The 96,315-nt window shown below is 59.7% G+C and carries 82 protein-coding genes, 1 tRNA gene and 1 pseudogene; 23 read left to right on the top strand and 61 right to left on the bottom strand.

All coding sequences use genetic code 11. The features are described from left to right. The coding region (locus PHAMO_RS17185) for an IS5 family transposase (protein ID WP_040567760.1) at window positions 1-869 on the top strand (869 nt) is incomplete at its 5' end. 268 nt (window positions 870-1,137) lie between these two features. Here the strand turns inward: PHAMO_RS17185 and PHAMO_RS19185 are convergent. The 5 genes and pseudogenes from PHAMO_RS19185 to PHAMO_RS17165 form a co-directional block, all read right to left on the bottom strand. Continuing rightward, a pseudogene (locus tag PHAMO_RS19185) lies at window positions 1,138-1,272 on the bottom strand (transposase); the annotation flags it as partial. Between the two features lie 55 nt (window positions 1,273-1,327). After that, on the bottom strand, window positions 1,328-1,813 hold the full coding sequence (gene trbJ / locus PHAMO_RS17180) for a P-type conjugative transfer protein TrbJ (RefSeq protein ID WP_235720883.1): 486 nt from the start codon (window positions 1,811-1,813) through the stop codon (window positions 1,328-1,330). 122 nt (window positions 1,814-1,935) lie between these two features. After that, window positions 1,936-2,355 carry a hypothetical protein gene (locus PHAMO_RS17175; protein ID WP_002731206.1) on the bottom strand — a complete coding sequence of 140 codons (420 nt, stop codon included), beginning with the start codon at window positions 2,353-2,355 and terminating at the stop codon, window positions 1,936-1,938. A gap of 28 nt (window positions 2,356-2,383) precedes the next feature. Continuing rightward, window positions 2,384-2,998: a hypothetical protein gene (locus tag PHAMO_RS18750; protein WP_002731205.1), complete on the bottom strand. Its 615-nt coding sequence runs from the start codon at window positions 2,996-2,998 to the stop codon at window positions 2,384-2,386. 152 nt (window positions 2,999-3,150) lie between these two features. Continuing rightward, window positions 3,151-3,453: a hypothetical protein gene (locus PHAMO_RS17165; RefSeq protein WP_002731204.1), complete on the bottom strand. Its 303-nt coding sequence runs from the start codon at window positions 3,451-3,453 to the stop codon at window positions 3,151-3,153. A 52-nt stretch (window positions 3,454-3,505) separates the two neighbouring features. Between PHAMO_RS17165 and PHAMO_RS17160 the strand changes: the two genes are divergently transcribed. Both PHAMO_RS17160 and PHAMO_RS17155 read left to right on the top strand, forming a co-directional pair. Next, window positions 3,506-3,811, top strand: a complete 306-nt coding sequence (locus tag PHAMO_RS17160; RefSeq protein ID WP_002731202.1) for a lysozyme family protein — start codon at window positions 3,506-3,508, stop codon at window positions 3,809-3,811. A gap of 3 nt (window positions 3,812-3,814) precedes the next feature. After that, window positions 3,815-4,132, top strand: a complete 318-nt coding sequence (locus PHAMO_RS17155) for a hypothetical protein (protein ID WP_002731201.1) — start codon at window positions 3,815-3,817, stop codon at window positions 4,130-4,132. Between the two features lie 137 nt (window positions 4,133-4,269). Here PHAMO_RS17155 and PHAMO_RS17150 read toward each other — a convergent pair. From PHAMO_RS17150 to gyrA, 5 genes are all read right to left on the bottom strand, one after another. Beyond that, window positions 4,270-4,345, bottom strand: a tRNA-Lys gene (locus PHAMO_RS17150). 68 nt (window positions 4,346-4,413) lie between these two features. Continuing rightward, complete coding sequence (locus tag PHAMO_RS17145; protein ID WP_002731200.1) at window positions 4,414-4,962, bottom strand: peptidylprolyl isomerase; 549 nt, start codon at window positions 4,960-4,962, stop codon at window positions 4,414-4,416. 13 nt (window positions 4,963-4,975) lie between these two features. Then, the gene (locus PHAMO_RS17140) at window positions 4,976-5,476 is read right to left on the bottom strand and encodes a peptidylprolyl isomerase (RefSeq protein WP_002731199.1); all 501 of its coding nucleotides are present in this window, start codon (window positions 5,474-5,476) and stop codon (window positions 4,976-4,978) included. A gap of 14 nt (window positions 5,477-5,490) precedes the next feature. Then, entirely contained in the window at window positions 5,491-6,003 is a 513-nt protein-coding gene (gene coaD, locus PHAMO_RS17135; RefSeq protein ID WP_002731197.1) for a pantetheine-phosphate adenylyltransferase, read from the bottom strand. Beyond that, on the bottom strand, window positions 6,000-8,693 hold the full coding sequence (gyrA, locus tag PHAMO_RS17130) for a DNA gyrase subunit A (protein ID WP_002731195.1): 2,694 nt from the start codon (window positions 8,691-8,693) through the stop codon (window positions 6,000-6,002). The genes coaD and gyrA overlap by 4 nt, the downstream gene beginning before the upstream one ends. A gap of 230 nt (window positions 8,694-8,923) precedes the next feature. Between gyrA and ssb the strand changes: the two genes are divergently transcribed. Next, window positions 8,924-9,430, top strand: coding sequence for a single-stranded DNA-binding protein (gene ssb / locus PHAMO_RS17125; protein ID WP_002731194.1), 507 nt, complete (start codon window positions 8,924-8,926; stop codon window positions 9,428-9,430). Window positions 9,431-9,574: 144 nt separating this feature from the next. On the opposite strand, the gene PHAMO_RS17120 is transcribed toward ssb, so the two are convergent. Next, window positions 9,575-9,796 (bottom strand): hypothetical protein, encoded by a 222-nt coding sequence (locus PHAMO_RS17120; protein ID WP_002731193.1) that lies wholly within the window; start codon window positions 9,794-9,796, stop codon window positions 9,575-9,577. Window positions 9,797-9,865: 69 nt separating this feature from the next. Then, a complete protein-coding gene (locus tag PHAMO_RS17115) occupies window positions 9,866-10,504 on the bottom strand; it encodes a LysE family translocator (RefSeq protein ID WP_002731192.1) in 639 nt (212 codons plus the stop codon). A gap of 169 nt (window positions 10,505-10,673) precedes the next feature. Between PHAMO_RS17115 and PHAMO_RS17110 the strand changes: the two genes are divergently transcribed. Beyond that, on the top strand, window positions 10,674-11,399 hold the full coding sequence (locus PHAMO_RS17110) for a class I SAM-dependent methyltransferase (RefSeq protein WP_002731191.1): 726 nt from the start codon (window positions 10,674-10,676) through the stop codon (window positions 11,397-11,399). Further along, window positions 11,396-12,757 (top strand): class I adenylate-forming enzyme family protein, encoded by a 1,362-nt coding sequence (locus PHAMO_RS17105; protein WP_002731189.1) that lies wholly within the window; start codon window positions 11,396-11,398, stop codon window positions 12,755-12,757. The genes PHAMO_RS17110 and PHAMO_RS17105 overlap by 4 nt, the downstream gene beginning before the upstream one ends. A 2-nt stretch (window positions 12,758-12,759) precedes the next feature. Here PHAMO_RS17105 and PHAMO_RS17100 read toward each other — a convergent pair whose 3' ends face one another. The 4 genes from PHAMO_RS17100 to PHAMO_RS17085 are packed head-to-tail and all read right to left on the bottom strand — an operon-like array spanning window position 12,760 to window position 17,534. Then, window positions 12,760-13,761, bottom strand: a complete 1,002-nt coding sequence (locus PHAMO_RS17100; protein WP_002731188.1) for a mandelate racemase/muconate lactonizing enzyme family protein — start codon at window positions 13,759-13,761, stop codon at window positions 12,760-12,762. Continuing rightward, window positions 13,758-14,582, bottom strand: coding sequence for a 1,4-dihydroxy-2-naphthoyl-CoA synthase (gene menB, locus PHAMO_RS17095; protein ID WP_002731186.1), 825 nt, complete (start codon window positions 14,580-14,582; stop codon window positions 13,758-13,760). Before menB ends, PHAMO_RS17100 begins: the two co-directional genes overlap by 4 nt. Continuing rightward, complete coding sequence (gene menD, locus PHAMO_RS17090) at window positions 14,579-16,252, bottom strand: 2-succinyl-5-enolpyruvyl-6-hydroxy-3-cyclohexene-1-carboxylic-acid synthase (protein WP_002731184.1); 1,674 nt, start codon at window positions 16,250-16,252, stop codon at window positions 14,579-14,581. The genes menB and menD overlap by 4 nt, the downstream gene beginning before the upstream one ends. 4 nt (window positions 16,253-16,256) lie before the next feature. Beyond that, window positions 16,257-17,534: an isochorismate synthase gene (locus PHAMO_RS17085; protein ID WP_162136973.1), complete on the bottom strand. Its 1,278-nt coding sequence runs from the start codon at window positions 17,532-17,534 to the stop codon at window positions 16,257-16,259. Between the two features lie 379 nt (window positions 17,535-17,913). Here PHAMO_RS17085 and efp point away from each other — a divergent pair, with 379 nt between their 5' ends. The 5 genes from efp to PHAMO_RS17060 all read left to right on the top strand — a co-directional run bounded on the left by efp (window position 17,914) and on the right by PHAMO_RS17060 (window position 23,014). After that, a complete protein-coding gene (gene efp, locus PHAMO_RS17080; RefSeq protein WP_002731182.1) occupies window positions 17,914-18,480 on the top strand; it encodes an elongation factor P in 567 nt (188 codons plus the stop codon). Between the two features lie 175 nt (window positions 18,481-18,655). Further along, window positions 18,656-19,453: an inositol monophosphatase family protein gene (locus PHAMO_RS17075; RefSeq protein WP_040567758.1), complete on the top strand. Its 798-nt coding sequence runs from the start codon at window positions 18,656-18,658 to the stop codon at window positions 19,451-19,453. Between the two features lie 105 nt (window positions 19,454-19,558). Beyond that, window positions 19,559-20,731 carry an OmpA family protein gene (locus tag PHAMO_RS20265; RefSeq protein ID WP_002731180.1) on the top strand — a complete coding sequence of 391 codons (1,173 nt, stop codon included), beginning with the start codon at window positions 19,559-19,561 and terminating at the stop codon, window positions 20,729-20,731. Window positions 20,732-20,818: 87 nt separating this feature from the next. Then, a complete protein-coding gene (locus PHAMO_RS17065; RefSeq protein WP_040567757.1) occupies window positions 20,819-21,964 on the top strand; it encodes a hypothetical protein in 1,146 nt (381 codons plus the stop codon). A gap of 6 nt (window positions 21,965-21,970) precedes the next feature. Next, complete coding sequence (locus PHAMO_RS17060; protein WP_002731178.1) at window positions 21,971-23,014, top strand: peptidoglycan -binding protein; 1,044 nt, start codon at window positions 21,971-21,973, stop codon at window positions 23,012-23,014. Between the two features lie 11 nt (window positions 23,015-23,025). Here the strand turns inward: PHAMO_RS17060 and PHAMO_RS17055 are convergent, their stop codons facing one another. From PHAMO_RS17055 to PHAMO_RS17000, 12 genes are all read right to left on the bottom strand, one after another. Continuing rightward, window positions 23,026-24,753: a monovalent cation:proton antiporter-2 (CPA2) family protein gene (locus PHAMO_RS17055; protein WP_002731177.1), complete on the bottom strand. Its 1,728-nt coding sequence runs from the start codon at window positions 24,751-24,753 to the stop codon at window positions 23,026-23,028. After that, window positions 24,744-25,520: an MBL fold metallo-hydrolase gene (locus PHAMO_RS17050; RefSeq protein WP_002731176.1), complete on the bottom strand. Its 777-nt coding sequence runs from the start codon at window positions 25,518-25,520 to the stop codon at window positions 24,744-24,746. Before PHAMO_RS17050 ends, PHAMO_RS17055 begins: the two co-directional genes overlap by 10 nt. Beyond that, entirely contained in the window at window positions 25,517-26,293 is a 777-nt protein-coding gene (locus tag PHAMO_RS17045) for a TatD family hydrolase (RefSeq protein ID WP_002731175.1), read from the bottom strand. The genes PHAMO_RS17050 and PHAMO_RS17045 overlap by 4 nt, the downstream gene beginning before the upstream one ends. 1 nt (window position 26,294) lies before the next feature. After that, entirely contained in the window at window positions 26,295-27,848 is a 1,554-nt protein-coding gene (gene metG, locus PHAMO_RS17040) for a methionine--tRNA ligase (protein WP_002731174.1), read from the bottom strand. Window positions 27,849-27,891: 43 nt separating this feature from the next. After that, on the bottom strand, window positions 27,892-28,983 hold the full coding sequence (locus tag PHAMO_RS17035) for a DNA polymerase III subunit delta' (RefSeq protein ID WP_002731173.1): 1,092 nt from the start codon (window positions 28,981-28,983) through the stop codon (window positions 27,892-27,894). Continuing rightward, window positions 28,980-29,627 carry a dTMP kinase gene (tmk, locus tag PHAMO_RS17030; protein ID WP_002731167.1) on the bottom strand — a complete coding sequence of 216 codons (648 nt, stop codon included), beginning with the start codon at window positions 29,625-29,627 and terminating at the stop codon, window positions 28,980-28,982. The genes PHAMO_RS17035 and tmk overlap by 4 nt, the downstream gene beginning before the upstream one ends. 10 nt (window positions 29,628-29,637) lie before the next feature. Then, on the bottom strand, window positions 29,638-30,795 hold the full coding sequence (locus PHAMO_RS17025; RefSeq protein WP_002731166.1) for a D-alanyl-D-alanine carboxypeptidase family protein: 1,158 nt from the start codon (window positions 30,793-30,795) through the stop codon (window positions 29,638-29,640). A 108-nt stretch (window positions 30,796-30,903) separates the two neighbouring features. Continuing rightward, complete coding sequence (locus tag PHAMO_RS17020) at window positions 30,904-31,875, bottom strand: septal ring lytic transglycosylase RlpA family protein (RefSeq protein ID WP_235720882.1); 972 nt, start codon at window positions 31,873-31,875, stop codon at window positions 30,904-30,906. Between the two features lie 41 nt (window positions 31,876-31,916). Then, window positions 31,917-33,017, bottom strand: coding sequence for a lytic murein transglycosylase (locus PHAMO_RS17015; protein ID WP_235720881.1), 1,101 nt, complete (start codon window positions 33,015-33,017; stop codon window positions 31,917-31,919). 72 nt (window positions 33,018-33,089) lie between these two features. Continuing rightward, the gene (locus PHAMO_RS17010; RefSeq protein ID WP_002731163.1) at window positions 33,090-34,295 is read right to left on the bottom strand and encodes a pyridoxal-phosphate-dependent aminotransferase family protein; all 1,206 of its coding nucleotides are present in this window, start codon (window positions 34,293-34,295) and stop codon (window positions 33,090-33,092) included. Between the two features lie 45 nt (window positions 34,296-34,340). After that, window positions 34,341-37,826 (bottom strand): transcription-repair coupling factor, encoded by a 3,486-nt coding sequence (gene mfd, locus PHAMO_RS17005; RefSeq protein WP_002731162.1) that lies wholly within the window; start codon window positions 37,824-37,826, stop codon window positions 34,341-34,343. Continuing rightward, window positions 37,823-38,044 carry an FAD assembly factor SdhE gene (locus PHAMO_RS17000; protein WP_235720880.1) on the bottom strand — a complete coding sequence of 74 codons (222 nt, stop codon included), beginning with the start codon at window positions 38,042-38,044 and terminating at the stop codon, window positions 37,823-37,825. Before PHAMO_RS17000 ends, mfd begins: the two co-directional genes overlap by 4 nt. A 125-nt stretch (window positions 38,045-38,169) precedes the next feature. On the opposite strand from PHAMO_RS17000, the gene recG reads away from it, so the two are divergent. Beyond that, window positions 38,170-40,254: an ATP-dependent DNA helicase RecG gene (gene recG, locus PHAMO_RS16995; RefSeq protein WP_002731160.1), complete on the top strand. Its 2,085-nt coding sequence runs from the start codon at window positions 38,170-38,172 to the stop codon at window positions 40,252-40,254. A 15-nt stretch (window positions 40,255-40,269) separates the two neighbouring features. On the opposite strand, the gene dnaE is transcribed toward recG, so the two are convergent. From dnaE to PHAMO_RS16915, 16 genes are all read right to left on the bottom strand, one after another. After that, window positions 40,270-43,734 (bottom strand): DNA polymerase III subunit alpha, encoded by a 3,465-nt coding sequence (gene dnaE / locus PHAMO_RS16990; protein WP_002731158.1) that lies wholly within the window; start codon window positions 43,732-43,734, stop codon window positions 40,270-40,272. Between the two features lie 51 nt (window positions 43,735-43,785). Further along, a complete protein-coding gene (locus tag PHAMO_RS16985) occupies window positions 43,786-44,475 on the bottom strand; it encodes an ABC transporter ATP-binding protein (protein WP_002731156.1) in 690 nt (229 codons plus the stop codon). Beyond that, window positions 44,468-45,715, bottom strand: a complete 1,248-nt coding sequence (locus PHAMO_RS16980) for a lipoprotein-releasing ABC transporter permease subunit (RefSeq protein ID WP_002731155.1) — start codon at window positions 45,713-45,715, stop codon at window positions 44,468-44,470. Before PHAMO_RS16980 ends, PHAMO_RS16985 begins: the two co-directional genes overlap by 8 nt. Before the next feature lie 22 nt (window positions 45,716-45,737). Further along, a complete protein-coding gene (proS, locus tag PHAMO_RS16975; RefSeq protein WP_002731153.1) occupies window positions 45,738-47,027 on the bottom strand; it encodes a proline--tRNA ligase in 1,290 nt (429 codons plus the stop codon). 116 nt (window positions 47,028-47,143) lie between these two features. Beyond that, the gene (locus tag PHAMO_RS18745; protein WP_002731152.1) at window positions 47,144-47,635 is read right to left on the bottom strand and encodes a hypothetical protein; all 492 of its coding nucleotides are present in this window, start codon (window positions 47,633-47,635) and stop codon (window positions 47,144-47,146) included. A gap of 309 nt (window positions 47,636-47,944) precedes the next feature. Further along, window positions 47,945-48,718, bottom strand: coding sequence for an inositol monophosphatase family protein (locus PHAMO_RS16965; RefSeq protein WP_002731150.1), 774 nt, complete (start codon window positions 48,716-48,718; stop codon window positions 47,945-47,947). Next, window positions 48,715-50,070, bottom strand: a complete 1,356-nt coding sequence (hflX, locus tag PHAMO_RS16960) for a GTPase HflX (protein WP_002731149.1) — start codon at window positions 50,068-50,070, stop codon at window positions 48,715-48,717. Before hflX ends, PHAMO_RS16965 begins: the two co-directional genes overlap by 4 nt. Next, window positions 50,071-50,325: an RNA chaperone Hfq gene (gene hfq / locus PHAMO_RS16955; RefSeq protein ID WP_002731148.1), complete on the bottom strand. Its 255-nt coding sequence runs from the start codon at window positions 50,323-50,325 to the stop codon at window positions 50,071-50,073. Window positions 50,326-50,400: 75 nt separating this feature from the next. Further along, entirely contained in the window at window positions 50,401-51,084 is a 684-nt protein-coding gene (locus PHAMO_RS16950; protein WP_002731147.1) for an HAD family hydrolase, read from the bottom strand. Next, entirely contained in the window at window positions 51,084-52,460 is a 1,377-nt protein-coding gene (gene trkA, locus PHAMO_RS16945) for a Trk system potassium transporter TrkA (protein ID WP_002731146.1), read from the bottom strand. Before trkA ends, PHAMO_RS16950 begins: the two co-directional genes overlap by 1 nt. 2 nt (window positions 52,461-52,462) lie before the next feature. Beyond that, window positions 52,463-53,857, bottom strand: coding sequence for a nitrogen assimilation response regulator NtrX (gene ntrX, locus PHAMO_RS16940; RefSeq protein WP_002731145.1), 1,395 nt, complete (start codon window positions 53,855-53,857; stop codon window positions 52,463-52,465). Further along, on the bottom strand, window positions 53,847-56,108 hold the full coding sequence (locus PHAMO_RS16935) for a sensor histidine kinase NtrY-like (RefSeq protein WP_002731144.1): 2,262 nt from the start codon (window positions 56,106-56,108) through the stop codon (window positions 53,847-53,849). Before PHAMO_RS16935 ends, ntrX begins: the two co-directional genes overlap by 11 nt. Next, the gene (ntrC, locus tag PHAMO_RS16930) at window positions 56,105-57,559 is read right to left on the bottom strand and encodes a nitrogen regulation protein NR(I) (protein ID WP_002731143.1); all 1,455 of its coding nucleotides are present in this window, start codon (window positions 57,557-57,559) and stop codon (window positions 56,105-56,107) included. The genes PHAMO_RS16935 and ntrC overlap by 4 nt, the downstream gene beginning before the upstream one ends. After that, the gene (locus PHAMO_RS16925) at window positions 57,556-58,689 is read right to left on the bottom strand and encodes a two-component system sensor histidine kinase NtrB (RefSeq protein ID WP_002731141.1); all 1,134 of its coding nucleotides are present in this window, start codon (window positions 58,687-58,689) and stop codon (window positions 57,556-57,558) included. The genes ntrC and PHAMO_RS16925 overlap by 4 nt, the downstream gene beginning before the upstream one ends. Then, window positions 58,689-59,699, bottom strand: coding sequence for a tRNA dihydrouridine synthase DusB (dusB, locus tag PHAMO_RS16920; protein ID WP_002731137.1), 1,011 nt, complete (start codon window positions 59,697-59,699; stop codon window positions 58,689-58,691). The genes PHAMO_RS16925 and dusB overlap by 1 nt, the downstream gene beginning before the upstream one ends. A 66-nt stretch (window positions 59,700-59,765) precedes the next feature. After that, window positions 59,766-60,581, bottom strand: coding sequence for a cytochrome C assembly family protein (locus tag PHAMO_RS16915; RefSeq protein ID WP_002731136.1), 816 nt, complete (start codon window positions 60,579-60,581; stop codon window positions 59,766-59,768). Between the two features lie 281 nt (window positions 60,582-60,862). Here PHAMO_RS16915 and PHAMO_RS16910 point away from each other — a divergent pair, with 281 nt between their 5' ends. Beyond that, entirely contained in the window at window positions 60,863-62,014 is a 1,152-nt protein-coding gene (locus PHAMO_RS16910; protein ID WP_002731135.1) for a bifunctional 2-C-methyl-D-erythritol 4-phosphate cytidylyltransferase/2-C-methyl-D-erythritol 2,4-cyclodiphosphate synthase, read from the top strand. 14 nt (window positions 62,015-62,028) lie between these two features. Here PHAMO_RS16910 and cutA read toward each other — a convergent pair whose 3' ends face one another. Next, window positions 62,029-62,358, bottom strand: coding sequence for a divalent-cation tolerance protein CutA (gene cutA / locus PHAMO_RS16905; protein ID WP_002731134.1), 330 nt, complete (start codon window positions 62,356-62,358; stop codon window positions 62,029-62,031). Window positions 62,359-62,653: 295 nt separating this feature from the next. Here cutA and PHAMO_RS16900 point away from each other — a divergent pair, with 295 nt between their 5' ends. From PHAMO_RS16900 to hemB, 3 genes are all read left to right on the top strand, one after another. Continuing rightward, complete coding sequence (locus tag PHAMO_RS16900) at window positions 62,654-63,646, top strand: dihydroorotate dehydrogenase-like protein (protein ID WP_002731133.1); 993 nt, start codon at window positions 62,654-62,656, stop codon at window positions 63,644-63,646. A gap of 101 nt (window positions 63,647-63,747) precedes the next feature. Continuing rightward, on the top strand, window positions 63,748-65,043 hold the full coding sequence (locus PHAMO_RS16895) for an O-acetylhomoserine aminocarboxypropyltransferase/cysteine synthase family protein (protein ID WP_002731132.1): 1,296 nt from the start codon (window positions 63,748-63,750) through the stop codon (window positions 65,041-65,043). Between the two features lie 4 nt (window positions 65,044-65,047). Beyond that, on the top strand, window positions 65,048-66,064 hold the full coding sequence (gene hemB / locus PHAMO_RS16890; RefSeq protein ID WP_040567756.1) for a porphobilinogen synthase: 1,017 nt from the start codon (window positions 65,048-65,050) through the stop codon (window positions 66,062-66,064). Between the two features lie 107 nt (window positions 66,065-66,171). On the opposite strand, the gene PHAMO_RS16885 is transcribed toward hemB, so the two are convergent. From PHAMO_RS16885 to PHAMO_RS16845, 9 genes are all read right to left on the bottom strand, one after another. Further along, window positions 66,172-66,393, bottom strand: coding sequence for a hypothetical protein (locus PHAMO_RS16885; RefSeq protein ID WP_002731130.1), 222 nt, complete (start codon window positions 66,391-66,393; stop codon window positions 66,172-66,174). Window positions 66,394-66,517: 124 nt separating this feature from the next. After that, complete coding sequence (parC, locus tag PHAMO_RS16880; RefSeq protein WP_002731129.1) at window positions 66,518-68,746, bottom strand: DNA topoisomerase IV subunit A; 2,229 nt, start codon at window positions 68,744-68,746, stop codon at window positions 66,518-66,520. A gap of 62 nt (window positions 68,747-68,808) precedes the next feature. Further along, window positions 68,809-69,507 carry a DNA repair protein RecO gene (recO, locus tag PHAMO_RS16875; protein ID WP_040567755.1) on the bottom strand — a complete coding sequence of 233 codons (699 nt, stop codon included), beginning with the start codon at window positions 69,505-69,507 and terminating at the stop codon, window positions 68,809-68,811. 52 nt (window positions 69,508-69,559) lie between these two features. Then, window positions 69,560-70,465 carry a GTPase Era gene (gene era / locus PHAMO_RS16870; RefSeq protein WP_002731126.1) on the bottom strand — a complete coding sequence of 302 codons (906 nt, stop codon included), beginning with the start codon at window positions 70,463-70,465 and terminating at the stop codon, window positions 69,560-69,562. After that, window positions 70,462-71,148: a ribonuclease III gene (gene rnc / locus PHAMO_RS16865; RefSeq protein WP_002731125.1), complete on the bottom strand. Its 687-nt coding sequence runs from the start codon at window positions 71,146-71,148 to the stop codon at window positions 70,462-70,464. The genes era and rnc overlap by 4 nt, the downstream gene beginning before the upstream one ends. Before the next feature lie 3 nt (window positions 71,149-71,151). Beyond that, a complete protein-coding gene (gene lepB, locus PHAMO_RS16860; RefSeq protein WP_002731123.1) occupies window positions 71,152-71,895 on the bottom strand; it encodes a signal peptidase I in 744 nt (247 codons plus the stop codon). Window positions 71,896-71,990: 95 nt separating this feature from the next. Further along, window positions 71,991-72,395 carry a holo-ACP synthase gene (acpS, locus tag PHAMO_RS16855; RefSeq protein ID WP_002731121.1) on the bottom strand — a complete coding sequence of 135 codons (405 nt, stop codon included), beginning with the start codon at window positions 72,393-72,395 and terminating at the stop codon, window positions 71,991-71,993. Next, window positions 72,392-73,147, bottom strand: a complete 756-nt coding sequence (locus tag PHAMO_RS16850; RefSeq protein ID WP_002731120.1) for a pyridoxine 5'-phosphate synthase — start codon at window positions 73,145-73,147, stop codon at window positions 72,392-72,394. Before PHAMO_RS16850 ends, acpS begins: the two co-directional genes overlap by 4 nt. Window positions 73,148-73,183: 36 nt before the next feature. Beyond that, window positions 73,184-75,328 (bottom strand): RelA/SpoT family protein, encoded by a 2,145-nt coding sequence (locus tag PHAMO_RS16845; RefSeq protein WP_002731118.1) that lies wholly within the window; start codon window positions 75,326-75,328, stop codon window positions 73,184-73,186. Between the two features lie 215 nt (window positions 75,329-75,543). Here PHAMO_RS16845 and motA point away from each other — a divergent pair, with 215 nt between their 5' ends. The 4 genes from motA (at window position 75,544) to PHAMO_RS16825 (ending at window position 78,821) form a co-directional block, all read left to right on the top strand. Beyond that, on the top strand, window positions 75,544-76,404 hold the full coding sequence (gene motA, locus PHAMO_RS16840; RefSeq protein ID WP_002731116.1) for a flagellar motor stator protein MotA: 861 nt from the start codon (window positions 75,544-75,546) through the stop codon (window positions 76,402-76,404). Window positions 76,405-76,414: 10 nt separating this feature from the next. Continuing rightward, window positions 76,415-77,383, top strand: coding sequence for a flagellar motor protein MotB (locus PHAMO_RS16835; RefSeq protein WP_002731115.1), 969 nt, complete (start codon window positions 76,415-76,417; stop codon window positions 77,381-77,383). Between the two features lie 22 nt (window positions 77,384-77,405). Then, complete coding sequence (locus tag PHAMO_RS16830) at window positions 77,406-77,933, top strand: RDD family protein (RefSeq protein ID WP_002731114.1); 528 nt, start codon at window positions 77,406-77,408, stop codon at window positions 77,931-77,933. 111 nt (window positions 77,934-78,044) lie between these two features. Next, window positions 78,045-78,821, top strand: coding sequence for an arginyltransferase (locus PHAMO_RS16825; protein ID WP_002731113.1), 777 nt, complete (start codon window positions 78,045-78,047; stop codon window positions 78,819-78,821). Here PHAMO_RS16825 and PHAMO_RS16820 read toward each other — a convergent pair. From PHAMO_RS16820 to PHAMO_RS16795, 6 genes are all read right to left on the bottom strand, one after another. Further along, window positions 78,773-80,194 carry an efflux transporter outer membrane subunit gene (locus PHAMO_RS16820; RefSeq protein ID WP_002731112.1) on the bottom strand — a complete coding sequence of 474 codons (1,422 nt, stop codon included), beginning with the start codon at window positions 80,192-80,194 and terminating at the stop codon, window positions 78,773-78,775. The genes PHAMO_RS16825 and PHAMO_RS16820 overlap by 49 nt on opposite strands. Continuing rightward, the gene (locus tag PHAMO_RS16815) at window positions 80,191-83,289 is read right to left on the bottom strand and encodes an efflux RND transporter permease subunit (protein WP_002731111.1); all 3,099 of its coding nucleotides are present in this window, start codon (window positions 83,287-83,289) and stop codon (window positions 80,191-80,193) included. Before PHAMO_RS16815 ends, PHAMO_RS16820 begins: the two co-directional genes overlap by 4 nt. Beyond that, the gene (locus tag PHAMO_RS16810; RefSeq protein WP_002731109.1) at window positions 83,286-86,339 is read right to left on the bottom strand and encodes an efflux RND transporter permease subunit; all 3,054 of its coding nucleotides are present in this window, start codon (window positions 86,337-86,339) and stop codon (window positions 83,286-83,288) included. Before PHAMO_RS16810 ends, PHAMO_RS16815 begins: the two co-directional genes overlap by 4 nt. Before the next feature lie 118 nt (window positions 86,340-86,457). Then, entirely contained in the window at window positions 86,458-87,738 is a 1,281-nt protein-coding gene (locus PHAMO_RS16805) for an efflux RND transporter periplasmic adaptor subunit (protein WP_002731108.1), read from the bottom strand. 86 nt (window positions 87,739-87,824) lie between these two features. Continuing rightward, entirely contained in the window at window positions 87,825-88,595 is a 771-nt protein-coding gene (locus PHAMO_RS16800) for an alpha/beta fold hydrolase (RefSeq protein ID WP_002731107.1), read from the bottom strand. Window positions 88,596-88,602: 7 nt separating this feature from the next. Continuing rightward, on the bottom strand, window positions 88,603-88,947 hold the full coding sequence (locus tag PHAMO_RS16795; RefSeq protein ID WP_040567764.1) for a hypothetical protein: 345 nt from the start codon (window positions 88,945-88,947) through the stop codon (window positions 88,603-88,605). 260 nt (window positions 88,948-89,207) lie between these two features. On the opposite strand from PHAMO_RS16795, the gene PHAMO_RS16790 reads away from it, so the two are divergent. The 3 genes from PHAMO_RS16790 (at window position 89,208) to PHAMO_RS16780 (ending at window position 95,702) form a co-directional block, all read left to right on the top strand. Beyond that, complete coding sequence (locus PHAMO_RS16790; protein WP_002731104.1) at window positions 89,208-91,862, top strand: glycosyltransferase; 2,655 nt, start codon at window positions 89,208-89,210, stop codon at window positions 91,860-91,862. A gap of 82 nt (window positions 91,863-91,944) precedes the next feature. Beyond that, window positions 91,945-94,356, top strand: coding sequence for a Tex family protein (locus PHAMO_RS16785; protein ID WP_002731102.1), 2,412 nt, complete (start codon window positions 91,945-91,947; stop codon window positions 94,354-94,356). A gap of 5 nt (window positions 94,357-94,361) precedes the next feature. Beyond that, the gene (locus PHAMO_RS16780) at window positions 94,362-95,702 is read left to right on the top strand and encodes an ABC transporter substrate-binding protein (RefSeq protein WP_002731100.1); all 1,341 of its coding nucleotides are present in this window, start codon (window positions 94,362-94,364) and stop codon (window positions 95,700-95,702) included. A gap of 23 nt (window positions 95,703-95,725) precedes the next feature. Here the strand turns inward: PHAMO_RS16780 and PHAMO_RS16775 are convergent, their stop codons facing one another. Beyond that, window positions 95,726-96,178 carry a YaiI/YqxD family protein gene (locus PHAMO_RS16775; RefSeq protein ID WP_002731099.1) on the bottom strand — a complete coding sequence of 151 codons (453 nt, stop codon included), beginning with the start codon at window positions 96,176-96,178 and terminating at the stop codon, window positions 95,726-95,728. Between the last annotated feature and the right edge of the window lie 137 nt (window positions 96,179-96,315).

Genomic DNA, 96,315 nt, shown 5'->3' with positions numbered 1-96,315 from the left:
CCTTCCCGACCGACGCCAAGCTGATGCAGCGGGCCCGGGAAAAGTTGGTGGCGCTGGCCCAAGAGTGGGGCATCGGCCTTCGCCAGAGCTACGCCCGCGTCGGCAAGCGGGCGGCGATGAAGCAGGGCCGCTACGCCCACGCCAAGCAGTTCAACCGGGCGCGCCGCGAATTGCGGCGGCTGAAGACCTATCTGGGGCGGGTGATCCGCGACATCCGCCGCAAGATCGCCGGCAACGAGGCCCTGACCGACGCCTTCAAGCGCCCCCTGTGGCTGGCCGAACGGGTGATGACCCAACAACGCCGCGATCCCTTGCCGAAGGTCTATTCCCTCCACGCCCCCGAGGTCGAATGCATCGGCAAGGGCAAGGCCGCCAAGCCCTACGAATTCGGCTGCAAGGTCACCGCCGTCACCACCACCAACCGCCCGGCCGCCGGAGGTCACTTCGTCCTGCATATCGACGCTCGCCACGGCAACCCCTATGACGGCCATACCCTCAAGGCTGCCGTCGAGGCCACCGAAGCCTGGACCGGCGTCACCGCCCGCCGCATCTATGTCGACAAGGGCTATCGCGGCCACGGCCTCGATCGCTTCAAGGTCTGGATCTCCGGCAACAAGGCCCCGACCAACGCCATTCGCCGCGAACTGCGCCGCCGCAGCGCCATCGAACCCGTCATCGGCCACATGAAAAACGACGGCCTTCTCGGGCGGAACTTCCTCAAGGGAAAGAGCGGCGACCGCATCAACGCCATCCTCTGCGGCGCCGGACACAACTTCCGCCTCCTGCTCCGCTGGCTGAGGCTTTTGTTGTCCATGATCCGGGCCGTCCTCAGGGCCGAAAGGCACAACCTGAACGCTCAGCCCGTCTGATCCCGGAGGGCTGAACCGAATTTTTCGCGGACGACCCGATACGGTCACATCAATTTACACGAGTAGAGAGTGGGCATTCACGCCGGGCGCCAGCCACCATCGATTGGATTTGCCTGGGAAGAGTGGAGAGCGATTCTCCGATTATGCGGCCTCGGCTTCGAAGCGGCATAGGCTTTTATATCCCAGGGCGGAATGCCGCCTGACGGGATTATAGAAGCCATCGATATACCGGCCAATGGCGATGTGGGCCTGGCTGCGTGATTGCCACGCGGTGCCGCGTCAGCCATTTGCCCAAAGTCGAATGCCCGACCCCCAGATCGGCGGCAACCTGACCAACTGTCCGCCCGCTAGTCTGAACCAGACGGACGGCTTCCCGTTTGAATTCGTCGGTGAATGTCCTCATTCCTGAACCCGTCATCAGAATGTCCCTCGTGCAAAGTTAGCATGCACGCTCTCCACTATTCCCGGGCAAGTCCAGTGTCGGCCTGGACGTTCTGATTGACCTGGGACTGGATCAGCATGGTCTGGCGATAGGCGCTCATCGCGCTCTGCCAGCGGGTTTTCGCCGCCGCCAGCGACTGGTCGCTGATCATCGCCGCGCCGTATTGCGACGGAAACTGCCGCTGGAACGCGCTGTCGGTGGCGTCGAGGGTAAAGGCGATGCCGTCGGCCTGACTCATCAGGCCATTGATCCGCGACAGCGCCGTCGTCATCTGCCCGAGCGACGAACTGTCGAGCGATCGCAGATTGCGGTTCATCGTCTCGAGCATCGCCGCCTCGTTCTGCAGCGAGCGGATCTGGTTGTTGATCTGCTCCATCGCCCGCGCCGCCTGCAGCACGTTCTCGGCAAAGTTGGAGGCGTCGAACACCGCCCATTGCGCTTGCGCCGGTGGACCGAGCAACGAGAGGACCAGCACGACAGCAAAGACATGGGCTCCGCCCATGACCCGCTGGGGCCTGGAGGCCCCAGACCCACAAAATGGGTTGGATCCGGGAAGCCCGGCTTCCCGGTCGGGGCGTGGGGCGGAAGCCCCACCCTGCGGAACCACTCCATATATAATGTGTGTCATGGGACGTACTCCCGGATCAGATCGACCGCCCAGGGCAGACCCTTGGCGGCGAGCCAGGACTCGAGGAACGAGTCCGGCGCGGAGGACAGACGGTCGATCAGTTTCTGGTCGTCGGGGGATGATGCGCCGCACAGCGCCAGGACGACCGGGCCGAGGGCAAGGTCGAACAGCCTGTTGCCGCGCCGCGATTGCAGGGAATAGTGCCGCTTGGGGGGCGCCTCGGCGATCAACTCGATCTGGCGGTCATTGAGGCCGAAGCGGGCATAGGCGGCGCGGCAACAGGAAGCACGGCACTTGCGCAGTCTGGGGATGCGCAGTTCCACCGTCTCGGCGCGGGTTCCCGATGGGGATCCAGTGGATCTTGGCAGGCTGCCCATTACGCGGGTTATCACCACCGCGTGGTGCGTATTGATCAAGACTCTGACTCGATCACCCCTGTGGCCGCTACTTATGATGGGCTTTTGCCGCACCATCGATCAGATGGACGCCCGATGCAATCTCGGCTGCCCGTTTTATTTCATACGAGAGAAGATCTCGTAGCGTTCCTTTGTGCATGAACTCCCAGTCGCCGCCCCAGCGAACGTCGTCCACGGCCCAGTTGCCGCCGGTCCGTGTCAGAACGAAAACATCCGTCCAAGTCGTCGCCGGCGCTTCGTCGTTGGTCAGGCTGACCTCGCAGAGCGCCTGTTTCCCTGTAATCTTGCACGATCCGATGTGGCTTCTGTCCGCCCCCTCGAACAACGAGGTCCACAGGTCGCCCTCGACTCCCCAAGGCTCGTCCGGTCGCAACCTCCCTACATCTCCCTCAGCCTTTGATGCCTTCGTCAACAGGTCGTGAAGCGCACGGGAAAGAACCGTGGCCAGCCGATCGGGCTCTTTGCCCCAGGACACCCCCGAACCACGAACGGACGGATAAACGTCGAAGAACCGTATGAGAGCGGCCTGGGGCGTGTCCTCCGCAGCATGTCCGGAAGAGAAATACCCTGCAATCCAAAATCCTCCGCACCACAGGAGGAAACATGACAGAATTACAGCACCACTTCGTTTCTGGCATTTCATGCTAAAATATCCACAAATACAACCCTGCCTCGATGTTCTAAGCCAGCAGATCAATAGAATCTACGGTCGGGTTGCTTCAATTCACATTAAGGAGGGGAGATTCCAAGTCCTCCCCCTCTTCATAAAACGCAACCCGGATAACTTCAAAACGATCATCTTGTAATGATTGCGTAATCTCGCGCTTTTTCAAGAGAAATTGTGTTGATTGCCGCGCCCCGGCCAGAACGAGAGTTCGCGCCGTTGCGCGGGCCGAACTGATCCAGAATTTTCATGCCCACTACGTTTCCGTTGTTGTCGTGGACCCAACCAGCAAATAACGCCGCATGATTACCGGTCAGGGAGCTGGAATATCGTAATTGCTCACGGGCGGCCTGACGTTCGATCAACGCCGCCTGCTCCAACAGCAAGGCGTCCTTATCGGCGTCACTCAGGCGGTAGCGGATCGGAGACTTCATCCCTAGGTTGACTCATATTCCGCGCCTCGGCGCAAGCCCTTTTGCCAACCCCGTGAGCAATTACCGGGGCATCTCCGAAGCCGAAGCCCTGGCGCTGCTCGACAACGATATCGCAGCCATCGCCAGTTGGCTTGACCGGGATATCCCGTGGTGGCAACGCCTATCCGATGCCCGCCAGCGCGCCCTGATCAACATGGCGATGATGGGGGTGCCGCGCCTGCTCGGGTTCAAGCGGATGCTGGCGGCAATGCAGGCCAGGGATTTCGAGCGGGCGGCAGCCGAAGCCCTCGACAGTAAGTGGGCGGACGATGTGGGCGAGCGGTCGCGCCGCGTCGCCACCCTGATCCGAGCGGGGTGAGGTATGGGTATCCCGATCATCGATAACTTGCTGGGCATCGGCAAGGTCGTGGCCGACCGTCTGATCCCCGACCGCAATAAGGCCGCCGATCAGGAGCACGAGCGGGCAATCAAGCAAATCGACGTAACCGCCGAGGGAGAGCGGGCACGGAACTATTTCACCCCTCGGGCCATCGTCATGTATGCGATGGCGTTCGCGGTAATCTATGGCGTCGTGCTGCGGCCGTTCGTCGTTGCTTTCGGCGTACCGCTCCCCGAGGTCGATATCTCAGCGCCGATGCGGCTACTGCTCGGGCTACTCGGGCTGGAGTTCACGGGGTGAAGAGCCAGAGGGATGACACCATATAATCCCGGTTAATCCCGGCCATTTTGCTAGCCAAAGCGCTAGCCACGGCCATTTTTGATCCAGTCAGAGAAAAAAGAACCCCCCCGGAAACGGCTGTTTCCGGGGGGTTTCTTTGGTGGGCCCGCCGGGACTCGAACCCGGGACCTCTCGATTAAAAGTCGCTTGCTCTACCAGCTGAGCTACGGGCCCCTACCAAAGGGCGCTCACCATATTCAGATGAGCGCCTGTCGTCAATCTCCAGTTTTCATATTGGCCGATTATTTCTTAACGTCGGAGAGGATGCGGGCGCGAATGAGCTTATCGGGCTTGCTGACCAACCCGTTATCCGAAGAATCGCCCTTCTTAATCCTGTCCACCTGATCCATTCCGTCTAGCACGGTGCCGACCACGGTATAACGGCCATCAAGGCTAGGGGAAGAACCGAGCATGATGAAGAATTGAGAGTCAGCGCTATCTGGGCTGTTAGAGCGCGCCATGCCGACGATACCGCGCACGAATGGTTCACCCGAGAACTCAGCCCGCAATTTGGTTCCCGAGCCACCGGTACCGGTGCCCGTGGGATCTCCACCCTGCGCCATGAAGCCTGCGATCACCCGATGAAACGGTGTGCCATCATAGAAGCCCTTGCGCACCAGCTCCTTAATACGGGCAACATGGTTCGGCGCAAGGTCGGGACGCAACTCAACCGTTACCGTTCCGGTCGCCAGATCGAGCAGAAGGGTATCTTCGGGCGTGGCGGCAGAAGCCGGAGCTAGGGTGGCAAGAAAAAGAAACACCGCGGCGGCGGCACCTTTTAATACAGACATTCTCTTTGTCACCTCAAGGATTAGTATCTTCCGCCTTGATCTCGACATCCGCAGCAACTCGCAGACTAATGATCGAATCGGGATTGTCGACATTGCCATTACGCAAGACGCTACCCTTTTTAATGGCATCAACATAATCCATCCCTTCGACCACCTGCCCCCAGACGGTATATTTTCCGTCGAGATGGGGAGCTGGTTCGAACACGATGAAGAATTGTGAATCGGCGCTGTCCTCGGAATGCGCGCGTGCCATCGAGCAGGTGCCCCGCACATGTTTTTCCGCGGAGAATTCGGCCTTCAACTTGACCCCAGAGCCGCCAGTGCCATTCCCCTTGGGGCAACCTGTCTGGGCCATAAACCCTTCGATCACCCGATGGAACTTGAGGCCATCATAGTATTTCTGCCGCACCAGATCTTTAAGACGAGCGACATGATTCGGCGCCAGATCCGGACGCAGTTCGATGACGACTCGCCCCCCCTTAAGCTCCAGGTGCAGAATATTCTCGCTGTCCACGCCTTCCTCCCCTCTTATGGCCGGTCCCCCGAGCCGAACTTGGTATCCAGCCTGGACTTCACCGCCGGGCTGACGAATTGTGAAATGTCGCCACCCAGACGACCGATCTCCTTGACGAACCGCGACGAGATAAACTGGCAGCGTTCCGAGGCCATCAAGAAGATGGTTTCGATATCGGGTGCGAGGCGGGCATTCATGCCCGCCATCTGGAACTCATATTCAAAATCCGAGACAGCGCGCAGGCCCCGAACGATCAGATTGGCGCCACATTCTCGGCAAAAATTCATCAGGAGAGAGTCGAACGGGCGAACCTCAATACCGGTGCCGAGTTGGGCGGAGAGGTCTGCCATTTCGGCGGTAACGATCTCCACCCGCTCGTCCAGAGAAAACAGCGGCCCCTTACCGGCGTTAGCCGCTACCGCGACAATCAGATGATCAACCAAGCCAGCGGCGCGGGCAACGATGTCAAGGTGACCGTTGGTCACTGGGTCAAACGTGCCGGGATAGAGACCGACCCGTCTGCTCATGCCGCATCTCCACCTGATAGCGGCGGAGCCTCGGACTCGCCCTCGCCGCCTTCGCTGTCCACTTCGCCCTCGCCGGTGCCACCGCCCAGATCACAAAGACGGGCGGCCGACACCACCCTTTCGCCCTCGGCGGTGCGCAAGAGCGTAACGCCCTGGGTCTTGCGGCCAGCAATACGGATATCGAACACCGGCATGCGGATCAATTTGCCCCCGTCACTAACCAACATGATTTCATCATCGTCACCAATCGGGAACGACGCAACCACCGTGCCCGTCTTGGCGGTCATGTCAATATTGGCGATACCCTGCCCGCCCCGACCGGTGATGCGGTATTCGAAGGCAGAGGTCCGTTTGCCGAATCCGTTCTCGGTGACGGTGAGAATAAATTGTTCCTCGGCTCGCATTTTTTCGGTCTGCTCTGGCGACAACTCACCACGCGAGAATGCCTCGCGCGTTTCGCTATCGTAATCGACGTGAGCCAGAATCGACATCGAGATTACCTCGTCGCCCTCTTCCAGTCGCACGCCGCGCACGCCTGTCGAATCGCGTCCCTTGAACTCGCGGACTTCCCGCACGGCGAAGCGAATCGCCTTGCCCATCCGCGTCGCGAGCAGAACATCGTCGGTTTCGGCGGAACAGGTCTGGACCGAGATCAACCGCTCCCCTTCCCCCAACTTCATCGCGATTTTGCCGTTGGCGCGTACTTCAGCAAAATCCGAAAGCAGGTTACGGCGGACATCCCCGCGCGAGGTCGCGAACATCACATGCAGATCGCCCCACACCGCTTCGTCCTCGGGCAATGGCATGATGGTTGAGATAGTCTCGCCCTCGTCGAGGGGAAGCAAATTGACCATCGCCTTACCCCGTGCCTGGGGAGTGCCAAGCGGCAGGCGATATACTTTCAATTTGTAGGCAATGCCCGCCGATGAGAAAAACAGCATCGGAGCATGGGTGTTGGCGACGAAGACCTGGTTGAGGAAATCTTCTTCCTTGATATTCATCCCCGAACGCCCCTTGCCCCCGCGCTTCTGTGCACGATAGGCGGACAAGGGAACCCGCTTGATGTAGCCGGTGTTGGTCACCGTCACCACCATGTCCTCACGGGCGATCAGATCTTCGATGTCGGCTTCGAACTCGTTTTCCTCGATCATGGTCCGACGAGGAGTCGCGAATTGTTCACGAATTTCGGCCAGTTCTTCCTTCATCACGTCAAGCCGTCGCGTCCGCGACGACAGGATTTCGAGGAATTCAACGATCTGAGCCCCAATCTCGCGCAATTCGTCGCCGATCTTGTCACGTTCCAGCCCAGTCAGGCGGTGCAGACGCAGATCAAGGATTGCCTTGGCCTGGATTTCGGACAAACGATAGGTGCCATCCTCAATTCCTCGTCCGGGTTCGTCGATCAGACGAATCAACGACTCGACGTCACCGACCGCCCAGGCCCGCGTCATCAATTGTTCACGGGCGGTAGAGGGATCGGGAGCTGCGCGAATCAGCCGGATAACTTCGTCGATATTGGCAACCGCGATCGCCAAACCGGCCAAGACGTGGGCGCGATCACGAGCCTTGCCCAGTTCAAAAATGGTACGACGGGTGATCACTTCCTCGCGGAAGGAGACGAAGGCGGCGATGATGTCCTTCAGGGTCATCATCTCGGGGCGGCCACCATTCAGCGCCAGGGTATTGACGCCGAAACTGGTTTGGAGCGGGGTGAAGCGGTAGAGCTGGTTTAACACTATCTCAGCGATGGCGTCGCGTCGCAACTCGATCACCACCCGCACTCCGTCGCGGTCAGATTCGTCACGGAGGTCGGAAATGCCTTCGATCTTCTTGTCACGAACCAACTCGGCGATCTGCTCAAGCATTCGCGCTTTGTTGACCTGATAAGGCATCTCGGTGACGATGATCGCTTCGCGATCCTTGCGGATTTCCTCGAAATGGATGCGGGCCCGTAGGATCACCGATCCGCGCCCGGTCAGTTGGGCCGCACGGATACCCGCGCGTCCAAGAATCGTGCCGCCAGTGGGAAAATCAGGACCGGGCACAATTTCAGTCAGGCGATCCGGGGTAACCTCGGGATCGTCGATATAGGCGCAACAAGCATCAATCACCTCGCCCAAATTGTGCGGAGGGATGTTGGTCGCCATGCCGACGGCAATACCACCTGCGCCATTGACCAGTAGATTTGGGAATCGTGCCGGCAGCACCATTGGCTCGAACGAGGATTCATCGTAGTTGGCCTGGAAATCGACGGTTTCTTTGTCGATATCCTCGATCAGCGAATGCGCCACGCGGGCCAAGCGGGCCTCAGTATAACGCATAGCGGCAGGCGGATCGCCATCCATCGAGCCGAAATTGCCCTGTCCGTTAATCAGCGGCAATCGCATCGAGAACGTCTGAGCCATGCGCACCATGGCATCGTAAATCGCGCTGTCGCCATGGGGGTGGTACTTACCCATGACATCGCCGACGATGCGAGCAGATTTGCGGAACGGCTTATTGAAGTCGTAACCGGCCTCTTTCATCGCGAAAAGAATACGTCGATGGACCGGTTTCAATCCATCGCGGACATCAGGAAGGGCCCGACTCACAATCACGCTCATCGCGTAATCGAGATAAGACCGCTTCATCTCATCTTCGATGGTGACCGGGGTGATATCGAATTGTGGCGACGCAGGAGGGGTGGTCAACGATGTCTTCCCATCGGTTGCACTGGACTTTAGGCACGACCACACCGGCGCAAGCAATCAGAAGTTGCGGCGACCGGACGGCTATGGAGGCGCACGCTACCAGATATCGTGCAGTGCGACAACCGCGCGGCCATCATTCCTTATTGTTGACAGGGAAAAGACGCCTCTTCCTCCGCTCTCTAGCTTGCGATAAAGTTCGCCGCCTCGATCATTCGCGGGGACAAAGCGCCATGGCAGGCAGCGTTAACAAAGTCATTCTTGTCGGCAATTTGGGGCGCGACCCCGAGGTGCGGACGTCTCAAGACGGGGCGAAGATCGTCTCTCTCAACATCGCGACATCGGAATCCTGGAAGGACCGCGCCAGCGGCGAACGCAAGGAAAAGACCGAGTGGCATCGAGTGGTAATCTTCAATCCCAATCTCGCCGATGTCGCCGAGCGCTACTTGCGTAAAGGCAGCTCGGTTTATATTGAAGGGGCGCTCCAGACCCGCAAATGGACAGATCAGTCCGGCCAGGAGCGTTATACCACTGAAGTGGTCATCGGACGGTTCAAAGGCGAATTGACCTTGCTTGGCGGCCGTGACGGTGGCGGCTCTTCCGGTGGCGGGTTTGGTGGTGGATATGACGATTCTTCGTCGCGTCAGAGCGGTGGAGGCAGCAGCAGCAGCGGTGGGCGCCAGGGCGGCGGCCAAAGTTGGGAGCCTCCAGCCGACCTCGACGACGAGATTCCGTTCTAAAAGACAACACGTCTTTGCACGTGTTCAGCGGGAGGCCTCGGTCGAGGTCTCCCGTTTTCATTTGATACCGGCCACCACTCGGGCCGGTATCAGGCCGCTATTGTGGCGACGGATCGTGCTCAGGCCCGAGAATTGATTCCTGTGTCAACGCTCTCGCGCGACTCGGATCCAATCCCGGATCACCAAGGCAACGAACACGGCGGGCATAGCCATTGCCAACAGGGCAAAGACCGTACTGGCGGTCTCCAACCCACCATTGGCGAGAGTTCCGGCAATAAGGAAGAAAACCGGCGCAGACACCAAGGCTACCCATTTCTGCGCGCCATCGGAGGCGGTGCGCTTTTGAATTCTAGGGGCGTCCGTCATGATTGGAATAATCCTAATATTGGTTTAATATAGGGTTATATAAGGAAATTAGTTCGTACCTGCCCCGCATCAGCGCACCAAAATCAGCCGAAGTCCCAATCCTAAAAAGATAGTTCCTGCGATTTTGTGAAGCCAATTGGCAACGCCAGGCATTCCTCTTAGCCATTGCCCAAAGGTGCCTGAAAACCAGCCAATCACCCCAAAGAGAACAACCGCCTGCACCGTAAACAGCCCCCCAAGAGCGGCCATCTGAATGACCTCTCCCCCCTGCCCTGCGGTGACAAATTGTGGCAGAAAGGCAAGAAAAAATACCATCACTTTGGGATTAATCGCGTTGGCGATCAAGCCACGTCCGAATAATCGCCAAAGCTGTCCCTCTCGTTCGGCTAAAGGCATGGAATCCTTCGCACTCTCGGCAGAAGAAGCTCGCCAGAGTCCGATCCCCAACCAGATCAGATAGAACCCGCCAACGATCTGGATCGCAAAAAAAGCCTCGGGGGAAGCGACGATCAGAGCCCCCAGGCCTAAAACCGCCAGAGCGGTATGAAAGAGGCAACCAAGAGCACAGCCAAGGCCAAAGACGAACCCGGCACGACGACCGCGCGACAGACCCAGGCTGAGAATCATCAGATTGTCAGGTCCAGGAGCCAAGGTGACCGCAATTGAGGCGACCAGAAAGCCCCCTGCCTGCCACAGATCGAGTATCACAGCCTCCTCTCTTCAGATGATTTCTGGCTACCATAGCTTTTTAGCCAAGAGAAAGGCATCCCAGGTGGACGATTGCCGATCTTTCGGTCGAATGTTAAATCACATGATGAACACTCTAACCGGACTCTAATCCGGCGGGTGCGTGTCCTTGCCGGGGGAAAAGCGCAAAATGACAGAGATCGACAGCAGCTTTGGCTTTCGCCAGGTTTCGCCGACTGAGCGCCGTGACCGTATCCGCAGAGTGTTCCGCGCCGTAGCGCCGCGCTATGACCTGATGAACGATTTGATGTCGATGGGCATCCATCGGCAATGGAAAGCGTTGCTGGTCCGCGCTGTTGGTGCCCGCACAGGTCAGGTGATCGTCGATCTTGCCGGAGGAACCGGCGACGTTGCCCGAGCGATGGCCGGGCCGGGCCGGACGGTGATTGTTTGCGACCCCAGCACCGAGATGATGAGTGCTGGGCGGCACCGTACCGGCAATGAGGGACTCGTTTGGGTGGCCGGTGAGGCCGAGGCAATCCCGTTGGCTGACAATAGCGTCGATACGCTGACGATTTCCTTCGGGATTCGCAATGTCACTCGACTTGACCTCGCTTTGGCTGAAATCCACCGGGTTCTGAAACCGGGTGGGGTTGCTTTTTGCCTGGAATTCTCGCGTCCACACCGTTTGATCCGCCCCTTCTACGATTTATTTTCGTTCCAGGTCATTCCTCGTCTGGGGGCTATGGTTGCCCAAGCCCCCGAAGCCTATGCCTATCTGGTTGAATCGATCCGTCGCTTTCCTGATCAGGAAGAATTTACCGCGATGTTCCGTACCGCCGGCTTCGCTGACGTGCGCTATCGCAACCTAAGCTTTGGCATCGCCTGTCTGCACATCGCCACCAAGACGCCGTGAGAGCGCCGTCAGACTGGGCGCGGCATCAGACATGCAGTGCCCCAGACACTCTAGCTCTGGATGTCGTTGACGGCCGGGACTGGAGTTTTGCCGCCCTCGATGCCCAGGTCGATGCGCTGGCTACCGCTCTGTCGAAACGGGCCGAGCCGCCGGGGCAACCGCTAGCGGCGCGGCTGGCGAATGCGGAATCCCTGGCCCTGCTGGCTTTGGCGGCTCCTCGCGCAGGTCAGCCTCTGCTGCCGATCAATCCGGCTCTGCCACCTGAGCGGCAAAACAGCTTGCTAATTGCCGCCGGAGTGGAACATCCGCTCGACACCCTGCCCGCCGCAGATCCCAGCGCGACGGCTCGGCCGGGATTGCGCCCTGACGATATACAGTTGATCGTCGCCACCAGCGGCAGCACCGGCACACCGAAAGGCGCGATGCTAACCGGTGCCAATCTGGCAGCGGCAGTACAGGGATCGCGGCGGATGATCCCGCTCGAACGTGGCGATGTGTGGCTGGGCTGTTTGCCGATGGTTCACATCGGCGGGCTTTCAACGCTGCTGCGCTGCTTGGAAGCCGGAGCCACGCTACGACTACATTCACGTTTTGATGTAGAAAGGGTCTCTACCGACATCGAATCCGGTCGAGTCAGCCATGTCTCGTTGGTTCCAGCAATGCTTGGGCTTTTGCTCGATCACGGCTGCCGTCCCGCTTCCCGTCTCCGATGCGCCCTGATCGGTGGTGCCGGGCTTCCTGCCGCCTTGGCAGACCGTGCCCTTGCGGCAGGTTGGCCGCTGATGCCAAGCTACGGAATGAGCGAAGCGGGATCGCAGGTCGCCACTTGCGTCAATGCCACCGAGTGGAGTCCTGGCTTGGCCGGAACGCCATTGCCGGGGGTTGAAATCGGCTTTTCCGCTGCCGGACGGGTCAAGGTACGGGGGCCGATGTTAATGGCAGGCTATCTGAACCCGGAATTGCACTTGGGCGTCGGATTAACTGCGGAAGGCTGGTTCGAGACCAACGATCTCGGCACCTTCGACGACCGAGGCCGTCTCGTCATCAAAGGCCGGGCCGATGATATGCTGATCAGCGGCGGGGAGAATGTTCACCCCGCTGAAATCGAGGCGCTGGCTGGGCGTTGCCCTGGACTCCGCGCCATAGCGATTACCGGACGCCCCGACCCGATTTGGGGGGATCTGATCGTCGCAATCCTGGTGGGAGAGACCGGACCCGAGACGTTTCTCGATTGGTGCCGGACGCATGTACCGTCTCACCTTCGCCCCCGCCATGCGGTGAACGTAAGCGTTCTTCCGCTCAACTCGATCGGCAAGCCGGATCGGAAAGCGCTTCGTGAAATCGCGCTCAGAGCCTGATTTCAAAGCATTCCGAGTCCAGCGTCTTCGTTGAACGATAACTTCCCCGCAACAATCCTAAGTGGTTTGGCAACGTCGTCAGCGAAAGCATCGGACGTTGCCAGTCCATGAGCCATCCGTGACTCGGCATCCACCGCCGCCGCCAGATGAGCTGCTGCCGCCACGCCAACCGCTGAATCAAGAAAAGATGTGACAACGATGTCGTATCCAGCATCGCGAGCCTTGGCGGCCAGGGATTGAGTCCAGCGCAGCCCACCGAGCAGGGCTGGCTTCAAAACCAAACGGCGCACCGGCCGACGAGCCAATAGAGATGAAATCCCCAATGATTCCAGACTTTCATCGATTGCTAGAGAAATCTCCGTCCTGGCCTGAAGCATCGCGAGCTGGTCGATGTCCGGTGCCCTGAGCGGTTCTTCAAGTGAGTCGATCGGTAGACCGGATACCGCGGAAAGGAATCCTTCGGCCTCGCGAAAGCTCCAGGCCCGGTTGGAATCAAGACGGAGCATCAGCCCTGGCGGCAGGGAAAGGCGGCACAAGGCGGCGGCTTCATCTCGCCAAGGAGCCAGACCGACCTTGATTTTGACGATCCTAAAGCCTTGTTCCGCTATCGCAACAACGCTTTCAATCGGCCCTATCCCGTTGACGTTTACAAAATCTGCTGCCTCGGGTGCGAGGAGATGACGCAGAGACTGGCCGCGACGACGGGCAATAAGGTCAAGCAGAGCCGTCTCGATCCCGATTCCATAACCTAGGCTCTCGGTTAGTGCCACGTCTGGACTCTGCCCAAGAGTTGCGGCGGCAAGAGACTCAAGGCGAGCCCCCTGCCCTTCCGTTACCTGATCCGGCAGAGATGCCGGTTCATCGCCCAGACCAAAACAACCGTCTTCATCCTCGACCCGCACCAGCCAACCATGGCGGAGGCGAACCGTACCGGCCGCCGTCCGCCATGGCCGCGTCAGCGCCAGAGCATAGGGATCAATTCTGAAACCGGCGATCCGGCTCACGGACGACGAGGGAACCGGTCGAAATCAGGCGTCCGCTTTTCCAGGAAAGCATTGCGCCCCTCCTGCCCTTCCTCGGTCATATAGAACAGAGCCGTGGCATTGCCCGCCAGTTCCTGGATACCCGACATACCATCACTGTCCGCGTTAAAAGCGGTTTTCAGAATACGCAATGCGGTCGGAGACAATTCCAGCATCCGCCGACACCACGCGACCGTCTCATCTTCCAATTGAGACAACGGTACAACGGCGTTGATCCATCCCATTTCCAGAGCTTGCTGCGCGTCGTACTGACGGCACATGAACCAGACTTCCTTGGCCTTCTTGACCCCGATGGTACGGGCCAGAATGCCAGCACCGAAACCTGCGTCAAAGCTCCCGACCTTTGGGCCGGTCTGACCAAAGCGGGCATTGTCGGCGGCAATCGTCAAGTCGCATAATAATTGAAGCACGTTACCGCCGCCAATCGACCATCCCGCCACCATCGCCACGACCGGCTTTGGGCAGGAGCGAATTTCACGCTGAAGGTCGAGGGCGTTGAGGTGATGCACCCCTTCCTGATCCTTATAGCCGCCATTATCGCCGCGCACGCTCTGATCGCCGCCGGAACAGAATGCTTTGTCACCGACGCCGGTCAGAATAATCACTCCGATCGAGGCGTCGAAACGGGCATGTCGCAATGCCTTCATCACCTCTTCCAGAGTTTCGGGGCGGAACGCATTGTGCACATGCGGCCGGTTAAAGCTGATCCGCGCGATCCCGTCGGTACGGTCATACAGGATGTCGGTGAAGGTAAAACCCTCGACGGGCGTCCATTCGGTCATGCGGAAGTCTCCTCGAATGAAGATGAAGCGGCCCAGACCGCACGATGGCGGGCGGCGGAACCGGTTCGGTCGATGGCAAGATGAAGCACCGTCACTCCCGACGTAGCCAGGGCGTCGGTCAAGGCCGGAACGACATCGTTTGGTCGGGTCGGGCAATAGCGATGCCCCCAGATTGCGGTTGCGGCGGCAAAATCCGCCCGTTGTGGCGTCAACCAGCCCGGCACGAATTCAGGCAAAGCGGTCTGAGGTAGATAATCGAAGATGCCGCCGCCGCCATTGTCGAACAGACAGATTGTCGCGGACATCCCCTGTCCCGCCGCCAGCCCACTGAGATCGTGCAGGAAGGTCAGGTCGCCGACCAGCGCAAGGGCCGCCGGGAAACGGCCAGAAGCGACAGCGCCGAAGAACGTCGATAGGTTTCCATCGATACCGCTGAGACCGCGATTACATAATACAGTCAATCTTTTATCGGAACTTCCCGAGAAGTCGTCAAGGTCTCGGACCGCCATCGAATTGGCCACGAACAGCAAGCTACCTTCGGGTAGCGCCGCGATGGCAGCGCGGAATAGCGCGGCTTCGGGTACGGCCAGACGATCCGCTGCAACCGCGCTGCGCTGTTCCGCGGCATACCAGGAATCAAGCCATTCAACCGGCACCGCCTTGGTCACGACAGCGGCCAGGGAGTCGGCCAGCAGACCAGGATCAGCATGGATCATCATCGCGGCGTTTCGGCCTGGATCGGGCCAGCGGGAATCCTCACTGACCACGATCCGTTCGATAGCGCGAGATTGCCACTGTCCGATGGCTTTCGAGACCGGAAACGCCCCAAAACGCAGAACGATCTCGGCGGGCGGAAAGTCACCCCGCAGAAACAGGTCGCCCCGTGTCATCACCCGTTTACGGTCATGTGCGCCGAAACGCAGCCCGCTCAACGGATCGGCGATGATCGGCCAATTCAATGCGTTGGCTAAACGGATTAGTGGCTCGGCCGGCACATGTTCGGCTCCGGCCAGGATAACCCCTCTGCGGCCTTCGACCCGCCGCGCCAGTATTTCCACCGAATCCTGCGGAAGCATCAGGCGTGGCTGCAAGACAAGCGGCGGCAGCGATGACGATTGCGGTGGTGCTGGATCGGTAGCCAGCAAGGGTTCACGGAACGGCACGTTGATCTGGACCGGGCCAGCCAATGGCCACAGGCTTTGACTGACGGCCCGCGCCGTCAAGGCGGCAAGCCAGTCCCGAGCTGGTTCTGCGGGCGGCAGAGTATGAACCGCCCGCACTTGCGGCACGAAGAGAGTGCGTTGATCGAAGGTCTGGTTGGCACCGCAATCCTGCAATTCGGGAGGTCGGTCAGCCGTCAGCAATATCAGGGGGACCCGGGCAGCGTCGGCTTCGGCGACGGCAGGATACCAATTGGCTGCCGCCGAGCCGGAAGTGCAGACCAAAACGACGGGCTTCTCTTCGGCGCGGGCCAGGCCCAGGGCATAGAAGGCGGCAACGCGCTCGTCGAGCAACACACGGCTGACAATACCGGAATGGCGCAGGCAGGCCAATGCCAGCGGAGTTGAGCGCGATCCCGGCGAGATCACGGCCCGGCAAACTCCCGCCCCGGCCAGTCCGTCGATGAGTGCAGCCGCCCAGGCCGCGTTGATGTCGCCAACATTCATCATCGACTCAGGCGCTCCGCAAAGTGTCGAGCATGGTGCGCAACTTCAACTCGGTTTCAGTGAACTCGCTTTCGGGGTCGGAAGCGGCAACAATTCCGGCACCGGCCGCGACCTCGGCCCGATCCCCATCAAGCAAGGCACACCGCAGCACCACAGCCATTTCGCCGTCCCCGGTGCGGTCGACCCAGCCAAACGCTCCCGTATACCAACCCGAGCGACTTTCGCCCAATTCGTCGAGCAGAGTACGGGCCTCTGCCAACGGCAACCCAGCCACGGCCGGAGTCGGGTGGAGAGCCTGCGCGGCTTGCAGAAACCCCGCTCCCGGCTTCAGGGTTCCAGCAATAGGCGTCCACAGATGCTCAAGTTGGCCCAAGATCATCAGCCGAGGCTCGGATGGAACCTGAACATTGTCGCATAATTCATTAAAAACGCTTGATATCCACCCCACAACCAGTCGGTGTTCGTGGCGATCCTTCGCGCCACTTAATAACCGCCCCCCCAGAAAGGGATCTGCTGGATCGGACGGAGCGGTTCCGGCCAGGGCATAGCTATCCACCTGCCTGCCCGTACAGGCAACCAGACGCTCGGGACTGGCTGCAACCAGAGTGCGGCCACCAAAGCCGACCGTAAAGATAGCGCATGAAGGGTGACGCGCCGCCAGCTCGCGCACCAATCGCTCAGGCCGGAACAGACGGGGCGCTGCAACGGTAATCCGGCGCGACAGAACGATCTTTTCAACCCGTCCGGCGGCGATTGAATCGGTGGCGGTGCGGACGCGACGGCGAAAGGTATCGGGAGACGGCATCTCGTTGAGACGGATCAAATTGACCGGAGAAGCCGGAGGAACAGGGCGGCCAAGCGCGTCGAGCAACCGCTCGGCTTCTTTGATCCAAAGGGCGTGTAGTTCATCGGCAGTTGCGACTCCAGCATGGCTGAAGACCAAATCACACCGCCCCTTGTAGTTGCGCAGCATCAGGCGAGGAACACGCAGAAGAGCAGGCGGCAAGCCGGATGGATCGGGACCGCCAAATCCATGACCGAGGAATGCGACTGGCTCACCACCGGATTCGTCGAGATCAAGATGAGTCCAGTCGAGTCCACGCAACGCCTCATCCAGCGCTTCAGGACCAGAACAAACCTTTTCGAATGCCGTGCCCGAGGCGATAAGAGCCAACCCATCGCCAGGACGCAGCCACGACCACAGATCCGGCAAAGACGGCGGCAGCAAAACGCCATCCAATTCGGGAACGGTCAGGGTCGCGCTGAACAGGTCCGCTCCGGACACGGAGAGACACTCCAGCCGACGTGAAAGATCGGCCAACAACTGGTTCGGGACGGGGCGCGCGTCACCGCGCTGGGAAGACACCGGCATCTTGGCCGACCCCACTTATCGTCTTATCGTGCATGTCGTCTCTTGGGTGAAGCGGGCCATTGTGACGGAGAATCCCTTATGAAGGGGTCGCCGCCAGCGGCGATAGTGAGAGGACGGGCGCGGTGGTCCGCCCAGGATCACCCGACAACAGATAGCAATGCCCACCGCCTCGGTCAACTATGCTTGGCAAATCGAGTGCCAGACCACGCGAAACCGGCGCTCGCGGTTGCCTTCGACCGGGCAAGCTGTTAGGGTCCGCGCCTGATTTTTCCTAAAAGCTCCTGGATCGACCATGAAGATCAACGCCAATCTGATTCGCCCCGGCAATATCCTCGAACATAACGGACGCCAATTCTCGGTACTGAAGATCCAGATCATTCAGCCTGGAAAGGGTGGAGCGTTCATCGCCGTCGAAATGCGCGATATCCGCACCGGGACCAAGACCAACGAACGTTGGCGTACCGCCGACACTGTTGAGAAGTGCAGCGTCGAGGAAAAGGACTGCACCTTCCTGTTCGGCGACGATCAGTCGTTGACTTTCATGGAGCAGGAAACCTTCGAACAATTCTCTGTTCCTACCGATATCCTGGGCGAAAGCGCCGCGTTTTTGCAGGATGGCATGGCGGTTACCGTCGATTTCGTCGAAGGGTCGCCGGTGTCGGTGTCGCTGCCGGAAAAGGTTGTGATGCAGGTGGTCGAGGCCGATCCCGTGGTCAAAGGGCAGACCGCTTCGTCTTCTTACAAGCCGGCCAAGCTCGAAAACGGCCTGAAAATTCTGGTGCCGCCCTTCCTGGCCGCTGGTGAGAAGATCTGGGTTGCCACCGCGGACTGTAGCTATGTCGAGCGCTTCAAGGGCTAGCATAAACCCTAGATGATTCCGATTTCGGCTACGGAATTCGGTATACTCCTTCGTCAGGGCCGGAGCCGGGTCCGGAACCTGACGGGCCGTTCGAGGTTCACTCGGGCGGCCCATGGTCTCGCAGGACGTTTTCGTCCACCCCGGAAACTCTTTTTTAGTAAGGAAAACCCTCGCCGTGATGGTCCGTTCCGCCCTGCTCAACGTCATGATGGGGGCCGCGCGCAAAGCGGCCCGGTCGCTGGTGCGCGATTATGGCGAGATCGAAAATCTTCAGGTGTCGCGTAAGGGACCGTCGGATTTCGTCTCTTCCGCCGATATCAAGGTCGAGAAAACCTTGCGGCAAGAGCTGAAAAAGGCGCGGCCCGCTTACGGCTTCCTGATGGAAGAAGGCGGCGAGATCATCGGCGACGATAGAAGCAATCGCTGGATTGTCGACCCTATCGATGGCACCACAAACTTCCTCCACGGAATCCCTAATTTCTGCATCTCGATCGCGTTGGAGCGTGAAGGAGAGTTGATCGCCGGCGTGATCTATCAACCCCTCGGCGATGAGATGTTCCACGCCGAGAAGGGCGCGGGGGCCTTCCTCAACGAACGCCGCCTCCGGGTTTCGGCCCGGCGCAAGCTTGAGGATTCGGTTCTGGCGACCGGCATCCCCTTTCATGGCCGCGGCGGGCACGAGCCTTTCCTGCGTGAACTGGGCGCGGTAATGAAGAACGTCGCAGGCGTGCGTCGCTTTGGTTCTGCCGCGCTCGACCTGGCTTATGTCGCCGCCGGACGCTGCGACGGCTACTGGGAAGCAGGGATCAAGCCGTGGGACATCGCGGCGGGTATCGTGCTGGTACGCGAAGCAGGCGGCTATGTTACGGATTACGAAGGCGGCAACAAGCTGCTGGAGACTGGCGAAATCATCGCCGGTAACGACCATCTCCACCAACCGCTTCTGCGTCTAATCAAATCAGCCCACGCCTGATCGTCACGCATTTCCTTCCCGGCAAACCCGACTGTTGTGGTCGGAGTCTGCATCGGCTAGTCTCGCCCATGGATTTTTTCTGTGGTTAGACCGGAGTGTGGTCAGATGAGTAGGGGTGGCAGGCTGTTGATGATAGCGGTGGGAGCGGTGACGATCTCGTCAACGTCTCTCCCCGCTTCGGCCCAGATCGTGGTCGGCGACAGCCAGTCCAGCGTCTACGTCGATTTAGGCGTGCTGGACCGTCTGGGGCCTGAACCCAGCCTGCCAGGGTTGATGAATCACGAGGTTCGCGCCACTTACGCCACACCGGCCGCAAGACCGTCTCCGCGTCCGGTCGCAAAGGCACAGCCGCACGTCCAGCGGCTGTCTCAACCCGCCGTGGCGACGGTCAAACCGCAGCAGGCGAAGGCGAAAGAAAAAACTCCCGTCAAAAAGCTTGCTCCGACTCGTCCTGCGGCAACAGTTGCGTCGGCACCTGCGCCTCGCGTCGCGATGGCCCCAGCCTTGCCAGAGCGTCCCAAGGTCGAACGGCCGAAGATCATCGAGACTCCCAAGCCGCCTGAACCGGTCAAGGTCGTCACTCCGGTTAAACCTGAACCTCCCAAAGTCGAGCTACCGAGGGTCGTCGAGGCTCCCAAGCCGCCCGAACCGGTCAAGGTCGTCACTCCGGTTAAGCCTGAGCCTCCCAAAGTCGAGCTACCGAAGGTCGTCGAGACTCCCAAGCCGCCCGAACCGGTCAAGGTCGTCACTCCGGTTAAGCCTGAGCCTCCCAAAGTCGAGCTACCGAGGGTCGTCGAGGCTCCCAAGCCGCCCGAACCGGTCAAGGTCGTCACTCCGGTTAAACCTGAGCCTCCCAAAGTCGAGCTACCGAGGGTCGTCGAGGCTCCCAAGCCACCGCCGACCGTCCTCGCCGCAATACCGTCTGCGTCAACTCCTCTGACGTCCGCTGCGGCACCATTGCGTAAAGGCGATAACCTTACCATCCCCTTCGCATTGGATAGCGCTCGGCTATCCGAAGGAAACCGTACCGACTTGGAACGGATGGCGCACCGGATGGAACGTGACGAAACCCTATCGCTGCAATTGCTTGCCTATGCGGCCGGTGACGAAGCGAATGCCAGCAAAGCTCGCCGCCTGTCTCTGTCCCGCGCCCTCGAAGTGCGCAAATACCTGATGGAGATGGGGGTACGTTCGACCCGGATCGAGGTCCGCGCCTTGGGTAATAAAATCGAGAACGGCGCACCTGATCGCGTCGATGCCGTTCTGACGCAGCGGTAACGCCGGACGGGGGGCTGTTTCTGAAACCAGCCCTTCCGACGTGACCCTGCCCTGTTTCAAAGTTCAAAGCGTCATGGCGATGAAACAATGACCCGACCGAATCGTTATCTTTTCCGCATGATCGCTTTTTTGATCGCGGTTGCCGCTGTGGCTGTGGTTCTCCGAGACGGGTTGGTTCTCGCTTTCGCACATAATCCGGCTCTGAATGGCCTCCTTGTCGGTGTTTTTCTCGCGGGAATTATCCTGAACTTCCGTCAGGTGATGCAGCTTTCCCCCGAATTGGACTGGCTGGATAGCTGGCGTCGCGGTCAGCCTGTCCTGTCTGGTGAAAAGCTGCGCCTGCTGGGGCCGATGGCCCGCATGCTGGGAGACCGGCGTGATCGAATGAATCTTTCGGCGATGGCGCTCCGCTCTGTGTTGGACTCGATTGCCGCCCGCCTGGATGAACAACGCGATTTATCGCGTTACTTGGTCGGACTAATGATCTTTCTCGGTCTTCTCGGCACCTTTTGGGGGTTGTCGCGGACGGTTGGCTCGATCGGAGAGGTCATAGGTTCACTTTCCGTCAGCGGAACCGGAGACCCGTCCGAAGCGTTCGAACGATTAAAGGCGGGCTTGGCCCAACCTCTTAACGGTATGGGTACGGCCTTTTCGACATCCTTGTTCGGTCTGGCCGGATCGCTGGCATTGGGCTTCCTCGACCTCAGCGCCGGTCAGGCGCAAAATGGCTTTTATAACGAACTGGAGGAATGGCTGGCAGGGCAGACCCGGATCGGCGGCAGTGCTGGTTTGCCTAGTAGCGACGAGCCACAAACCTCGGTTCCTGCCTATATCCAGGCTCTATTGGAACAGACCGCCGACAGCCTTGATCAGTTACAACGGGTCATCAATCGCGGCGAGGACAATCGCGGCGGCGTTAATGCGGCGATCAACCAGCTTTCAGACAAACTTTCGACCCTGACCGATCACATGCGAGCCGAGCAATCGCTCTTGCTCAAATTGGGAGAGGGGCAGATCGAAACCCGCGCAATTTTAGCCCGTTTGGCCGAAGCATCCGGTGGCGGTATCGACGATCCGAGCCGCACCCACATTCGCGCCATTGACGGATCCATGAAACGATTGATCGATGAGACGGTGACCAGTAGGCAAGATCTGATTGCCGAATTCCGTGCGGAAATTCGCCTACTCGCCCGCACGATTGCCGCGATCGCCGACGATCCGAACGAACGCTGATCCGCGATGCCGCTCGCCCGCCGTCCTCGTCGCACCATCGATATTTGGCCAGGTTTCGTCGATGGCCTCTCGACGCTCGTGATGGTGATCGTTTTCGTTCTTATGATCTTCGTGCTGGCCCAATACTTCCTTGGACAGGCGTTGTCAGGGCGTCAGAAGGCACTCGACCGGCTCGGCCTAGAACTGTCTGATCTGGCTGAGAAACTCAACCTTCAAACCGCCGAAAACGCCAGTCTGAAAGCCGATGTCAGCCGCCTCAGCGAGGAGTTGGCCGCCAGCAAGGCAGAACGACAGAAGATCGATGCCTGGGCTTCGGGCCTGTCCCAGGATATTACCAGCCTTATTGCACAAAAAGATGAGCTTGAAGGCAAGATCGCCGAACGTGACTCTCAACTGGGAGAGGAGCGGAAACTGTCGTCTGAGGCTCAGGCGCAGTTGGCCTTACTTAACCGACAATTAGAAGCAACGAAGCAGGAACTGGCTCGTGTTGTCGCTGCCCTTGAAGCCTCGGAAATCCGAGACAAAGAGCAAAAAATACAGATTTCCGACCTCGGCAAGCGCCTGAATGTCGCTCTTGCGAGCAAGGTCGAGGAATTACAGAGATTCCGCTCAGACTTCTTCGGCCGCCTCCGCAAAATCCTGGGCGACCGCCCTGGAATCCGCATTGAGGGCGACCGCTTCGTTTTTCAGTCGGAATTACTGTTCCAAACAGGTTCGGCCGACCTTGGCCCCGATGGGGTCGAGCAGGTCCGCCGCCTTGCCGTGACGCTCAAAGAGATTTCCAAAGACATTCCCAACGGCGTTAATTGGGTATTGCGGATCGATGGGCATACAGACCGCCGCCCGATCATCTCGGGGCGCTTCCCCTCGAATTGGGAATTATCAACCGCCCGCGCCATATCTGTTCTGCGTACCCTTGCCGCCAACGGAGTCCCGAACGACCGCCTCGCTGCGGCTGGCTTCGGCGAGTTCCAACCACTGGACGCCGCAGACACCGACGCAGCCTATGCCCGCAACCGCCGGATCGAAATCCGCTTTGACCAGCGATAGGCTGGACAGATTCACAACGGACAGGCTGGCGGACTGATCCCGTCCCCTAAGGGAACCGGTCCTAGCGGTAACTCGACGTTTTGGCGCTGACGGCGTAAGGTCTGTTCGACCGTATCGACATCCATTCCGGTCGAGCGCAGCACCAGCCCAGCGAGTTGGAGACTGGCCTCGATCGTTTCTGGAACCACGGCGGTCGCACCGGCAGCTGCCAAAATCTGCTTCTGAGTCAGATCGTGCGCTCGGGCTATAATAATCAAATCGGGAACTGTCTGACGAATTCTGGCCACGGCTCTCTCGGCGGTTCTGGGTTTGTTGACAGTAATAACAGCCGCCCTCGCCTGCTCGATACCGACCGAACGCAACACGCCAGGTTGGCTGGCATCGCCATAATAAACCGGCAAACCAACGGTTCGAGCCTTGGCGACCCGATCGATATCGAGATCGAGAGCAACGTAGTCGATCCCATGTTCGGACAGGATGCGGGCGATCGCACGGCCAATCCGCCCATATCCGGCAATGACAACGTGACCGCTTTTTTCATCCGCAGCGGTCGGAAACATGTTGCGGGCCGTTTTCTTGCGCCACAATAACGTCACAGCCCGCCCAAAACCTGCCAGTGCTGGAGTTAGCGCCATCGACAGCACCACGGCGGCTACCAGGGTTTGAGACTGATCACGCTCAAGAAGATTCAGTTCGTCGGCGCGGGAAAAAACAACGAAGGCGAACTCGCCAGTCTGAGCGAGCAAAACGCCGACCCGAAAAGACTGCATCGGGCCAATCCCGATCGCTATTCCGCATAAAGCGATCAGAACAGCCTTGACGAGAACCAATCCGAAAGTAATCCCGACAACTCTTCCGAGATGGTCCGCGACATAGGGCAGATCGATCGACAACCCCACTGTCATAAAGAACAGACCAAGCAATAATCCACGAAATGGCTCGATATCGGCCTCGACCTGATGGCGATAAGGCGAATCAGCCACCAAAAGACCGGCAAGAAAGGCACCAAGCGCCATCGACATTCCTGCCTGGGCAGTGAACCAGCCCACAGCCAGAACCAAGAGTAGATTGGCAGCCGTGAAGACCTCGGCATTGCGGATAACGGAAATATAGCGGTAGGCTGGACGAAGGATTATTCGCCCAACCAAATAGATCGCTAGAATCGCAAGGGCGGCTTTGATCCCTGCCAGCCCTAAAGCCGATGCCATCCGGTCGGGGGCGCTGGCCAGCAGAGGCAGCAACACCAACAGCGGAACCACAGCCAGATCTTGGAGGATCAGCACGGCGATCGCGATTCGCCCATGATGGCTGACCGCTTCGTTACGCTCGACCAGAATTGCAAGTACCGTCGCTGTCGAGGAAAAAGACAACGTTATACCGACGACCAGCGCGGCGTTGGACGATAGCCCGAACGCCATGGACAGACCGAAGAAGGCCGCGCCGCACAGGATCACCTGCATCACGCCCAACCCGAAAATCAGGCGCCGCAAGGTTTTTAGTCGAGAAAATGGTAGCTCAATCCCGATCGCGAACAGAAGGAACACCACCCCCAGTTCTGCCAGCGGGCGGGTAATTTCGGCATTGATCGAGACCGGGCCAGGGTTATAGGGGCCAAGCGCAATCCCTGCGACCAGATAGCCCAGAACCGAGGGAATCCCTAAACGCTGAAACAGCGGTACCACCAGGACCGCCCCCAGCAGCAATATCAGAACCACCAATTGGGGGTCGGTTACGGGCATGGTACATCGAGAACCATGCCATCATAGGCGGGCTCGACTCCGGCCGGTAGCCGCGCCCGTAAAGATTGATAATCGAGCCTTGATCCCATGTGAGTTAGAACCGTGCGGCGCGGGCGGAGGGCTTCGACCCACTCCAGCACCCGGCCAACATGGGCATGAGTGGGATGAGGAGAATCGACCAGACAGCCGACGATCAACAGATCTAGCCCGCGCAAAGCCGCAAAGGAATCCGGCGGAAAAGCGACAACATCGGTGCAATACGCAGCATTGCCGAAGCGCAGACCGAGCGAGTGACAATAGCCGTGATCCTGATCCAACGGCATAACAGCGATTTCATCGATTTGGAACGGCCCGGATATCGGTTTAGGATCAAGCAACGGTCGGAAGATCGGCCCAGATAGATCCTTGATCGGTTCGAAAGCGTAAGGAAAGCGGGCCTGCACCGTTTCAAGTGTCTTGGCCGTTGCCCATACCGGCAGGCTCCGCCGCATGGCGCGATTGATCTCGCGAAGATCGTCCAACCCGTGCAGATGGTCTGCGTGATCGTGGGTATAGAGTACTGCATCCAGACTACGAATATTGGCGGCGAGCAATTGCTCTCGCAGATCGGGGGAGGTATCGACCAGAATTCGCGTCGAGCCACTTTCGACCAGAATTGAGGAGCGAAGACGACGATTGCGCGGTTCGGCCGGATCGCAACCTCCCCATCCCATCGAAATCCCAGGCACCCCGGCAGCACCGCCGCAACCCAGGATTGTTATCTTCATCGCCGAACCTTAGAAAACAGGCGCAAGAAGTTAGCGGTTGTCGCCTCGGCCAGCGCAGCAGAGGAAATCCCTCGGATTTCAGCCAGACGGGCAGCGGTCAGAGCGACATAGGCGGGTTCATTCCGCTTTCCCCGATGCGGTAACGGGGCCAAATACGGAGAATCGGTCTCAACCAGCAACCGGTCGAGCGGCACAGAAGCCAGAGTTTCACGCAGGCTCTCGGCGGTCTTAAAGGTCATAATTCCCGAAGCGGAAAGATATAGCCCCAACCGCAATGCCGTCGTGGCGAAATCCGGCCCTGCACTAAAGCAATGGATTAGCCCGGTAAAAGCCCCCTGCCCCATCTCCTCTTCCAGTATCGCCGCCATATCCGCGTCGGCATCACGGGTATGGATGATCACCGGCAAGCCAGCGCGGCGAGCCGCATCGATATGAATTCGAAACGAATCCCGCTGCCGCTCGCGCGGGCTCTTGTCATAATAGTAATCTAGACCGGTCTCACCGAAAGCCACCACCTTCGGATGATCAGCGAGAGACAGAAGAGTCTCTACCGTCGCCGGTGGCTCCGTCCCGGCTTCATGAGGATGGATACCAACGCTACAATAAACCTGTTCAAACCGCTCGGCGATCTTCAACACCTGAGGGTGACGGGTGATGTGGGTGCCGATACTCAGCATTATCCCCACACCAGCCCGCCCCGCCCGGGCGACCACGCCATCGAGATCGTCGGCGAAGTCGGGAAAATCCAGATGGCAGTGACTGTCAACCAGCATATCAGTCCGCCGTTTCCTCGACAAAGCGGGGGAAAACCCCTTGCGGTGTAGGTAATGCGGTGCCAGGAACCAAACGTCCGGCTTCGCCCAGAAAGGCGAAGGTACGACTATTTGCTGCAATCGCCAACTGATCAAGCATCCGGTCGGCCGAACTCGGCATAAACGGATGCAGCAACGTGGCGACAGCGCGGATGGTCTCGGCCAGTACGTAGAGAACGGTCTCCATTCGGGCCGGATCGGTCTTACGCAACGCCCATGGCGCCTGACGATCGACATAGCCGTTGGCAGCGCGGATCACCACCCAGATTGTCTCCAGAACCTCGTTGAATGCCTGCCGATCAATCAGCGGACGGACGGCGGCAAGCAGCCCATCGGCTGACGACAGCATGACGCGATCATCCTCGCTCCGTTCCGCCTGCGGACTCGGTACCTTGCCCCCGCAATTCTTGCCGATCATCGACAGAACCCGCTGGGCCAGATTACCAAGATCGTTGGCGAGTTCGCTGTTCATCCGACCGATCATGGCGCGGTGGCTGAAATCGCCGTCATTGCCAAATGGCACCTCGCGCAGGAGGAAGAAGCGAAGCTGATCGAGTCCATACGTGTCGATCAACCCTAAAGGATCGATCACATTGCCGACCGACTTTGAGATCTTCTGGCCTTCGTTGGTCCACCAACCATGAGCGAAAATTCGCCGGGGCGGCGGTAATTCGGCCGCCATCAACAAAGCGGGCCAATAAACAGCATGGAAGCGAACAATATCCTTGCCCACGACATGGATCACTTCGGGCCAAAAGCGGGCGAAATCGCCTTTCATGTCAGGATAGCCGACCGCCGTCATGTAATTCGTCAGGGCGTCGAGCCAGACATACATGATGTGGTTCTCGTCACCGGGAACCGGAATACCCCATTTGAAGCTTGTCCGCGAGACAGACAAATCCTGCAACCCACCGGCAACGAAACTTCTGACTTCGTTAAGGCGTGAGGCCGGAGCGACCGCATCGGGATTAGCCTCATACCAGTCGAGCAGCTTCTGCTGCCACTTCGACAGACGGAAGAAATAACTCGGTTCCTTAACCCACTCGACCGGTGCGCCGGTAGGAGCAAGACGGGTGCCTCCTGGACCGGAGACCAGTTCATCTTCGCCGTAGAACGCTTCGTCGCGAACCGAATACCACCCCTCGTAATGCCCGAGATAAATCTCGTCGCGCCGAATCAGTTCGTTCCACAGCGCCTGACAGGCAAGGTGATGGCGCTCTTCGGTCGTGCGAATGAAATCGTCGTTGGAACAGCCGAGACGTCTGGCCAATTCACGAAAATTCGCCGAATTGATATCGGCCAGTGCTTGCGGGGTGATCCCAGCGGTTTCGGCCGATTTCTCGACCTTCTGACCATGCTCGTCCGTTCCTGTCAGAAAATGAACGTCGAACCCGTCCAAACGCTTGAACCGGGCCATAACGTCGCAGGCCAGGGTCGTGTAAGCGTGGCCGATATGGGGCTTGTCGTTGACATAATAGATCGGTGTCGTGACATAAAAGGCTGCGGCCCCGGTCATTCGGCAGTTCCTCCGTCTGGTCTTGTGAACGCCCGGAAAACGGCTATCGAGACGAGTGGCGCGCCAAACGCTCCACGGTCAAGAAGGCCCCCAGCAGAACTTGCTTACGGTCGAGATGCACGGCCTCGGCACGGGCGAACATGAGGCTGATCTTTTCCCATACCTCCAGCCATTGTTCAAGAGAGGCCGCCGCCAGGAGGCGATCAACCAGCGCAGATTCGCCGGAAACCACCTCGCGACTCCCCTCCTCGCCGACCCGCCCGCCATTGCGAACCAGGCGAGCCAGCCACCAGCATAGCAACTCTGACACGGTTGAAAACAGCTCGCCCACCTCGGGCCGGGCAACACGGTCAGCAAAGAAATGCACTGCCGGCAGGTCGAGACGGGGCAGTGTCAACAACAAGCTGACGATCTCTCGATAAAGGTCGAGTCCGCCTGCTTCGGCCAGAGACAACGCTTTACCAATGCTGCCTTCGCCCAGGCGAGACAAGGCATTGCGGTCGGCTTCGCTCAAGTCTGGTCGATGCCGGACCAGCAATTGAGCGACGATATCCTCGGATAATGGGCGAAGCGTCAGACGACGACACCGTGAACGGATCGTCGGCAACAGCCGACCTGGAGAGTGGGAAACCAACAACATCAATGCATTGCGTGGCGGTTCCTCAAGCACTTTTAAAACCGCGTTAGCCGCATTACGGTTCATCTCGTCGGCGGAATCGATGATGACGATGCGCCAGCCGCCTTCCGCCGGAGTGAGCGACAAGAACGATCCGATACCACGAGCATCCTCAACCACGATTTCGGAGCGTAGCCGGGTCTGGCGATCATCGGCCCAACCTCGCTCAACGACGTCAAGATCGGCGTGTCCTCGCGCGGCAACGCGACGAAACACCGGATGGTCGGGAGGGATAACCAGAGAGGATGGCGCATCGCCGAACAGACTCGCTCCCCCACCGCCTGCCAAAACGAAACGGGCGAGTCGATAGGCCAGCGTTGCCTTGCCTATCCCTTTCGGACCGCAGATCAGCCACGCATGAGGAAACCTGCCGGACGACCATGCTTCGAGCAAAACCTGCTCCGCCGCGTCATGACCGAACAGGTCGGTCGATTCGCGCGGTGGTGGGATGTCGCTCATGGTAGAGAAAGCCGCGCTTCGACCGTTGCAAGAACGACCCTATGAACGACATCCGAAACCGGGGTGGCGTCGATCACAGCGCAACGCTGAGGATTGTCAGCGGCAATATCAAGGAAACCTTGCCGCAATCGTTGATGAAAGCCCACTCCCATCCGTTCATAGCGGTCTTCATCTCCGCCACGTATTCCGGCGCGCTTCAATCCTTCCTCAACGGGCAGATCAAGAATCAAGGTCAGATCGGGAATAAAACGTCCGACAGCGATCTGGTACAGGCTCGCGATCGTCTCGGCGGGCAGGCCGTGGCCGAAGCCCTGATAGGCCAAAGTCGAATCGGCGAAACGGTCGCTGATGACCCACTCCCCCCGCTCAAGCGCAGGCCAGACAGAGCGCAGAAGGTGGTCGCGCCGGGCGGCGAAATGCAACAACGCTTCGGTGATGCCATCCCATCGCCCGGTCTCCCCAGAAACCAGCAGACTTCGGATCGCCTCGGCTCCCTCCGAACCGCCGGGCTCGCGGGTGGTGACGACTGTCACCCCGCGCGAGCGCAACGCCTCGGCCAGCAAAACGACCTGGGTCGATTTGCCAGCCCCCTCGCCGCCTTCGATGGTGATGAACCGTCCAGATGTTGGCTGCGGCAAGGTCACAAGCTTACCTCTACGAACCAGAGAAGAAGCTACGGATCGTCTCGGCGAGACGGCCACCAAAGCCCAGACGGGCGACGTCGGCAGCGGCCACCAGCGGCATCTCCAACGGCGACAGGCCAGGAGCGGTGACAACGACCTTGCCGATCTCGGTTCCGGCTTTGACCGGGCTCGGAATCGGGCCATTGAACACGACAGAAACCTTCATGTCGGCGCGGGCGCGGCGCGGCAACGTCACCGCCAGATCCGACTTGGCGACCAGGGACACGGTGCGGGCCTCACCCATCCACACTGGCGCATCGGGAATCACCACTTCGCCAGCGCGGAACAACGGGTAGCGGTCCCATTCGCGGAAGGCCCATTCGGCCAAACGGCGGGATTCGTCAGCCCGTTGCTGCATGCTGCCCAAGCCGTTCAGCACCATAACAATACGACGGTCGCCACGCTTGATAGAGGCGGTCAGGCCGAATCCCGCCGCTTGGGTATGGCCCGTCTTCAATCCATCGGCACCAGGAGTACCGTACAGCAGAGGGTTGCGATTCCCCTGACGGATGCCGTTGAAAACAAACTCCATCTGGCTGAATAGCGGATAATAATCGGGAAAATCGGCGATCAGATGGCGGGCCAAAACCGACAGGTCGCGAGCCGTCATCATATGATCTGGCTCAGGCCAGCCGCTCGCGTTACGGAAAGTCGAACGGGTCAGGCCGATCTGGCGGGCGCGACGGGTCATCGCCTCGGCAAAGGCCTCCTCGCTACCAGAATGGGCTTCAGCCAACACAGAACAGGCATCGTTGCCCGACTGGATCACCACCCCCTTCAGCAATTCATCAACGGTCGCTGTCGAATTAACCGGCAGAAACATCATCGAACCGTCGGACTTGTAATGGCGCTTCCAGGCAGTCTCACTGACCGGCAAGGCGTCATCGGGCTTCCAGGCACCAGATTTCACCTTCTCGAAGACCATGAACACGGTCATCAATTTGCTCATCGACGACGGCACCATCAACTCGTCGGCGTTCTTTTCCATCATCACCGTTCCGGTATCGAAATCAGTGATGATCGCCTGACGGGCAGAGGTATCGATGGACTGGGCGGACGCGACATTATCCAGACCCAGACCGGCGGCGACTATGGCCGCAAGCAGCGACCGGCGGAAAAGCGGGAGCATCTTCAACGTCTTCGACCTGTCAGTTGGTAACGGAACAAAGCACATCGGAACCGCGATGCGCGGGAAATCACAAATCTCTCGTCCCTTTGGAACAAGACGGGGGTTTTGTCAGTCGACCACCACTCGGGCATCGGTCTGGCCGACGGCAACAACGGCATCAAGCATCCGGTCGGCTTCATCGACATTTGAGATCGGGCCGATGCGGACGCGATAGACAGTGCGCCCCTGAACAGTCGCCTGCTGAATCTGAGGCTTGCCGACATTGGACAGCCGTGCCGACAGCCGCAAGGCATTATCATGGCGACCGAACGATCCGGCCTGAACGTAAAGGCTGGTCGGATGGACGGGAACGGTATTAACGACCTGATTGGACAGATCGGCCTCTGCCACCGCGGCTTCGCGGCGGGACGGTGGGGGCGCGGCGGGTGTCGCAGGCTGATCGACCGGGCGGGCAGTGATGCCGGGCGGCGGCGGCAGAGTCTCTGCGACCACCGATCCACGCGGAGCCGCCGACGCCACTTTAGGCTCGGTCCCAGACGAATCGGGTTTCAACTTACCAGCCAGAACCCGGCTTTCCTCGTTCAGAACTTCCACCCGCACCTTGGCGGTCCCCTTCCCCTCCATCCCCAGCAACTGAGCCGATTTACGCGACAGATCGATAATGCGGCCGTTGACGAAGGGGCCGCGATCATTGATGCGCAAGATGATCGAACGACCATTTTCCAGGTTGGTCACTCGGGCGACACAGGGAAGTTGAAGGGTCTTATGAGCCGCGCTGACGGCATTCTGGTCGAACACTTCGCCGTTGGCTGTCAGCTTGGCGTGGAAGTCGGGACCATACCAGGAGGCAATGCCGGTTTCGTCGTAGTCGAAATCCTCCTGAGGGTAGTACCACACGCCCGCAACCTGATAAGGCTTGCCGACCTTGTAGTTCTGGACCGCCGAGGACGAGATCGCTGGAGAGTCGCCTGACGACCACGACGATTTTGCCGAGTGGCCACTCTCGGCGCACCCACCAAGAATCGCACCCGACGCGATCAGCAGGGCGAGTAACGAGGCCTGCCGCGCGTTACACATCATCTGGTCATTCCCCAAGGCCATCCACACACATCATTCGAACCTTAACGGTCGCCGATCCGGTCTGCAAGATGACCGACCGCCAACGCAAAAAAGGTTGAACGATTCCATTTCATGATCGTTCTAAAATTGTCATAGACTAGAAAAGGCTGTCCTTTGCCTTGTTCTGCCCGGATTAAGGACGCACGGATGTCGCGCTGCGGCAAAGGTTTGCCGTCAGCGGCATGAATCCCCAATCGCGACCACTCAGCCAACGTCCTGGTCTTATCCACCCCGGTCAATTCCGCAGACAGCCCCTCGGGCACATCGACGGCCCGGCCCCAGGTCTGGTCGCCGATCCATCCTTCAGACGACAGATAATTAGCCGCTGAGGCCAGGGCGTCACCCTGGTTGCGCCAGATATCACGGCGTCCATCACCATCCCAATCGACAGCGAATTTAACGAAGGTCGAGGGCATGAACTGGCACTGCCCCATTGCTCCGGCCCATGAGCCGACCATCGCCGACGGCGCGATATGCCCCTGATCGAGAATCGTCAGTGCCTGCATCAATTCGGTACGGAAATAGGCCGAGCGGCGACCGTCATAGGCCAGGGTCGCCAGCGAGGAAACGACGGACATTCCCCCGGTATTGCGGCCAAAACCCGTTTCGATCCCCCATAGCGCGACGATGAAACGGGGCTGCACCCCGTAGCGCCGTTCAATCGCGGCCAACAGGTCACGGTTTTCTTCTAGCTTGCGCTTCCCCTCGGCCACTCGTGCCGGAGTCACGATTCGGTCGAGATAGGTGCTGAAGCTAAGAGAAAATTCCGGCTGCTTGCGGTCAAGTTCGATCACCCGATCGATATGGGTGACCCCGGCAAGAGCAGCATCGAGCGTTGCGGGCTTCACCCCGGCGGCCAACGCATCGGCACGAACACCATCAATAAAGTCGGCGAAGCTTTCGGCCCTGGGCGGCGCGGCCGATTCGGTCGTCCGGAGCGGCTGTGGTGCAATCGTTACAACAGCCGCTCCGTTCTCTTCGGTCGCCGCCTGGCCATCGGACGCGCCGACACAACCGGGCAATGCCAGTAATCCCAGCGATACCGTCATCGCCAGCCAAGATTTCGATGGCCCCGCCATGGCGACACCCCAAGATGTGGTCAAATTCAGAGTTCCTTTTGCCACGAATCCGGGTCCAATCGCAATGGCGGCCATCGTTCCGGCCCGTTGAACGACCTAGTGCCGTTCGATGTTTGCTGCCAGAACCCGCTCCATCGCGGCCATTCCAGCTGGTGGATCGACCCGTCCCCCGGCCACCCTCATACCAGCACCAAGCGCATGCAGGGTCCGCGACAGGTTGTGAGTACGGCTCTGTTCGCCCATCTGACCGATACGCAGGATATTGAGGCCGAAAGCGCCTGAGATTTCAACCCTATACATCTCTGACATAATGTGACGGATCCGGTCGGCGGACACACCGTCGGGAACGCTGATCCCCACCACGGAGTTCAACCGCGCCTCAGCCGGAATCAGCAGATCGAGACCCATCGCCTCGATTCCAGCCTGCAACGCGGCTGAACAGACGGCATGACGGCGAAAGCGAGCCGGCAAGGTTTCTTCACAGATCAACCGCAGAGCCTCGTGGAGCGCCAAAACGCCGGAAACGGGAGCGGTGTAGTGATAGGATTTCTGATTCCAGAATTTGTCGGCCAGCCGCGCATCGAGACACCAATGAGCCATCGGTGCGTTACGCTGCTCGATCCGGGTCCAGGCATCGTCGGAAAAGGCAATCAGGGAAACGCCAGGAATCGACGAGAGCCCCTTCTGGCCGCCGGTGATGACAGCATCGACGCCCCATTCATCCATCTCCATCGGCATCGTCGAAAGAGTACAAACCGTATCGACGACGTTGAGACAGCCATAGGCCTTGCCCAGCCGACAGATTTCAGCAAGATCACGATTCCAAACCGTGTTGGAGGTCTCGCCCTGCACCACCGTCAGAACCGTGAATCCTCCCTCCTTCAGCGCCGCTTCGACCGCTTCGGGACTGACCGACTGTTTGTCGGGAACCTCAAGGATCGTCACGTCACCGCCGACCCGAGTGGCCATCTCGGCTAGGCGACCGCTGAATAACCCGTTGCGGATGCTCAAAACGCGCGTGCCTGGCTCGACCAGATTACAGATCGCCATCTCCATCGCCGCCGAAGCCGGTCCGGAAACGCCCAAGACATGCCCCGAATCGGTCTGGAAGACATAGCGGGACATCACCTTCACCTGCTCGACCACTTGGCTCATGGTCTCACCCAGATGATTGATCACCACCGAATTGGCGCTGGCGACCTTGTGCGGGATCGGCACCGGACCGGCACCCATCATCAGCAACGGTTCGTCGGGCAGGATATTGTCGAGCGGGATCACGCCGGGGGGCTTAGGGTATTTCATCTCATGTCCTGGAGTTGAATGACGTTCGGCTGAACTTCAATGAAATTACGCCCGGGCCAGTTCAGCCAGTTTGGCGATAACGGATCGCAAGCCCTTGACCCGCTTGGCCGGGTCGTCCCAGTCACGCAGGAAGACAAGCTTGTGGTCTGGACGTATCTTGCAGGACCCAGCGGCACGGCTGACATATTGCACCAGTCCGGCGGGATTGGCGAAGAGGTTACCCCGCAGGGTCACCACCGCGCCCTTTGGCCCGGAATCGACTTTTTCGATTCCGGCCTGCTTGCACAATGCTTTAATTCCAACAACTTCGAGCAGATTCTCGACCTCGGGCGGTAACTTCCCAAAGCGGTCGATGAGTTCCGCCGCCAATGCATCGAGTTCAGTCTGCTCGTCCAACTGACCGATACGGCGATAAAGCGAGAGGCGAACCGACAGATCGGCAACATAGGTTTCGGGAATTAACACCGGGCTACCCAGAGTGATCTGCGGCGACCATTCCTCGGCAGCGTCGGCGGACAGACCACCTTTGGCCGCCGCAACGGCTTCTTCGAGCATCTGCTGATAGAGTTCGATACCGACCTCGCGAATATGGCCGGATTGCTCGTCACCCAACAGATTGCCAGCACCGCGGATATCAAGATCGTGGCTCGCCAGTTGGAAGCCCGCCCCTAGCGAATCCAGCGTCTGCATGACCTGCAACCGCTTTTCGGCCGCCTTCGACAACACCTTGTCGTTGGGCAGAGTAAAATAGGCATACCCACGCACCTTTCCCCGTCCAACCCGGCCACGCAACTGGTAAAGCTGGCCAAGGCCGAACATGTCGGCGCGATGGATAATCAACGTGTTGACACTGGGCATGTCGAGACCGGATTCGACGATATTGGTCGACAGGAGAACGTCATACTGCCGATCTCCGAAGGCCACCATCACTTCTTCCAGTTCAGTCGGCGACAGGCGGCCATGCGCGACGGCGGTCTTGACTTCGGGAACCAGTTTCGCCAGCCGGTCGGCGACGTGATCGATATCGGCCAGACGCGGGCAGACATAGAACACCTGTCCGCCACGATAGCGCTCACGCATGATCGCTTCGCGCAGCACCACCGGGTCATAAGGCATGATGAAGGTTCGCACCGCCAGCCGATCAACCGGCGGCGTCGCGATCACGCTCATTTCCTTCACTCCCGACAACGCCAGTTGCAGGGTGCGCGGAATCGGCGTCGCGCTAAGGGTTAGAACGTGAATGTCGGCCTTTAGCTGCTTCAGCCTTTCCTTGTGAGCAACACCGAAATGCTGCTCTTCGTCAATGATAAGCAGTCCCAACCGCTTGAAGCTGATCGACTTCGCCAGCACGGCATGGGTGCCGACAACGATATCGAGAGTCCCTTGAGCCAGCCCAACCTTTGTTTCGGCGGCCTGTTTTGCGGTAACCAGTCGGGACAATTGCTCGATCCGCACCGGCAACCCCTGGAAGCGCTCACGGAAGGTGCGGTAATGCTGGCGGGCCAGCAAGGTCGTCGGCACTACCACCGCCACTTGCAACCCCTGAAGCGCGGCGACAAAAGCGGCTCGGAGCGCGACTTCGGTCTTACCGAAGCCGACATCGCCACAAATCAGACGATCCATCGGGCGACCAGACCCCATGTCGGCAACCGTTTCCTCGATCGCCCGTAACTGGTCATCGGTCTCGGCCCAGGGGAAGCGGGCGCAAAACTCGTCATACAGCCCTTCGGCAGGAACCAGACTTTCGCCCTGACGAAGTTGGCGCAAGGCGGCGACCTGGATCAGCTTATCGGCGATATCGCGGATACGCTTCTTTAGCCGTGCCTTTCGCGACTGCCAAGCGGTTCCGCCCAGCTTGTCGAGCGCCACCCCGCTCTGATCCGAGCCAAAGCGGGTTAAAACCTCGATATTTTCAACTGGAACAAAGAGCTTGTCGCCACCGTCATAGATCACGCGCAGGCAATCGTGAGGGGCTCCGGCGACTTGGAGCGCCACCAGACCGTCATAGCGACCGATGCCATGCTCGACATGGACCACCAGATCGCCCTCGGACAGCGCAGAAGCCTCGGCGATGAACTGAGCGCCTTTTTTCTTCTTCCGCGCCGGACGAGCAAGACGATCCCCCAGGATATCTTGTTCAGTGATCAACGCCAGATCGGGCGTAACGAAGCCATGATCAAGTCCCAGCACCACCGCCGCAACCCGCTTCGGTCCCCCGCTGACCGCCTCGGCCCAGCTTTCGACGATCTCGACGTTTTTCAGTCCGCGATCTTTCAGCATCGCGGTAAGGCGATCACGCGATCCTGATGTCCAGGCGGCAATCACGACCCGGCGACCGCCCTTGATCTCGGCTTCAATCCGCTCACGTACACCGTCATACAGGTTAACGCCGGGACGCGTCCGTACGTCGGCGAAATCGCATCCGATCCGCCCCCCCATGTCAACCGTGGTATTGACATTATCCTCGACAGAATCGAACGGCGACAGAAGCAGCACCGGCCGAGTCGCCAATTGCCGGGTCCATTCCTCGGTCTCAAGATAGAGCAGAGGCGGCGGCAACGGGTGATAGACCATTCCAGATTCGACCTGTCCCGATCCGTCGATCGAGCGGCGGGCGTCGTAATATTCCAGCACCAGATCCTGCCGCGCCGACAGAGCCTGATCGGTCTGGGGATCGAGCACTGCGGTCGCGTCGGGCAAATAGGCGAACAGAGTGTCGAGTCCCTCGTGGAACAACGGCAGCCAATGTTCCATGCCAGTGAATTTAACGCCTTCCGAGATGCTCTCGTATAGCGGATCGGCTCCTTGCACGACCCCAAACAACTCGCGATAGCCGGCGCGAAAACGGGCGATCGATCCTTCGTCCAGCGTCACCTCGCTGACCGGGCGGCAGACAAAGCCATCAACCGGGCCAGTCGTGCGCTGGCTCATCGGATCAAAGGCGCGCACGGCCTCGATTTCATCGCCAAAGAAATCCAGCCGTAACGGCTCGGGACATCCTGGCGGAAATAGATCGACGATGCCGCCGCGAACCGCATATTCGCCGGATTCCATCACGGTATCCGAACGGACATAACCAGTATGTTCAAGGAAGGAGATCAGCTTACCCAGCGGTAGCCGCACACCGGCTCGGGCGGTCAGACTGGCACGGCTTAACGATTCGCGGGGCGGAACCCGTTGCGCCAGAGCCGCGACATTCGTCAAGACCAGAACGCCGGGTGCCCCCGCCGAGCGCTCGGCCAACCGGGCCAGGGTATCGACGCGGCGGGCCACCACATCGACATGTGGGGAAACCCGATCATAGGGGACGCAATCCCAGGCGGGAAAATCGAGGATCGTAAGGTCGGGCGCGAAAAAGGTCAGAGCCTCGACCATCCGTGCCAATCGCCCGTCATCGCGGGCGACAAACAGAAAATCCCGTTCAGGATGGGCACGCGCCAACTCTGCCAGAGCCAGGGCATCGCGACCCTCGGGCGTTCCGGCCAGGGTAATCCGGCCCGGTGCCGACAGAAAAGCCTCCGGCAGGGTCAAGGGACTGACGCTTCGGTTTGAACGAACTCGCGGATCATCGCCATCACGTCGTCGTTCAGTTCGTCAGGGACTGGCCTCTTGCCTGTCACCCAGTCGAACAGATCGCTGTCGGTCTGCCCCAGCAGATGCTCGAACCGATCCAGCTGTTCCGGCGTGAAACGGGACAGACGGCGCTCGGCGAAGCGTCCGAAGAGAATGTCGTTCTCGTTCGAGCCCATATGATGGGCCCGGAACAAAAGGCGCTTAAATCGTGACTGGTTGGGTTCAGACATCGCGTTCCGGCATTGCGTCGGGATCAGAGCCGGTTAGGATAGAACCCTTCTTCGCCGCTGTCAGCCGTCCGATGCGCCCTCAATGTCTGTTTCCGCTGTTCGCCCCTATCACCGCTTTGCCAGGGGTAGGCCCACGTCTTGCTCCGCTCTATGAACGACTGCTGGGGAGCAAGGTCGTTGATCTGCTGTGGCATCTGCCCACCTCGGTCGTCGATCGCCGCTGTTCGCCGCGTCTGAACGACGCGCCGCCCGGCCAGGTGGCGACGGTCACGGTACGGGTCGAGGCTCATTTCCCCGGTGATGGCCCAAGGCGGCCCTATCGGGTCCGGGTCTCCGACGAAACCGGCTTCGCTCATCTGGTGTTCTTTCATGGACGCGAGGATTGGCTGCGCCATCAATTGCCCGAGGGCGAGATTAGAATCGTCAGCGGACTGGTCGAACATTTCAACAACGAGATCAACTTCCCTCATCCCGACCATATCGTTCCGCCAGAGCGCAAGGCCGAGGTCATGGTGATCGAGCAGGTCTATCCCCTCACGGCCGGTCTCACTCAACGCCCATTAGCCAAGGCAGCAGCGGCGGCGCTGGCCCGAGCCCCTGAACTGCCCGAATGGCAAGATCCGGCATGGTTGGCCCGCCAAAGCTGGCCGTCTTGGCGGACGGCACTGCTGGCGGTCCATCGGCCCGACGATGCTGGAGCCTTAAACCCGGATAGTCCGCCCCGTCGTCGCCTCGCCTACGATGAATTGTTGGCCACTCAGCTCGCACTGGCACTGGTCCGCGCCAACCTGCGACGGCAGAAGGGTCGTTCATTGGCGGCACCCGCAGGCGTGATGCGCGCCAAGGTGATGGCGGCTCTTCCGTTCCAACTGACCGGGGCACAGAGTCGGGCTGTGTCAGAAATCGATTCCGACATGGCCGAACCGCTCCGAATGCTCCGACTGCTCCAGGGCGATGTTGGCAGCGGCAAGACGGTGGTGGCCCTGCTGGCAATGCTGACGGCGATTGAAGCCGGTGCCCAGGCGGCACTGATGGCTCCAACGGAGATTCTAGCCCGTCAGCACCTTGCCACCCTCTCCCCGTTGGCCGAAGCCGCTGGCATCCGCCTCGCATTGCTGACCGGGCGCGATAAGGGGAAAGCGCGTGAGAAATTACTGGCGTCTCTGGCCGAGGGAGACATCGACCTTCTCATTGGCACTCACGCCTTATTTCAGGAAGACGTCGTGTTCCGCGAACTTGGGTTAGCCGTGATCGATGAACAACATCGTTTTGGCGTTCATCAACGCCTGGATCTGGCGGCAAAGGGCTTTGCCGTCGATATGCTGGTGATGACCGCGACCCCGATCCCGCGCACATTGCTACTCAGCGCCTATGGCGATATGGACGCGTCGCGTCTGGACGAGAAGCCACCGGGGCGTCAACCGATTGACACCCGTGTGGTTCCCCTGACCCGACTCGACGAAATGGTGGCGGCAGTTGGCCGCGCCGTCAACGGTGGGGCGCGGGTTTATTGGGTCTGCCCTCTGGTGGAAGAATCGGAACAGCTGGACCTTGCCGCTGCCGAAGCGCGCCACCAGACGTTGACGGAGCAATTCGGCGAGAGGGTTGGATTGATCCATGGGCGGATGAAAGGGTCTGCCCGTGATGCGGTGATGGAGCGCTTCGCCGCCGGAGATATTGATATTCTGGTCGCCACGACCGTGATCGAGGTCGGCGTCAACGTCCCTGAAGCGACCATTATGGTGGTTGAGCACGCTGAACGCTTCGGGTTGGCTCAGTTGCATCAGCTACGCGGACGGGTTGGTCGCGGCAGCGGTCGCTCGACCTGTCTTTTACTCTATGGTCACCCTTTGGGGGAGGTCGCCAAGGCCAGACTGGAAATTCTCCGCGCCACCGAGGACGGCTTCGTCATTGCCGAGGAAGACCTTCGCCTGCGCGGCGGCGGCGAGATTCTCGGCACCCGCCAAAGCGGCCTGCCGGAATTCCACCTCGCCGATCTTGACCGTCATGGAGACCTGCTTGAGATTGCCCGCGACGATTCCCGCCTAATTCTCGACCGCGACCCCGAACTGACCGGGCCACGGAGCGAGGCGCTTCGAGTTCTGCTCTATTTATTCGAACGCGACGCCGCAATCCGGACATTGCGTTCGGGGTGATGCCTGACCTCCGCTTTATATTTCCTCGACCTCGGCAATCCCAGCAATCGAGCGTAACGACAGCATGAAGGCCGGGGTGATGGTGATGGTCGATTTGAGGCCGAGTTCGACCTCGCGCCCATCAATCCGGGCAACGATAGCGACCCGGTTACGGCCGCGCCCGATACCATCGATCAGATCACGCAACGCCGGAATGGCGCTGTCATCCTCAAGAAAGACGCGGATACCAGCGGCGGCCTTAGCCGCTTCCTGATCGAGCGAGGAGATGCGCTGACAGGTCATGCGCAATTGCTCTTCCTCAAGCTTGGCGTCAACTTCCAGCAACAGAGCCCCACCCGCTTCGAGCAATTCGCGTGCGGCCGCCAGTGTCTCGGAAAAACAGGTCACCTCGAACAGACCCGATGAATCCGAAAATTGAAGAAAGGCGTAGCGCGACCCTTTGGCCGAGACCCGTTCCTGTTTCGATAGCAACGACCCGGCCAGCCGCACCCGTCCCTTCCCTCCGGCCATCAGGTGACGCGGCAGTTCCGCGACCTTCAGGACATTCAATCGCTTCAAGCTTTTCGTGAAGGCGTCAAGAGGATGCGCGGAAAGATAGAATCCGACTGATTCGAACTCCATATTGAGCTTTTCGTGCGGAGACCAGTCGGGTCCGGCTTCCAGCTTTAGAGTCGGCTGGTCGGCTCCGCCCAACAGGCTCATTTGGCTGCTGGCGCGATCCTCGGCGGCCTGCGCAGCGGTGCGGACCAGAGTGTCCGCGTTACGAAACAGTCGCCCCCGGTTGCGATCGATCGAATCGAACACACCGGCCTTGATCAGGTTTTCCAACTGGCGACGATTGATCAGGCGGGAATCCATCCGGGCGACGAAATCGGGCAGATCGCGGAAGCGGTTGCCACGGTCGCGCTCGTCGATCAGCGCCTTCATCGCACCTTCACCGACATTCTTGAGCGCTGCCAGGGCATAACGCACCGCCGAGCGGCCATCGGCCACACGCTCGACAGCAAAATCAGCCCGCGATGCATTGATATCGGGGGGCAACAACGGAATCCCCAACCGATCCAGCTCCTGGCGCAAGCCATTGAGCTTGTCGGTGTTGTTCATGTCATAGGTCATCGTCGCGGCCATGAATTCGGCCGGATAATTGGCTTTTAGCCATGCGGTCTGATAGGCGATCAGAGCATAGGCGGCAGCATGCGATTTGTTGAAACCATACTCGGCGAACTTCGCCACTTTGTCGAAGATCATCGAAGCCTGGGCACCATCGACACCACGGGCTACCGCGCCATCGACGAATTGCTTGCGCTGAGCTTCCATCTCCTCGCGGATCTTTTTGCCCATGGCCCGGCGCAACAGATCGGCGCCACCAAGCGAATAGCCCGACAGAACCTGGGCAATCTGCATCACCTGTTCCTGGTAGACCATGATCCCGAAGGTTTCGGTTAGGATCGGCTCCAGTAACGGATGCATATAATCAGGGGTTTCGCTCCCATGCTTACAAGCGATGTAGCGAGGAATCTGGTCCATCGGGCCGGGACGATACAGCGCCACCACTGCAATCAGATCCTCAAGGCGGTTCGGCCCCATCTTGCGCAGGACGTCACGCATCCCAGAACTTTCCAACTGGAACACACCGGCGGTATCGCCCCGTGTCAGCATCTCGTAAGTCCGGGTGTCGTCCAGGGGAATCGCCGACAGATCGACCTCCACCCCGCTGGTCGTCTTGATATGCCGAACGGCGGTCTGCATCACTGACAGGGTTTTAAGACCCAGGAAGTCAAATTTGACCAGACCAGCCGATTCGACCCATTTCATATTGAACTGAGTCACCGGCATGTCGGAGCGCGGATCGCGGTACAGCGGAACCAATTCGTCAAGATGACGGTCGCCGATCACAACACCCGCGGCATGGGTCGAGGCGTGGCGGTACAGCCCTTCCAGTTTCATCGCCAGATCAAGGAGTTGCCCGACTGTTTCGTCACGCTCCTTCATCTCTTTCAGCAGCGGCTCGCTTTCCAGCGCCTGCTCCAGCGTGACCGGATTGGCCGGGTTGTTCGGCACCAGTTTGCACAGGCGATCCACCTGTCCATAAGGCATCTGCAACACCCGGCCCACGTCGCGCAACACCGCTCGGGCCTGGAGCTTACCGAAGGTGATGATCTGGGCCACCTGAGCGTAGCCGTAGCGCTCCTGTACGTAGCGAATTGTTTCTTCGCGGCGGTCCTGGCAGAAATCGATGTCGAAGTCAGGCATCGAGACGCGTTCAGGGTTCAAAAACCGCTCGAACAGCAGCCCCCAGCGCAACGGGTCGAGATCGGTGATGGTCAATGCCCAGGCCACCACAGAACCGGCACCGGAGCCGCGTCCTGGACCGACGGGTATCTCATGACCCTTCGACCATTGGATGAAGTCGGAAACGATCAGAAAATAGCCGGGGAATCCCATCTGGTTGATGATTCCCAGCTCGTATTCGGTCCGCTCGCGATACGGTCGAGCAATTTCGGCGCGCTCCTCGTCGGTCATGCCGGGGCGGAAGACATGCTTCCACATCCGCTTTTCCAGACCGTCGAGGGTCATCTTGCGCAAAACCTCGGGCTCTGTCAGGCCGTCCATGTGGAAGGGCGGCAGGATCGGCTTGCGTTTGGTCACCATGAAGGCGCAGCGCCGCGCTACCACCACGGTGTTGTCGATCGCTTCGGGAAGATCCTGGAAAAGCTCGCGCATCTCGGCCGGAGATTTGAAATAATGCTCCGGTGTCAGTCGGCGGCGATTGTCCTCGGCGACATAGGTTCCATCGGCAATGCAAATCAGCGCGTCGTGCGCACGATACATGTCGCGATCGACAAAATAAGGTTCGTTGGTCGCGATCAGAGGCAGATCGAAACGATAGGCAAGATCGATTAAAGCCGGTTCAATCCGGTCCTCGACATCAAGGCCATGGCGCATCAGCTCGACATAGAGGCGACCAGAGAAAGCCTCTGCCAGGCGCATGAGCAGAGCCTCGGCTTTGTCACCCTGCCCTTCGGCCAGCATCCGCCCAACCGGGCCGGCAGGACCTCCGGTCAGGCAGATCAGACCACCGGCACGCTCCTCCAGATCCGAGACGGCCACCTGGGGAATTTCACCGCCTTCGGTCTCCAAAAACGCTTTCGAAACGAGTTTCAGAAGATTGAGATAGCCAGCCTCGGTCTGGCACAAGAGCACCACCGGATCAGGATCGGGGCGCCGCCCATCGCGAGTCGGTGCACCGTCCTCGCGGCGGATCGCCAACTGCACTCCGATGATCGGCTGAATCCCGGCATCAGCGCAGTAGGTCGAAAATTCCAGCGCGCCGAACAGGTTACCGCTATCGGTGATCGCCACCGCAGGCATCGCCATCTTTTCGCACGCCTTGACCAATTGCTTGATCTTGATCGCGCCTTCCGACAGCGAAAAGGCCGTGTGCACGCGAAGATGAACAAAGTCGGCACAGGCGGCCACGAGCGACACTCCCTAAATTCAGGCTGGAACCTCGACGCGCACAGAGAAACCCTACCCCGTGACCAGGATGCCGTCCCGGAGCGTCACAACCCGGTCCATCCTCTGGGCGAGTTCAGGATTATGGGTCGCGATCAGAGCCGCGACCCCGGTTCCGCGCACCAGTGCGATCAGTTCGGCAAAGACGGATTCAGCGGTGTGAGGGTCGAGATTGCCGGTCGGTTCGTCGGCTAACAGAACTCGTGGCCCGTTGGCCAGAGCGCGGCAGATCGCCACCCGCTGCTGTTCGCCCCCGGACAATTGTCCGGGGCGATGATCGGCACGGTTCGCCAATCCCATCCGGTCGAGCAGATCGGTTGCTCTCTCGCGCGCCGTCGGCTTGGCGATTCCCGCGATCATCTGTGGCAAAATGATATTCTCGACGGCAGAGAATTCCGGCAGCAGATGATGGAATTGATAAACGAAACCAAGATGGAGACGGCGCAATCTGGTCCGTTCGGCCTCGCTCTGGTCGCCAGCGGAAATCCCAGCCAGGAAAACCTCACCCTGGTCGGGGCGCTCCAACAACCCGGCGATATGGAGCAGAGTTGATTTGCCAGCCCCGGACGGACCGACCAAAGCAACGATCTCCCCACTTTGGATATTGAGATTCGCCCCACGGAGAACGTCGAGCGTTTCTTTCCCCTGGCTGAAGCGGCGACAAATACCCGACAGCCGCAATCCCTCGGTCTGGGCCTTACTCATAGCGCAACGCCTCCACCGGATCGAGCCTTGCCGCCCGCCAGGACGGGTAGATCGTCGCGGCAAACGACAGACCCAGCGCCATCAGCACGACCGTCACCACCTCGCCGGTTTCGACGCGGGCGGGCAGCTGAGTCAAAAAGTAGATCTCAGCGGCAAACAGCTCGCGACCGATGATCGATTGGATGAACTGGCGGATCGCCTCGATATGGGTGGCGAACCACACCCCCAGCACGGTGCCGAACACCGTCCCAGCCACGCCGACCGATGCACCGGACAGAAAGAAGATGCGCATGATCATCCCCCGCGTTGCCCCCATCGTCCGCAGGATCGCGATATCGCGCCCCTTATCCTTCACCAGCATGATCAGGCTGGAGATGATATTGAAGGCAGCGACCAGGATAATCAGGGTCAGGATGAGGAACATCACGTTCCGCTCGACCTGAACCGCATTGAAAAAATTGGCATTCGCCTGTTGCCAATCATAAATTCGAGCGGCCCCGCCGGTCAGATCGGTCAACTCGCGCCGGGTCACGGGCACCCGGTCGGGATCGTCCAGGAACACCTCGATCTGGGTCACCGCGCCGGGCAGGCGAAAGAAGGTCTGCGCGGCAGGCAACGGCATGAAGACAAAGCCGGAATCGTATTCGAACATGCCAACATTAAAGGTTCCCGCCACCCGATAGCCGCGCATCCGGGGAACGGTGCCAAAAGCGGTGGCGCTCCCCTTGGGCGAGATCAACGTGACGGTATCACCGATTGAAACCCCCAGTTTCTCGGCAAGACGGTAGCCGAGAACAACAGAATCCTCTCCGGTAAATTCAGCCGGAACGCCACGCCAATTGCGAGCAAAAATCTGTCGGGCCAGCAAATCCTCGGGGCGGACACCACGGACAATCGCGCCGGTACCTCCGCCATTCGGAGACGAGGTGAACACCTGCCCCTCGACAGTGGGAATGACCATGGTGACCCCAGTCAGCGCCCGAATTCGATCCGCCAGCGAATCGAATTCGGACAATGGGGCTTGGGCTCCGTAAACCCCGATATGGCCGTTGATGCCCAGGATGCGGCCCAGCAATTCATGACGGAAGCCATTCATCACCGCCATCACCACGATCAGGGTGGCAACGCCAAGACCGATCCCCGCCAGCGAGAAGCCAGCGATAACCGAGATGAAGCCTTCCTTGCGCCGGGCCCGGAGGTAGCGAAACGCCACCATCCGCTCGAACGAACCAAAAATCATCGGGGGTCTCCCAGAGACAACCTTATCCAGCCAGACGGGCCAGTGCCGCTTCAGCCGACAGTTCAACCCGCTCGCCGGTCGCACGGTTTTTCAGTTCGACGATCCCGGCAGCAACACCCTTCGGCCCAATCACCACCTGCCACGGCAGACCGATCAGATCCATGTCGGCGAACTTGACCCCGGCGCGATCGTCGCGGTCATCGTAGAGGGTCTCGATTCCCGCCGCCGTCAGCTTGGTATAAAGATCCTCGCAGACAGCATCACAGGCGGTATCGCCGCTTTTCAGATTGATCAGCCCGACCTGGAACGGGGCAACCGAAGCAGGCCAGATGATACCGCGCTCGTCGTGGTGGGCCTCGATAATCGCGCCGACCAGACGCGAAACGCCGATACCGTAAGATCCCATTTCGACAGCAACAGGATCACCGTTCGGTCCCTGCACCACCGCATTCATCGCCTTGGAATATTTGGTGCCGAAATAGAAGATGTGGCCGACTTCGATCCCACGAGCTTCCCGCAACTGTTCCGCAGGCGGAACGCCGGGACCGCCGGGCACGTGCTTTTCGTCTGTCGCGGCATAGAGACGGTCGAGCGCTTCGAGATCGATTTCACCCTTTGCCGCCAATTCATCGTAGGCGACATCATAGAACACGCCGCTCTCGCCGGTCTCGGCCAGAATATGAAACTCATGGGTCAGATTACCGCCGATCGCCCCAGAATCCGCCCGCATGGGAATCGCGGTCAGGCCCATCCGCTTAAAGGTCTTGAGGTAAGCGGTAAACATCGTTTCGTAAGACTTCTTCGCGCCTTCGAAATCAAGATCAAATGAATAGCTATCCTTCATCAGGAATTCGCGGCCGCGCATCACCCCAAAGCGGGGACGAACCTCGTCGCGGAACTTCCACTGGATGTGATAGAGGATCTTCGGAAGATCTCGGTAGCTCTTAACATTGTCGCGGAACAGCTGGGTGATCAGCTCTTCATTGGTCGGACCAAACAGCATCTCGCGGTCGTGACGGTCGCGGATACGGAGCATCTCTTTACCATAGGCATCATAGCGCCCGCTCTCCCGCCAGATATCGGCCGACTGAATGGTCGGCATCAGCAGTTCCTGAGCACCGGCGGCGTCCTGTTCCTCGCGCACGATCTGTTCGATCCGACGCAATACCTTCAGACCCAATGGCAGCCAGGAATAGATGCCCGCAGCCGACTGGCGGATCATCCCGGCCCGCAGCATCAGCCGGTGCGAGGCGATCTGAGCCTCGGACGGGGTCTCCTTCAGGGTCGGCAGGAAAAAGCTGGAACGGCGCATGACGGTCCTCTGGAATCGGGAAAGGCTGGAAAGCGCGGACTTTAGCCCGGATTTCCCGGCCTGTCACGAACCGGGCCACATGGTCATGTCGGAAAACGCCGCTACCGGGCATGACGTTAACGCACACCCCGACGGGCACAGGCGGCGGCAAGTGCCCGCTGGTCGTCCAACATCATCGGCTGATCGTTAAAGGTAAAGCTATCTCTGGCGAAGTCGTACTTGACCGTCCCGATCTTCGACTGGGTTAGGCCCAGTCCCTTAGCGATGCCTTGCGGGGTCGTATTGCCCTGACGCTCCTTGTTGTAGGTGAGTGGATTAATCGTGATCGGAATTTCCAACACATCGGGCACAACTCTTCGGGCGAAATCGGCGGCAACCGGATCAAGATCGGCGGACACGACCCGCCGTCCACGCGCATCCACGCCGGGGCGATAGGCAACGTCAGCATCCGGGATGTGGCGGATCAGACGTGAACAATCCGGCTTTGAGATAGTAATCACAAGAGGGGTATCCGGCATCAGCCGGGTCGGCGCCCCGGCTGATGGATCGGCCAACGCCGGGGCGACAGCGCAAATGGACAAGCACGAGACCAGCAGGCAGCGGAACATGGCGGAAACCCTCCTTGCGTCTTCTCTAGACAGCCCGGTTAAGGCATCGACTCTTTCGCTCACGCCCTGCGCTATGGAATCTAAATTAAAAAACAGGATGACGCAGGGAACAAAGTTGCGTAGCCTTGGCCTTAAGCCCGGTCTACGGGCAAACCATCCAAATCAATGGCCGACCTTCCTCGCATGGCCTTAGGTTCGGAAGGAAACGTCCCCTGATATGATAGCGGAACCAGCATAAAAAAGCGGCGGAATCGGCAACCGGTTCCGCCGCAAATGTTTGGGATTATAGCCGATAGATCGCAGACGCCTCTAATCGACAAGCAAAGTCCGTAACGAGGACCAAGAATCTTCGTCAGGTGCCAGCAGCAAAGCACCGTCATGGAACCGCGGGCGATAGGCGCTTCCATCGATCAGACGGCCATACCCTCCGGCTTCGGCATGGATCAGCATCCCGGCGGCGTGATCCCATGGCATCAGCCTGCGGAAATGAGCGAAATGCAGCTTACCTGTGACGAGATCGAGGTAATCGTGGGCGGCGCTTCCTTTGCGACCTACCCGCGCAACCCGCCCCGCCAGACGCGCCGAGCGCTTGACCGAACCCACCAGAGTTTCGAGAGGCCCACCGGGCAATACGGACAAACGGCGGCCAGACTCCCAGGCTCCGCTGCCACGTTCGGCGATTGTCATACGCCCCGAGACAGGATCGAAGATCCAGCCGATTCTAGTGACGCCATCGACAACCAGAGCAAGGATAACCGCAAAGCGGGTCAGTCCTTGGGCAAAATTTGAGGTGCCGTCAACCGGGTCGATCACCCACACCGCGCCGGATCGTTCGAGAGCGGATAGAAAGGTGGGATTGGCGGCAACCGCTTCCTCGCCGACACAGGCGGCTCCGGGCAGAACGTCGGCAAGACGAAGTGTCAGAACCCGCTCAGCTTCGATATCAGCCTCGGTCACCAATTGACCAGGCTGCTTCTCGCGGATTTGCCCCGCCGTCAAATTGCGGAAGCGGGGAAGAATTTCAGCGGCGGCAACGTCACGGATAATCGTCGATACCCGCTCGACATCGATCAGACTAGTCATGAGAGCGGCCGCGCTGAAGCCTGACGTTGCTGAAAGCGGCGGACGTCGGCGGCTTCGAGTTTAACCCGCAAGTAGGCGTGGCTCTGATCGTCGCGCCGGGCCACGACCTCACCATGGCGATACAGCCAGGCAATCGACGCGCCATCGGTCAGAGACAGCGAAACGTCGATCATCGCCCGCCCCTGTCCCAAGCGACGGTCAAGTTCGGCAAGCAGTGCCGGAACACCTTCGCCCGTCACCGCCGAGAACGGCAGGCGTGCCGAATGACGTTGAGCCTGATTAAATACTTCCTCACGCCGTTCAGCATCGAGCAGGTCAATCTTGTTCAGCCCTTCGACCAAACCATTATCGACCATTTCCTCTAATCCCAATTCACGCAGAACGGCTTCCACGTCGGCGGCCTGGGCTTCGCTGTCGGGGTGGGATATGTCCCGGACATGAACCACCACATCGGCCTCCAACACCTCTTCCAACGTGGCGCGGAAGGCCGCGACCAGTTCATGCGGCAGATCGGAAATAAAGCCGACAGTGTCGGACAGAATCACCTTACGGCCCGAAGGAAGATCCAGAGTCCGCATCGTCGGGTCGAGGGTGGCGAAGAGCATATCCTTAGCCATCACCTCGGCGCGGGTGATGGTGTTAAACAAGGTTGACTTTCCCGCATTGGTGTAGCCGACCAGGGCAACGATCGGATAGGGCACCCGTCGCCGTGCCTTGCGGTGAAGGTCGCGGGTGCGCTTAACGTCGTCTAATTCGCGTTCCAGCTTGACGATACGGTCGCCGATCATGCGGCGGTCGGCTTCAATCTGGGTTTCACCAGGGCCGCCCAGGAAGCCAAAGCCACCACGCTGGCGCTCAAGGTGGGTCCAGGACCGCACCAGTCGCGAGCGTTGGTAGCTGAGCGCCGCCAACTCGACCTGAAGCGTCCCTTCCCGCGTCCGAGCACGAGCCCCAAAGATTTCGAGAATAAGGCCGGTACGATCGATGACCTTGCAACCCCAGGCTTTTTCGAGATTGCGTTGCTGCACCGGGGTCAGCGGGGAGTCGATCACGGCCAGAGTGATCTCAGCATCGGCGATGGCGTCGGCCAATCGTTCGACCGCCCCCTTGCCGAGCAAGGTGGCGGGACGCGGCCGGGGTACTGGAACCGCCTCGGCCAGAACGATATCGAGATCAATCGCCTGGGCCAGACCGATCGCTTCGGCCAACCGCGCCTCTGGCAGACGGACGGCCGTCACCGGCAAGGAATCAGCCGCGCCCTCCCCGCGCCTTTCGGCTTTCCGAGCGGGATGAACCACCAGGGCGCGTTGACGCGAAGACAAAACCGAAGATTCGGGGGGACGGGAAACCACTTATTCTTCGCCGCTTTCCTTAGCCGTGGGATCGAACAGGATAACGGGTGTTGACGGCATCACTGTCGAAATCGCGTGCTTATAGACCAACTGAGTATGACCATCCCTGCGCAGAAGGACGGAAAAGTTATCAAACCAAGTTACAATCCCTTGAAGCTTTACACCATTGACAAGGAAAACTGTCACAGATGTTTTATTCTTTCGGATGTAATTCAGAAATACATCTTGTACGTTTTGGGTCTTCTCTGCGGACATCTCTTTGATCCGTTCTTATTGCCCGTTTGGATTAATCAAAGCACTGCCGTCGGCAGTGCTCGATTATCTCTTTCGTTAGCACCATTTCAGCGCAATGGGAACCGATAGTTCGCAGAGCAGATTGCCCAGGGAACGGCAACCGTCCAATACATGGGGTGGAGCAACCGGAAATTCACCGGGGCGGGGCGGTTCAGGCCGCAACAGCACCGGGCTGCACCCCGCATTGACAGCGCACTGGATATCGACCGGAGAATCACCGATGAACCACACGTCTGGACCGAGATTCACCCCGGTCCCGTCCAGCGCCAACAGAACCGAGGCGGCATCAGGCTTGTCAGCGGCGGCGTCTTCGGCCCCGACCAGACGGCTGAAATAATCAGTCCATCCCAGAACCTCGGCCTCCTTACGCAGGAAGTGGCCGCGCTTATTACTCACCACAGCCAGAACCAGATCAGTTTCGGCCAACGCTTCGAGCAAGGCGGCAGCATCGGGCAAAGGTGCCAGATGGTCGAGATGAATCTCGGCAAAAGCGTTGCTGAAGACCTCGCGCGCCTCGGGCCAACGATCGCCGAACATCGCCGGAAAGGAATCGCGCATCGACGCGGCGACCTGTCCCTTGGTTTCCTCCATACTCCAGTCGGGCAGACCGAAATGGCGGAAGGTCGCGTTATAGGTCTTCTGGATACAAAGCCAGGAATCGACCAGAGTGTTGTCCCAGTCAAAGACAAGAGCCCGCGGCGGGGGCAGAAGAAGCGACATCAGAAGAATTCCAACCGAACAGAGAACATTTTTTCTACTTTCTTGACCGCCTCGGCGGCGGCGAACAGAATAACCCGATCTCCCGCTTGAACCACGGTGGCTCCCCGCGGCGAGATCACCCGGCCGCCACGCACCACCGCTCCAAGCAGAACCCCGGCTGGAAGCCTGACATCGCGCAACGGCTTACCAACCAGACTGGAGGTTTCGAGCGCGTCAGCTTCAATCAGCTCTCCAAAACCTTCATGCAGCGAGTGAACGCCGTGAATCCGACCGCGCCGGACATGGTGGAGAATGTTAGAGACGGTGATGGCGCGGGGTGAAATCACCACGTCGATCCCCAGCGGAGCAACCAGAGCACCGTAATCCGTCTTATTGATCAGGGTCATGGTACGACGGCAGCCATACCGCTTGGCAAGCAGACTGGCGAGGATATTGGTCTCGTCGTCATTGGTCACCGCGACCACGGCCTCGGCGGCGGCGACCGAGGCTTCCTTTAAAATCTCGGCGTCGAGCACATCGCCATTGATGACCACCGAGCGGGTCAGACTACGAGCGACCAGTTCAGCGCGGTCCTTATCGATCTCGATCACTTTGATCGAGGTGTTCGGATGGGCTGCCTCAAGCTGCTGGGCCAGGAACAGTCCAATATTGCCGCCTCCCAGCACCAGAATGCGCCGGGCTTCCTGATCTTCGCGACCGAAGGCGGCCATTGCGCGTTCGACATGGCCGGTATCGACAACGAAATAGACTTCGTCGCCCTCCAACATCTGATCTTCGGAATCCGGAACAATCGCCTTGCCGTCGCGAACGATGCCGATGATGACAATCGCCAGATCGGGAAACAGGACGGTAAGCTGACGGAGTGGCGTATTGATCAGCGGGCACTGATTGGTACAGCGCACTCCGATCAACCGAACCCGGTCATTGGCCAGCGGAATAACATCGATCGCGCCGGGAACCTGAAGACGACGCGTGATGGCGCGGGCGACCTCGATCTCCGGACTAATGATAACGTCGATCGGTAGATGTTCTCGGCTGAACAGGTTCGACCAGATCGGCTGGAGATAACTCTGGCTGCGAATACGCGCGATCTTGGTCGGCACGTTGAACAGCGAATGCGCCACCTGACAGGCCACCATATTGACTTCGTCGGCGGCCGTGACAGCGATCAGCATGTTGGCATCGGCAGCACCGGCCTGCTCCAGCACTGCCGGATGCGAGGCAAAGCCCGAGACCACCTGGACATCCAGAGTATCGCCGATCTTGCGCAACAGATCCGGGCGCTGATCGATCACGGTAACGTCGTTGTTTTCGCTGGCAAGGTAGTGGGCGATGTTGAACCCGACCTGCCCTGCCCCACAGACGATGACCTTCATCGTTAACGCACCTTTTCGTCGGTATTAATTCCGAGAAGCTTTAACTTCCGGTGTAAGGCCGAACGCTCCATACCGACAAAGGCGGCGGTGCGTGAGATATTGCCAGCAAATCGATTGACCTGGGCTAACAGATATTCCCGCTCGAACAATTCGCGGGCCTCACGCAGGGGAAGCGTCATGATTTCGCTCGATTTTTCCCAGCGTAGAACGGCGGGGGTAATCGCACCGATCTCACTCGGCAGCATATCGGCCCGCACCGGGTCGCGCCAGTCGCCGGGCGCCATGATCAGCAGCCAGTCGATCGCATTGCGTAATTGACGTACATTGCCCGGCCAATCATAGGCCTGAAGCGCCGCAAGGGCGTCTTCACCCAATGGACGCGGCGGCACCCCGGCCAATTGCGCCGCCAGCTGCATGAACTGACGGGCCAGAAGAGGGATATCCTCCTTGCCGTCACGCAGGGCTGGCATCCGGATCGGAACGACGTTGAGACGGTAGAACAAATCCTCGCGGAAATGGCCGGCGATCATTTCGGATTGCAGATCGCGGTTGGTGGTGGCGATCACCCGGACATCGACCTCGACCCGTTTACCGCCACCGACCCGCTCGAAGGTCTGATCCTGAAGGACGCGGACAATCTTGCCTTGAGTCTCCAACGGCATGTCGGCGACTTCATCCAATAGCAGGGTGCCGCTATGAGCCTGCTCGAACGTGCCGATTTTACGTGGAGATGTGGAGCCATCGGCACCGTATTCGGTGCCGAACAACTCGATTTCCATCCGATCCGGGTGCATCGCGGCGCAATTGACCACGACGAACGGTCCTTCGGTCCGACGCGAATGAGCGTGGATCATCCGGGCCGCCACTTCCTTGCCCGACCCAGCCGGTCCTGTGATCAACACCCGCGAATTGGTGGGCGCAACCCGCTCGATCGTCTGGCGGATTTGCACCAAAGCAGGCGAGATTCCAACCAAATCGCCGGTTGAACCGGAGCGAACCCGTAACTCTTGGTTCTCACGCTTCAGCCGAGCGGATTCGATGGCGCGATCAACCACCAGCAACAGCCGGTCGGCCTTGAATGGCTTCTCAATGAAGTCATAAGCACCCTGCTTGATCGCCTGCACGGCGGTCTCGATGGTACCGTGCCCGGATATCATCACGACGGGAACGTCGGGATGTTCGCGCTTGATCTCGTCGAGCACACCCAGCCCGTCAAGGCGAGACCCCTGGAGCCAGATGTCTTGGATCACCAGAGAGGGACGGCGGGCACGTATCCGCTCCAGCGCCTCGTCGGCGTTTGCAGCCTCGCGGGTACTGTGCCCCTCGTCCTCGAGAATGCCGGCGATAAGGACACGAATATCGGCCTCATCATCGACGATCAGGATGTCATGCGCCATGAACTACCGTCTTGTCACCGGAGGATTGAGATGGTGGCGGCTCGGTTGCCGGAAAGATCAGACCGACCCGCGCCCCCCCTTCCAGCGCGTCTTCAAGATACAGATCACCCCCATGGTCTTCCATGATCTTCTTGACGATAGCAAGACCTAATCCGGTACCCTTGGTCCGGGTGGTGACATAAGGCTCGGTCAGCCGCTCACGATTTTCACGCGGCAATCCACGGCCGTTGTCTTCGACCTCGATCACGGTTCTCTCTGTCTCCTGTCGCAGACGCATCACGATCCGCCCTGGAATCGTCTGGTCGTCTCGCCCCCGCACTGCCTCGACCGCATTTTTCAGCAGGTTGGTCAGTGCCTGTCCGATCAGCCGTCCATCAGCGGTGATCGGCACCGGCTGATCGGGAATCTGATTCTCGAAGGAGATTTCGGGCGCTCCAGTTCGTTGCAGGAACATCGCCTGACGGCAGATATTACTGAGGTCGTCAGGCTTCATCTGTGGGGCTGGCATCCGGGCAAAAGACGAGAATTCATCGACCATCCGCCCGATATCCCCCACTTGGCGAACGATGGTATCGGTCAGCTGAACGAACGTATCAGGATCGCTACCGATCTCCTTTAAATATTTGCGCTTCAGCCGTTCCGCCGACAATTGGATCGGAGTCAGCGGGTTCTTGATCTCGTGGGCGATCCGGCGGGCAACATCGGCCCAGGCAGCCTTGCGCTGGGCGGAAACCAATTCAGTAATATCATCGAACGTAACGACGAAACCGACGGTTTCGCCGTCTAAATTCTCGGCAGCGACACTGACCAGCAAGATTCGCGACCGCTCGCCGGGAGGAGACAGCCTTACCTCACGCTGAAGCAGTCGGTCGGGACGGCGGGCAACTTCGTCAACCGCCTCGGCCAGTTCGGGCAGAACCTGATGCAGATCCTCGCCGATATGCTCTTCCAACGACAATCCGACCAACTCGCTCGCGGAACGATTCGGCAGATGAATTCGTCCCTGGCTATCGAGGCCGATCACGCCAGCAGAGACACCGGCCAAGACCGTTTCGGTAAAGCGTCGGCGCTCGTCCAGCTCGCGGTTGGCATCCATCAGATCCTGACGCTGGCTGGAAAGCTGATCGGTCATCCGATTGAAAGCACGGGATAAAAGACCGACCTCATCGGTGGCGTTCTCCTCGCTGACGCGGGCGTGGAGATCGCCCGAGCGCACCCTCTCGGCGGCGTCGATCAACCGTACAATCGGCGTTGCCAACCGGGTAGCCATCATCAGGCCGACCCGTACCGAGGTCAGTACCAGCAGAAGGGCCACCATCCCGAACACCAGAGAAAATGCGGTTTCCAGCCCGGATCGGCGCCCTTCCAATCGTTCGTACTGAGCAACGGCCGCCGAAGTTTGCTCCATGTGGCCGATCACCTTGGGATCGACAAACCGCCCGACGAACAGAAAGGTATCGCCGAACAAGCCTGGCACCTGGACCAGTGCCCGCACCCGGTCTTCCCCTCCGCCGGTCAGCACGGCAACATCCCCGGCTCGGGCCTTATCGAAAGCCCATTGGGGAATCTGGTCGATATTGGCTTCGACGGCGAAGATCAGCCCAGATCGGGCCAAAATGGTACCGCGCCCGTCGAACACGATCGCTTCGGTCAACCCGCGTACCGCTGCCTGGGTCGCCACGAATTGCGAAAAATGTGGGGGCGAGCGCATCAGCATCGGCCCCTCGCGGTTGATGTCGTTGGCCATCGCCAGGGCATCGCCGCCGATGATTTGCTTATGCTCTTCCAGATAAGCGTGGGCAACCTCCAGAGAGGCCTGAAGCGCGGTACGAACCCGCTCCGAAAACCAGCTTTCCAAGCCATACCGGAAGAAGACCGCCGACCCCACCGACATCAGGGCCGAAGGAGTCACTGCTACCAGCGCGAACAGCACGATGAAGCGCAGATGAAGCCGCGACCCCGACGAACCGCTACGGCGGGCTCGCATCACTTCGAGCACCCGGAACCCGACCACAGCCCCAAGCGCCAGCAGCAGGACACAATCGAGACCGAGCAGAATCTGCACGGTATGAGGGTCGGGCTGAGCGATACCGGCATCGGCCAGAACCCAGATGGTGGCAATCACCGATGGGATCGTGGCCAGAGTCAAACCATAGGCCAACAGGTGAGGCAGGTCGGTCTGCCGCACCCACGAACCGAAACGACGGGCGGATTCGTGTCGCTCCGGCACCATCGCGTCGCCTTCCATCATTTCAGGGTGCGGCTGACCTGCAACTCCAGGTCGCGGATTTTTTTGCGCAACGTATTGCGATTAAGACCCAACAACTGAGCTGCCTTGATCTGGTTGCCACGAGTAGCCTCAAGAGCAATCGAGATTAGCGGTTTTTCCACCTCTCGCACCACCCGATCATACACACCCGCGGGAGGGAGCCCATCGCCATGATTAGCGAAATAATCGCGCAAGTGGCGCTCAACCGTCGCCGACAGCCCTTCCCCTTCGATTCCGGCGCCGATTGTATCGGCCGGAGGCGCACCTCCAGCCAGTTCGGCTTCGATCACGTCGATTCCGATCACTTCCTGCGAATAAAGCGCAGCAAGACGGCGGACCAGATTCTCCAACTCGCGGACATTGCCGGGCCAGCGATGCCGCTTCAAACGCTCCATCGCATGGGAATCGATCGTCTTGGTCGGCAAGCCTTCCGATCCGGCCAGGGCCAAGAAGTGGCGGATAAGTTCAGGGATATCCTCGCCACGCTCGCGCAGCGGCGGGAGTCGGATCGGCACCACGTTCAAGCGATAGAAAAGATCCTCGCGGAACAGTCCCTGGCGGATCAGCTGGGTCAGGTCGCGATGAGTGGCGGCGACAATGCGGACATTGGCGCGGATCGGTACACGCCCGCCAACGGTGGTGTACTCACCTTCCTGGAGAACGCGAAGCAGCCGGGTCTGAGCCTCGGGAGGCATATCACCGATTTCATCGAGGAACAGAGTCCCCCCCTCGGCCTGCTCGAACCGCCCGGCGGCACGCTGGGTCGCGCCGGTGAACGCCCCCTTCTCATGGCCGAACAATTCGCTCTCGATCAATTCACGCGGAATTGCCGCCATGTTGATGGCAACAAAGGGACCGTTACGGCGTTTACCGTAATCGTGCAACGCACGAGCCACCAATTCCTTGCCCGTGCCGGACTCGCCGGTGATCATCACCGTCAGGTCGGTTCCCATCAGCCGAGCCAGGGTTCGGTAAATTTCCTGCATCGCTGACGAACGGCCAATCAGCGGCAGCTTCTCTTCATCCTCGTCCTGGGCGATCTCGGACGAAGCGGCACGCGGCGTGGACAAAGCGCGGCTCACCACCGCGACCAGTTCCTTTAGATCGAACGGCTTCGGCATATATTCGAAGGCACCGCGCTGAGTCGCTTTGACCGCGGTCAACAGGGTGTTCTGGGCACTCATCACGATGATGCGCAGATCAGGGCGGATCTTCTTGATCCGAGGCAGCAGGTCGAGTCCGTTCTCGTCCGGCATCACCACGTCGGTGATAACCAGATCGCCCTCACCTTCCGACACCCAGCGCCACAAGGTCGAGGCATTTCCGGTCGTCCGCACCTCATAGCCGGCCCGACCCAGGGCCTGGGACAACACGGTACGGATGCCTCGATCGTCGTCAGCCACCAAAATGGTAGCGGTGGTAGACATGGTCATTCGGTTTCCTTGCTTTCGCCGTCCAGGACCATCGGCAACAACACCCGGAAAATCGTCCGCCGGGGCTGGCTGTCGAACTCGATCACACCACCATGGTCGTCAACGATTTTCGCCACCAACGCCAATCCCAATCCGGTTCCGGTGGTTTTGGTGGTGACAAAGGCGTCGAACAGATTGGGGCGCAGATCGTCGGGGATGCCGGGACCGTTATCTTGAATGCTGACCACCAACGGCAGGTGACGCTTGACTTCGTTGCCGCCTGGCAACGCCAGCCGCACACCATGCTGATAGCCGGTAGAAAGGATGATCTCCCCCCCTTCCTCGGGCACCGCTTCAGATGCATTCTTGACCAGATTCAAGAAGACCTGGATCAGCTGATCGCGATCGCCCTGGGCTGGAGGCAGCGAGGGGTCATAATGCTCTACGATACGAATTTGGCGGGCGAATCCAGCCACGGCGATGCGGCGGACATGCTCCAGAACCTGATGCAGGTTGACCGGATCACGCACGGCGGTCGGATTATCGGAAAACGCCTCCATCCGATCGACCAGGGCGACGATGCGGTCTGCCTCGTCACAGATCAACTGTGTCAGAACCCGGTCGTCTTCGTTGGCGTTCTGCTCAAGCAACTGAGCGGCACCACGAATTCCTGACAGCGGATTCTTTACCTCGTGAGCCAGGATAGACGCCATCGCTGTCACTGAACGTGCGGCATTGCGGCTGGTCAGATGAGCGCCGATCTTCAGGGCGATCGATTGCTCATGCAGGCTGACCACCACAGCCCTCGCCTGTTCGGCGATAGGAGAAACCTGGACGCTGACGATGCGGTGACCAGTGCGAGGGGTGTCAAGCACCACACCATATTCAGCAACGGAATTGCCGTCGCCGCGCGCCTGGGCGATCAACGCCAAAACTGGCGAATCCGGTGGCAAGAATTCGCTGGTGGGATGGCCGCACAACCACGCGGCCCCGCAGGCGAACAATTGCTCCGCTCCACCATTGGCGAAGCGGATAATATTGTCTCCATCGACCGCCAACACGGCAGCGCTCAACGCGTTCAAAATGACGTCAGGGTCGAAGGTGGTGCCGCTGACACGGCGTCTTGGCGCGGCAATGGTAGGGAGGGCCATCAAGCGGCCACCTTTCCTGCCAACGAGCCGAAAAATTCGGCAAGGGCACGGCGCACCGCGTCAGGATCGTCCAGCCGATTGATCCCGGCGCGAAACTCGGCCGACCCCGGCAATCCACGGGAGTACCAGGCGAGATGCTTGCGGGCGTTGCGCACGCCCGAAATCGTTCCGTAATGCACCAGCAAAGCCTCGAAATGATCCATCACGATTTCGTACAATTCCGCTATCGAGGGATCAGGACGCCGTTCGCCGGTGGCAAGAAAATGCCCCACCTGCCCCGGCAACCATGGCCGCCCCATGCTCCCCCGGCCGATCATTACGCCATCGGCACCGGAAAGCTCAAACAAGCTGATCGCGTCCTCTATGCTGCAAACGTCACCATTGCCGATCACCGGAATCGACACCGCGCGTTTAACTTCGCCGATAAATGCCCAATCTGCCCGACCGCCATACATCTGGCTGCGGGTCCGTCCGTGGACGGTGACCATTCGGATACCGCTTTCCTCGGCGATTCGGGCCAGTCGAGGCGCATTGAGGCAGGTCTGATCCCACCCCATCCGCATTTTCAGCGTCACAGGCAGATCGACGGCGCGAACCACCGCCTCCATCAACCGTCCTGCCAGCACTTCATCTTTCATAAGGGCGGCGCCGGATTCTCCTTTGACCGCCACCTTCTTGACCGGACATCCCATGTTGATGTCGATAATGGCGGCTCCCATGTCCTGGTTGAGCCGGGCAGCTTCGGCCATCGCCTCGGGCTCGCATCCGGCAAGCTGGACCGAGGTTGGCTGATCGACGGACTCATGACTGGCCATGCGCATCGTCTGGCGGTTCTGGCGAATCATCGCTTGGCTGGCGATCATTTCCGAGACGACGAGGCCAGCACCTAGACGGCGAGCCAAACGGCGGGTGGGGAGATCGGTCACTCCCGCCATCGGTGCCAGAATCACGGCATTGTCGAGGGTGACAGATCCGACGGTAAGGGACGAGGGGAAGCGGGTGCACATCATCTGTGCATATTTATTATGCAGATGTCCCCCGGCGCAACGTCAAAAACCGCAGAGCCGGGGGCTGAATCAGCCCAGCGGTGAGGTCAACAGCACCTGCTGCACGAACTTCACGCCGGGATAGGCCAATGTGAGGAGAAGATAGGCAACCAGAACCACTCGCGCGGCGAGACGGCCGCGCACGCCACAGATGCGGTGGCCAATCAGCAGCATGCCGATCAGGACAAAGGCCAGCAACGACAGCAGGGCCTTGTGCTCGAAGGTGACGAAAGACCCGGTCTCGACGTAATGTAGGGCCAGTCCGGTGAGTAGCCCCAGCCCAAGAACGACTTCACTGTCGAGCAGCAAGCGCCCGGACATCCGCTCGGCATCGGCGACACTGGGCAACAGCCGGGTCAAGGCAGTCGGCCGCTTACGCTTCAACGCCCGCTCCTGTAGGAAAATCGAAGCAGAAGCCACTGCCGCCACGGTCAGAAGCGAGTATGTCAAGACCGAAACGATGATGTGCAGATCGACCCAAGCGGCACTCGCGCCGCCCGTCATCGGCGGCGGAGCACCCTCGACCCAACTGACCATCGAAGCCAACAGGCCGACGGCAGCCAGGAACGGCATCAGGAGCGGCCCCAAGCGCCATGCCTGCGGCGTCGTCACCGACAGCAGAGCGAACATAGCAGCACTGCCGGCGATGCTGACCCACAATCCGGCCGACAAACTGGTCAGCCAGACCCCACTCATTAGCCAGCCAGCCCAGATCGACGGAGCGATGACAGCGAGAAGGGTTGCGGCCCAGAAACGGCCATCGCGGCTAGCATGGAGCCTGAAGGAAACCGTCGCGGCCGGAACCAGAGCGACGAGGGCGACGATGTTAAGAATAAGCGGCGACATGGGATCGACTATACCATTCTTTCGGTTCGTGCAAACTGGCGGAGTGATGACAGTGTCGGGGGGCTCCCCTGCGCTGGCCGCAGCTTCGGCTCAGAATAGCCAACAAATCATATTTATCCCTTCGCTGTCGCGAAAGCCAGATTCCGCACCGACTTCTGATCTTTGTCGAGAGTCATATCCAGCCTATGACCCGGACGTGATTGAAATAAGAACGCCTTGTCGCTTGGCAAGCCCGCCCATGCCGCATAGGCTGACGCCTCTTTGGCCATTGGAGGACGATCATGGGCGGAACGGTGGTGCTGGTGGTGGCGGCGGGGCGTGGTCGCAGGTTCGGCGGCGACCTGCCGAAGCAGTATCACGATCTTGCCGGACGGATGGTACTGCGCCATACACTGGCCGCGTTTGCCACCAATCCCGAGATCGACGCTGTCCGAGCGGTCATTCATCCCGACGACCGCCAGCTTTATGATATTGCCGCATCTGGACTCGCTCTGTTAGAGCCGGTGTCAGGCGGTGCCAGCCGTCAGGATTCCGTCCGCCTCGGGCTGGAAAGCCTTGCCGATCTCGCGCCTGAACGTGTCCTGATCCACGATGCTGCCCGCCCCTTCATCGATGCGGGAACCATTGGACGGGTTATCGCCGCCCTGGCTTCGAACCCCGCCGCCCTGCCCGTGGTGCCGGTCGCCGATACGCTGAAGCGGGGCCTGGACGGTTTTGTCTCCGATACAATCTCGCGCGACAGCCTATTCCGCGCCCAGACGCCGCAAGGATTCCGCTACACCGACATTCTGTCCGCACATAAAGCGGTGATCGGTGAGGAACTGACCGACGATTCAGCCGTCGCCGAACGCGCCGGTCTGGCGGTAACCCTGGTTGCCGGTGCCGAGGATAATGTCAAGATCACGACCGCCGCCGATCTGGAACGAGCGCGGAGACTGTTCGATGGCGCGGGGGAAATCCGTACCGGCAGCGGTTATGACGTCCACCGTTTCGGACCGGGCAACGGCGTGTGGCTGTGTGGAGAGTTAGTCCCGCACCAAGCCGGTCTATTGGGTCATTCCGACGCCGATGTCGGTTTGCACGCCTTGACCGACGCCTTGCTGGGAGCGATCTCAGCGGGCGATATCGGCCACCATTTCCCGCCGTCGGAACCGCGCTGGAAGGGAGCCGCATCGGATCAGTTCCTGGCCCACGCCGCGTCTCTGGTGGCGGCACGAGGCGGGCGGATCGTCAATGTTGACGTCACCCTGATCTGCGAGCGCCCCAAGGTCGGCCCGCACCGTGCCCGGATGGTGGCCCGCTTGGCCGAAATTCTGAAGATCGATCAGGGCCGGATTTCAGTCAAAGCCACCACGACCGAGGGGCTTGGCTTTACCGGACGAGCAGAAGGCATCGCCTCCCAGGCCAGCGCTTCGGTCTGGCTGCCGCGCTAATAACGGCGCCTCTGTCAATCGGTGGTGACAGAATCGGTTTCGGCGGCAATCCAGGCAAGAAAGCCGGGATTGCCGCCCTCGATCGGCAAACGGACAACGCACGGGCATTCATAGCTGTGCAATTCGCACAGCCGCGAGGTCGCCGCATCGGCCAGATCGGCGCGGGTTTTCAGGATCAAAACCACTTCCTGATCCTCACGCAATTCGCCCTGCCAGCGATAGACCGACCGCATTCCGTCAAGCACATTGGCACAGGCGGCCAGACGCGCCTCAACCAGGGCACGGCCGAGGCTCAAGGCTTCCTCGTGGCTGGCGGCGGTAACGTAAAGCAGACAAGCGGTCATATCCGGTCGATCCCAGCGGAAAAGACGGGGCAGGTATCACCCTGCCCCGTGGGAGTCTGTATCGGCATCCCCCCGGAAGAGGAAATCGGCAGGGGTGCCCATGACACATATATAATAACTTGGTAAACGGATTTCGATACCCCGGCGTGATGAAACCGCGGCTGCGACAACTGCATTGGCGGTTGAGGCGGATACCAACGGAGTGAACCATCCCGACAAGTGGACAGAAGCCTCAACTGAAGATAGCCTTACTTTTGAGGGCCGGGACTGTCCCGGCGAGCAGAAGGAACATCCTATGGATCTGTCCACACGCTATCTCGGCCTCACTCTGACCTGTCCCCTGGTGGCTTCGGCCTCGCCACTCGCTCTTGATGTCGGCAACATCCGAAAGATGGAGGATTTTGGTGCCGGAGCCGTGGTGCTGCCCTCGATCTTTCAGGAAGATATCGAAAACGAAATCGACGAGATGGAGCGCCTGGGCAACGAAGGAAACTCCGAAGCACTCAGCTATTTCCCGGCGGGGCTGACCGAAAATGTCGGCCCGCAGAATTACCTCGACCTGATCCGCCGCGCCCGCGCCGCTGTCGATATTCCAGTGATCGCCAGCCTGAACGGCACCACTCCCGCCGGCTGGATCGATTATGCCCGTCAGATCGAACAGGCGGGAGCTCATGCGCTGGAACTGAACGTCTATTATCTGCCGACCGACCTTGTTTCCAGCGGGGCCGAGGTCGAGTCCCGCTACGTTGAGATTTTGACCGAGGTCAAGAAGGCGGTGTCGCTCCCGGTAGCGATGAAACTCAGTCCTTATTTCAGTTCGCCCGGCCACATGATCCAGACCCTCGACACGGCCGGAGCGGATGGCGTTGTTCTGTTCAATCGCTTTTACCAACCTGACATTGACCTGGAAGAATTAACCCTCTTGCGAGACCTGAAACTCAGCACCCGCGGCGAAATCCGTCTCCCTCTGCTGTGGATCGCCGCACTGTCCGGCAAGCTGAAGGGATCGATCGCTGCCAGTTCAGGGGTGCAGACCGCCGCCGAAGTCATCAAATACCTGTTTGTCGGGGCCGATGTGGTGATGACGACCTCGGCCCTGATGCGTCATGGCGTCGAATATCTGAAGGTATTGAAGGATGGGCTGGTCGCCGACCTCACCGCACGCGAAGCCGGGTCTGTCGCTGAAATCCGGGGGGGCCTCAGCCGGAGCGCGGTTAGCGATATCGCCGCTTACGACCGGGTAAACTACATCCGCATCCTGCGCGGGGGGCTGCACGCCGCTCAGTGAGGTTAATTATCTACGGGATTTATGGATTAGTCCACCTTGACATGCAACATCAACGGTGTGAAATTCCCTGACCATCCCGTGCGGAAAGGAGCCTGAGGTCGATGAGCGTCACCAGCAAAAACCCGGAAACCATCGTTCTTCATACCGGCTATCGTGCCGACCCCACCACTGGTTCAGTGGCTGTTCCGATTCACCAGACCACGTCGTACCAGTTCAACAATGCCGATCACGCCGCCAATTTGTTCGGTCTCAAGGAACTGGGAAACATCTATACCCGGATCATGAACCCGACCACCGACGTTCTGGAACAGCGTCTGGCCGCATTGGAAGGCGGCGTCGCCGCCTTGGCGGTTTCATCCGGGCAGGCGGCCAGCACCTTCTCGATCCTGAACGTCGCCCAGGCCGGAGACAATTTCGTCACCTCGACCGATCTGTACGGCGGCACCTGGAATCTGTTCGCCAATACCTTCAAACAGTTCGGGATCGAAGCGCGCTTCGTCGATCCGAGCGACCCCGAGGCCTTTGCCCGCGCGACCGATTCCAAAACCCGCGCCTGGTACGCCGAGACCCTGCCCAATCCGAAGCTGCACGTCTTCCCAATCGCCGAAGTCGGTGCATTGGGTGACAAGCTGGGCGTTCCGCTGATCGTCGATAACACTGCCGCGCCCGTGATCGCCCGTCCGCTCGATCACGGTGCCCACATCGTGGTCTATTCGACCACGAAATATATCGGCGGCCACGGCACCTCGATCGGTGGGGCCATCGTCGATAGCGGCCGCTTCGATTGGGAGAAGCATGCGACTCGTTTCCCGCTGCTGAACGAGCCAGATCCCAGCTATCATGGCGCGGTATGGACCCAGGCGGTAAAGCCGCTCGGTCCGATCGCATACATCCTGCGCGCCCGCGTGATTTTGCTGCGCGACCTCGGTTCCGCCGCAAGCCCGTTCAATGCGTTTCAGACTATCCAAGGGCTGGAAACATTACCGCTGCGTATCCGCGAGCACAGCCGCAACGCAACCGCCGTCGCCCAGTATCTGTCCTCTCATCCCAAGGTCAGCCGGGTGATCCACCCCAGCCTCCAGACCGGTGAGGCCCGCCGCCGCGCCGACGCGATCCTGAAGGGTGGCTTCTACGGCGGTCTGCTCGGCTTCGAACTGAAAGACGGCGTTCTGGCCGGACGTAATTTTATCGATCAGTTGAAGCTGTTCTATCATGTCGCCAACATCGGCGATGCCCGTTCGCTGGCTATTCATCCGGCGAGCACCACCCATTCCCAACTGTCGGCCGATGAACAATTGGCAACTGGTGTGACTCCGGGCTATGTGAGATTGTCTATCGGTATTGAACATATCGACGATATCCTCGCCGACTTAAAGCAGGCATTGGAGGCCATCTAACATCGTGTCCACCATCCTTCCCCACGCTGAGTTTCCCTTTACTCGTATGCGCCGCAACCGCCGGGACGACTGGTCCCGGCGGGTGATCTCCGAGAACAAGCTCTCGGTCGATGACTTGATCTGGCCGGTTTTCGCGGTCGAAGGAACCGGCGTGAGGCAGGAAGTGGTGTCGATGCCCGGCGTCGCGCGGTTTTCCGTCGATCTTTTGGTCGAGGAATGCCGTCGTGTCGCCGACCTCGGCATTCCCGCGATCGCATTATTCCCCTCGGTCGAGGCGGCGCTGAAGACCCCCGACGCAGCCGAGGCCTATAACCCCAATAATATCATCTGCCGTGCCGTTCGGGCCATCAAGGCCGCCGTGCCGAAGCTGGGCGTGATCTGCGACGTTGCTCTCGACCCGTTCAACAGCAACGGCCAGGACGGTCTGGTCGTCAACGATTATGTCGTCAATGATCTGACCGTCGAAGCCTTGTGTAAGATGTCGCTGGTCCAGGCTCAGGCTGGCTGTGACGCCCTCGCCCCCTCCGACATGATGGATGGCCGCATCGGTGCTATCCGTGAAGTGTTGGACGACGTGGATTTGATCGATGTTCGTATCATTTCCTATGCCGCCAAGTACGCTTCGGCGTTCTATGGTCCGTTCCGTGATGCCGTCGGCACTGGTTCGACGTTGAAGGGCGACAAGAAGACCTATCAGATGGACCCGGCCAATTCCGACGAGGCGTTGCGTGAAGTCGCCGCCGACCTGTCCGAGGGAGCCGATATGGTGATGGTCAAACCGGGCATGCCTTATCTCGACATTATCCGCCGGGTGAAGGAAACCTTTGGTGTCCCCACCCTCGCCTATCAGGTCTCTGGCGAATACGCGATGATGAAGGCCGCAGCGTTAAACGGCTGGCTCGATTGGGACAAGGTTATTGTCGAAAGCCTGATCGGCTTCAAGCGTGCTGGTGCCGATGCGATTCTGACCTATACCGCCCCAGAAGTGGCGCGGCTGCTGGCCAAACCTTCGTCGTACTAACACGGGAATTTAAATCCCCCCGACATCTTTCGCGATGTCGGGGGGATTTTCATGTCCGCGTTATCCGCGCAGCAACTCTACCGATATATAAAGCTCTCGTCTCTGGGTCAGTACGGACAGTCGGCACGCCCACAGGGCGAAGCGGAACGCGATGGCTGCCAGACGCCGCAGACGCGGCACTCCGTCATCGTCTCTGTCGGAGCGGTTTCTCGCCGCTTATCTGACTCGCCACCACGCCGGACAATCATTTCCGCGACGCGGGTCATGTGGCGAAAGCCAAACCAGACGACCGAAACAACCAGAACAAGAAGGAGAATCTTGATGAACATAATGTTCTTATCTCCTGGCGAACATAGGCGGTCAAGACCAACCTGGAATTGACCATGGGTCGGTACTCAGGAAGAGGCGGAAACTTAAAAGCCATTCCAGCATCAGACAACCATAGCCACTCTCTCAGGAAAAGCGATTGGTACGAGGAAAGCCGCTAGGAGGAAGTCGCCCGACCGAGGCACGTTTACCCAGCCACGGCGTCAATACCGTTTCGGTACGAGTCCGTTCGCCCAGTGCCCAGGTGAGACCATCGGCGAGAGTAAACATCTTGATGTCGGCGGTGCCACAATCACGATATTTTTGCAAGATGACGCCACGTCCGCGAGTCAGTTCAGGAATCTCCTCGATCATGAACACCAGCATCTTGCGGTTCTGTCCGACGATCGCGACAGCATCACCTTCGACCGGCAGACAGAAGCTGGCTTTCTCGCCTTCCCCCACATTCAGGATCATCTTGCCCGCGCGGGTCTGAGCCAGAACTTCATTTTCCTGGACGATGAAGCCACGACCAGCATCGGTGGACAGCAGCAAGCGCCGCCCCGGCTGATGAATCATCACGGCGGCGACGTCGGCTTCTGGAGCAAGATCAATCATCAGACGGAGTGGCTCGCCATGGCCGCGCCCGGATGGCAACCGATCTCCACCCAGGGTAAAGAAGCGTCCGTCCGTAGACAGGATCAAGATCTTGTCGGTGGTCCACGTCTTCAGCGCGCAGCGGAGTTCATCACCCTCCTTGAACTTCAAGGCTTCCGGCGACGTATCGGCATGGCCCTTCAGCGCCCGGACCCATCCCTTGTCCGATAACACCATCGTGATCGGTTCACGCTCGACAAATGCCTCGATCGGCACGACCACTGCCGCCGGAACCTCCCCAAGTTCAGTCCGCCGCCGTCCCAACGGGGTGTCGCCACCGAACGTCTTGCGGGTCACCGCGATCTGACTGGCGATCACACGCCACCGCCGCCCCTCGTCAGCCAGCAGAGCGACCAAACCAGCTTTTTCCGCCGACAATGCGTCGTGCTCGGTGCGGATTTCTACTTCCTGAAGCTTGTTGAGGCTCCGCAACCTCATATTGAGGATTGCCTCGGCCTGCACCTCGGTCAGATTGAAACGGGCGATCAGACCGGCCTTGGGGTTATCCTCGTAACGGATAATCCGAATCACGGTGTCGAGATCGGCATAAACCTTCAGGAAACCGTCCAGCACTTCCAGACGCCGGTCGATCTTGTCGAGGCGGAAGCGTGAACGTCGCTCCAGCACCACCATCCGATGGTCAAGGAAGGCTCGCAACACCTCCTTCAACGTCATCACCCGCGGCACCGAATTGGCGTCAAGCACGTTCATGTTGAGCGGGACGCGACTTTCGAGATCGGTCTGGCGGAACAACTGCTCCATCACCAGCGCGGCCTCGACGGTGCGGTTGCGCGGTTCCAGGACGAGGCGGACGTCTTCGGCGGATTCGTCTCTGATATCGGCCAGCAGCGGCAACTTTTTTTCGCCCAGCAATTCGGCGATCCGTTCGATCAGCCGCGCCTTCTGCACCTGATAGGGAATCTCGGTAATGACGATCTGGTACAGACCATGCGACAGCTTTTCCACCGTCCAACGAGCCCGCAGCCGGAAGGCTCCCTTGCCAGTTCGGTAGGCCTCGGCGATCGCGGCGTGACCTTCGACCAGAACGCCGCCGGTGGGGAAATCCGGCCCCGGCATCCGGGCGATCAGATCGTCAACGGCGCAATCTGGCTTGGCGATCAACAGGTCGAGCGCGTCGCAAATCTCACCGACATTATGTGGAGGAATGCTGGTGGCCATCCCCACCGCGATCCCAGACGCACCATTGGCCAGCAGGTTGGGAAAGGCCGCCGGCATTACCACCGGCTCTTCCTCTGTGCCGTCGTAGGTCGGGCGGAAATCGACCGCATCCTCGTCCAACCCGTCCATCAGGGCGGCGGCAACGGCGGTTAACTTTGCCTCGGTGTACCGCATCGCGGCGGCGTTATCGCCGTCGATATTACCGAAATTCCCCTGCCCTTCGACCAGCGGGTAGCGCACCGCGAAATCCTGGGCCAAGCGGACTAACGTATCGTAAACAGCGATGTCGCCATGGGGGTGATATTTACCGATGACATCGCCGACAACGCGGGCGCATTTCTTGAAACCACCGTCTGGATCAAGCTTCAACTGCCGCATCGCGAACAGCAGACGGCGATGCACCGGCTTAAGCCCGTCGCGAACATCAGGCAGAGACCGCGAAACGATCGTCGACATGGCATAAGCGAGATAGCGCTCGCCCAGGGCATCGGCCAACGGCGTCACGCGAATTTCGCCTTTAGCGGCAGCGGTCTTGGTCATGGGGGGAATCCTTGAATCATCGCGACGGAGACGGGCTCCGCCGTGTACCTAGAGAGTGTAATTCAGACGTGGAAACGGTCAACCAGACGGGAACGCGCGGGCGGCAATGAGCCAAGATGGCGGTCGAGAAAGAACCCGGCCAGATCGAGACCGGCGCGAATCTGCGCCGGATCGCCCTCGCCGCCTTCGGCCAGAAAGCGCGGCAGCATCAGCAGCCGATCTTTCCACTTCTCTCCCGCATGACGGGATACAGCCCGCCCCGTCCTTGGGCTGACATAAACAAGGTCCTCGGTCGTTCCGGTTACCGCACACGCGGATAGATCGAGGCCGAACCCGATATCCCGCAACAGCGCCAGTTCGAAATGAACATAAACGCTGGGCCAGGATTCCGCGGGAAGAGCGGTCAGCAGCGCCGACAAAGCGGCATAGGCTCCGGGATGAGCCTGACGTTCGGGCAGGCTCCGCTCTGCCAGGGCGCACGCCGCCCCGAGAGCGGCGAGCCGTCCCGGATCGCCCAAGGCATCGACGGTATGGGCCTTGAGCAATTCCAGTCGCAACGTCCCTAATTGCTCGGGTAAACGCCCCCGCCACCACGCCCGAACCCGGTTTCCGGGCAGAACGATGCCACGATTCGACTTCGAAGCCGCACCATGCAACAGACCGGCGTGACGCCCATGGATCAGGGTCAACACGCCGACAACACCACCATGCTCGCCATGACGGCGAACTGACAGCACCAGAGCCTCGTCTTCCCACTCCATCGCGTCGCGACGCTCTTCCCGGAACAATCATGCGTCTGTTTGCGCTTATCCCTTACGCATCATAATCAAGGCCGATGTCGGAATAGGCGTCACGCTTCTCGCTCCAGTCCTCGCGGACCTTAACGTGAATAAACAAATGAACACGCCGTTCCAACAAAGCCTCAAGTTCGGTGCGGGCAGCTTCGCCGATCGCCTTGATCTGACGCCCCCCCTTACCCAGCACGATAGCCTTCTGGCTATCACGCTCGACATAGATTACCTGATCGATCCGGGCCGAACCGTCGTCTCGCTCCTGCCAGCTTTCACTTTCGACATGAAGCGAATAGGGCAATTCCTGATAGAGAGTCAGAAATGCCTTCTCACGGGTAATCTCGGCAGCAAGCAAGCGCTGCGGCAGATCCGACACCTGATCCTCGGGGAACATCCAAGGCCCCGGAGCCATCGCCCGCCCCAGATGAGCCATCAGGTCGTCAACACCGTCGCCCTTCAGCGCACTGAGCATGAACACATCAGAAAACAACCCCTCGGCGTGTAGCCGGGCCGTCAACTCCAACAGCGTGTCGCGGCGGATCAGGTCGATCTTGTTGAGAACGAGCACCACCTGACGCCCAGCTTCTTTCAGCTTGGCGACAATGGCGCGGGTATCATCATCGTCTCCGCGCTGGGCATCGACCACCAGACAGACATGCTCGGCATCAGCAGCGCCGTTCCACGCGGCGGCGACCATCGCCCGCTCCAAACGCTTGCGCGGCTGAAAGATACCGGGCGTATCGACCAGGATCACCTGAGCATCGCCGGTCATGCAGATTCCCAACACGCGGAACCGGGTGGTCTGAACCTTGGGGGAAACGATCGAGACCTTGGTCCCGACCAGGGCATTGACCAGGGTTGATTTCCCGGCATTGGGGGCCCCCACCACCGCGACAAAACCGCAGCGTTGCCCGTCGTTTTCACTCATTCCTTCACCTTTTCCAACAAAGCAGCGGCAGCAGCCTGTTCGGCCACCCGTTTTGACGGCCCGCGACCGGTAGCCGCCGCCAGTCCCTCGACCGAGACCGAAACCAGAAAAATCGGCTCGTGCGGCGGCCCTTCCGCGCCTTCGACGCGATAGACAGGCAGAGCCTTACCCCGCCCCTGCGCCCATTCCTGCAACGCCGTCTTGGCGTCCTTGGGCGGAGCCGCCGTTTCTTCCATCAATCCATTCCAGCGGCTGCGCACGAATGCGGCGGCCACCTCGAACCCGGCATCGGCGAACAACGCGCCGATCACCGCCTCGCAAGCATCGGCGAGAATGCCAGGATTGGCACGCCCTCCGGCCTCATCGTCTCCCCGCGCCATCGCCAGATACGCGCCAAGCCCAATCGTCTCGGCCACCTGAGCCACCGTCTCCCCGCGCACCAGAGCAGTGAAACGCCGGGCCAGTGCGCCCTCGGCCTCGTTGGGATAGCGCTGGTACAACATGTCGGCAACCACCAACCCCAGCACCCGATCACCCAGAAATTCCAGCCGTTCGTAATTGGCTGAACGCTTCCGGTTGCGGCGCCCCTGATCGATACTGGGATGAGTCAACGCCTGTGTCAGCAGGCCGGGCTGGGAAAAACTGTGCCCCAGAACGGCGTAAAGATCATGATCGGCCGTCATCGTCTACTCGATCCGCTGGAACAGCCGAGAATAGCGGATCGCCCAGGGCCAACGCCACACTTCCCACAAAGCTGCACTGCCGTCACCCGAGAAGAACAGAATCTCCGCCCGGCCAACCAAATTTTCCGCCGGAACGTAACCGACCTCCGTCAAATAGCGCGAATCGGCCGAATTGTCGCGGTTATCACCCATCATGAAATAATGACCAGGCGGAACCACGTATTCCTGCGTGTTGTCGGCGGGACCATTATCCCCCAGGAATTCGATAATCCGGTGATTTCGGCCGTTCGGCAGGGTCTCGACATATTGCGGCGCACGAATGATGTTGCCATCACGATCGCGGTCGATGAAATCCTCAATCCGCCTGCGCTCGACCGAGGCGCCGTTGATGTGGAGGATACCACCGATCACCTGGATGTGATCGCCGGGCAGGCCAACCACCCGCTTGATATAGTCGATCTTATTCTCGGTCGGCTTCTTGAACACCGCGATATCGCCGAGTTCAGGAAGACTGCCCAGGATACGGCCTCCGCTCGGACCGATACCGAACGGCATCGAATAACGCGAATAGCCATACGCATATTTCGATACGAACAGATAATCCCCGATTAACAGCGACGGAATCATCGATCCCGACGGAATATTAAAGGGCTCGAAGGCCAGGGTGCGCACCGCGCCCGCGATCAGCATCGCATAGATGATCGTGCGGATCGTCTCGCCCATCCCGCTGGATTTGCCTCTAGACATGAAGAATGCCGCCTAAAGCTTTGGATTTAATATAAAAGCCGCTACACGTGGAACGGCGTCAGTTGCGCCGATCAAGCCAGCCCCGAGCCTGTGAGTCAAGCCGGGACGGCCGAGATCGCCACGACAGCCTCGGCCATAGGGTATTCGTCCGTCATCGACAAGTTCAGTCGGGCGGTGAAACCCGGCGGAACTAGGCTCGCCAGAAGCGCCGCCGCTCCGCCGGTAAAAGCCAGCCCAGGACGGCCGCCCCCCAGATCGACGACACCGATATCGCGCAGGAACACCCCGTTCACGAAACCAGTCCCCAGCGCCTTAGCGGCTGCTTCCTTGGCGGCAAAGCGCTTGGCGAAGGTGGCTGCCTGACTACCGGGCCGCCCTCGGGCCGCCCGTTCCCGTTCGACCGGTGTGAAGACACGGTGAAGGAAGCGGTCGCCGAACCGTTCGAGTGCCTGCTCGATGCGTCGGATATCAACCAGATCGTTACCCAGTCCCAGAATCATGACGCCAACCCGATTGAAGCGCGCGCCTCATCCATTCGCCCGCGCATCTGCCGAATCGCGGCATCCAGCCCAGTAAAAATCGACTCCCCGATCAGGAAGTGGCCGATATTCAGTTCGACGATGCTCGGGATCGCCGCAATCGGGGAAACAGTGTCGAAGCTCAGTCCGTGACCGGCATGGCATTCCAGTCCAATAGCTTCGGCATGGGCCGCCGCTGCGATAATACGGGCGAGTTCGACTGAGCGGGCCGTCCCATCCTCGACATCGCAATAGGCACCGGTGTGCAGCTCGACCACTGGTGCCCTCAGATCACGAGCCGCATCAAGCTGACGCGGATCGGGTTCAACGAATAGCGAGACGCGGATCCCGGCCTCAATCAGCGGCGCCAGCAGGGGCCGCAGCGATTCGCGGTGGCCTGCGACATCCAATCCCCCCTCGGTGGTGCGCTCTTCGCGCTTTTCCGGCACGACGCAGACGGCATGAGGGCGCAGCCGCAGAGCGATCGCGACCATCTCCTCCGTCGCCGCCATCTCCATATTCAGCGGCAGGGAGATCTCGGCCCTCAGGCGTTCGATATCGCGGTCGCGAATATGACGTCGGTCCTCGCGCAAATGGGCCGTAATGCCATCGGCTCCGGCGGCGGCGGCAAGAATCGCCGCCTGAACCGGATCAGGGTGGGCCGTACCACGGGCATTTCGAAGGGTAGCGACGTGATCGATATTCACGCCAAGGCGAAGACGCCGGGGGGTCATGTCGTGCAAAAGCTCCAGTGGGGGCGAAAATTTGGCTCAGTTGCGGGCGCGCTCGACCGAACTGATCGCTGGCGTGGCGCGGAGAGCGGCGATGACGTTAGTCAGATGCTTCACGTCACGCACCTCGATATCGATGATCATCTCGAAAAAATCCGAGGTCCGGTTAGTGATCTTCAGGTTAGTGATATTCCCCATATTCTTGGCGATCACCGTCGATACGGATCCCAATGTATTCGGCTCATTAATGACAACCAGATCAATTCGTCCGATATGGGCTTTAATCTCGGATTCGTCCCAGGCGACGTCCAACCACCGCTCTGGCTGATCGGCGAACTGCTCAAGATTTTCACAATCGATCGTGTGAATGGTAACACCCCGCCCCGTTGCGACAATGCCGACGATGCGGTCGCCGGGCAATGGGTGACAACACCCCGCGAAATGCATCGCCATGCCGGGGATCAGCCCCTTGATCGGCATCGTCCCAGACTTATCCTTGCGCTCGGGCGGGCGGGCCTTGAGAGCAACGACATTGTCGGAATGTTGGGCGCGGTTCTTCAGTTCAGGATAGACCGAAGACAACACGTCGCGCGCCGAAAGCACCCCTTCGCCGACCAACGCGACCAAATCCTCGGTCGCGGGCGACTTATAAATCTTCAGAACGCCGTCCAAAGCTTTGTCGGTGTATTCGTAACCTTCCTGGCGGAAGGCACGAACCAGCATCCCCCGACCCAGCTCGGTATATTGGGTCCGCTGCTGGGTGCGGATAAAACGACGTATCCGAGCACGCGCTTTACCGGTGACGACAAAGCGCTCCCAGGTGGGATTGGGGGTCTGCGCCTTAGAGGTGATGATGTCAACCTGATCGCCATTCTGCAACTGCGTGCGCAGCGGCATGATGCGGCCATTGACCTTCGACCCCACGCAAGTATCGCCGATTTGGGAATGGACGGCATAGGCGAAATCGACCGGACACGCCCCACGCGGCAACGAAATCAGATCGCCCTTCGGCGTAAAGCAGAATACCTGATCCTGAAACATCTCGAGCTTGGTGTGCTCAAGGAATTCCTCGGGATTCGAAGCGTGCTCCAGAATATCGAGCAATTCGCGCAACCAGCGATACTGGCGACCGTCGGTTAGCTTGGCACCATCGCGCTTATATTTCCAGTGCGCAGCAACGCCCAGTTCGGCGACCTCGTGCATCTCCGAGGTGCGGATCTGGACCTCAATACGCTGACGCTCNGGCCCAAATACCCCAGTATGGATCGAACTGTAGCCGTTGGGCTTTGGTACCGAGATGTAATCCTTGAAACGGTTCGGCACCATTGGATAGTGCGAGTGGATCACCCCCAATGCCCGGTAGCAATCCTCGACGCCATCGACTGCGACGCGAAACGCCATTATGTCGGATAATTGTTCAAATCCAACATTCTTGCGCTGCATCTTCTGCCAAATCGAGAACGGAGTCTTTTCCCGCCCCGACACAGTGGCTACGATCCCGGCCTCGTTCAGGATCTTGCGCAATTCCTCAAGAATTCGCCCGATCAGATCCCCGCCCTGTTCGCGCAGGAAACCCAACCGGGCAACGATCGAGCCACGGGCGTCGGGATGGAGTTCGGTGAAGGCCAGATCCTCCAACTCCATCTTGATTTCCTGCATACCGATACGTTCGGCAAGCGGGGCGTAGATTTCCATGGTTTCCAGCGCAATGCGCCGACGCTTATCCGGGTTCTTGATGTAATGCAGGGTCCGCATGTTGTGCATGCGGTCGGCCAGCTTGACCAGCAGAACACGAATGTCCTCGCTCATCGCCAAGACCAGCTTTCGCAAATTCTCGGCTTGCTTGGCGTGGTCGGACTGCAACTCGATCCGGTTAAGCTTGGTGACACCATCGACCAGGCGGGCGATCTCGCGCCCGAACAGGTGCTCGATCTCCTCCTGGGTGGCGGGAGTGTCCTCGATAGTGTCGTGCAGCAGCGCGGTGATGATCGACGCGCAATCGAGACGGTACCGGGTCAGGATGCCCGCCACCTCGATCGGATGCGAGAAGTAAGGATCACCTGAAGCGCGTAATTGCGACCCATGCATTTTCATCGCATAGACGTAGGCGCGGTTGATCGCGTCCTCGTCCGCAGCGGGATCGTAGGATTTGACGCGCTCCACAAGTTCAAATTGGCGCATCATGACTTGGCATTCCTCCGTGGCGACCCGACATATGGGCTGACCATGGCTTAAGTTTGACCGGCTGTGCGTCACAGGAAAAGAGGAAAGAGCACATCCCCGGCAGCATTTTTTCACAACCTGCGAGTTGACTCGCGACAGCGGCGGGGAATTATTGCATCCTTTCGGACGGATTGACGATCCGTCGGACCGACGGAACGACGGGACAGGTGAGGTTCATGTTCGCGATCATCGGCATTATCGTTACCCTTGTCAGTGTGATCGGCGGCTATGCGGCTCCCGGTGGACATCTTGACGTGCTGTTTCAGCCGTTCGAGTGGATCATCATTGTCGGCGCAGCCGTAGGTTCACTTTTGCTCGGCAACCCCAAATCGATTATCACCGGCATTGCCGGTAATATCGCGGTCGTATTCAAAGGCGCGCATCACGGGAAAGACGACTACATCGAGATGTTGTCGATGCTCTATGCCGTGTTTAAGCTCGCCAAGACCAAGGGCGATCTGGCTTTGGAAAGCCACGTTGAAAAGCCCGACGAAAGTCCATTATTTGCCAAATTCCCCAAATTCACCAACGATCATCACACTCGAACGTTTCTGTGTGATTATTTAAGGCTTCTGACGTTGGGGACCAGCAATGCCCACGAATTAGAATCGATTATCGACGGCGAGTTGGAATCGCACCACAAGCACTACCATGAGATCGCCAATGCGGTTAATCTGATGGGCGATGCGATGCCTGCACTCGGTATCGTTGCTGCCGTTTTGGGCGTCATTCACACGATGGGATCGATCACCGAACCCCCCGAAGTGTTGGGTCACCTGATTGGTGCCGCACTGGTTGGAACATTCTCGGGCGTGCTGATCTCGTATGCTTTCGTCGCCCCGATCGCTCGCAATATGCAGTTGTGCTTCGATTCCGATCACAACTACTTCTTAGCCATCAAAGCCGGGTTGCTCGGCCACATGCAGGGCTACGCACCCCAGGTCTCCATCGAATTCGCCCGGAAAATTCTTCCCGATGAATTACGCCCGACCTTCCAGGAACTGGAAGAGACGGTAACGAACCTCCCGCCGGACTGAGCTGAATATCATGGCTGAAGGTGGCGGTAGCCCAATCATCATCAAGCGCATCAAGAAGTCGGCGGCCGGCCATCACGGCGGTGCCTGGAAGGTTGCTTATGCCGACTTCGTGACAGCGATGATGGCCTTTTTCCTCTTGCTGTGGTTGTTGAACGCAGTCACTGAGGAGCAATTGACCGGCGTCTCAAACTATTTTGCCCCGACGATGGCGTCGAAAAGCTCGAATGGCGCGGGCGGGGTGCTGGGAGGTCAAACCATCGGCGAAGGCGCTCAGGTCAGCCAAACCTCGTCGCCGACCTTGGTCCAGTCGCTTCCCCCCTCCTCGATCAGCGCCGAGGGCGAGGATTTGTCTGCTCCCAGCACCCCGAGCAGTCCCGACCAGGACGGTGCGAATGGGCAGGACAAGGCGGGTATGTCCGAGCAGGAATTCAAGGAGGCGATGGCTCAGCGCGAACAGAAAAAGTTCGACAAAGCCAAGGAAATGCTTGAAAACGCGGTCAAGGGCATCCCCGAACTGAAACAGTTCCAGGGCAGCATGATGGTCGATAACACCCCAGAAGGGTTGCGTATCCAGATCACCGATCAGGAAGGTCTGGCGATGTTCCCGTCTGGCTCCAGCGCGCCTTATGGCCATACCCGCGCCATGCTCGATCTCGTCGCCCGGATCGTCCGCCAGTTACCAGACAACCGTATCTCGATCTCGGGCCACACTGATTCGGTGCCGTTCAAGGACCCGTCCGGCTACACGAACTGGGAATTGTCGGCCGATCGCGCTCTGGCCAGTCGCCGCGCCCTGATTGCTTCGGGCGTACCAGAGAGCAGGGTCGATCGGGTCGTCGGCCGTGCGGATCAGGATCCATTGGAAAAGAGCGACCCGAAGGGGCTACGCAACCGGCGGATCAGCATCATCCTGTTGCGCGAGAACGATCTTGGCCCCGCCGAATCGAAAACGCTGTCGGTACCGATGTCGAAAAAATAACGATCAAGGATCTGTATCGATCATGTCGGTTCCCCCCACTCCGACTTTCACGTCACCAACCGTTCCGGAGTGGGGCGACCCGTGGCGATACCCGATCTATTATCTCGGCGTCACGCCTCGTCGAATTTATGCCTATTGCCTTGACCTCGTGGTGGTTGGGCTTCTGTGGCTGATGGTCTTCATCGGGTGTGTAATTCTGGGGGCTCTCAGCCTTGGCCTGCTCATGCCGATTCTTGGGATGGTTCTGGCGGCCGTGCCAATCAGTTACCATACCCTGACCATTGCCGGGCCACGTTCGGCCACATTTGGAATGAGAGTCGCCGGCTTGCGGGTGATGTCGGTCGCACCAGGGGCTGAGATTGACGGTGGCCGCCCCACCATCCTGCAAGCGCTTATCCAGACCGTTGCTTTTTACGCATCGCTGGCAATGACCGGCAGCCTGATTCTACTGGTGGCTCTCTTCAATCCTCGTCGCCGAACAGCACATGATTTCCTGGCGGGAACGGTTGTCGTCAATGATCCACGGCAATGGCGTGGCTCTGGACCGTAATCTGAGGTTTGAACCGGCATCACCGCGTTCCTATATGTTAAGGCACGGCACGCTCCGGCCATCCGGCGCCGTTAGGTTTGACCCCCAGAGGACGAGACCGGACGTGACATAATGGATCATTTTCCACTCAAGCGACCGCATTTCTTCTTCACGACAGCTCCCCTTCCCTGCCCCTATGTCGCCGGGCGGTTGGAGCGCAAGATCGTTACCGAGTTGAACGGAGCCGACGCAGAAGGTCTGCACGAAGCTCTGTCCCGCGCCGGTTTCCGCCGCAGCCATTCCATCGCCTACACTCCGGCCTGCCCTGGCTGCTCGGCTTGCATTCCGGTGCGGATCGTTGTCGATGGTTTTTCCCCCGGCCGCACCATGCGCAAGATCGCTCGCGTTAATGCCGAACTGGTGGCCCGCAAGGTTCCGGCCAAGGCGTCGGCGGAACAATTCCGGCTATTCGCGCGCTACCAGGAGTCGCGTCACGCCGGAGGCGACATGGCGCTGATGGGCTTTTACGATTATCGCTCGATGGTCGAGGACAGCCCGGTCGATACGTTCCTAATCGAGTTCCGACGTCCCGACGGCAGTCTGACCGCCGTGTGCTTGGCCGACCGGATGCGCGACGGTTTGTCGGCGGTCTACAGCTTCTTTGACCCCGACCTCTATCACCGCAGCTTGGGCACTCAGGTGGTGCTGTGGCTGATCGAGCAATCGCGCCAGATCGGGTTGCCCTACGTGTATCTTGGCTATTGGATTTCCGATAGCCGGAAGATGTCGTACAAGGCGCGGTTCCGCCCACTCGAAGCGTTCGGGCCAGAGGGATGGCAGGCATTCACCCCGGCAGAATTTCACGGAGCGGCTTTATCGGACGACCAGCCGCCGCCCATCGCCTTGTAGAGACCGACGACGGCTTGAAACCGGGCTAGCCGGGCCTGAGCCAGTTGATCCTGCGATGAGAACAGCGTCTTCTGGGTGTTCAGAACGGTAGTAACGTCAACGGTCCCTGCGCTCATAAGCGACTGCGCGATCTCAAAGGCTCGCCGCGCCGTCGCTTCAGCGACACGTTGCTCCTCTTCCGCCTCTGCGGTTTTTTCGACCGCGACCAGCGAGTCCTCGACGTCAGAGAAGGCCGATACCACCGCTTTGCGGTAGGTTTGCACCAATTCGTCCCAACGCGCCCGCTTCTGCTCGACCGTGCCCGCGATCTTGCCGCCGTCGAACAACGGCACGGTGAGGCTGGGACCAAGCGAAAACAGCAGGCTCTGATGCGTCATCATTTTAGCCAGATCGACACTCTGAAAGCCTCCCTGTCCGGTCAATGAGATGCTGGGAAACCATGCAGCACGAGCAACGGTAATGTCGGCATTGGCTCCGCGCAGATTGGCCTCGGCCGATAGGACATCGGGACGCCGACCCAGCAATTCCGATGGCAGACCTGGAGACACCTCGGGCACGGCCAGCACCGAAAGAGTCTCAGGCTCCAGAGCCAGATCTTCAGGCAGACGACCGACCAGAATCGCCAGCGCATTGCGCGACTGGCGGATCTGCTTTTCCAACGGTGGCACGGTAGCCCGCTGGCTGGCGACAACGTTTTCCTGTTGAGCGACATCTAGGGAGGTGGCGGTTCCCGCCGCCAGCCGGTCGCGATACACAGCCAGAACCGATTCGGCATTGCCCACCGACTCGCGGGCCAATCGCAATCGTTCACTGTATCCAAGGATGTCGAAATAGGTGGTAGCGATGGAGGATTGCATTGTCAGCATTGCTGTCTGGTGATCGAAGCGGCTGGCCTGAGCAGCCGCTTCGGCGGAATCCACTCCGGCGCGGTTTTTCCCCCAGAAATCGATCTCATAACTGGCGCTGACGGTTGCACCATAGGTGGTAACATAGTTCGGCTTCAGCCCCCCCCGACTAGCAGATGCGGAACTGGAGCTTGTCGCCATAGAGGAGCGACTACGAGTTGCGCTACCATCCCCCGTCAGCGAGGGCAACAACGCGCCTCCTGCGATTTCAACCTGAGCTTCTGCCTGCCGCACTCTCGCCATCGCGGCAGCGATGTCGAAATTGCCGATCATGGCATCCTGCATCAGCGCATCAAGCCGGGGCGAGGAAAACTGACGCCACCAATCGAGAGATGGCCACTCGGCGGTACGATTGGTCCCATTCCAGGCAGCGGGAGGCGGCGCTTCCGGGGCGATATACGCGTCGCCGATCGAGCAACCGCCCAGCAGGGCGGCCAGGGTCAGAGGATAAACAAGCGTTCGGATCACGGGGCAACCTCCATCCGCCGGTCGCGTCGGTTCCGCCACCAACGAGACAAACGGGCCAGCGAAAGATAAACCACAGGAGTGGTGAACAGGGTTAGCATCTGCGACAGCAGAAGACCGCCGACGATTGCGATACCGAGCGGCTGGCGCAGCGCCCCCACCGGACCGGAGGCCAGCGCCAGCGGTAATGCGCCCAACAAGGCCGTCAGTGTGGTCATGGTGATCGGACGAAAACGGATATGACACGCTTCGCGGATCGCCTGATCGGGTGTCAGACCACGCCGTTCGGCCGTGATCGCGAAATCAACCAATAGAATACCATTTTTCTTGACGATCCCCATGAGCAGGAACACGCCAATAATACTGATCAAGGTCAATTCGGTGCCGGTAATCAGCAAGGCCAGCAACGCCCCCAACCCCGCCGAAGGCAGGGTTGATATAATCGTCAGAGGGTGCAAGGTACTCTCATAAAGAATACCAAGAACGATAAAGATCGTCAGCAACGCCGCCGCGATCAGGATCGGCTGGTCGCGCGAGGTATCGGCAAAGGCTTTGACGTTACCCGCCGGAGCGATGTGAATCCCAGCGGGCAATCCGATATCGTGCCCGGCCTGTTCCAGCCTCTCCGCCGCAGTGCCAAGCGGCGTTCCGGGAGCAAGGTTAAAGCTCAGAGTGGCCGAGGGAAATTGCCCGCGGTGAGCGACCGACATGGGCGATGTCGTGTAGTCGAATCGGGCCAGCGCATCGAACGGAACCAAGGTGCCATCGGCGGCCTTGACCCACAAGCTATGCAACGAATCCGGGCTTTCTGTATGGCGACGATCCACCTCAAGCACGACCTTGTACTGATTGCGCTGGGTATACATCGTTGCAACCTGACGCTCGGCAAAGGCGTTCTGCAGCACTTGATCGATCGAGGAAACATCAACCCCCAACCGTGCGGCAGCATCACGATCGATCACGACCTGGGCTTGCGGCATAGCGATGTCGAGATCACTGGAGATGTCGGCGAGGCCGGTATCCTTCTTCAGACGTTCGACAAGTTTCGGCGTCCATTCCTTTAGGTCGTCAAGGGAATCCGACGACAAGGCGAACTGGAATTGCGCCCGCCCTCGGTTACCACCGACACGGATATCCTGACCGGCCTGCATGAAGGCGGTAACACCATCGACTTGCGCCAATTTGGGCCGCAGCCGGTCGATTACCTCCTGGGCACTGGCCTTACGCTGCTCGATCGGCTTTAACGTCACGAACATCCGGCCCTGATTGTTGAGGCCGCCATCCCCGCCCGAGCCAATGAACGAGGCGACTCCCTCGACCGCTGGATCGGACAGGATCACCTCGCCGACTTTCTGCTGCCGCTCGGCCATGGCGCGGAAGGAGATATCGACTCGTGCCTCAACCGAAGTGAAAATCATCCCAGTGTCTTGAGGTGGGAAAAATCCTTTAGGGACAACACCATAGAGGTATATTGTCAACCCCACCGCCCCGAAGGTGACACCAAGCATCAGCCGGGGATGCGCCAGGGCATGAACCAGCCCAGATTCGTAAACACGCAGCATCCAGGCCATTACCGCTTCGCCACCTCGCGCAACCATAGACGGCCGTCCCTCTGGTTTGGCACGCGACATCAGATAGCTGAACAGAGCCGGAGTTACCGTCAGTGACACGAGGGCCGATGCAGTGATCGCCACCGACAAAGTCACAGCGAATTCGCGGAACATCCGCCCGATAATGCCCCCCATGAACAGCAGGGGAATGAACACCGCAACCAAAGATAGAGTGATTGACACAACGGTAAAGATGATTTCCGACGCACCTTTTATCGCGGCATGCAGCGGTGTCTCGCCCGCTTCGATATAACGGGCGATGTTCTCAATCATCACGATGGCGTCATCGACGACGAACCCGACCGAGATGATAATCGCCAGAAGAGAAATGGTATTGAGGCTATACCCTAGCAGCGCCATCACCGCGAAGGTCGCGGCCAGCGACAGCGGCACCGTCACCGTCGCCGCCAAAGTCGGCGTTACCCTTCCCAGCGACAGATAAACCACCAGCACCACTAACACGATCGACAGCAGCAAGGTCATCTCGACATCGGCCAGGGTGGCGCGGATATTGCCGGTACGGTCATTGACCACTGAAACGGTGGTTCCGGCAGGCATCCACCGTTGCAATTGAGGTAGGATTGCGTGGATACGCTCGGTCGTCTCGACGACGTTGGCACCGGGCTGTTTGCTGATGATGACCAGAACCGCGCGGTCGCGATTGAACCAACCTGCCTGTCTGATGCTTTCGACCGAATCCGTCACTTGGGCAATCTGCGACAGCCGCACGATCGCTCCGTTCGCCGCCCGGACGATCAGCGGCGCATGCGCGGCGGCAGTGTAAAGCTGATCGTTGATGGCAAGGCTCATCACCTCACGTGGGCCGTCGATACTCCCCAATGGCTGTGCGACATTGGATTGGGTCAGGGCGGTGCGGACATCTTCAAGCGATAGCCCCATTGCCGACAGGCGTCCGGGATCGACCGCAACCCGTACTGCCGGTTTGTCAGCCCCTCCCAGGAATACCCGTCCCACCCCCTCGATCTGCGAGATACGCTGGAGCAAAATCGCATCGGCGGCGTCGTAAATCTTCGCGGGTGGCAAGCTCTGCGAGGTCACCGCCAAAATCATGATCGGCGCATCGGCCGGGTTCAGTTTACGAAAAGTCGGTGGAGTCGGCAAATCGACCGCCAGTTCCGCACCAGCCGAATTAATCGCAGACTGAACATCCTGAGCCGCACCGTTGATATCGCGTTCCAGATCGAACTGAACGATGATCGAGGTCGAACCCTGATTGCTGGTCGAGATCAGTTCGGTAACGCCCGCGATCTCACCCAATCGCCGTTCCAGCGGTGCCGCCACGGTCGCGGCCATGGTGGCTGGATCGGCACCAGGCAGACGTGCCATCACCATGATGGTCGGGAAATCGACCGAAGGCAGAGGTGCCACCGGCAGCCGGTCAAAGGCAACCATTCCAGCCAGCAGCATCCCCAACGCCAGGAGCAGGGTGGCGACCGGGCGACGGATGAACAGCTCGCTGAAATTCATGCCGCCGCCCTGCCCCGCCGTAAGCGGTCAAGCGCCAGATAGATCACTGGCGTGGTGTAGAGGGTAAGAAACTGACTGAGCAGCAGGCCGCCAACAATCGCGATCCCGAGCGGGCGGCGCAGTTCGTACCCTGTGCCGCTATCGATCGCGAGCGGAATCGCACCGAGGAGCGCCGCCATCGTCGTCATCATGATCGGTCGGAAGCGTAACGCGCAGGCCTGACGGATCGCCTCAAGCGGCGGGAGTCCTTCGACCCGCTCTGCCTCCAGCGCAAAGTCGATCATCATGATCGCGTTCTTCTTAACAATCCCCATCAGCAACAAGATGCCGATCAACCCGACCAGGGAGAGATCGTTACCGGTCGCCAACAAAGCAAGCAACGCCCCAATTCCGGCCGAAGGCAGGGTTGACATGATCGTCAGCGGATGGATGAAGCTCTCGTACAGCACACCGAGGACGATATAGATCACCACCAGAGCCGCCACGATCAGCCACGGCTCGTTTTTCAGCGAGGAGCGGAATTCGGCGGCATCGCCAGTGAAGTCGCCAGCGATGGTCTCGGGCAACCCCATCTCGGCCTCGATTTGACCGATGGTCTCGATAGCCTGCCCCAGCGATGCGCCCGGCGCGAGGTTGAAGCTAAGAGTTACCGCTGGAAACTGGCTTTGATGGGTAACCACCAGCGGCGCGGTCTTACGCGCCACCGTCGCCACAGCCGACAACGGCACCAAAGCCCCATTCGACGAACGGACATAGATCGATCCCAAGGCTTCCGGCCCGAGTTGGAAATCGGGCGTTACCTCCAGGATCACGTGATACTGGTTGACCTGGGAATAGATCGTCGAAATCTGGCGCTGGCCGAATGCGTCGTATAGGGTGTCGTCAATCGCCTGGGGCAGTACACCGAGCCGCCCCGCTTTATCGCGGTCGATGACGATATCGGCGACCAGCCCACCTTCCTGCGCGTCAGATGCCAGATCGGTCAGCAACGGTGAAGCGCGCATCCGTTCCAGAACCCGAGGAGCCCATTCCGCCAATTCGACGGCATCGACATCGGCCAGGGTGTATTGGAAGCGGGTTCGGCTGGTGCGGGGGCTGATCTGGATATCCTGAGCGGCGCGCAGATGGACCTGGATTCCCGCCACCGGAGCCAGTTGGCGGGACAGGCGGGCAATCACCTCATCAGCAGAAGCCGAGCGCTTGCGCCTGGGCTTCAGAACGATCGTCAACTGCCCGGTATTGGCGGTGATGTTGGTTGGCCCGGCACCCAGAAACGAAGCGACCCCGGCGATATCCGGGTCCTGGCCAACGATCGCCGCCACCTTCCCTTGCAATTCGCTCATCGCGGCGAACGAGATTTCTGGACGGGCATCGGTCGTCGCGACAATCAGGCCGGTATCCTGAGACGGCAGGAAGCCCTTGGGCATCCCGATATAAAGTGCCACCGTCCCGACCAATGTTGCCGCTGCCAGCCACAACGTCGCCGTCTGCCGCGCCAACACCCAATCGAGCGACCGGGCATAGGCGCCAGACAGAGCCAGGAACAGACGACCCGAGCGCGCCTCGCGATCGCCGCCTTTCAACATATGACCGCACATCATCGGCGTCAGGGTTAGCGACACCACCGCCGACACCACCACGGCAACCGTCAGGGTCATGGCGAATTCACGAAACAACCGCCCAACGATCCCGGTCATGAATAGCAAGGGAATGAAAACCGCGACCAAAGACACGGTTAGCGACACAATCGTAAAACCGATCTCGCGCGCACCAGCCAGAGCGGCCTCGAACGGCTTCATCCCTTTCTCAATATAGCGGACGATATTTTCGATCATTACGATCGCATCATCGACGACAAATCCCGCAGAAATCGTCAGAGCCATAAGCGATAGATTATCGAGAGAGAACCCGGCAAGAGACATCACCCCGAAGGTGCCGACCAGCGACAACGGCAGCGCTACCGCCGGAATCAGAGTCGCACGCGGACTGCGCAGGAACCCCCAGATCACCCCGATCACCAACAGAACGGTCAGAGCAAGAGTGAATTCGACATCAGCAACAGAGGCGCGAATTGTCTCGGTGCGATCGACCAGAATCGACAGAGTTACCCCGGCTGGAATCGATAGAGCCAGTTCCGGCAACTTTGCTTTCAGCCGATCAACCGTCTCGACGATATTGGCACCGGGCTGGCGTTGAATATTAAGGATCACAGCAGGCTTGCCGTTGTGCCAGCCGCCGACGCGCGCGTTCTCGACTCCCTCGATCACATCGCCGACATCGCGGACCCGCACCGGCGCGCCATTGCGCCACGCGATTACCTGGGACGCATAGCCGGCAGGGGTCGTGATCTGATCATTGGCACCAAGCGACAGCGCCTGACTGACACCATCAAAACTGCCCTTCGGCAGATCGACATTGGCTTTGGCCAGTGCGGCCCGCACCTCCTCCAGCGACAGATCGTAACCCGACAGTCTGGCCGGATCGATCCGCACCCGCACGGCGGGCCTCTGCCCACCTTCGACCACCACCCGCCCAACTCCGCCAATCTGGCTCAGTTTCTGCGAGAGCAAGGTGTCAGCGACGTCATTGACGACGGTGATCGGCAGAGTCTCAGACCCCAGCGCCAGTGTTAGAATCGGCGGATCGGCCGGATTAACCTTGGCGTAAGCCGGGGGGTAAGGCAGCTTATCGGGCAGAACGCCATTGGCTGCGTTGATCGCCGCCTGAACGTCTTGCGAAGCGACGTCGATATCCTTCGACAGGTCGAATTGCAGGGTGATCGCGCTGATCCCCTGCGAACTGGTCGAGGTCATCATTGTCAGGCCGGGGATCAGCCCAAATTGACGCTCAAGCGGCGTGGTCAGCAGCGAAGCGACCGTGTCGGCGCTGGCTCCTGGCAGACGAGTGGTAACCTGGATGGTCGGAAAGTCAACTTGGGGCAGTGCGGACACCGGTAGCAGGCGAAACCCCAGCAGCCCCCCCAGAACCACTGCGAAAGCCAGCAGCCAGGACGCGATCGGACGGCGAATGAATGGCTCTGAAATATTCATATTGATTGCCCCTCAATCGCCGGGCGCTCTCTCCGCTCGCTAGGCTCTCGCGCCATCAGGCGCGAGGGAGACGAGACCTTGGGAGAAATGGGCAGGGTCTCTGTAACGACGATTCGCCTCACCGGCTTTGCGCTCCGGCAGGGGCCGGAGCCGGAGGAATCGGAAAGGACGTTGACGCGGCAGCGGCGGCATCTCTCGCTTTGGCTCGGTCTTCGGGCAGGCTAATCTTTGAACCGGGCTTCAATTTTGCGACGCCGTCGGTGACAACTACATCTCCCTCCTCCAACCCAGATTCGATCAGCGCCTGTTCGGATTCGATCGCTCCGATTGTCACTGAACGCATTTCGACCGTTTTTTCCGGGGTGACGCGGAAGACATAAGGCCCTTGTGGCCCACGCTGGACCGATGGCAGAGGAACAACCAGACCGTCGTGACGGACAGCCAGCAACAGCCGAACCGTAACAAATCCGCCAGGCCACAACCTTCGTTCGGCATTCGGCAAGACCGCCTTTAATTTGATTGTGCCGGTGGTCTGGTCTATCTGGTTATCGACCAGTTCCAGTTCTCCCGTGTCGATTACCCCCTTGCCGTCCGACTGGGTCGCCAGGACCGTCAGGCGATTCCCCTGAGCCATTCGTTCGTTAATCGCGTTCAAATTCTGCTGCGGTAAAGTGAAAATGACAGAAATCGGCTGAACCTGAGTCAGGTTCACCAGTCCGGTCGTATCAGAAGCGTGGACGATGTTACCCCGATCGACCTGACGGATACCGACCCGGCCATCGATCGGCGCGGCGATCACAGTGTGGCTAAGTTGAATCCGAGCCGAACTGATCGCCGCTTCATCAGCGCGAACCGCGGCTTCAAGCTGACGAACTTGAGCACGCTGGGTATCGACGCTCTGGCCGGTAACGCGATCACCCAAAGCGACATAGCGGGCCAAATCGCGCCGCGCCGCATCAAGCTGGGCCTGATCTTTATCGCGGGTGGCCTGGGCCTGTTCATACGCGGCACGATAGGTGCGCGGATCGATCTGGGCCAGCACGTCCCCCGCCTTGACGTCCTGCCCCTCGCGGAACAGCACCTCAATCAGCTCTCCATCGACCTGCGAGCGCACGGTGACGGTGTTGAAAGCCTGTACAGTCCCCAGCGCGTCAAGATACAGCGGCACATCGCGCCGCGATACCGAAGCTGTCAGAACCGGCACCGGACGCCCTTCTGGCCCACCCGGACCTCCAGGACCACCCTTGGCGGTAGCAGCCCCAGACCCTCCTGAAGAAAGTGTTCCAGACTTGAGACCGGGAAACAGAAAATAAGCGGCAAGGCCGAGGCCCGCCAAAACGGCGAAAACAATCGCCAGCCGCCGGAACGCGGTTCTGTTGTTAGGCTGGTGCAAAGACACGCCGTCAACTCCCTTGGGCTCGGTCGCGGCGGGGATTATGGCCGCTAGCCACGTTTATTGTCTGTAACAGAGGGTAACCATCGTCTTTATCGGCGAAGGAAATCTACTAAAGAGGTTATAAAGGCCGTTTGAGCATCGGCATGAATCCAGTGGCCAGCATCGGCGATCACGGTGTGACGTGCAGCGGGAAATAGCGCGGCAATGACATCGCGATGGATAGGGCGCAGGTATTCAGACCGCCCCCCGGCAATGAACAGAGTTGGCCCGGAATAATTGCGTCCGGGGGGGGAGGCAGGAAAGCCCAGAATATCGTCCATATGGGCCAACAATACCGCCAGATTGGGCCGCCAACGATAGCCCTCGGCCCCACTCTCCAAATTTTGCAGTAAAAATGCGCGGAAGGCTGGATCGGGCACGGCCACCGTCAAAGCGGCGGAAACATCGGCGCGGCTGCGCATCTCTGACAGCCTGACGGCCCGCATCGCCCGGATAAACGGCGCGAAAGTATGGTCGTAGGCGACCGGGGCGATATCGACAACGACCAGACGCTCGACAAGATCGGGCCGGGTTAAGGCCAGAGTCATCGCCGCCTTGCCCCCCATCGAGTGGCCCAACAGCACAACCTTTCGCCCCAGCGTCTCGATTGCCGCCGCGATTTCACGGGCCATGAAAGGATAATCCATCGTCTCGGCCCATGGACTGGCGCCATGATTGGGCAGATCGAAAGCAAGAACATGCCACGAATCACTTAACGCCTTGGCAACACTGCCCCAATTACGCGACGACCCCAGCAATCCATGCAAGATCACCAGCGGCGGCGAACTGGACGCACCGTTTTCGACGACAGCCAAACGCATCGGACGATCAGAGCCGGAAAAGATGGTTGGGACCGCGCACCTGACGGCCGATATGACGACCGACAACCTTCATCAGCGCAAAAGTCGGACGCACGAACTCAACCGCGACCCAATCCGCCTTAGCTGCACGAACGACAGCAATCCCCTTGGCTAAAGGATTCGGATCCTCGTAAGCGGAGCGCAACTCGAACGGAAAGCGCAATCCTGGATCAAGGCGATAGGGGGGATTGCGGAATTTGAGGCCGCCGATCGAAACATCGACCACTTCGACCAAATTCCCATCGAACAGCAGGAACAGCCCGTCACCCTGATGCCGATCGTCGAGACGACGGTTCAAACCGCGGTTCGCCAAGGTGATGTTCCCCACCGATTGATGAGAGGGCAAGCTTACCTTGGATTGCTCCGTCTGTCACGGTCGCGCACGCGGCGGCGGCGGCATGGCCGCCTGTGGCTGTGACCATGGACAGCGGACGATGGCTGGGCTAATAATCGCGCTCGTTTCTTAGGGATTAATGACCGCCGCGCCCGTCCTGATCGCGTCCATATTCGCCAAAGAGCACAGGTTGGGCGCGCGGTCAGTTTTCTTCACACCCATTCGGACCCCGCCCATTCATGCGCCTCTCCGGTATCGTTGTCCTGCTGTTGATCGTTCTTGGCAATCTCGGCTTCTGGGCGGCGATCAACCGCCCGCAGACCGGCTTACCTTGGTCAGGCACCATCAAGAGCGTGTCGTTCAGCCCCAGCCGGGCCGATGACGACCCGACATTGGTTCGAAAGCTCCCTTATCTGGACGAGACTCATCTCGCCACCCGTGAAGAGATGGACGAGGATCTCGCCCTTCTCGCCGGAAAGGTAGAGCAGGTCCGCACTTATTCAACCCTAGAAGGGCTGGATCAGGTGCCGGAATTGGCTGCCCACCATGGGTTGAAGGCGCTGCCCGGAGCATGGCTTGATGAGCGACTCGCTCGCAACGAGGTCGAGATCGAGAACATCATCCGCATCGCTCGCGACAATCCAAATGTCGAACGGGTGATCATCGGCAACGAAAACCTGACGCTGCATCGTCTGACTGTGGATCAGATGGTCCGCTATCTGCGTCGGGTCCGGGCCGCTCTGCCCGACCGGGTCAAGATCAGCACCGCCGAGGCGTGGTCGATCTGGCTCGACTATCCCGAATTGGCGCGCGAGGTTGATTTCATCACCATCCACACCCTTCCCTTCTGGGAACGGGTTGATATCAGCAAAGCGCTGGATTTCACCAAGCGAATGGTTCGCGAGGTCAAGAACGCCTATCCCGACAAGCCTTTGTTCATCGGTGAAGTTGGCTGGCCTTCGGCTGGGCGATCCTATGGCGATTCCGAACCGTCCCTGGTCAATCAGGCTCTGTTCCTGCGCCATTTCCTGAATTGGGCGCATCAAGAAAAGCTGGACTACAATATCGTCGAGGCGTTCGACCAACCCTGGAAGGTCAACCTCGATAACAACGCCAGTGAAAAGCACTGGGGTATCTGGACAGTCGAGCGCCAGCCGAAATTCAACTGGATCGGTCCGGTGATCGAGTTCGAGGAGTGGCCGTTCCAGGCCGCTGCGGCAACCTTCATCGCCTTCCTTCCTGTTGCATGGTTCCTGTTCAAATGGCGCAATCTGCGTCTGCCGGGAAAAATATTCTTTGGCGTCCTCGTCCAATTCGCCGCCACTCTGGTGATCTGGACAATGTCAACGCCGGTCTTGAAGGACGTCGCGCCCGGCACCGGGCTGATGCTGGGATTGCTGTTACCGGCGCAATTGCTTCTTTTGTTCGTGGTGCTGATCGCCGGAATCGAGGTCACCGAACTGACCTGGGCCAGCCGGTTCAAGCGCCGTTTCACCGCCCTGCCTCCGGCCGAGTGCAAGCGCTTCCCCAAGGTATCGCTGCACCTGCCCTGTTATAACGAACCGCCCGAGATGGTGAAGCTGACCATCGACAGCCTGATGGCGCTGGATTACCCCAATTTCGAGATCCTGGTGCTCGACAACAACACCAAGGATCCCAAAGTATGGGAGCCGGTGCGCGATTATTGCGCCTCGCTGGGCGAGAAGGTGAAGTTCTTCCATCTCGCACCGTGGCCGGGAGCCAAGGCCGGAGCGTTGAACTTCGCGCTGACGGTCACCGATCCTGAAGCCGAGATTATTGGCGTGGTCGATTCCGATTATATCGTGACCCCCAACTGGCTGAAGGGACTGGTCCCCTACTTCGAGAATCCCAAGGTTGGCCACGTTCAGGCTCCGCAGGATCACCGTGAATGGGAAAACGACCTGTTCAAGGAAATGATCAACTGGGAGTATGCCGGGTTCTTCGATATCGGCATGGTCTATCGCAACGAAGCCAATGCGATCATCCAGCACGGCACCATGACGCTAATCCGTAAGGAGGCTCTGGAAAAGGCCGGGCGCTGGGGCGAGTGGTGCATTGTCGAGGATGCCGAGCTTGGCCTGCGTTTCCTCAAGGACGGTTACGAATCGGTCTATGTCCAGGACCGCATCGGCCACGGCTTAGTTCCCGATAGCTTCATGGCCTACAAAAAGCAGCGGTTCCGCTGGGCCTATGGTGCCGTACAGATTCTGAAGGCACACTGGCGCTCGTTGATGCCGTTTACCAAGAGCGGACTGACCGCCGGACAGAAATACCATTTCGTCTCGGGCTGGCTACCTTGGTTCGCCGATGCCTTCTATCTGCTGTTCACCATCGCCAGCCTGATTTGGTCGCTGGGAATGGTGCTGGCACCGCGATATTTCCCAACCCCGTTAGCGGTGTTCACCCTGCCGACGGTCGGCGTGTTTGTTGCCAAGATCATCCATCATTTCTTCCTCTACACCACGCGGGTCAAATGCACGTTGCGTCAGCGTTCGCTGGCGGCAATCGCTGGAATGGGCCTGACCTATTCGATCGCCCGAGCGATGTGGCAGGGTATTTTCACCAAATCGACGCCGTTCATGCGGACACCTAAGATGGCCAACAAGGCAGCCTTTACCCAGGGCTTCCTGATGGCGTCGGAAGAAAGCGCACTGATGCTGGCGCAGTGGATCGCGGCAATCGTGGTGCTGTTGCCCAAGAACAATTTCTATGACCCGGACGTGCGGCTGTGGTCGCTGGTGCTGGTGGTGCAGGCGATGCCATTCCTGGCCGCTCTCATCACCTCGCTGATCAGCGTGATGCCGTCGAAGACCTCGACCGACGAGCCGCCGGCCCAAACGGCCGATCCGGCCAAGGTCCAGCCCGCAGCCTGATCAACGTGGGCCGCCGGTTTTGTTTCGAGCCCGCCGCCCGGGGATAACCCGGGCGGTTGTTTTTCTTATCGGCAGAGAGCGCATGACCTCCTCACCCCAGTCCGCGTCGGCTTCGGCCGCTATCCTCTCCCGCATCGCCCAGGAATTGTCGGTTCGTACCGCCCAGGTCGAAGCGACGGTGCAGTTGCTCGACGGCGGCGCGACGGTTCCCTTCGTCGCCCGCTACCGTAAGGAGGCGACGGGCGGATTGGACGACACCCAACTCCGCACCCTGGAAGAACGGCTGTCTTATCTGCGCGAATTGGAAGACCGCCGTGCCGCGATCCTGAAATCGATCGACGAGCAGGGCAAGCTTACCCCCGATCTGACGGAGCGAATCTCCGCAGCTGATAGCAAGGCCCGGCTGGAAGACCTTTATCTTCCCTTTAAACAAAAGCGCCGAACCAAGGCACAGATTGCTCGCGAGGCCGGGCTGGAGCCGCTGGCCGACGCTCTCCTGTCCGATCCGTCGCTCAATCTGGAGCAGGCAGCCTTTCCCTACGTTGATAGCGAAAAGGGCGTTGCTGACGTCAAGGCCGCATTGGACGGGACTCGTCAGATTTTGATGGAACGATTTGCCGAAGACGCCGAATTGCTGGGCTCTTTGCGCGACCATCTCTGGCAGGGTGGCGTTCTGATCTCGACCGTTGTCGAAGGCAAGGCCGAGGCCGGAGCCAAGTTTAGCGATTACTTCGATTATCGCGAGACATTGCGGGCGATCCCATCTCACCGCGCTTTGGCTCTGTTTCGGGGGCGGAACGAAGGCGTTCTTTCTCTGAAGCTCCTCCCCCCCGACGAGGCCGCCCGTTCCGATGAGTCTTCTCCCTCCTCCACACCAGGAGAGTGTGAGACCCGCATTGCCCGGAGATTTGGCATTGCCGACCGCAAACGCCCGGCCGATCCCTGGTTGGCCGAAACGGTGCGCTGGGCTTGGCGGGTCAAGATCCAGATGCACCTTGAACTGGAATTGATGGGCCGTCTGCGCGAGACAGCCGAAGATGAAGCGATCCGCGTGTTCGCCCGCAATCTGCGCGCCCTGCTGCTCCAGGCTCCCGCCGGAGCGCGCGCCTGCATCGGCCTCGACCCCGGCATTCGCACCGGCGTCAAAGTGGCGGTCACCGACGCAACCGGCAAGCTGGTTGAAACCACGACGCTTTACCCCCACCAGCCACGCAATGATTGGCAGGGGGCACTGGCGGCGTTGGGGCAACTCGTCCGCAAACACAAGCCGCAACTGATCGCAATCGGTAACGGCACCGCCTCGCGCGAAACCGATAAACTGGCACAAGATCTGATCCGCCAGCATCCCGATATCAAGTTGGAAAAGCTGGTGGTCAGCGAAGCCGGAGCCTCGGTCTATTCCGCTTCGGAACTGGCTGCGAAGGAATTCCCCGACATCGACGTCTCGCTACGCGGTGCCGTCTCGATTGCCCGGAGATTACAAGACCCGCTGGCTGAACTCGTCAAGATCGACCCCAAGGCAATCGGAGTCGGGCAGTACCAGCATGACGTGGATCAGGGGCGCCTGGGCCGCTCGCTTGATGCCGTGGTCGAGGATTGCGTCAATGCGGTCGGCGTCGAAGTCAACACCGCCTCGGCGCCGCTACTGGCCCGCGTCGCAGGTCTGGGGCCGACGGTCGCCCGCAATATCGTCGATTACCGCGATCGCTTCGGGCCATTCGCCAGCCGCGAGGCGCTGAAACAGGTTGACCGGCTGGGACCGAAGGCGTTCGAGCAGGCGGCGGGCTTCCTCCGCGTCGTTGGTGGTGTCAACCCGCTCGATTCATCGGCGGTCCATCCCGAGGCCTATCCTGTGGTCGAACGGATCGTCAAAACGACTGGTCGCCCGGTTCAAGCCCTGATCGGTGACACCGCCTTCGTTCGCGGTCTCGATCCATCCGACTTCACCGACAGTCGGTTCGGCGAACCGACCGTGCGCGACATCCTGCGCGAACTGGAAAAGCCCGGCCGCGACCCCCGTCCAGAATTCAAAACCGCCACTTTCCGCGACGGAGTTGAGAGCCTGACCGATCTTCAGCCCGGCATGGTCCTTGAGGGCGTCGTTACCAACGTCACCAATTTCGGGGCTTTCGTCGATATCGGCGTCCATCAGGACGGGTTGGTGCACATCTCGCTTCTGGCCAACCGCTTCGTCAAGGACCCCCACGAGGTGGTCAAGCCCGGTGATCTGGTCAAAGTCAAGGTGCTGGAAGTTGACGTGAAGCGCAAACGCATCGCCCTATCGATGCGGCTGGACGAGGCGGCCGCTCCATCCCGGTCGGGAGATAAAGCCGAAAGAAAAGGTGGCGAGCAACGCCCGCCCCGGTCCCAACACGCGGCCAATACCTCTGCACCGCGCGAGCAACGCCGTCCCGCCAAGGTTCAGGCCGCACCCGAGGAAGGCGATGGTGCGCTTGCCGCCGCGTTTGCCCGAGCTGCTTTGAAAAAGAGGTAACACAGATGGGCCGTCGCGCCGTTTCGTTCGCGCTGCTGCTGGCGGCGGCGTTGCTTCCCCCTCAAATGGCGGCGGCATTGCCCAATCCGACCAGCGCAGCGGGCAATCCGACCATCGTCATCGGCGTGATCGCGACCCTGAGCGGCCCCGGAGCACTGGCGGGACAGGACGAGCTTGATGGGGTCATTACCGCAGTCCGGCAGCTTGGGGGGCGCTTCGCTAACCAGGAAGTAAAGGTGGTCGCGGTCGATGACCACGGCTCCCCCGATACGGCACTTCAGGTCACCCAACGCCTTCTTGAACACGAAAAAGTTGATTTCGTGATGACGGCGGTATCGCAGGCATCGATGGCGGCGATCATCAAGACGCTACTCGATTCGCGGGTGTTCATTCTCAATCTCGATGCAACACCACTTGATCTCGCTGGATCGGGATGCAACCCCAGCCTGTTCGATCTATCCACTCCACCCGACGCGCTTCACGAAGCCCTCGGTGCAGTTCTGTCTGCTGAAAAAATGCGTCGATTGGTTGTTGTTGCCCCGGATATCCCACAGACAGATCTGGCTCTGGCCGCACTCCGCCGCACCTGGACGGGCGAAGTGATGACTGTCCTACGCCCTCGCCATGGGGCCGCGACCTTTGCCGCCGAGCTTGATACCGTACGCCGCCTCAGTCCAGATGCGGTCTATTCCCTCCTCACCGGAGGGATGGGACTGTCATTCGTGCGCGATTACGCCGCCGCTGGATTGAAAACCGAGATTCCCTTGATCGGCAACTCGAATGGCTTCGAACGCCCACTGCTTGCCGCAATGGACGATGCCGCTCTCGATATCCTGACGGTATCGTCGTGGAGTCCTGATCTCGACGTGCCGGTCAATCGCCGCCTGATCGCCGACTTTGAAGCCGAATACGCCCGTCCCGTGACGTCTTGGGTCGCCCAGGGCTATGACGCAGCCTTGCTGATCGATTCGGCAATGCGCGCCACAAATGGCCGCACCGGAGATCGCGATGCCGTCCGCAATGCGCTCCGCCGCGCCGACTTCTCTTCAGTGCGCGGTGCATTCCGTTTCGATCCCAACCAAATGCCGTCGCTGACGATCTATCAGCGCAGGGTTACACGCGACACCAAGGGACGGCTGACTCAAGAACTGCATGGTATCGCCTTGCGCGACTGGCATAATCACCACATCAATGAATGCCCAATGCGCTGGTCTGAAGAATCCGTCGCTCCCCGCGCTTCGAAGCAAGCCCCGGCAACCCCTGCCCCCACCGCCCCCGTCGTCCCCCCGCCTCCGCCGCCGGTTCTGCTCGATCCGCCGCCGCTCGATGCGGATATGTCGGATTAATCGAACGCGACACAGCCGTAGCTCTATCTCACCTTTCGGGCGGCGTGGACCATCGTATCGAGGGCGGATAGGAAACGGGAACGGTCGCGCGGTCCGAACGGAGCGGGACCGCCAGTAATGGCTCCGGTTTCGCGCAAAGACGTCATCAGATCGCGGGTGGCGAGAACGTCGCCGATTGAGGATTCGGTAAAGGCCCGTCCATCGGGGCGGATCGCAAGAGCGCCTTTTTCCAAGCAACGTGCAGCCAACGGAATATCGTTGGTGACGCAGATATCGCCGCGCTCGATCAGATCTACGATGCGTTTATCGGCAACGTCTGGACCTTCGGGAACGACGATCATTTTGAACAGAGGGTGATCGGGCAAGCGCAGCCAGGAGTTTCCGACGACTGTGACCACCAGTTCATAGCGCTCGGCGACACGGAACGTTTCCGCCTTGACCGGACAGGCGTCTCCATCGACGAAGATCGCAGTCACGATATGCGACGAGCCAACAGAGCCTCGCACCCCAACGACCGAGCCAGACGGTCGAAAGCACGGTCGAGGTCAAGAACGAAGGCGGGTTTCGGAAGGCATTTCAAGCACGAGGTAGCGTTGCTCGGCGACGAGGCGGG

It is taken from the genome of Magnetospirillum molischianum DSM 120 (genome assembly GCF_000294655.1).
GTDB classification, from domain to species: domain Bacteria; phylum Pseudomonadota; class Alphaproteobacteria; order Rhodospirillales; family Magnetospirillaceae; genus Phaeospirillum; species Phaeospirillum molischianum.
Note: the sequence above shows the minus strand (reverse complement) of the source record. Positions and strands in the feature narration are given on the sequence as shown.

Coding starts and splice junctions, on each gene's coding strand:
- PHAMO_RS17035 (WP_002731173.1), bottom strand. CDS start 28,983: ATGAGCGACATCCCACCACCGCGCGAATCGACCGACCTGTTCGGTCAT.
- ntrC (WP_002731143.1), bottom strand. CDS start 57,559: ATGACCATGTCTACCACCGCTACCATTTTGGTGGCTGACGACGATCGA.
- PHAMO_RS16790 (WP_002731104.1), top strand. CDS start 89,208: ATGCGCCTCTCCGGTATCGTTGTCCTGCTGTTGATCGTTCTTGGCAAT.
- PHAMO_RS16910 (WP_002731135.1), top strand. CDS start 60,863: ATGGGCGGAACGGTGGTGCTGGTGGTGGCGGCGGGGCGTGGTCGCAGG.
- efp (WP_002731182.1), top strand. CDS start 17,914: ATGAAGATCAACGCCAATCTGATTCGCCCCGGCAATATCCTCGAACAT.
- recO (WP_040567755.1), bottom strand. CDS start 69,507: ATGGAGTGGGAAGACGAGGCTCTGGTGCTGTCAGTTCGCCGTCATGGC.
- PHAMO_RS16900 (WP_002731133.1), top strand. CDS start 62,654: ATGGATCTGTCCACACGCTATCTCGGCCTCACTCTGACCTGTCCCCTG.
- parC (WP_002731129.1), bottom strand. CDS start 68,746: ATGACCAAGACCGCTGCCGCTAAAGGCGAAATTCGCGTGACGCCGTTG.
- menB (WP_002731186.1), bottom strand. CDS start 14,582: ATGACCGAATGGACGCCCGTCGAGGGTTTTACCTTCACCGACATCCTG.
- PHAMO_RS17155 (WP_002731201.1), top strand. CDS start 3,815: ATGGGTATCCCGATCATCGATAACTTGCTGGGCATCGGCAAGGTCGTG.
- hfq (WP_002731148.1), bottom strand. CDS start 50,325: ATGTCCGCAGAGAAGACCCAAAACGTACAAGATGTATTTCTGAATTAC.
- PHAMO_RS17045 (WP_002731175.1), bottom strand. CDS start 26,293: ATGCTGGTTGACAGTCACTGCCATCTGGATTTTCCCGACTTCGCCGAC.
- PHAMO_RS16935 (WP_002731144.1), bottom strand. CDS start 56,108: ATGATGGAAGGCGACGCGATGGTGCCGGAGCGACACGAATCCGCCCGT.
- acpS (WP_002731121.1), bottom strand. CDS start 72,395: ATGATTCTGGGACTGGGTAACGATCTGGTTGATATCCGACGCATCGAG.
- menD (WP_002731184.1), bottom strand. CDS start 16,252: ATGATGAATGTTGGCGACATCAACGCGGCCTGGGCGGCTGCACTCATC.
- PHAMO_RS16780 (WP_002731100.1), top strand. CDS start 94,362: ATGGGCCGTCGCGCCGTTTCGTTCGCGCTGCTGCTGGCGGCGGCGTTG.
- PHAMO_RS17055 (WP_002731177.1), bottom strand. CDS start 24,753: ATGCCCGTAACCGACCCCCAATTGGTGGTTCTGATATTGCTGCTGGGG.
- ssb (WP_002731194.1), top strand. CDS start 8,924: ATGGCAGGCAGCGTTAACAAAGTCATTCTTGTCGGCAATTTGGGGCGC.
- PHAMO_RS17165 (WP_002731204.1), bottom strand. CDS start 3,453: ATGAAGTCTCCGATCCGCTACCGCCTGAGTGACGCCGATAAGGACGCC.
- lepB (WP_002731123.1), bottom strand. CDS start 71,895: ATGTCTAGAGGCAAATCCAGCGGGATGGGCGAGACGATCCGCACGATC.
- metG (WP_002731174.1), bottom strand. CDS start 27,848: ATGACCGGGGCCGCAGCCTTTTATGTCACGACACCGATCTATTATGTC.
- cutA (WP_002731134.1), bottom strand. CDS start 62,358: ATGACCGCTTGTCTGCTTTACGTTACCGCCGCCAGCCACGAGGAAGCC.
- PHAMO_RS16800 (WP_002731107.1), bottom strand. CDS start 88,595: ATGCGTTTGGCTGTCGTCGAAAACGGTGCGTCCAGTTCGCCGCCGCTG.
- recG (WP_002731160.1), top strand. CDS start 38,170: ATGCGCCCTCAATGTCTGTTTCCGCTGTTCGCCCCTATCACCGCTTTG.
- PHAMO_RS20265 (WP_002731180.1), top strand. CDS start 19,559: ATGAGTAGGGGTGGCAGGCTGTTGATGATAGCGGTGGGAGCGGTGACG.
- PHAMO_RS16850 (WP_002731120.1), bottom strand. CDS start 73,147: ATGACCCCCCGGCGTCTTCGCCTTGGCGTGAATATCGATCACGTCGCT.
- proS (WP_002731153.1), bottom strand. CDS start 47,027: ATGCGCCGTTCCAGCTTTTTCCTGCCGACCCTGAAGGAGACCCCGTCC.
- PHAMO_RS17025 (WP_002731166.1), bottom strand. CDS start 30,795: ATGCTCCCGCTTTTCCGCCGGTCGCTGCTTGCGGCCATAGTCGCCGCC.
- coaD (WP_002731197.1), bottom strand. CDS start 6,003: ATGAGCAGACGGGTCGGTCTCTATCCCGGCACGTTTGACCCAGTGACC.
- PHAMO_RS16815 (WP_002731111.1), bottom strand. CDS start 83,289: ATGAATTTCAGCGAGCTGTTCATCCGTCGCCCGGTCGCCACCCTGCTC.
- PHAMO_RS16925 (WP_002731141.1), bottom strand. CDS start 58,689: ATGGCCCTCCCTACCATTGCCGCGCCAAGACGCCGTGTCAGCGGCACC.
- PHAMO_RS16835 (WP_002731115.1), top strand. CDS start 76,415: ATGGCTGAAGGTGGCGGTAGCCCAATCATCATCAAGCGCATCAAGAAG.
- trbJ (WP_235720883.1), bottom strand. CDS start 1,813: ATGGGCGGAGCCCATGTCTTTGCTGTCGTGCTGGTCCTCTCGTTGCTC.
- PHAMO_RS17060 (WP_002731178.1), top strand. CDS start 21,971: ATGCCGCTCGCCCGCCGTCCTCGTCGCACCATCGATATTTGGCCAGGT.
- PHAMO_RS17010 (WP_002731163.1), bottom strand. CDS start 34,295: ATGAAATACCCTAAGCCCCCCGGCGTGATCCCGCTCGACAATATCCTG.
- PHAMO_RS16830 (WP_002731114.1), top strand. CDS start 77,406: ATGTCGGTTCCCCCCACTCCGACTTTCACGTCACCAACCGTTCCGGAG.
- ntrX (WP_002731145.1), bottom strand. CDS start 53,857: ATGGCGCATGACATCCTGATCGTCGATGATGAGGCCGATATTCGTGTC.
- PHAMO_RS17020 (WP_235720882.1), bottom strand. CDS start 31,875: ATGATGTGTAACGCGCGGCAGGCCTCGTTACTCGCCCTGCTGATCGCG.
- PHAMO_RS16885 (WP_002731130.1), bottom strand. CDS start 66,393: ATGTTCATCAAGATTCTCCTTCTTGTTCTGGTTGTTTCGGTCGTCTGG.
- PHAMO_RS16965 (WP_002731150.1), bottom strand. CDS start 48,718: ATGACTAGTCTGATCGATGTCGAGCGGGTATCGACGATTATCCGTGAC.
- era (WP_002731126.1), bottom strand. CDS start 70,465: ATGAGTGAAAACGACGGGCAACGCTGCGGTTTTGTCGCGGTGGTGGGG.
- PHAMO_RS16980 (WP_002731155.1), bottom strand. CDS start 45,715: ATGATTTTTGGTTCGTTCGAGCGGATGGTGGCGTTTCGCTACCTCCGG.
- PHAMO_RS17110 (WP_002731191.1), top strand. CDS start 10,674: ATGACAGAGATCGACAGCAGCTTTGGCTTTCGCCAGGTTTCGCCGACT.
- PHAMO_RS16785 (WP_002731102.1), top strand. CDS start 91,945: ATGACCTCCTCACCCCAGTCCGCGTCGGCTTCGGCCGCTATCCTCTCC.
- PHAMO_RS18745 (WP_002731152.1), bottom strand. CDS start 47,635: ATGTTCCGCTGCCTGCTGGTCTCGTGCTTGTCCATTTGCGCTGTCGCC.
- PHAMO_RS16810 (WP_002731109.1), bottom strand. CDS start 86,339: ATGAATATTTCAGAGCCATTCATTCGCCGTCCGATCGCGTCCTGGCTG.
- PHAMO_RS17050 (WP_002731176.1), bottom strand. CDS start 25,520: ATGAAGATAACAATCCTGGGTTGCGGCGGTGCTGCCGGGGTGCCTGGG.
- PHAMO_RS16825 (WP_002731113.1), top strand. CDS start 78,045: ATGGATCATTTTCCACTCAAGCGACCGCATTTCTTCTTCACGACAGCT.
- dusB (WP_002731137.1), bottom strand. CDS start 59,699: ATGATGTGCACCCGCTTCCCCTCGTCCCTTACCGTCGGATCTGTCACC.
- PHAMO_RS18750 (WP_002731205.1), bottom strand. CDS start 2,998: ATGAAATGCCAGAAACGAAGTGGTGCTGTAATTCTGTCATGTTTCCTC.
- PHAMO_RS17120 (WP_002731193.1), bottom strand. CDS start 9,796: ATGACGGACGCCCCTAGAATTCAAAAGCGCACCGCCTCCGATGGCGCG.
- motA (WP_002731116.1), top strand. CDS start 75,544: ATGTTCGCGATCATCGGCATTATCGTTACCCTTGTCAGTGTGATCGGC.
- PHAMO_RS17145 (WP_002731200.1), bottom strand. CDS start 4,962: ATGTCTGTATTAAAAGGTGCCGCCGCCGCGGTGTTTCTTTTTCTTGCC.
- PHAMO_RS17065 (WP_040567757.1), top strand. CDS start 20,819: ATGACCCGACCGAATCGTTATCTTTTCCGCATGATCGCTTTTTTGATC.
- trkA (WP_002731146.1), bottom strand. CDS start 52,460: ATGAAGGTCATCGTCTGTGGGGCAGGGCAGGTCGGGTTCAACATCGCC.
- rnc (WP_002731125.1), bottom strand. CDS start 71,148: ATGACGGCCGATCATGATCTTTACGCCGTTCTGGGGCACAGTTTTTCC.
- PHAMO_RS16915 (WP_002731136.1), bottom strand. CDS start 60,581: ATGTCGCCGCTTATTCTTAACATCGTCGCCCTCGTCGCTCTGGTTCCG.
- PHAMO_RS16895 (WP_002731132.1), top strand. CDS start 63,748: ATGAGCGTCACCAGCAAAAACCCGGAAACCATCGTTCTTCATACCGGC.
- PHAMO_RS17000 (WP_235720880.1), bottom strand. CDS start 38,044: ATGGGCTCGAACGAGAACGACATTCTCTTCGGACGCTTCGCCGAGCGC.
- PHAMO_RS16950 (WP_002731147.1), bottom strand. CDS start 51,084: ATGTCGCTTCTTCTGCCCCCGCCGCGGGCTCTTGTCTTTGACTGGGAC.
- PHAMO_RS16985 (WP_002731156.1), bottom strand. CDS start 44,475: ATGAGTAAGGCCCAGACCGAGGGATTGCGGCTGTCGGGTATTTGTCGC.